Genomic DNA, 113,397 nt, shown 5'->3' on the forward strand with positions numbered 1-113,397 from the left:
CATCTCCTGTTCGAGCACGCGCGCCAGCGCCAGCAATGTGGCCTCGTCGCCATAGCGGCCGGCCGCCTGCACGCCGATCGGGATGCCGCTGGCCGAGAGACCGGCGGGAATCGAGATCGCCGGCTGCCCCGACATGTTGAACGGGAAAGTGAACACCGCATCCGTCCATTTTGCATTGTACCGATCGAGGTCGGGTTCCGACATGTCGTAATAGCCGACCGGGCGCGGCAGCTGCGTCAGCGTCGGCGCAAGGAAGACGTCGAAGGCGTCGAGGTCCATGGCAATCTCACGGCCGATCGTGCGCACAGCTTCGACATCGGAGATGTGCCGGATGCCGCTCGTCGCGCGGCCGCGCTCGATGATCGCCCAGGTCACCGGTTCGACGTCGTCCCTGGTCACCGGGCGGCCTACGATCGCCGAGAGCCACTCGAAGATCGCCGCAGTCTGCACACAGCTCATATGCGTGTAGGTCGCCCATGCCTTGCCGGCGTCGAACGACATATCGCGCTCTTCGACCGAGTGCCCAAGGCTTTCGAGCACCCGTGCCGTATGGAGCACGACCTCTCTGACCTCGGGATCGATCGGATATCCGCCCGGCGGCGTCACCGAGAAGGCGATGCGCAGCCGCTGCGGCGCACGCTCCGACAGCGCAAGCCAGCTCTCGGCCGGTCTCGGTGGCGTGTACGGATCTCCCGGCAGCGTGCCGGCTACCGAGTCAAGATAGGCGGCCATGTCACGCACCGTGCGGGTGTTTGCCAGGAAACTGGCGCAGCCGTGCCAGACGTCGGCGAGAGGCGCCAGGGTCACACGCCCGCGCGTCGGCTTCAGTCCGAGCACGCCGCAGCACGAGGCCGGCACCCGGATCGATCCGGCCGCGTCACTCGATTCGGCGACAGGGACCATGCCGGCCGATACTGCCGCGCAGGAGCCACCGCTCGAGCCGCCGGCCGTTACCGCTTCATTCCAGGGATTGACGGTGGCCCCATAGAGCTTTGGCTCGGTCGAGATGGACCAGCCGTTCTCCGGCGCGTTCGATTTGCCGACCAGCAGGAAGCCGGCCTTCTTGATACGCTTCACCACCTCGGCGTCGAAATCGGCGACAACGTCCTTCAGGTAGAAGGACGCGTTGGTGTTCGGCGCCCCCTTCCACGACGTCCCGAGCTCCTTGAGCAGGTAGGGGACGCCTGCGAACGGCGCGTCGAGATCGACCTCGGCGGCGGCCGCACGTCCCATGTCGTAGAGCTTGTGATTGACGGCGTTGAGCCTAGGGTTCAGTCGTTCGATCAGCGTGACCGCGGCCTCGACCAACTCGGCCGGCGACACGTCCTTCCGGCGCACCAGTTCGGCGAGCCCCAGCCCGTCTGACTCCGCGTAGATCCTGAGCAGGTTTTCGTCCATCCGGTGACCTCCCTCGACGGCGCATAAATGAGAGCCGCGTTGCGCGATCATTACTACATGATGTTTCTCTCCACTACGCCTGGAAACACCGAGTCGCAGACGGGCGGCTCCTGCAGCCGTGCAGCTTCGGTGGCCCCCGGCGAGGACCACCCTATGTTCAGATCCGCGTTGTGAAATAGCCCGTATCTGATTGCGATGCGCCCATCGCATGCTGAGTTCGGGCCTAGGAGCGGCGAGCAGCCGCGGAATGAGCAGGCTTCTAATGCGATACGAAAATGGGCACCGAGAATTGGTGCAGCAGCTCTCTCGTTACTCCGCCGAACAAGGTCTCGCGAAAACGAGAATGGCTATAGGCGCCTGCTACCAGTATGTCGGCATCCTCCATGGCGCGCGATGCAAACAACGCCTCCATTGCAGTGAGTTCGCCCGTATCGAACCATCGGTCGGATTCGGCGACAACGCCGTGGATGCGGAGGTGATCGCAAAGAAGATCGATATCCTCGATTCGTCCATCCGGACGGCCAAACGCAAACACGGTAATCTTTTTCATCTGGCGCAGAAGCGGAATGGCGTCATGAACCGCACGGGTGGCCTGGCTGCTCGGCGACCATGCGATGACGGCATTCTCGATCGGCCTCGGTTCCCATTGATGCGGCAGGACGATCATCGGCACCCCGGCTGAAACCAGAATGTCCTCCGGGACCGCGGGCAGCACCTTGCCATAGGAATCTGGATTGGGTTGCGTCGCTATGAGCAAATCCGAATAGTAGGCGTACAGGTTTCTCCAGCCTGTCGCTTCTCGATCGGCTATTCTGAACTGGGTCGCGACGCTGGCTCGGCGCGCCTTGTCGCGCAAGGACTCCTCCAGGGATTGTGCCCGAAACGCCCACTCCCCGTCGAAAGCTGACGGCGCGTTGACGTCAACGCCGGTTAGCCTAGCGCCATGTGCCTTTGCGATTGAGAGCGCGAAATCGAGGCGAGCTTCGTTATCACGAGAGCCGTCGAGGAAGACGATAATATCCTTGTAGCTCATAGCCAAGCCTCCACATTCGGATGGATTGAGTACGCCCGGCCGTTGGGAGACTGTTACCGTTCAGCTCGCGGCCACCAACGCTCGCTTATGATATTCCCCGCACTATACGTCCTTGATTTGCGTCAATCAGATTCGATGCGAGCGCAGTGCAACGGGTCGCCCCCCTGGAGCTGCTGCACTGGTGAATGCCTCAGCGCCGCTCACGAGGTCCGGACCGTCTCACCGTCGTCAGCGCGCTTTCAGAGACCAATCGCGGTGCCACGGGTCACCCCAGAAAATGGCGAGCCTCAGTGAGAGCAGTGCGAAGCGACCGTCGTTGTGCACGCAACAGCCGGCTGGCGTTCGGCGATGGAGCATCGCCGCGAACCCGTGACCCTTTCGATCGCCATTCAGGCGAAGATTTTTTTCGCGATTTGATCGTAGTCAATCAAGCAAGCTGCCAAGCGCGCTTTTATTGGATACTTGCTGCGCCGAGCTCAACCGAAATATGGCGATGGTCGCGTGGTGGGCGCCGCCCGCCGACAACAGGGACCACGGAGAGGCGAAGACACGCGGCAAGCGGGCGCGCTGTCCTCCGCTCCTGGCCTCCGGAGTTTTCCGAGGTGTCCGAGGTGAAGGAGGGAGGACAGCCGCGCCTGCCTGCGACATAGCCCTGAAGCGAACGCACCCACCTGGAAGTGCCTCAATTGTCAGACGACCCCGACCATGTTTTCTTCGAAACCGCTCCAGCTATGAGGCGAAGAAAGACGCCTAGACGGATTCGTTGAGCCACCGGCAGCATGAGCTTGGTCAGTCGACGACGAATTGTCCGCCTCGCCCTCGCCGAGCCCGGCAGCTTCGGAAGCTGCAGCGGATGCGCCGGTCGGAAGAGCAACGTGCTTGCCAGCGGCAGCGACCAGAGTCGACGATCTCATGCGAACGATATTAGCCAGCTCTTCATAGCGGATAATTCCCTCCATATAGGCACTCAGCACGTCGCGGGCGATCGACTCCAACTGTGTTCCCGCAAGGTCTGCATTGCAATTGCGCAGAACCGCGCCTCGCAGGAAGCTTACTTCCTCCGGCTGGTAGACGCCGTATCGGAACGCCGGATTGTGTCGCTTGAATTGCATTGTGCGTACCCACGCATTCTGGCGGAAATCATCATAGGACAAACAGGGCGTATTTGGATTTGACTTTGGTCAAAGGTGCTCTTGCGAGCACTGCGATAGGGGAAGGCGATCTGATCGAATTCCTCATCGCCAAGTTCAGCTCCCGGGCGGCTGCTTGCGTTCTCGGTTTCACGCCCACGCACGAAGTCCTGCATCGAAGCAATTGACCTGACGCGAACTGCCTCCCCCTCAGTTGGAGAAGAAGCGGTGCAGCTCGATCTCGCCCAGGAGTGAGCGTGTCACCCCGCCGAGCGCCCATTCGCGCAACCGGCTGTGGCCGTAGCCACCTGCCACCACAAGGTTGGCGCCGGTTTCGAGCGCCAGCTCGGCGACAACATCAGCAGCCTGCCAGCCACCGACATGCACCAGTTCGGAACGTGCGCTGACCCCATGCCTCATGAGAAAGCGCAGGACGTCCGCGACGCCGGCACGCGCTCCCGCCGGATCGCCATCACCGACCGCGACCACAAGCACATCTTTCGCCTGGGTCAGGAACGGGATCGCGTCCACCACTGCCCTGTGTGCTTCACGCGTGTCCTTCCAGGCTATGACGACGGTTTCGAGCCTGACTGGCGCGAGACCTTCGGCGTGCAGGAGAACTGGGCGACCCGCGGAAAGGATCAGGGCCCCGGGATCGATGGTGCCGCGCGAGCGGCTGGGCCGGTGCTCCGGCCTGCCCGCGACGATCAGATCGGCCGCCCGGGCGTGCAGCGCCAGCAATGTCGTGGGATTCCCGACGCGTCCGCGCCAGGATGCACGCTGATCGTCGTTGGTGACGGCTTGAAACTCCAATTCAAGGGCCTTCAAGCGCCCGTCGATGTGCTGGCTTTGTTGATGCAGTACCACACCGGCACCCACTGTATGTTCGCCGATGGGACCGACAGGGACCGCCTCAGCGGCCGCGAAAGCGATCATGTCGGCTTCGAACCGGCGGGCGAGATCCCACGCAAATTTGAGGCGCGGCGTAGCCTGCCTGTCAAGGTCGAGTTGAACCATTATCGTGTTGAAGGTCATTGTCTTGCTCCAGCCGGTTGCTGCCAGCGGTCGAGCGTCTTGAACGACCCTACAACGCCATCTCGGGCTCTGCCGACCGCTCTCTGGCGGGCTCGGGGATGGCGGTCATGGTCGCTTCGGTGAGAAGCAGCACACTTGCCACCGAAACGGCATTCTCGAGCGCGATCCGCACGACCTTGGTCGGATCGATGATTCCAGCCTCCACAAGATCGACATACTCCTTGCGGCCGGCATCGAAACCGAAATCGCCGCTGCCCTCGATCATCTTGGCGACGACAACTCCGCCATCGACCGCGGAGTTCTCTGCGATCTGGCGCACCGGGATCTCGAGCGCGCGTTTCAGTATCTGGACACCGGTTCTTTCATCGCCGTCACACTGCTTCTCCTCCTCGGAGACCGCTGGAATGCAGCGAAGCAAAGCCAACCCGCCGCCCGGCACGACGCCTTCCGCCACGGCGGCCTTGGTTGCGCTGATCGCGTCGTCAAGGGCTTCCTTCTTCGATTTCATTTCCGCTTCCGTCGGAGCACCGACCTTGATGACCGCGACGCCGCCGGCAAGCTTCGCCAGTCGCTCCTGAAGCTTCTCGCGATCGTAGTCGCTGGTCGTGCTGTCGATCTCACGGCGAATCTGATCAACACGCCCCTTGATTGCCTTGCTGTCGCCCGCACCTCCGACGATCGTCGTGGTGTCCTTGTCCACCACGACACGCTTGGCGCGGCCGAGCTGCTCGATCGTGACGTTCTCCAGCTTGATGCCGAGCTCCTCCGAAATCACCTGCGCGCCGGTGAGGACCGCGATGTCCTGCAGCATCGCCTTGCGCCGGTCGCCGAAGCCGGGCGCCTTGACGGCGCAGTTGCGGAACGTCCCGCGTATGTGGTTGACGATCAGAGTGGCCAACGCCTCTCCCTCGACCTCTTCGGCAATGACGAGCAACGGCGCGCCCGATTTGGCGACGCCCTCGAGAAGCTTGATGAGGTCGTTGAGCGTCGAGATCTTGCGGTCGACGATCAGCACGACGGCGTCCTCGAGGACGGCCTCCATCTTCTCGGAGTCGCTCACAAAGTATGGAGAAAGGAAGCCGCGGTCGAACTGCATGCCCTCGACGATCTCGAGCACCGTCTCGGTCGTTTTCGATTCCTCGACAGTGATGACGCCGTCGCCGCCGACCTTTTCCATGGCCGCGCCGACCAACTCTCCGATATGCGGGTCGTTATGGGCCGATATCGTTGCGACCTGCTCCTTTTCGCGCCGGGTCTTCACGGGACGGGAGATGCCCTTGAGGGTGTCGATGGCACGCCTTGTGGCACGATCGAGACCGCGCTTTATGTCGATCGCGCTCGCCCCTGCAACCACATTGCGCACGCCGTCCGCGAACATGGCATGCGCGAGGATCGTGGCGGTGCTGGTCCCGTCGCCCACCATGTCGCCTGTTTTCTCGGCTGCCTGGCGAAGCATCCGGGCGCCAAGGTTTTCCTCGGCATCCTCGAGGTCGAATTCCTTGGCGATGGTCACGCCATCGTTGCACACGATTGGCGCGCCCCATTTCCTTTCAATCAACACGGATTTCGAGCGGGGACCAAGGGTGACGCGTACGGCGTCAGCGAGTTGGGTTGCGCCGCGCAATATCTTCTCGCGCGCCTCTGCGCGGAAGAGGACCTGCTTGTGAGCCATGGCCGACCCCCTGAAAAGCACTTCGGGTCTCGATTGGCAGAATCGCAGGCCAGTTGCTTTGACACGGATCAAAGCCGGTAACGTTATGAGGCTTATATTTGAGATTGTTCTTCCTTTTTGAAGCGAGGATCAGTCATGCAGGCCGCAACGGGACCATCACAGACCACCTTTTCGCTTCTATCCTTCCCGCAGCTGGGAAACCTCCAGACGCTGGGCTTCGCCACTGCCCGCCTCCAGCTGCACGCGTTCAAAGCGGCAATGCGCTATAACATCGAGGGTTTGGCCTTCTTGCAGCATCGCTACGAGCAGGATGTGAAATTCGTCGACGATCTGGCTGCTTCCGACGAGTTCAAAGACGCGTTCGACGTCGTCACGGCATTCTTGCAGAACGCCGCTACGGAGTACGCGAACGAAGCCAGCAAACTGACATCGATCGGCTACAGGTTGGCGTCCGAGTCCGCCAGAAAGGTCCGTGAAGAAGCGGAGAGGGCGACCGCCGATATCGCAGTCGCATCTGTCGCCTGACAATTGCCGGAAGCATCGAGCTTTCCGGACGAGAGTACGAGCGTCCACACGATGGCTCACAAACCGTTGGAAAGGCGGCGGACAAATCGCCGGTCCTGCCTATGTTATTCAACCGTAGCACCGCGAACAGAAGAAGGATCGGGGCGGCTTGCTTATCGGCTATGTTCGTCACATCCGGTGCGCCGGCACTCGCCAAGACGATCGTTCCCGTTGACATCACCTATGTCGATCATGTCGATGAGGACGAGAATGCAAAAGCCTGTGAGATCGGGCTCGCTGCGCGCGATCCAAAGACGACGGAAGGAATTGGATTCACCGCCTTTGCCGCATATGACAGGCCCGGCAGGACATTTTTGTTCGGCTTCCTTCTGGGAGTCGGAAACCTCAGGCCCGGGCGAAAATATGAGCGCGCCGTAATCACGAGCGCAGCTTTTGCGTCACGGTCACAGCAATTCGATTCGCGCAAAACCCTGGATCAGCAGCCGAACGCGGACGGTACAATCTTGGTGGCGACCGTCGAGCCTACCGCGGCCCTCCAGTTTCTCAATGCCTTCCTTGCAGGGGGATTCGAAATTTCCTTTGCTCGCTCCAATCGCAAGAACGCGCGCCGGACCTATAGCATTCAGCCAGCGCCTTCAGCCCAGGTTCGCGAAAATTTCTTTGGATGCCTTGAAAAGCTGATGCCGGCGGAGACCACAGCGTCAGTCCAAACGTCAACGGGAAAAATAGAGGTGACAGATATTGAAAGACCCGGACTCAAACCCGGTGGCGATATCCCCCCTCTTCATTAGCAGCCGCCGCCATGCTGCTCACAACCACGCGAGCGCCGGCAGCTCTCCACTGAAACTTGCGATCCGCTAGAGCATTTTGCAGCCAAGTGGAATCACTTGGCGTTGCACAAATGCGGCAAAAATAAACAGATAGAGCGGCAGCCCGGATTTATCCGGGCGTCAGCCGCCCTAAAAGCGCCGCAGCTAATAATTTAATCTCAAGCGCCAAGCTGGCGCCGGTCGGCAGCTTGCGAGCGCTGGTGCGAAGCCGCTGCGAGCTCGCGTATCCGCCTCACCAGTTCCGAAGGTGGGGTGGCAGCGTCCAACCTTTCCCATGCGATGTCAGTGGCGACGCGCTGAAGCTGCCGCGACAGGATGTCCACGGTGGCGTCGGAAGCGCTGTGACGGCGCTCGCTGACGCGCTGCCATAGGACAGTCGGCTCCGCATGCAGCCAGACGCCGGTGAACGGCACGCCCGCTTCGGATGCGACGCTCTCGATCCGCGCACGGTTCAAAGGAATGTCGAACACGGCGTCGGCAACCACGGAGCCGCCTTCGGCCAGGATCAGTGAAGCCCGCCAAGCCATCTCCCGGTAAACTCTGGTCGAGACCTCGGGACGGTAAGCCTTCTCCGGCAGCCTGGTTTCCGGAGGAACGCCGTGCATGGCTTTGCGTATGCGATCCGACTCCACGATGCGCGCGCCGGGCGGCTGGCCGACATAAGCGGCAAGCGCCTCTGCAACGGTTGTCTTGCCCGACCCGCTCAACCCGCCGATCGCAATGAGGCAGGCGGGCCTCTCATCGAGCAGCATGCGCGCAAGATCGAAATAAGACTGTGCCTCGGCAGCGAGCCGAGAGGCTTCGGTGCCGCCGTCCTTGACCTGAACCGCGGTGACATGGGCACGCACTGCGGCGCGCACAGCCATGAAGAACGGCAACAGCATGAAACCGTCCTCATCGTCGGCTTCGTCGAGATAGCGGTTGGCGACAAGGTTGGCGAGTTCGGGAAAGCCGCGATGCCACAGATCCATCAGCAGGAAAGCGAGGTCGTAGAGCACATCCACCGTGGCAATCTGGTCGTTGAACTCGATGCAGTCGAACAGAACGGGATCACCATCGAACATGCAGATGTTGCGCAGATGCAGGTCGCCATGGCAGCGGCGAACCCTGCCGGCGGCCTCGCGCCGGTCAAGGAGGTCCGCATGCCGTGAGAGCGCATGGCGGAAGGCGCAATTGAACGGAATCACCTCCTCCTCTGCGAACAGTCCGCCCGCGGCGAAGCCGGCCTCGTTCACATCGAGCACTGACGCCATGTTGGCGGACCCGCTTGAAATATGCAGCATCGGCGCACCGCTGTGGAAGCGCACGACCATGCGCGTCACCTCGGTCATGAGCGCCGGTGTGAGCCTGCTGGAAAGAGCCATGCGATCGAGCAGGTCCGATTGGTCGAACCGCACCATCTCGACGGCCGCATCGACCATCTCGCCCTTGCCATCGAAGCAGAGCTGCCCATCGGCTTCCCGGGTAATAAGACGCGTGCCGAGATAGAGTGCCGGAGCGGTCCGCGAATTGAGCTCGACCTCCTTCAGACAGGCAGCAAGGCGAATCTCAGGCGTCGAGAAATCGGCATAGGCATAGTGGACGGCGCGCTTCATCTTGAAAGCACGATTTCCGACCAGGAAGACATGCGAGATATGGGTCTCGATATGCTCGACCGGCACGTTCGACCCGTACGAAGCGGCATCGGCCATGAAGGCGACGACTTCCTGCTGGGGTCCGGGCGTCATCTTTGCTGTCATCTCCCCTGCTCAATAGTGGAGCTCGCAGGGTCGTTCCCCTCGCCGCAACAAAGACCTTCACTCTCGGGACTCCCGAACCGAAGGTCAGCGAAGCAGGAACTCGCAGACTTTTCGGAGCTGGATGCCAAAGCGCTAGCGCTGCAGGGATTGCACATATCCGGCGAGCTCGTGAATGCGCTCGGTAGTGACGATCTCGCCACCGGCGGGCCCGTAGAGCTGTTTATCGTCCTCGAGGAACTGGCGGCCCCACACCGGCATCTCGCGCTCACCATGACTCGGCACCGCATAGCGCCCGTCGATCACCGCGAACATCCGCGCATATGGAAAAGTGCCCCCGTTGCGCTTGCTGATGCTGGTCAGATCGGCGGGGCGCTTGACGAGCAAGTCGCTCAAGGGTCCGTCACCCTTGCCCTCCACGCCGTGACAAACCGCACAGGAGTTCAGATATTCGGCTTCGCCATAGCTCATCCGCTCTCCGGCGGCCGCATGGGTGGCGAATTCGAGGAGCAATATGGCTGCCAACTGCTTCATAGCGACACCCGATCGAGCCCAACAGAAGCCAGCTTGTAGCCGATGCCGTGGCCGCGCCTTGATCGGGATCAATGGTCGAGCGCCAGGAGAGCTTTTTGATCCAACGCAATGAAAACCCCACCCCTGTGCCCATGCTGCGGCAAAGCTTCGTCGCGACAAGATCAAGGAGAAGACACAATGGTCATCAAGACACTCCTGGCGGTCACCGGGCCAGGGCTCGGCAAAGCCGATCTGAGGATCGCAGCACATCTTTGCGAGCAGATAGAAGCGCATCTCTCGGTCCTCGTCGTCGCGCTCGCCGCACCGCCTCCGATCGGCGAGTATGCGGCGACGGTATCCGACATCTGGCTCGAGCAGCGGCAGGAGAACATGAAGGAGCTGGAGAAAAGGACCGCTGCCGTCTCCGAGTTCCTCGCAGCGACCACTATTTCCACCGATCTCTCCAGCGAATATCAGGAGACCTCCTCGGCGGACGATGCCATTGGGCGGCGGGCCCGCTATGCCGACCTTACCGTGATAGGCCCGGAACTGCTTTCGAGGGACACGCTGAAGGAAAAGGCGATTGAAGGCGCGCTATTTTCGTCTGGCAAGCCGATCCTCCTCGTCCCCGACGGCACGAAGCCGACCTTGAGGCCGAAGCGTATCATGGTCGCCTGGGATTCCCGTCTGGAAGCCTCCCGTGCCGTTCGTGAATCGCTTGATCTGCTTGTGGGCGCCGAGGATGTCCGGATCGCTCTCGTCGATCCGGTGGAGAGCGAGACGGGGCATGGAGCCGAGCCCGGCGCCGACATCGCCGCCTATCTTGCCCGGCACGGCGTCAAAGTGACCGTCGATCGATTGCCGAGCCAAGGCCGTTCGGTCGCCTCGACGCTTCGAGAGCATGCGGCGGACACGGCGGCGGAGCTCATGGTGATGGGCGCATATGGCCATTCGAGACTGCGCGAGCGCATCTTCGGCGGGACGACGAGGTCGATGCTGGACAGCCCGACAATCCCGGTGCTGATGGCTCGCTAGCTTCGATCACACGCGGGCCGGTGCTCGGCCTTGGTCAGCTCGGCGCCGGATTTTTTCGATCACTTCGTCACCTCAGAGGACGTCGCGCTGGAAGCGCTTCAAACGGTTGCGCCTGGCTTTCCGCCTGCTTGCCGACAAAGCCGCGCAACTACACCAAGCGTCGGTGCTCACATCAACGCTTTCAGTGCACGTCTCAGCGGACAAGCACAGGAAAAAACCGTTTGCATATTTGCAAAATTGAGATAGCCTCCCTCAAGCTCGGCAGGCGACCGGGCGGGAGGAAGCATGGCGATCGAAATCCGCGGGCTCGCTTGGGATCATAGGCGCTGCTGGGGGCCGCTGGACGCCAGCGTCACTCCCTATCGGGCGGCCAATCCCGACATCCGGATCACCTGGGACCGCCGCAGCCTTTACGAGTTTGGCGAGGGCCGGATCGAAGATGTGGTTCGTCAATACGACCTCGTTATCTTCGATCATCCCTTCATCGGTGACATTGCTTCCGCTGGGCTGATGGTGCCCTTCGATCGATATCTTTCCGAAGCCGATCGCCGACGCTTTGAGGCCGACAGCGTCGGCGCCTCATGGCGCTCCTATCAGGCGCTCGGAAGGCAATGGGCATTGCCGATCGATGCGGCGGCGCAAGTCGCCGCCTATCGCCCCGACCTTCTTCTCCCCTATGCCGAGCAGCTCCCCACGACCGAGAAAGAGGTCAAGGAGCTAGGTCGGCGCCTGCGCCGCGACGGGAAATGGATCGGACTGCCGCTTGTGCCCACCGACGCAATGTGCCTCGTGGTCAGCCTTGCTGCCGGGGGCGGCGAGCCGATCGGCACAGGCGGCGGCTTCCTGCCGTGCCAGAGCATCGAACGGATCATCGCTACCTTGCGCGAATTTGCCGAGCTTGCGCATCCCAAGTCGCGCGAGTGGAACCCGATCCGCTGCTATGACCACATGATCGCCAATGACGACGTGGTCTATGTTCCCTACGCCTTCGGCTATGTGAATTATGCCTCGCGGCAAGAGGCGCCGCTGCTTGCTTTCGGCGATATACCGGCGACCCCTCCCAGCGGCGCGCTTCTCGGAGGCGCCGGCATCGGCGTCAGCGCCTTCTCGGCCAATCCGGACGCCGCCGCCGCCTACGCGCTGTTCCTCTGCTCGGAAGAATACCAGCGCACCGACTATCTCGCGCATGGCGGCCAGCCCGGATCGCGCGCCGCCTGGACCGATGCCGCGGCAAACGAGCTGACGCGCGGCTTTTTCCGCGACACGCTCGCCACCCTCAGCCAGTCCTATCTCAGGCCAACTCACCCCGGTTTCGTGGATTTCTTCCGAAGCGCAACTCACCAGGTTGTCGCCGCGATCGATGGCGAGATCGCGCCAGCCGCGCTCGCCGATTGGCTCGACCGGCGCTACCTGCAGTCGTTGGAGAAAGCGCGGCCGGAGCGGAGCGCTGTATGAGCAGCTTCGATCCCAGGCCCGCCAATGACGACGCCGCAGATACGGAGGTCGTGCGTCGCGACTATAAGGTACCAGCCGCAGAGAAAGCGCTCGACATACTCGAATACATGGCGGGCCTGCACGAGGACGTGACGCAGACGGAGATCTCGGCGGCGCTCGGCCGGTCGATCCATGAGGTCTACCGCATCATCCAGCTGCTCGAAGGGCGCGGCTATCTCGTCCGCACAAAGTCCGATCGATACCGGCTCTCGCTGAAGCTGTTCGAACTTGCGCATATGCACCCGCCGGTCAACCGGTTGGTCGACGTGGCGCTGCCGCTCATGCGCTCGCTCGCCGCTCGCATCGACCAGAGCTGCCATCTCGTGGTACTGCGCGGCTCGACCGTGCTCATCGTGCTGCAGGTCGATTCACCGCTTCCCATGCGCTACTCCGTGGCGCTCGGCTCGCATTTCCCGATCCTCGAGACGAGCTCGGGCGCGGTGCTGCTCGCTTTCCTGCCGCCGGACGAGCGGTCCGCATTGATCGATCAGCTGGTCGCCGCGGGCGAAGCCGAAATGGAGCGCTCCGAGGTCGAGGCCCGTATGGCCGATATCCTTGCGAACGGCTACGAGATGCGCGCTTCGCTCGCCGTCGAAGGCTGCACCAACATCGCCATGCCGATCCGCGACCATACGGGCGCGACGATCGCGGCGCTCACTGTTCCATACCTGCCGCAGAAGCAGGCCCGGCTCCATCGCCAGGCTGTGCTCCAGGAAGCACGCGCGGCAGCGGGCGAAATCTCGCGTGGGCTCGGCGCTGCCGAGCACCAAACGAGAAACGGTGCCGTCCCGCCGGAAACGGCGGAAGGGCTCCTGAGGGAGCCGCGGCACATAAATCCGGGCATCAACCAGGACCCTGGTCGCCAGGGTCGGAAAGGGAGGAAGACATGATGAAGCTTTTGAAGACGACCCTCGTCGCATCGGTGGCGCTCGGCGCGCTCGCCGGCGCCGCTTCGGCCGAGAACATGCCGAAGAAGATCGGCTATGTCGTCAACTACGCCACGCACGAATGGTACCAGAACGTCATCAAGGGCATGAAGGACCGCGCCAAGCAGCTCGGCATCGAGGTCGAGGTCAAGGACGCCAATCTCGACGTTGCCAAGCAGGTCTCCGCGGCCGAAGACTTCATGGCGCAAGGCGTGGACGTGCTCATCATCACGCCCGTCAACGAGGAAGGTGTCGTTCCGTTGGTGCGGCGCGCCAAGGCCGAGAAGATGCCGCTCGTTCTTGAAGGCAACCCGGTGAAGGGCATGACGACCATGGTCGCGATCTGCGACTACGACACCGGCTACGACGCCGGCGTCGCGGCTGGCAAATACGCCAAGGAGCATCTCGACGGCAAGGCCAAGGTGATGAATGTCGGCCTGCCGCTGCTGTCGGCCACGGTGCTGCGCTCGCAGGGCTTCATGGACGGCATCAAGACGGAGATCCCTGACGCCACCATGGTCCACGACCTCGATGGCGGCGGCAATCCGGATCGCGCCCTCGAAGTATCCTCGGCGGCGCTGGCGCAGAATGCCGACATCAACATCATCTATGGCATCAACGACAGCTCCTCGCTCGGCGGGCTGCAGGCCTGGAAGGCTGCCGGCAAGTCGCAGGACGGTCTGCTGGTGGTCGGCACCGGTGGCGAAGGGCTTGCCTTCATCAACGCCATGCAGCACGAGCCGTCTTACAAGATCGAGGCGGCGATGTTCCCCGAGAAGGAGGGGTTCACGGCGATCGACGCGGCCGTGAAGGTGTTCAACGGCGAGTCGGTGCCGGAGCATATTGTCAGCCCGACTGCTCCCATGCTCGGCGATGAGTGGCAGAAATACTATTCGGTCGAAGGCACGACGCGCACTATCAAGTGGGATGCGGTAAACGCTATTCAGCCGCCCGCGAAATGCATGAAGACGGCAGCCGACCTGAAGAAGTAAGGCCCACGACCGATAGCTTGCCGGGGCGTGATGTCGCCCCGGCGCATTTGTTCGGACCGAGCCATGACGAGCGAAACCATACCCACGACTCGCAAACCCGGAGCCGCATTCGGCCTGCTTGCGGACAGAAGCCAGATCGTGCTGATCGGCATTCTGGTCCTGCTCTGCATTGCCATCTCGATCGCCGCACCGCAGTTCTATTCCGGAGCCAATGTCATCGCGATCCTGCGCCAATGCGCGCTGGTGTTGATCGTCGCGGCAGGCATGACCATGCTTCTGATCGCCGGCGAGGTGGACCTGTCGGTTGGCGCTTCGCTCGCCTTCGTCGGCTGCGTCGGCATGGACGTGACGAACCGCACCGGCAGCCTCGCGCTCGGATCGCTCGCCGCAATCGCTTTTGCCGGCGTCGTCGGCCTTTTCAATGGTCTCGTCGTTACCCGGCTCAAGGTGAACTCGCTGATCGCCACCATCGCGACCATGATGATCCTGCAGGGTGGCGTGTTCCTCTACACGCGAGAGGCCGTGCAGAACCGTCATCACATCCCGGCCTTCACCGATCTCGGCGCCGGCTATGTCGGGCCGCTTCCGGTGCCGGTTATCATCGCCGCGATCGTCTTTCTCATTGCCTTCGTGACACTGCGCTATACGACATTCGGCCGCTATCTCTATGCGGTCGGCGCCAACGAGAAGGCAGCGCGGCTGTCCGGCCTTCGCGCCGAGCGGCTGAAGCTGATCGCCTTCGTCATCACCGGGCTGCTTGTCGGCGTCGCCGGGCTGATCCTCGCCTCGCTCATGAATGCCGGCCAGCCGACTGCGGGGCGCGGCTTCGAGCTCACGGTGATTGCTGCCGTCATTCTCGGCGGCACCAGTCTTTCGGGCGGCCGCGGCACGCTCGTCGGCACCCTTCTCGGCGTTCTCGTTCTGAAGATCGTCGACAACGGCATCATTATCCTGAGGTGGAACCAGGACCTGCAGATGGTCGTGCCCGGCATCGTCATCATTCTCGCGACCTGGCTCGATATTGTCAGGAGACGCAGCGATGCACGCTGAGCCCGCTCAGGACATGACCGCGATAGCCGGCCCCGCGCCGGCGCTGGAAATGCATGGCATCGGCAAGCGCTTCCCGGGCGTTGTCGCGCTCGAGGGAGTCGATCTGACGCTTGCCCGCGGCAAGGTTCATGCCCTGATGGGCGAGAACGGTGCCGGCAAGTCCACCCTGATCAAGATCATGGCGGGCGTCTATGGCAAGGATGCCGGGACCATTCGCATCGGCGGCCAGGAGGTCGAGCTGCGCACGCCGCGCGACGCGCTCGCGCAAGGCATCAAGGTTGTATTCCAGGAGATCGCGCTGATCTCCGAATTCACCGTCGCCGAGAACATCTTTCTCGAGCGCCATCCGGTCGGCCGCGCCGGCTCAATCGACTGGAAGCGGATCCGGGCCGAGTCCGCGTCGCTCTTCAAGCGCATCGGCTTCGATGTCGATCCCGCTGCCCGCACGGGCAACCTTCCCGTTAGCCAGCAGCAGATGGTTGAGATCGCGCGTGCTCTCGCGCATGAGGCCCGCATCGTCGTCATGGACGAGCCGACATCGTCGCTGACGCCCAACGAGGTCGCGCTGCTTTTCAAGGTCATACGCCGGCTGACCGAACTCGGCATTGCCGTCGTATACGTCACGCACAAGCTCGACGAAGTATTTGAGATCGCCGACGAGGTGACCGTGCTGCGCGACGGCCGCCATATCTCGACCAAGCCGATCGGCGAGCACACGCATGACAGCCTGATCCAGGATATGATCGGACGCCGGATCGAGAACCTCTTTCCGCGTTCGCGCGGCCACGCCCAAGGTGACGTCGCGCTCTCGGTGAGCAATCTCTCGACCGACGTCAAGCTTAGGGATGTCTCCTTCGAGGTGCGCGCCGGGGAAGTGCTCGGCTTCTTCGGGTTGATGGGCGCCGGCCGCACCGAACTTGCCAAGGCGATTGTCGGCTTCGACCCAATACGATCCGGCGCGATCGAGATCGGCGGCAAGCCGCTGAAGCCGCACGACACGCGCACCGGTGTCGCGCTGGGCATAGGCCTGCTCACCGAAGACAGGAAGGGCGAAGGACTGATGCTGGAGCTTCCGGTCCGGCAAAATATGAGCCTCGCCGCGCTCGCCGGCTTCAGCCGCGCCGGATTTGTGGACGAAGGTCGCGAGAAGGAAGCCGTGCAGGGCTATGTCGACCGCTTCCGCATTCGGACTCCGTCGCTTTCCCAGCTGATCAAAAACCTTTCGGGCGGCAACCAGCAGAAGGTGCTGCTTGCCCGCTGGCTGATGCGCGGGCTGAAGGTGATCGTCGTCGATGAGCCGACGCGCGGCATCGATGTCGGCGCGAAGTCGGAGATATTCGCGCTGCTCGACCGGCTCGCGTCCGAAGGCCTTGCCGTCGTCATGATGACCTCCGAGATGCCCGAGCTGCTCGGCTTGTCCGACCGAATTGTCGTCATGGCGGGGGGGCGCATCACCGCCACCTTCGACCGCGACGAGGCAACACAGGAGAAGATCCTCAATGCCGCAATCGCTTGATGCCGCCGGGGCAGTCCCGGCACCCTCACCAGCGGCCGCCATCCTGCGGACGCTGTTTCGCCGCAACGAGATCGCGCTGCTGATCTCGCTCATCGTCGTCATTGCCTTCTTCGCGGCGGCTTCCGACACGTTCTTCACCGTACGCAATCTCACCAACGTGCTCGGTCAGTCCGCGCTCGCGATGACGGCGGGGATCGGCGTCGCCATCGTCTTCATTTCGGGTGAGGTCGACGTCTCCATCGGTTCGCTTGTCGCGGCGGTCGCGATCCCGCTGATCGTGATCATGAACCATACGGAGTCGCTGGCGCTCGGCATCGCCGGGGCCCTCGCGCTTGGCCTCGTCGTCGGCATGGTGAACGGCTATCTCGCCGCCTATCTCGGCATCAACTCGCTGATCGTCACTCTCGGCACGCTCTTCATCCTGCGCGGCGGCGTCTACCTCTACACGGGCCAGACGGCGATCCCCGACGATGCGATGCTGGAAAGCTTCTTCCAGATCGGCAACGGACGACTCTTTGGCATCCCCTACCCTGCTCTGATCGCCGTGTTTCTGCTCTTCGTCTTCGCCTACCTGATGCGCCATCGGCCATTCGGGCGCCAGATCTATGCGGTTGGCGGCAACCCCGAAGTGGCGCGGCTCGCCGGCTACAATGTCAAGCGCGTCAAGTTCGTCTGCTTCATAATCAGCGCCCTGCTCGCCACCGTCGCCGGCATCATGCTTGCCTCGCGGCTGGGCTCCGCTGTGCATGTCGCCGGCCTCGGCTTCGAGTTCCAGGTCGTGGCGGCGGTGGTGCTCGGCGGCGTCAGCCTCTCCGGAGGCGTCGGCAGCCTGTTCGGCATGGCGCTCGGCGTGTTGACTCTGTCATTTCTTTCGAACGGTCTCGGCATGCTGAACCTCGCTACCGAGTGGCAGCTCGTGATCACCGGGGGCATCATCATCGCGGCGGTCGCGTTCGACGAGTTCAAGCGCAGCAGGCTTTAGAGCAGGCTCTAAGGAGGATTTCATGGGACGCCTTCAAGGCAAGATCGCAGTCGTAACCGGCGCGGCGGACGGCATCGGCCATGCCATCTCCGAAGCCATGGCCACCGAAGGCGCGCATGTCTTTGCCGGAGATATCGATGACCGCAAGGGCGAGGCCTTGGTCGCCGAACTGAAGGCCAAGGGCCTCGCTGCCGACTATGTGCACTGCGACGTCTCGGCAGAGGCCGATATCCGCAACCTCATCCAGACGGCAGTGGACAAAGGCGGCCGGCTCGACATTCTCGTCAACAATGCGGCGATCGCGATCGGCGGCATGCCCGTCTACGAGATGACCGACGATCAGTGGCATCGGCTGATCGCGGTGAACCTCACCAGCGTCTTTCGCGGCTGCAAGTTCGCCCTGCCGCACATGATCCGCCAGAAGGGCGGCGCGATCATCAACATGGCTTCGGCGCAGGGCCATGTCGGGCTCGACGGCTGGACGGCCTATGCCGGGGCCAAGGGAGCCGTCATGTCGATGACACGGCAGATGGCGGTAGAGTTCGGGCCGCACAATGTCCGCATCAACTCGATCTCGCCGGGCACGATTGCCACACCGATGAACGACAAGATCGTCGCCGAACAGGGCGACCACATCGCCCGCGCCTGGGTGAAGATGCACCCGATCGGCCGCATCGGAAAAACGTCGGAGATCGCCGAGGCAGCCGTCTATCTGGCGAGCGACGCGGCCGGATTCACGACGGGTATAGACCTGCGCGTCGATGGCGGCCTTACCGCCGCGCCGCGCTTCGTGCCGGACCTCGTCTGACCGGCAAACTGCGAAATGGAAGAGCTACCGAGAACAAACATGGACAAGGCCCTATCCGGCGTCACCATCCTCGACTTCAGCCACCTGCTGCAGGGGCCGTTTGCCACTCAGCTTCTCGCCGACATGGGCGCCAATGTGATCAAGGTCGAACGCGCTGGCGCGGGCGACCTGTTCCGTTCCATGACCTTCTTCGCCAAATGGGTCGGCGGCTCTGAAAGCCCGAATTTCCTCGCCTGGAACCGCAACAAGCGGTCGATCGCGCTGAACCTGAAAAGCAGGAAGGTTCATGAGCTGATCATGAAGATGGCAGCCAAGGCCGACGTGGTCGTGCAGAATTTCCGGCCGGGCGTGCTGGCAAAGCTCGGCTACGGCTATGAGGACTTCAAGGCCGTCAACCCGCGCATCATCTATTGCTCCGGCTCCGGCTACGGCGAGGAAGGCCCCTATGTCGACCGGCCCGGCCAGGACATGCTGATCCAGGGCCTCGCGGGGCTTATCTCCAACACCGGACGCGGCGACGCCGCGCCCGTTCCTGCCGGTGCAGGACTTGCCGACCAGATTGGCGCCATGAACATGGTCTACGGCATCCTCTCGGCGCTCTATTATCGCGAGAAGACCGGCAAAGGTCAGAAGATTGAAGTGAACCTCCTTGCCGGCATGCTTGCCCATCTCGGCCAGGAATATGTCGGCGTGCTCAATCTCGGCGAGGATTTCGTGCGCCCGAATTCGGGCATTGGCCATCCCGGCATGCAGGCGCCGTTCGGCGTCTACGAGACGAAGGACGGCTACGTCACCATCGCCATGAGCCCGTTCAAGACACTTTACGAAACGCTGCAGGCGCCGCATCTCGCCGTCTATGACGACCTCGCCACGCTGTTCGCCAAGCGCGACGAGGTCTGGGAGAAGGTGAATGCCGAGACACGCAAATACGGCCGGCGCGAACTTCTCGACAGGATGCTCGATGCCGACATCTGGTGCGCGCCGGTCTACGATATTCGCAACGCCGCCAACGACCCTCAGGTCACGCATATGGGCATGATCACGAGCTACGAGCATCCCAGGGCCGGAACGGTGAAAGTCGTCGCGCCAGCGGTGAGGATGAGCGAGACGCCGGCCACGATCGACCGGCCCGCGCCACTGGTCGGCCAGCACGGCCGCGAGATCCTCGCCGAGTTCGGCGTCCCCGCCGAGGAGATCGCAGCCCTCGAGGAGGCCGGCGACATGACCGTCGCGGAGACCTGACGATGTCGCATTACGAGACGCTGACGATCGAGGTCGATGGACGCGTCGCGCTGGTGACGTTCAGGCGGGGCGACCAGCTCAACGCGATGAACAAGAGGATGCAGGGCGAGATCACCGTCGCCTTCAGGGCGCTGTCCGACGATCCGGCAGTCGGCGCGGTCGTCGTCACCGGCGAGGGCCGCGGCTTCATGGCAGGTGCCGACATCAAGGAATATGCAGTGCAGACCGGCCCCGAATTCGACGCGTTCCAGCTCGCCGGCACGGCCATGTATTCCGCGATCGAGGATTGCCGAAAGCCGGTGATCGCGGCGGTCAATGGCTTCGCGCTCGGCGGAGGGTTCGAGCTGGTGCTTTGCTCCGACATCGTGGTCGCTTCGTCGACGGCCAAAATGGGCCTGCCCGAAATCAAGCTCGGCCTGGTGCCCGGCGGCGGCGGCACGCAGCGCAGCGTCGCCAGGCTCGGCCGCAACCGCGCCAACCTGCTGCTCATGACCGGCGCGATTGTGCCCGCCACCGATTTGGTGGCAGCGGGATTGGTCAATGAAGTTGTGGCCCCGGAAGAGCTGATGCCGCGCGCCTTGGCGATCGCGGCAGCCATAGCCGCTGAACCGGCTGAGGCGATCGAAGGGCTGAAGCGGCTCACCGCAATCGCCGCGCGCGGCGACCTCGCGGCCGGGCTGGAAAGCGAGCGCGCGCTTGTCTCGGCGCTCTACCGGAGCGAGATCGGCCAGCAGCGCGTGCAGGAGTTCGCTGCAAAGAGCGCTGCCCGGGCGGCCGAGAAGGCGGCAGGAGGCCGGTCATGAACGGAGCCGACGACTATCGCGGGCTTGGCTGGGAGCACGGCTCCCTCGTCGTGCAGCGGCTCGGCGCGATGCTCGCGCCGGTCACCTTCCTTTTTGGCGACGGCCGGCAAGTGAGCCCGATGCAAATTGCACCCTGGGCCTATGAATATGGCGCGCAAGATTTGCCCGGCATATTGCGGCGGCTGCGCGGCGAGTGGCCTTGCGTCCCGTTCGGCTATTCGGTCCCGGCAGACGGCTTTGCTGAGGAATGGGTGCCGCTCATGCATCCGGCTGCGCCCGACGAGGAGGCACACGGTCACAGCTCCAATAATTTCTGGACGTGGGACGACTGCTCCGCCGCAAGCCTCACACTGTCACTCGATTATCCTGCCACGACCCCGGTTCGGCGCGTCGAGCGAACCATCACGCCCGACCCGGCTCAGCCGGCCGTCGACATCGAGTTCCGCATTCATGTGCGGACGGCCTGCCGTCTGCCGATCGGGCTGCATCCCACCTTCCGCCTGCCGCAGACCCTGGGAATGGCGGCCATCGAGGGCGCGCGCTTCGACCATGGTCGCACTTATCCAGGCGACGTCGACGCCTCGTCGATCTTCGCTGTCGATCGCACCTTTGCCTCGCTCGAGGCCGTGCCGGCCCGCGACGAGGCTGTGATCGACGCAAGTCGACTGCCGCTGGGCTTCGATTCGGAAGACCTGCTTCAGCTCAACGGCATCGACGGCGAAGTCGCCCTTGCGAACTATGCGGAAGGCTATCGGGTGCGGCTCTCCTGGCAGAAGGAACATTTCCCGAGCCTGCTGCTCTGGATCAGCAATCGCGGCCGCAAGATGTCGCCGTGGAATGGCCGGCATCTCGCGCTAGGCATGGAGCCGATCTGCTCGCCCTTCGGGCTCGGGCCAGCAACTGCCGCCGCAGACAATCCGATCGCGCGCTCCGGCACACCGACAGCACGCGACTTCGCAGCCGGCGAGGTCTTCGCGACACGCTACCGGATTGCCGCAGAGCCGATTTGAGGAGCTCAAGATTGCCTGAAAGCTTGGTCAAGCCAAACCGGCCGGTCTTCACCGACCTGGCCGGGCTGGCCGCGATGGTGGCCGACGGTGACCGGCTCGGCGTCGGCGGGCACCACTTCGCGCGCCTGCCCGTTGCGCTGCTGCTTGCGCTCGCCAGGGGTGGCGCAAGGGATCTGCGCTACGCTGCCTGGGCCGGCGGCCTGTCGCTGGAAATCCTGCTTGAAGCGGATGCCGTTGCCGCGATCGACCTCTGCTTCTCGAGCCTTGATACTTTCGGCTTGCCTCCGCATTTCCGCGCGGCAGCCGAAGCGGAACGCCTGCCGGTTCGCGACTGGACCGCGTTAGCGATGATCGAGGCGCTGCGCGCCGCACAGCAGAACCTGCCGAGCAGAACCTTCCAGCTGCCCACCGGCTCGGCCATGATGAGCCGCATCCCGACCGCCCAGCAAGTAAGCGATCCTCTTTCCGGCAAGCCCGTCGGCGCCGTCCCTCCCCTCGTTCTCGACGCGGTGCTCCTCCACGCGCCACGCGCCGACGAGAACGGCAATGTCCAGATCGTCGGCGCCCGCGCGCTCGACCTTGCCATGGTCGGCGCGGCGCGCAAGGTGCTGGTCACGGTCGAGGAGGTCGTGCCCGTCGGCGCGCTTGCCGCGGCGGGCCGACAGACCGTCATCGGCCGCAATCAGGTAACGGCCATCGCCGCCGTTCCCGGAGGCGCCTGGCCGACCTCCTGCCTGCCGTCTTACGCGACCGACTATGCGGCCCTCGCCCACGCATTGGCCGACGGCGCATCCCTCACCGAGCGCCTTGCTTTGCCGACAGCCGGCGTGCCTGCGCACGTCAGGAAGGCAGCGCGGATCAGTGCTCGATCGGCGCGCGACCTGCCCCAGCCGGCGCTGCACCCGGCCGCCGAGCAGCCGAGCACCGACGAAATGATGGCCGTACGGCTCGCAGCCGAGCTCGACAACGAAAGCTTCGCCAGCGCCGGCGCGGTCTCCCCGCTCGCCAACGTCGCCTACCGGCTCGCCAAGGCGACGCACGCGCCCGACATGATCATCGCCACGATGAGCTGCGGCCACATCGACATCGCGCCCTCGCCGATGCTGCTCTCGCTGATCGAGAGCTTCGATGCCGAGACGGCAGCCGCGCATGCCGGCGGCGACGACACCTATTCGGCTCTCTACCAGGCCGGCGCCGTCACGCACGAGATCATCGGCGCCGCGCAGGTCGATCGCTTCGCGCGCGTCAACAACCTTGCCATCCGGCGCGCGAAGGGCGGCTTCATCCGGCTTCCCGGCCAGGGCGGCATGGCCGACGTCGGCAACATGCATCGCGACTACGTGCTCTACGTCACGCGGCACTCGCCGCTGTCGCTCGTCGCCGATGTCGATTTCGTAAGCTCTGCCCGCGGCCTGCTGGCGCCCGAGGAGCGCGCACGTCACGGCTACCGCACCGGCCGCGCCCTGCTCTTCACTGATCTCTGCGTCTTCCGCCTCGACCCTGCGACTGGCGAGCTCATCGTGACTGAGCTGATGCCTGGCGTAACGCGCGAACAGGTCCGCGCTGCAACAGGCTTTCCGGTGCGCTTCGACGAGGATTGCAGCGAGATCGCGCTGCCGGACCGCGATAAGCTTGAGATCCTGCGCCGCCGCATCGATCCGCTGGGCCTCAGGCGCCTCGAGTTCGTCGGCTCGCGCGATCGCGGCGCCATGATTGCCGAGATCCTCGCGGCGGACCGTGCGCTGATCGACAAGCTGTCAGAGCAAAGCTGACGTGATGGGGGTTCGAGCAGCGCCTGCAGCGGCGCGCTCCATCAACGCACGCCTTCACCGAGCTCTCGTTAGCGCTTCCACTCTATACCATGGAGCGGAGCACCGCCTGCATATGCTCGGGCAGGTCGAGCTCGCCGCGTTCCTCGACCTCCAGCAGATATTGCGCCTTGGTCTGGCGGTCCGCTTCCGATTGTGCCCGAAAGGCGCAGACGGCCAAGAGCGCCTCGTTTTCAATTCGATCGGCAGCACTTGCAGGGCGGGACTTGCCGCCCGAGCGGTGTAGAAGCTCCATGAATGATCGGTAAGCTTCCCGATGTGCTTCGATCAGGGCCTGTAATTCGGGTGATTCAGTCGGCTTGTCGCTCTGCAGCACCTCGCCGGATGCTGGCATGGCCAGGGCCACGGCCATGGTGATGGCCGGCATCGCCGTCAGCACCCTGCGGCGCGTGGTACGTGTGGAGTCGGTCAACGCGCGATCCTCCTTCACTTGTGATCTGCGGCGGCTCGACGACCTGCCGCGCGTTGTTCTCTAACGTGCACTGAGCGGGAAGCCGGCGAAAGGGCCTTTTGTCAGCAGAGATTGCCGGAACACATCCCTCCCCTCTCCGTTGGGCTTCCATCTCCAACAACGTCGAACAACGGGAGAAAGCCATGCAAGACATTTCCGGAAAACGTGTCGCCATTCTCGCCACCAACGGCTTCGAACAGTCGGAGCTGGAGGTCCCCCGCGACAAGCTGCGCGAGGCCGGCGCCGAGGTCCACGTGGTCTCGCTCGAAGGCGGCGAAATCAAAGGCTGGGATCACAAGGACTGGGGCCGGCCGGTGAAGGTCGACAAGACGCTCGATGAGGCGAGCCCGCAGGATTATGACGCGTTGGTGCTGCCCGGCGGCCAGATCAATCCCGACCTGCTGCGCGTCGAGCCGAAGGCGCTCGATTTCATCAGGAGCTTCTGGAGGGACCGCAAGGTGATGGGCGTGATCTGCCACGCACCCTGGCTGCTGGTCGAGACCGGCATCGTCAAGGACCGCCGGGTGACCTCCTATAAGTCGATCAAGACCGACGTGATCAATGCCGGCGGCAAGTGGGAGGACAGCGAGGTCGTAACCGATGAGGGGCTGGTCACCAGTCGCAATCCCGGTGACCTCGATGCCTTCTGCAACAAGCTAACGGAGGAAATCCGCGAGGGCCGGCACGAGCGTCGTGCCGCCTGACGGCTACTGTTCACACCACCATCCCTTCGCCGTCTGGAAATGGCCCGCCCGGCTTGAATGCCGGGCGGGCTTTCCAGCCAAGCTGCAGGCTCATCGGATGAGTTCATGTTGCAGGAAGGGCTCAGCTCTGGCCGGGCACATAGCCGAGGCAGGCCACATGCTTGACCTGATCGCGCGGGATGCCGACATCGGCGAGCATCTTGTCGTCAAGTGACGACAGAAGCGCGATGTTCCTCCGCACCTGCCGCCAATGCCCGAACCGGGCGAGAGCGCGGCGGGCGGCATGACCGGCCCTTGCCCAGCCGGTGGTCGCCGGCCCCGCTTGCACGTCTCGGGCCAGAGAGGCCGTTTCATTGTTCATCGTCATATCTCCCTTCATGACACTGGCCCTGCCCTCCGGGCAAAGGTCCCCGGCCGCCCCAGAGCAGGTCGCTCAGGGGTCCGCTGATAAGTAGTCGCCGCAGAGAGCTCGATTTCGACAGGATATGACGGAGAACCGACTGTCTCGTGTAATCGCGTATCGTCGGCTCATGGCTGTAAGCCGCCAAATGAGGGTCATCGAATGATTATCGGGGGAGCGTCGGTCGGCGACATTTCCGACCGGCTCGGCTATGAAGGATCGACTACGTTCGTGGCGGGATTCCGGAAGGCCTTCGGCGTCACGCCGGGCGCGCCCCTCCGAGGACCGCTGAACTTGCGGCGCCCAAGGAGCAAGGTTGCTGATGCCCCCCGTCAAGATCGATCCTTCCAAGGTCAGAGAATTCGAGAATGCCGACGCCTTCTATGACTGGCTCGCCACACACCACGACAAGCAAGACGAGGTGTGGATCAGGATCCACAAAGTGGGCTCGGGCCTGAAGTCGATCACGCCAAAGGAGGCGATCGACGTCTGCCTCTGCTGGGGCTGGATCGATGCGGTTCGCAAAGGCCTCGATGATAAGAGCTATCTGCAGCGCTACACGCCGCGCGGCAGAAGAGCATTTGGAGCAAGCTGAATGTCGACAATGTCGCCCGGCTGATCGAGGAGGACCGGATGACCGAGCGCGGCCTGAGGGAGGTCGAGGCAGCCAAGGCCGACGGCCGCTGGGATCGCGCCTACGGCAGCGGCAAGAACATGACCATCCCCAACGACCTCCAGGCCGCGATCGATGCGGAGCCCGAAGCGAGGGAAATGCTGGCGAAGCTCAGCGCGCAGAACCGCTTCGCCCTGGCCTTTCGCGTGCACAACATGAAGACCGAAGCCGGGCGGAAGAAGAAGATCGCAACCTTCGTCGATATGCTCAAACGCGGCGAGACGATCTACCCGCAGGCAAAGAAGTAGCCCTCGTCCGGCTTCGTTTCGAAGCTGCAGACTGAGACATTCCCTAAGAGCTCAAACCTGAATGTGGAGACGCGCCGCGAGGACGGATTCCATCTGCGCAACCAGTTCCGAGACCAGCCCCGCCTTTTCCCAGGCATAGATTGAGACCACCATGGACCGCTCCACCCCGAAGGGCGCATATACGCGGACCTGTCGTCCCTTGGTCGTTCCAACCGGCAGAAGTGAGAGGCCGAGTCCCGCCTCCACGCCAACGAGGACGTTATGGAGGCTGCTGCCCGAGAAGGCGATATACCAGCGCCGGCGCTCGCGTTCTACGCGCTCGAACATGGTGTCGCGATAGAGACCGCCCGGTGGAAACGTGACCAGCGGAAGGGGGTCCGGCCACTCGCTCGCGCTGTTGGCGCTTTCAAACCATGCCATGGCTTCAGGGAAAGTCGCGCGACAGTCGGAACTCGCGCTCGACTCCTTCACGACGATGATGTCGAATTCGCCGGCGCGATAGCGCTGGGTCAAATCCCGGCTGAGGCCTGCGGTGACATCGAGTCGGATGAAGCGGTGCGCTTTTGCGAAAGCCCCGAAGACAGCGGCCATTTCGCCGCTGACGATGTCTTCTGGCAGGCCTATGCGAACGGAGATGGTGCCCGCAGGGTCTGCCAGCATAGTCTCTGCCTCCTGCTCAAGCGCCAGGATTCGACGGGCGTAACCCAGGAGACGCTCACCTGAAGGGGTGGGTTGGACCGGACGGGCCATGCGATCGATCAGCCGGTGACCGATGGCATCCTCGAGCCGCGCCAGTTGCTGGCTGATCGTGGACTGGGTCATATTCAGCCGGTCAGCCGCTGCTGTGAAGCTGCCTAGATCGGCGATTGCGACAAAGGCGCGAAGAAGGCGCGGATCAAGCACACTGCCACTCAGAATGATTTGCCGCGAACGGTCAGGTCGCAAAATGCTCAGTCATTTCTTACATTCAGAATCATAATAGGATCAATCTGATTATTTAATTTTTCGATGCAGCTTTGTGACCTTATCTCAGAACGATCAGATTCCGTGGGGACGTCCTGCGAGCTCAGTCTGGCGGCAAGCCGGACAGCTCGATGCGGGGGATGTTGGCGAGCCAGGTCGAGAACTCGCATGCCGAACCAGATCAACCTTTTCAGGAGCCCAATATGCAAACCGCTGGTGATCCTGGCTTACGCCTTTGCGGCACTGGCTCCTGTTTTTGGAACCCCAGGAGCAGCCATGAGTGAAACTCCATTGCACGCTGCGGCGGCAAAGGACGACGTCGCAGCCATCCAGGAACTTCTATCCCACGGCGCTCAGATCGACGCGCGCGACAACTCCGGCGCGACCGCGCTGCTCGTCGCTGCGCATGCAAACCAGATCCATGCCGCCGAGGCGCTCATCAACGCCGGCGCGGATGTGAACATCAAAGACAACATCAATGACAGCCCCTATCTTTACGCCGGCGCGCGGGGACATCTGGAAATCCTCAAGATGACCCTCGCGCATGGCGCCGATCTCAAGAGCACCAATCGCTATGGCGGCACGGCCCTGATCCCGGCATCCGAGCGCGGCCATGTCGATACGGTGCGGACGTTGATTGAGGCCGGCGTCGACGTCGATCACGTCAATGATCTCGGCTGGACCGCGCTGCTCGAGGCCATCATTCTCGGCGATGGCGGGCAGCGCCATCAGCAGATTGTGGAGCTTCTGGTGAAGGGCAAGGCAAACGTCAATCTCGCCGATCGCGAAGGCGTCACGCCGCTCCGGCATGCACGCGCTCTTGGCTACCAGGAGATCGAGAGGATGCTGCTCGCGGCCGGCGCGCGCTAAGGCGATTGGAGATGAAAATGGATGAGAACAAGCGCTTCCTTCGCGAAGCGATCGAACTGGCATATGCAAATGCCGAACGCGGCGGGCGTCCGTTCGGCGCGGTGGTTGTCAAGAATGGCAAGGTGATAGCCACCGGCGTGAACGGAGTTCTCAGCACGAACGATCCTACCGCACACGCTGAACTGACGGCGATCCGGTCAGCCAGCCAAGAGCTCGGTTCGGCAAATCTCGAAGGCTGTTCCGTTTTCGCCAGCGGGCATCCGTGTCCGATGTGCATGGCGGCGATGCGGCTGGCGGGAATTGGCGAGGTGACCTACGCCTACTCCAACGATGACGGTGCTCTGTTCGGCCTCTCGACCGCCGCGGTCTATGCGGATCTTGCCAAGCCGTTTTCCGAACAGTCCATGAAGATCCGTTACGTGCCTGTCCGGCTGGACTCGCGGCCGGATCTCTACGCGGACTGGAGCCGCAAGCAAGCAGCGCAGGCATAGGCAAATGGCGCGAGACGACGCGCCTTTCGCGCGTATTCTGCTCATCGCCACCGTGGCGACCGTCGCGCTCAATCTGAGGCCGTTCATCACGAGCGTGGGACCGCTGGCGCAGGCAATGCGCGCGGAAACCGGCCTCGGCTTGCAAGGTATGGCTCTCCTGACGCTCGTGCCGATGATCCTGATGGGACTGGTTGCTTTCATTGGACCGTCCTTGCAAGGAACATTCGGCGCGCGCCGATCGGTGATCGGTGCGCTGACTATTCTTTGCGTCGGTTCTTTCCTGCGCCTGTTCGCCTCGGCGGGCTGGGCGATGATCGCGACGGCGGCGATGATCGGCTTTGGCGTTGCGATCGTGCAGGCCGTTTTTCCGGGCACCATCAAGCGGGAATTTCCCAAGCGCGTCGGCGTTTTGATGGGGCTCTACTCCGCCATGCTGATGGGCGGTGGTGCCCTCGGCGCGCAAGTATCTCCGGTGATTGCCGACGTGTCGGGAAGCTGGCACGTCGGGCTTGCCTGGTTGGCTCTGCCGGCTTTGGTCGCCGTGGTGCTGGCGATTGCCTTCTTGCCTGGCGACATTCGCTCGCAGGCAGACGGGCCTTCAGCAAGGAATTTCCTTACAAGGCCGCGGACATGGTTGTTGATGGCGAGCTTCGGCCTCGTCAATGGTGGCTATTCCTCGATCGTTGCTTGGCTCGCGCCGTCCTTTCAGGGGCGGGGCTGGAGCAGCGCGGCGAGCGGAGGGCTGCTGGCCGTGATGGCCGCATGCCAGGCACTGGCCGCCCTCACCTTGCCGGCGCTGGCCAGCAAGGGCGAGGACAGAAGGCCCTGGCTTTGGTCGACGCTGGCGATGCAGGCAGCCGGATTTGCGGGCCTGGCGTTTGCGCCTGACGCTGCGCCGACGGCGTGGGCCGCTCTCGTCGGTGTGGGTTTGGGCGGCTGTTTTGCCCTGTCGCTGGTGGTGGCGCTTGATCATTTGCCCCATCCCGAGCAGGCGGGCACCTTGTCAGCGCTCATGCAAGGCGGTGGCTTTCTGATCGCAGCGATACCGCCGTGGCTCGTTGCGGTGCTGCACGACGTGACAGGTAGCTACGCGGCCGGGTGGCTATGGCATCTGGGGAGTGTCGCAATTGTCATCGGTCTGACGGCGCGTTTGGCGCCGAACGGCTATGCGCGCGCCATGTCTTCTCCGGACAGCGAAGACAGTGCTGTGATAGGTCGTGCTGTTCACCCACCAGGGTCTGATCTGACCGATGCGGCGAGGGTGTGCGGCCGGGCTTCGGCAACACAGATACCCCAGTTCTCTTCAGCATTTGTCTGCCATCGGAGCGAGTAGTGCGCCCAAGCGGTCGCGGCTGATATTGACGATCTGCCGCAGCGGTTCCGAGCCGATCGATGAACTCGACTAATCCGCCTCGGCAACCAGCGGCTGCCCGCGGCGGTTGGCCCAAGCGTGCCACTGCGCCTCGGTCCCGTGAAAGACATTGAGGTCGATCTTGCCCTGCACGCCGTGCGAGAGACCGGAACCGGAGTACTGCCAGAACAGCCATTTGCGCCCCGGATAGAGTTTCGAGGGGTGCGCCGCCACCGAGCGAACCCAGAACGGATAATCCAGGAACGCGCCATCGAGATTTTCGCGATAGAAATCCGGACTGGTGTAGATGATCGGGCGCTGGCCGTAATGCCGCTCCAGCTTGTCCATGAAGACCTGCATCTTCTCCAGCACCTTGGCGCGTGAAGGACGCCGCTTGCAGCTCGAGTCGCCGTTCCACTCGACGTCGATGACGGGCGGCAACGCATCGTCGACCTTCGGCACGTTGCGAATGAACCAATCGGCCTGCTCGCCGGCGGTCCGGCACCAGTAGAAGAAGTGATAGGCGCCGCGCTTGAGCCCGGCTCCGGCCGCCGCCCTCCAGTTCTTCTTGAACATCGGGTCAAGATGGTCGCCGCCATCCGTTGCCTTGATGTAGGCGAAATTCGCGCCCTGGCTGCGCAGCCTCGGCCAGTCGATCTCCCCCTGCCAGCGTGAAACGTCCACCCCATGCACGGCAAGATGCCTCGGCGAACGCTTGCCGAAATTGATCGGTTTGGCGTCACGGAAGCGGCGCGGGTTGATCGTCCCGGCCTCGATCGCGGCCGAAGCTGCTGTGGGCTTGTCTGGTGCCGCCAGCGCTACCATCTGGGCCGGGAGCTCGGGCGTGTCCTGCCCAGGCATCTCCTGCCCAAGTGTCTCTTGCTCTTTCACCGCGGACATCGGCCGGTCGGATGGCGCAGCGGCCATGGCGTACTTTGTCCTCGACCCTTGTGCTTCGGCCTCGGAAGGTAGGGGCGCAACCGGCCTGCTGATTGAGCTGGTGACCTCGTTCGACGGACGAGGCACCAGGTCTTCCAGACCTGATTTCGATGTGCAGCCTGCAGAACCTAGACAGGCAATGAGGAGAACGACAGCGCCCCGAAAACGCATATCAACCCGTACGCAAAAACTAGACAGACCGAAGGCAGGCGCCGCCGGGCCAGAAGGCAATTCGCTTTATGTACGGGGAATTACCAATAAAGATTGAATCAAAAATTTAACTATACGGAGCACGACGCGCCGAAGGAATCTCTGGTCAGTTCGTACAGAGAGCCGGCGCATCGCCCCATCCAGGGTTCTGCTATCCAAGAATTTGGCTGGCGAGCTAGAGGCATATCCCTCGCATTCGAGCGCCCTCCCTGATCGCGTGAGGCGGCAGCGACGGCTGCCGCTGACGGGCTCGTTCCATGAGCTGGCGCACCTCTTCCGGTCGCACATTGTCGCGCGCCATGACCAACTGGATCATGGGATCGTCCAATAGTTCATCAAGGGTATTGATGACACCGGCCATCTGTCCTCCTCAACCCCGCCGGCCTCTCACATGGGGTGGCCACAACGATCTTCCAATGATGTTTCGACGGCTACTTTGTCGCTGCTGACAAGCCCACGGCTCATGAGGCCGTCGCTGTTGCGGTGGTTGAAATCCAGAGCGGGACGATAGCGTCTGACTTGCGCTTGCCGCCTCGGCTGGGACAGCCCCCTCTCCGTAGGGGCACTGCAGCGAAGCAATTGCTGGACCTGGCTGCGGCTGCGCCAGCGTAAGGTGAGCGATAGAGCGTGGCTGACTTGCGTACGCTCAAAAACCCTTCGGTGGCACGAACAGGCAAATCGTGTGGCCGGCATCTATGCCGCTCGGATGCGCGCACCAGTGATATTCGCCGTCCGGAGAATCCTTCACGCGCTTGTCCTGGTAGGGAATTACTTCACCGGTCGCTGCAACGACATAGCCGTTCGGCCTTTCGCTGATCGCCTTGGCGCTGACCTGCTGGCAATCCTGGTTTGCACAGCATGCCCAAGGATAGTTCCAGCCTTTCGGCGCTTCATGTGCACTGGCAGGAAATACAAAGACGGATACGGAAAGCATCGTCGCCAATGCGGCCAGCGCAAATTGGGAGGGCGTCTTCTCGGAAATGAACATGACCCTTTTCTTCCTTTGCAATTTCTTCCCTCGTGTCGAGTACCTCCCTGCCTGAGAAATTTTTATTCAATCCGATCCCTGCCTAGAGCTTAGGCGAAAGCCGGGATCTCGCGTTTGGGATTGTGACCCCACTTCTGCGACTGGAAAATTCCCGTTCGGAAAACCCGCAATGGAGCTCCGCAACGTGAGGTTTTCGTCGGAAGGGATTTTTCACTAAATGCTCGTCCCGGTCCGAATTCAGAACGGCAAGGACCGGCTATCGTTCCGTTCAACTATTCGTTAGTGGAACGTGACGGCGCCGTTCATTGCTTCGAACCGAGGGCAGAGAAACTCTAAGCTGGCGGCGCTTCGGGGTGTTGGGGCAGGCCGTCGTCGAACCTTACCCAAGGCTGCTTCGAGGCGGTCCACATATGCAGCTGCGGCTTGAACAGCGACGGATCGTCCAGCGACCCTGAGGTGATGCCCATGATGCCTGCCGACTCGCGCTTCGAGAAGATTGTCGTGCCGCAGCGTGAGCAGAAGCCGCGCTTCAATGAGGGTGACGAGTGCACGGTCTCGACGCGCCCAACAAGCGTTACATCGTCAATGCGGAACAGCAAGCGGGCGTTGAAGGCCGCGCCGATGGCCCTCTGGCAGAGCCGGCAGTGGCAGATGCGTTCGTTGATCGGCTCAGCTTCGACGACATAGCGGACGGCTCCGCAAAGACACCCGCCTTCGTATTTTCCGACCATGACCGCGCCCTCGAATTTTCGACGTGCCGAGCTATGGTGACAGCTCTAGCAATGACGACGCCCGCGTCCAATTCAAATGCTTGAAGAAAAGCGCGGCCGAATTGATAAGCGGAGATTCGCCGGTCAGGATCGTTTTTGCCTGAGCATGGCCACCAGGCGGTGCACGGCTTCCAGGGTTTCGTCGATCTCTGCCGCACTGTTGTAGTGCGCGGCCCCTATCCGGACCACGCCCTCGTCAGGTGAAATGCCGAGTTGGTGGACGACCTCCCAAGCGTAGTTGTGCCCGGACCAGACGAAGATGTTCTCGGCCGCGAGCTGACGAACCAGCGTTTCCGGCGATATACCGTCGACGCTGAAGGAGACCGTCGGCACGCGTTCCGCGACGCGGACCGGATCGGAAATGCCATGCATCTTCAAACCCTCGACCTGCGACAATCCCTCGATCAGCCGTAACGCCAGCGGCGCCTCATAGGCGATCGACGCGGCGAAAGCGGCCGCGATCTTGTCCCGGCGCGAGCCTCTCGCCCCCACCTGCTCTCCCACTGTTTCGAAATGGCCGACTGTAGCCGAGAGGCCCGCCATCAGTTCGATCTGCGGCGTGCCGAGCTCATACCGCTCCGGAAGCGCGTTGGAGGAGCAGCGCAGCTTGTAGGGCTGCAACTCATCCAGCAGCTCACCGCGGCCCCAGACGATGCCGAGATGCGGGCCGAAGAACTTGTAGGAGGAGCATGCGAGGAAATCGCAGCCGATTTCCCTGACATCGACCAGCCCGTGCGGTGCGAACTGCACGGCATCGACATAGGTGAGCGCGCCGGCATCTTTGGCTAGTTTCACGAGACGCTTCACAGGATTGATCGAGCCCGTGAGATTGCTCGCATAATTCAAGGCAACCAGCCGCGTGCGGTCCGACAGCAGTTTTGCCAATTCGTCAGGCTCGATCTGCCAGCTGTCGTTGTCGAAGGGCAGGAAGCGAATTGTCAGCCCGCGATCCTCGGCTAGTTGCAGCCAGGGTGAGACGTTGCCCTCGTGATCCATGCGCGTCACGATGATCTCGTCGCCGGGCTGCATGGTTCGGCCGAGCGTGCGCGAGAACTGATAGGTGAGCGTCGTCATGTTCTGGCCGATGACGATCTCCTCGGGTCCTTCGGCGCCGAGGAAATCGGCCATCGCACGATGCGCGCCTTCGACCACTTCGCCCGCCGCGATCGTCGTCCCGAAGAAGCCGCCGAGATTGGCGTTGGTTTCGATCAGGCACTTCGCCACTGCATCGGCGACGACCTTCGGCACCTGGGTGCCGGCGGGATTATCGAGATAGATGCGGCGACGCCCCTCATCGCTCATCGCCAGCGCCGGAAACTGGCGGCGCACTGCCTCGATCGGAAATGTCATGTTCGGGCCACTCCTTGCGGGCAGCACCATCGACGTTAGCCGCTGACTTTTCAAGTTCGCCGTCGGGCTTTGAACGGATCTCCAACTGGCCAGACGGGCAGGTGCGGCAGCGAGGCCGTGCTCCTACTTGCATGTCGACATTCCTCCCGGACAAATCGACATGGCCCCTTCCCCCTTAGCCGCCTCCGATACCGAGCTCTCACCGCGTGATGGCGAATTGCTCGACACCTACTCCCAAACGATCGCCACGGTCGCCGAAAGCGTCGGGCCGGCCGTCTGCGCGGTCGTCTCGAAAGGCCGCGGTATGGGGTCCGGTGTCGCCATATCGCCGGATGGGTTGATCGTCACGAACGATCATGTCGTCGACGGCGCGAGCGCACTCGAGGTCGTCTTCCATGACGGCCGGCAGATGACTGCGCACGTCATCGGCACCGATGCCGACACTGACCTCGCGCTCCTCAAGGCGCATGGCGCCGGCCTGCCCGCGGCAATGCTCGGCGACAGCGCCGTGTTGAAGCGCGGCCAGATCGCCGTGGCGATCGGTAATCCGCTCGGCTTCGATTCCACCGTCACGGCGGGCGTCGTGTCGGCGCTCGGCCGCTCGCTTCTGTCGCGCAGCGGCCGGCCGATCGAGGACGTGATCCAGACCGATGCTGCGCTCAATCCCGGCAATTCCGGCGGCGCGCTAGTCTCCTCGGCCGGCCACGTCATCGGCATCAACACCGCGATGATACGCGGCGCGCAGGGCATCTGCTTCGCCGTTGCCAGCAATACTGTGCGCTTCGTGATCGGCGAGATCCTGCAACACGGGGCGGTACGCCGCGCCTGGCTAGGCGTCGGCGTCGACAAGGTCGCGCTGCCGCGCCGCGTGGCGGATGCGGCCGGGCTCGATATGCGCTCGGCCGTGGTGCTGCATTCGATCGTGCCGGACGGTCCCGCGGCAAGAGCGGGTCTGCAGGCGGGCGACATCCTGCTGTCGTTGGCTGGAGTTCCGACCAGTGGGCCTGACGTAGTGCTCAGGACGCTCGGGGCAGACAGGATCGGCGCGACGATTGTCGCGCGGATCCTGCGCGGCGGGCATATCGTCAGCCTCGACGTGACCCCGACGCGGCGGGTGTCCGAACGGCCGAAGCTCGAGCCTATGCGACGCGCAGGCTAGCGCATCGGCCGAAAAGTGCGAAGCGGTTTTCGGACGAATCCGATGCGCCAACAAAGAGATAGAGCGGCGTGTTGGTTCAATTTGAACGCACGCCGCTCTAGCATCGGACCGAGCCGGAGGACCCCGCCGGCGAATGCGAAGCGGTTTCTGGGTAGTCCCATGGCAGGCGGTCGCCGGCGATCACCACAAATTCTTGCCGTCGATCACCACGACCTCGACCTTGTCGAGGTCGAAGTCCTCGAACAGCCTGGAATTGATGCTGATCCTGGGATTGTCGAAATTCGGCTCGCCCTTCGACCAGTCTGGCGTTTCGCTGTAGGTCGTGCAGCCGCAGACCGAGCAGAAATTGTGCTTGATGGTCTTCGTGCCCCATCGATAGGTGGCCCGCGCCTCGTCCTTTATGATGTTCACATCTGCCGGGCTGTAGTAGGCCCAGAGTGCACCGCGCCTTGAGCAGAAAGAGCATGTGCACCTCGTCACCGTCTCCGGCGCGTGGCTCACTTCGAAAACGGTTGACTTGCAGTGGCAGCTTCCCCTGATCGCCATCGCTCCTCTCCTCTTCTTCGCTGACACTATCAAACACCTGCCCACCGGATTTGTCAGCAGCCACATCAAGAGCTTCCATGAGTGGGTGCGAGCGGAGTATGAGCAACAGGCGTGGAGCGAAGTGACACCGGACGCCACCGGCGCCGACTTGCCGGCGATAACGCAGTCAATCGACTGCTGACCCGCTTGCACTTCTAGCAGAAGCGCTGCAACAACTTCTCCATGTCCGCTGTCGCGCCCTCCACCGAAACGCCCTCGAAACACAAGCGCATCGAGGCCATCGACTTTGCCCGCGGCCTCGCCCTCGTCGCGATGGCGATCTATCATTTCAGCTGGGACCTTGAGTTCTTCGGCTATCTCGACCCCGGCACGACCGCTTTTGGCGGCTGGAAGCTCTTCGCGCGCTCGATCGCCTCGAGCTTCCTGGTGCTTGTCGGAATCAGCCTCTACCTCGCGCACGGCAAGGGCGTACGCTGGCGACCCTTCCTGATGCGCCTCGCGATGATCGCCGGCGCGGCGCTCGCAATTACGGTCGTGACCTATCTGGCCGTGCCGTCAGGTTTCATCTTCTTCGGCATATTGCATGAGATCGCGCTTGCCAGCCTGCTCGGCCTTGCCTTTCTGCGCCTGCCTGCAATCGTGACGGCAGGGGTGGCGGTACTGGTGATCGCCATTCCCTGGTTTGCAGGCTCGACCTTTTTCGACCATCCAGCATTCTGGTGGGTCGGCCTGTCGACCATCCCTCCGCATTCCAACGACTACGTTCCTGTTTTCCCGTGGTTCGGCGCCGTGCTTGCGGGCATCGCGCTCGCCCAATTGCCGACCGGCTTCGGCCTCATGGAACGGCTTGCCGCTGTCCCGCTGCCGGGCACGACCCCTCTGCAATTCATCGGCCGCCATAGTCTCGGCTTCTACCTGATCCACCAGCCTGTTCTTATCGCCGCCGTGTGGATCTATGCGCAGTTCGCCCCAGCCGAGCAGCAGCCTCCCGAGGTGCAATTCCGCAATGCCTGCGAGGCCCAGTGCCGGCCGGTGCGAGACGAGGAATTCTGCGCGCGCTATTGTGTGTGCATGCTCGATGAGCTGGAGCGCAACGGGATCAAGGAACAGGTGCTCACGAACGACCTGTCGGCTCCGCTTACGGCGCAACTGCAAAACCTCGCCGGGTCCTGCACGGCCCAGACGGACGAGGAGATGGGAGGAGCACAATGATCAACGTTGCGACGCGGCCGAGCCTGTTCCCCTGGCCGCCGCTCATCTATGTCGCGGCAATCGCCATCAGCATCGAGCTCTGGGTGCTTCATCCCCTGCCCTGGTTCGGCTCGCCTATGTCGGATATCCTTTTCGCAGTAGGGTGCATAGCTCTGGTAGCGGTCGTAGCGCTCTATGTGTCGGCCGTGCGCGAGCTGGCCAAGGCGAAAACCACCATTCAACCACACAGGGCAAGCACGCAGCTTGTCACGAGCGGCGCGTTTTCAGTGACCCGCAATCCGATCTATCTCGGCAACACGCTCCTGATGCTGGCGGTGGCAGTGATCTGGGGGAATTTGTGGTTCGTGCCGCTCGCGGTGATTGCCGCATTTCTTACGCAGAAACTGGCGATCGAAGGCGAGGAGAAGCACCTCGCCGCTAGCTTCGGTAAAAGATACGCCGATTATAAGAGGCGGGTGCGCCGCTGGATCTGATCAGGGTATCGCGTAGATCTGCACCGCGCGTTCGATGCCTCGTAGCGCCAGATCCTGCGAGATCGGCTCTATGTTCTTCGCCGCGAGCAGGTCGGCCGATTTGGCGTCGCCGACGACTGTTCCGGTGACGAAGATCGACTGGGATGTCGCAAGCCCCTGAACGCGTGAGGCGATGTTGACCGTCTGGCCGAAATAGTCCTGCCGGTCGTTCATTGCGACGGCAATGCAAGGTCCCTCATGCACGCCGATCTTGAGCAGCAGATCCTCGCGGCCCGACTTCCTGTTGAGCTCGCGCATCGCTTCCCGCATGCGGATGGCAGCCGCCACCGCCCGGTCCGGCGTCGGGAATGTAGCCATCACGGCATCGCCGATCGTTTTCACCACCGCTCCCGCCTCCGACGCAACGATCTCGTTCAGCACCTTGAAATGCGCCTGCACGAGGTCGAAGGCGACGAGGTCGCCGACGCGCTCATAGAGCTCGGTGGAACCGCGCAGATCGGTGAACAGGAAAGTCAGGCTGGTGATCTTCAGGCGCTGGTCGACATCGACCGTGTCGGTCCGGTAGAGATCGCGGAACGTCTGATTGGTCAAGAGCCGCTTGGCGGTCACGAACGGACGCCGCCTGGCAAGCAGGCCGTGCAGCTCGTCATCGGCGACGAACACCGCCGGCAAAACGCGCAGATCGGTGTGGTTCTCGATTGCGATCCGCACCTGGCCAGGCCGCATTTCCAGCGTTTGGCTGTGCGCGTGCTCGCGATCATAGATCAGCGACAGGCTCTGCCGTTCCTTGGTCGCTTCGCCCTTGACGTCGATGAACTGGACCGCATGCGTGATCGGCTCGAACACGATGATGAACTTCTCCGGGAGCTGCAGCGATAGCACCACCTTTTCCCGAGCCGGCACCTCGACATACTCGATCACCATGCTTTCCATGACCTGCTCGTAATTCTCTTCCGGCAGGTCGACGCCGGAGCCCCAGTACATCTGCCTTAAATACTCCATCATCGGCAGTTCATGCGGGCTGTGCCCGGCAACGCGGCGCACCCGTGGGCTTACGGTGAAGGTTACCTCGACCAGCTCATCGAGCGTCGGCGAATAGGCGGCTGCGCAGAGCGCGCAGACATACTCTTCCCTGATCACCGTCTTCAGCGACGCATTGGTGTCCAGCACGCCGCCGCAACCGGGGCAGAGCACGTTCCAGGAGATGTCGAACGCCCCGATCGACGCAGCATGCAGGAAGCCGGCAAGCGTGTCCTCCTCATCGAGGCCATGCTTCTTGGCGAAGGCGAGCGCATTGATCCGGCAAAGGTCGCGATCCGAGCCTTCGCTCACGGTTCTTTCGATGGCGTCAGCGACCGAAGGATCGGCAGAATTGCGTAGGATGGTGAAGAGGTTTGCGGCTTCGTTCACGACCGCCTCCGAAAAATCAGCGCCGGCAAGACAAGCCGGCTGGACGACAATGTCGCCCCTCGATTTGGGCACCGGACGACGCCGGGGCAAGCTAAAGCACTATACCAGCCGTCACGCTCCTGCCAAACCGCCGTCAGGTTGCTGTCTGCTGATATTCGCTGGACGGACCGCCTTTGTTACCCGAAGCTACGGTCAGGTGTTCACACCGAGCTCGGCCAGGCGCTCCACGCATGATTCCTCGGCCAGATCGAGTTCAGCCAGCGTCTCTTCGAGGTCGCGCCGTTTCTGGCGAAGGCTCTCGCGCTTCTCCTCGATCCGGCGGATCATGAGCTTCAGCTGGCCGACCTCGCCCGGCGGCTCCTTGTACATCTGGATGATCTCGCGGATTTCGGCGATCGAGAAGCCGAGTCTTTTTCCGCGCAGGATCTGCTTCACGAGGTGACGGTCGGACGGGCGAAACAGCCGCGTGCGGCCGCGACGGATCGGGTGGATGAGGCCCTCATCCTCGTAGAAGCGTAACGTCCGTGTCGAAATGTCGAATTCGCGGGTCAATTCCGTGATCGAATAATATTCCCGCATTGCATGTCGGTTCCTGAATATGCTCAGGAATTTCTCATGCACTTACGTAAAAGTCAATCGAAGTTCTTGTTTTGCGCCAGCCCTCCGACTGGAAAATCAACCGAGTTTCAGCCACCAGGTCGCGAGCCCTAGAAACGACAGGAACCCGATGCTGTCGGTCGCCATCGTCGTGAAGATCGATGACGAGATCGCCGGGTCGGCGCCGAATCGATCGAGCAGCAAAGGGATCAGGATCCCGACCAGCGAGGCTGTCAGCATGTTGATGACCATGGCGCTGGCAATCACGAGTCCAAGGTTCGGGTTTGCGAACCAGGTGCCGGCGATCAGCCCCAGGATCAATGCGATGAAAGCACCGTTCAACAAGCCGACCGCAACCTCGCGGCGAATGACGCGCGCCGCGTTGTAGATGTCGAGATCGCGAGTCGCGAGTGCCCGCACCGTCACGGTCATCGTCTGAGTGCCCGCATTCCCGCCAAGCGAGGCGACGATCGGCATCAGGATCGCCAGCGCCACCATCTGCTGGATGGTGCCATCGAAGATGGCGATGACGGACGCCGAGATGAAGGCGGTGCAGAGATTGACGAGCAGCCATGGAACACGGGAGCGCGAGGTGGCGACCACGGTATCGGACAGCTCTTCGTCGCCGACGCCGCCCATGCGCAGCAGGTCCTCCTCGGCCTCTTCCTGGATGACGTCCACCACGTCGTCGATGGTGAGCACGCCGACCAGCCGCTCGTTCTCGTCGACGACGGCGGCGGACAGGAGGTCGTATTGCTCGAACTCCTGCGCAGCCTCCTCCTGGTCCATCGTCGCCGGGATCGCATGACGGGTTTCGTGCATCACCTCGTCGATCTTCACCGTGCGTTTGGAGCGGAGTATCTGGTCGAGGTCGACGGCCCCGAGCAGCCTGAATGTCGGGTCGATGACAAAGATCTGGCTGAACCGATCGGGCAGGTTCTGGTCCTCGCGCATGTAGTCGATCGTCTGGCCGACGGTCCAGAAAGGCGGCACCGCGACAAACTCGGTCTGCATGCGCCGGCCTGCCGTCTCTTCCGGGTAATCCAGCGCGCGGCGCAGCCTGATTCGCTCGGTGAATGGCAACTGCGCCAGGATTTCATCCTGGTCCTGCTGGTCGAGATCTTCGAGAATGTAGACCGCGTCGTCCGAATCGAGCTCCTGGACGGCTTCGGCGATCTGGTCGTTCGGCAGGTTGTCGACGATGTCGAGCCGGATCGCCTCGTCGACCTCGGTAAGCGCCGAGAAATCGAAATCCCTGCCGAGCAGATCGACGAGCGCAAGGCGCTGCTCGGGCATGAGCGCTTCCAGCAAGTCGCCGAGTTCCGACTGGTGAAGGTCGGAGACCTCCCGCTTCAGCGTGAGCGTGTCGCGATCGGCGATCGCCGCGCCGATATGCGAAAGGAAGGAAGCGCGAATGGCGCCGTCCTCGCCATAGATGTCGGCGGTTGGGCGATCGGCAACGCGGATTTCAGCGTCTAGTTCTTGACCTTCCACTGCCTCCGCCCCTTGGTCCCCGAGATTCGGCATTACCCGAAAAGTTGCAGCTTTTTCGGATAAGATCATGCTGCAGTACAGATAGGTGGAACGGGCTGGATGACCCCACTTCGAACCATCCCGTGCTCGCTTCGGGCTGGTCTACAGCATCATCCCCAAAAATTGCAGCCTGTTTGATCGGCCCGGCGGCGAGCCCGACTACGACACGCCCGGCTCCTTGATAGGGTCTGGTGCTGGCGCATTGAGCTTGTCACAGAGGCCGCCATCCATGGCTCGATAGGTGCAGCGATATCCGTATTCCGTCTTCGCCGACTGGCAACCGGCGATGCCGAGAGTGAGCGTCAGGCCGATCCAGACAAGATTTCTTTGCATGATTGTCTTTCTCAGTGCGTTTTCGCCGCGTCCAAGTGCTCAAGGCGCACAGGATACCTGGACTGCCAGCCGATATCAGTGCCTCTCGAGTATACGGCGCTGGAGCTGGAAGTCCGCATACGGAAGCCCGTTGAGGTTGTCGCAGAAGCCTGCGTCGAAGGCCCGATAACCGCAGGGAAAGTGCCAATTGGGAGATGGCTGCGCCCGAGGAGCATTTTGGCAGCCGGCCGTCATCGCGGCAGAGGCCAGAACCGTCCAGACCAGGAACCGCCGCATCGATCGTCCTCCGCAACTTCGAGTGGACTCGCTTCGCCCCGCGTTCTTGGCACGAAATCAAGCAAAGCGGCAACCGCCACTTGGCAAAGTGCCAGCCGATTCTGCGCCTTAAGAATGTGATTTGCGGGATACAGCGTCAGGACGGGAAAGCTTCCCCAGGCCTCCTTCGCGTAGGCTTTGGAGGACACGCCTTTGTCAAACGAGTTTCGAATGGCTCTCCACCCATAGCTCGAAGAGCGAAGGGTTAGCTTCCCCGACCGGAACGTGATGGGGACGCCTCTTCTCTCCTACGCATCTGCCGTCCCACTTGTCCATTCAGCCTCCAAACTGCAGCACGATGCCGCCGCGGCGGTTATCATGATGCCGATAGCCCCAGCCGTTGTCATCACCGTAACGCCGGTCCCGCATCCGGTAGAATCGGTCGCAGTCGCCGTACCTGTAGCAGTCGCGGCGGGCCTGGCGCATCTGCCAGTACTGGTGACGCGCTTGCCAGTCCTCATCGTAACTATCGCCCGAGTCTCTCTGCCAGCTACCGTTGTCGCCATGCAGCATCCTCGACAGATCTGAGGCCTGAACCGCCTTCAGCGGCAGGATGGTCGCCAGTATCAGGCTCGCGGTCATCAACAGTTTATTCGCTATCATCTCAGTGCTCCTCTTTCAGCACTCCTCCTTGTATTAACACCCGTACTCCTTTTCTTGTTCCAAGCATCATTTTAAGCGGCAACCGTGTGGCGATGTCGGTCCTTTTATGGACGCGCTGCCGCATCGAGGATCTCACAATGCTGGTGCGCGCCCACGAATGCCTCCTCGACTGCATCGAGGCTCTGTGCTGGACCCCGGCTGAAGAAGGAGTCAACCGAAGTGTCCATCCCCTGTTGGTGCCGCTCAAGACCGCGACGCGCGCGCCAAAGGCACAGGGCGCCCCCTTATGTTCTCGCCCTTCTCGAGCGGCGACAGCATGTTGGCGATGTTCAAGGGCTGGTGCCAGGCCGCCGGCTTGAGCCATCTCTTAGCCCATGGCGCACGTAAGGGCTGCAGCCAGTACGAGATCATGTCGATTCTCGGCCATTCGGAGGCCAAGACGAGCGAGGTCTACACCCGTCGCGTGGAGCGATGGAAGCTGGCGAAGGCCGCGATTGAGAGGGTGAATGTGTCTCACGCGCGGGGTTATCGTGGGACACGATTGGTCCGCGCGCCGTAGAAAATAACGGTTCTCAGAGAGAGCTTGGTGCGGTCGAGAAGACTCGAACTTCCACGGGTTGCCCCACAGCGACCTCAACGCTGCGCGTCTACCAATTCCGCCACGACCGCACGTCACGAAAAGACCGGTCGGAACCGGCCCGCGGCATGTAGCAAATCAGTATCGGCGAAACAAGGCCCCGATCGGGCACAAAAGGCCCAAATTCACAGTGTCGCAGAACCGGCGAAATTCGTGTCTTCTCGACCGCCCCAAACCGTGCTGGACTAGAGGCTTCCGGCGGGCCATATGATACCGGACACGCCATGCTTGAGCGCAATCATATCGCGACATCGTTCCTTCCGGCCCCGGGTTCGCCGGCGGTCGAATGGCGAGTCGCGCCGGGCTTTACCCCGTACGACGACGCCATCGCCTTCATGGAGCGCCATGCCGCCGCCATACGCGAGGGCAGCGCGCCCGAGTTGGTCTGGCTCGTCGAACATCCACCGCTTTATACAGCCGGCACGAGCTCGCAACCCGAGGACCTGCTCGAGCCGGGCCGCTTCCCTGTCTTCAAGACCGGTCGCGGCGGCGAATATACCTATCACGGCCCGGGCCAGCGAGTAGCCTATGTGATGCTTGACCTGAAGCGGCGTCGCGAGGATGTGCGTGCCTTCGTCGCTGCCCTCGAAGCCTGGATCATCGGCGCGCTTGCGGCCTTCAACGTCAAAGGCGAGCGACGCGAAGACCGTGTCGGCGTCTGGGTGGCACGGCCCGACAAGCCGCCGCTGCCGGACGGCGCGCCGGCGGAAGACAAGATCGCGGCGATCGGCATTAGACTGAGACGCTGGGTGAGCTTCCACGGGATCGCGCTCAATGTCGAACCGAATCTTTCGCATTTCAGCGGCATCGTTCCCTGCGGCGTGACCGGCCACGGCGTCACCAGCCTCGTCGATCTCGGCCTGCCGGTGACGATGGCAGACGCCGACGCAGCGTTGCGCGCGGCATTCGTCACGGTGTTCGGGCCCGTCCTCGATTCTGCGCCCGATGAACTGAAGGCAGTCGGCTGAAATGCGGCGCGGGTCCCTCGCCTCGACCCTCGCCGTGCTCCTTTCGCTCGCCCTTCTTCCTGCGCTCGAACTCCCTGCTTTCAGTCAACAATCTTCTGACATGCTTGCGCCGGAGGCCGGCAGCGGCGTTCAGCCCAAGCAAGCAGTTCATGCCAAGCAGCAGATGGTGGTCGCCGCCAATCCTGTTGCCGCTCAGGCCGGGCTGGACGTATTGCGCCAGGGCGGCAGTGCCGCCGACGCGCTCGTAGCGGTGCAGGCCGTGTTAGGATTGGTCGAGCCGCAGTCGTCCGGCCTGGGCGGTGGTGCTTTCCTCACATGGTACGATGCCAGTGCCAGATCGTTGACCACCTTCGACGCGCGCGAGACCGCACCGGCGGCCGCGACGCCACTGCTTTTCCTCGGGCCCGACGGCAAGCCGCTCGGCTTTTTCGATGCCGTGGTCGGCGGCCGCTCGGTCGGCGTTCCCGGCGTGCCGCGACTTCTGGAAAAGGTGCATCGCCGCTACGGCAAAAGGCCCTGGCAGGACCTCTTCGGCAGGGCGATCGAGCTCGCCGATTCCGGCTTCACTGTTTCGCCGCGACTCGCCAAGGTGATCGCCGAGGACGTCGGCCGACTCGATCGCCAGCCGGCGACGCGCGCCTATTTCTTCGATGCGGACGGGGCGCCGCTGAAGGCCGGCACCCTGCTCGTCAACAAGCCCTATGCCGAAACCCTGCGTATCGTTGCTTCCATAGGTGCCAGCGCATTTTACAAAGGCCGCATTGCGCACGACATCGTTGCGGTGGTGAACGGCCACCCGACCAATCCTGGCAGGCTCAGTCTGGCAGACCTCGCCGGCTATGAAGTAAAGCAGCGGCCAGCCATCTGCGCGCCCTATCGCGGCTATCAGGTCTGCGGCATGGGGCCGCCTTCTTCGGGTGCCCTTACGATCGGGCAGATCCTTGGGATGGTCGAGCCATTCGATATTGCCACGCTTGGCCCCGATGATCCCCAGGCCTGGCGCATCATCGGCGATGCTAGCCGCCTCGCCTTCGCCGACCGAGAGCGCTACATCGCCGACAGCGATTTCGTGCGGGTGCCGAGTGGTCTGCTCGACCCCGCCTATCTAAAGGCGCGCAGCGCGCTGATCCGTCGTGACACCGCACTGAACAAGGACGAGGTGATCGCCGGCGAGCCTCCATGGGAGAAGGCGGAGTTGCGTCGCGACGTGCCCGCGCTCGAGCTGCCGTCGACCTCGCATATCGTCATTATCGACGCGGACGGCAATATTGCCTCCATGACCACCTCGGTCGAGAATTCGTTCGGCTCCCGGCTGATGGTCGATGGCTTCCTGCTCAACAACCAGCTCACCGATTTTGCCTTCGATCCGGGTCCGCCGGACGCGGCTGTGGCCAATCGCGTCTGGCCGGGTAAGCGGCCGCGCTCGTCAATGGCGCCGACGATCGTGCTCAAGGATGATAAGCCGGTATTCGCGCTGGGCTCGCCGGGCGGCAGCATGATCATCCCCTTCGTCGCGACGACGCTGATCGCGCTGATCGACTGGAAAATGGACATGCAGGCTGCAGTCTCGCTGCCGCACCTCGTCAACCGCTTCGGCCCCTATGATATCGAAGCCGGCACGCCGGCTGAGGCGATGGTCGATGACCTCACCGCCCTCGGCTACAAGACGAATGTTGAGGAGATCAACTCGGGCCTCAACGGCGTTGCCCTTACCGCCGATGGACTCGTCGGTGGCAGCGACCCGCGCCGCGAGGGCGTGGCGGTCGGCGACTGATCGCGGAGCATCGCAATACCTGCTCTCGGAAGAAGCCGTCCAACGCCTTCTTGACGTCGAGGTCACGCGGGCAAAGCCGGCTGCTTACTGCCGCGTCACATCGCGCCGATCCACATCGCCATCGTCACCAGGAATGCGCTCATACACACCAGCGAAACGACGTCTTGAACAAGATCGTGCATCTTTCCCTCCTGTCATCGATTGTTCGATATTTGTTCTCATTTTGTTCAAAGTCAAGCGGCATCGCCCCACGCGTGCAGGGCAAACCGCCCTGCGGCAGGAAACAGGGTTAAGAAAAGCTTAACAAGGCTCTGATGCAGCCCGCCGTTGCTGCTGCTTTCCCAGGAAGTCGAACCAGCGCTGCGCGGCATGTAGCCCGTCGGTCAAACTACGAGCGGTGTCGCCGCTGATACTATCGCCCGCGTTCTCGGTACCCGGTGCACCAGTACCAGGGGGAACCTGCGGGGCAATTGGTCCCCGTGTCCACAAAGCGCGTCCCACTACTGTGAATCGAACCGGTAGAGGTGCCTGTGGACGTGCATGCCACCAGCGATGCGGCGAGCGCGGCAAGGTAGATCAGATTGCGCATGGCTATCCCTTTCCTCTCGAGCTTGCAGTCAGCCAACGCTGTCGGCCGGTTTGTTGTGGCGGGTCAACCCCCCGGTTGCGTAAAGTGAAGTCGCCGCCTGCTCAAGCAAACTCATGTCTGTGGTTACGGACATCGGCTCGCGGCGACGTTCTCCTGTTACGGTGGGGAGCGAACTTGCCGAAAGGAGGATTGTTCCACGGAACCCATGGCTCTTCTCAGGCATCTGGTTTCGGCCCTTCGCTCGTTGGTCGCCCCGCGCTATCGGCCTGAGCTTTATTACATGCGAGGGCCCGGGCCCGCCTGCGCGAAACGCCAGCGCCCCCCTCGCTAAATCCGCTCTCATAGCAGGCACAGCTGAAACAATGAGCTTTCCGGCATCGATTGGCTGCCATGCAGGTCTGCTTCTCGCCTCTGCTTAAGTGACGCAGCCGCTCGGCATGCGAATCGCAGGGCCACGCTGTTACAAACCCGGCTCACGGCGGCATGATGCCGTTGCCGCCATCATCAAACTGGCAGAAGGCTCTAGCGATCCTTCTTAAACGTGCGCCGCTTTAGAAGAATTCGCCGAGGAACGCTGCCGTTCGATCGGAGATGCCGACGATCTTGTTCGTTGCCTGACGATAGAATTTGAAATTGAGCTCGCTCTCGGGACGGCCATCGTTCCAATCGATGAACGGTTTGAGTTCGCTCCGCCCCAGGCGCCGCAGCGCCAACCCGATGCCTCTGACGGTGATGCTCACACGCGGCGTCTGCCGCGTGATGCCGGGTTTCTTGGCGATTGCTTCGGCGGAGGTGACGATGCCGCGCGCGACAAGTCCCTGCCCGCCCTCGTTCTCGCTCGCGAACAGGAAAATCACGTCGCCTTCGGCAATATGCTTGCCGCCATACATCGTCTTTTGCGCGGCGAACGTGAACGCCGGTGCCCGCGGATCGCAAATCTCGGCTTTGATCGCGAACGCCATGCTTCTCCCCTCACGCCAGAAATGAGCGTCAGCACTAGGCCGGAAGAGCCTTTCGATTAAGGGTGGAGCAAGCCTGCCTTTACGGAGAAAACCCCGTCGCCGGGGCTTTCTCCTTTGGGTCGGCGGCAGCTCCGCCCTACCCGTTCGCTTGCGCTACCGCGCGCTTGGCCATCACCGAGATGAGGTTGGCGCGATACTCGGGCGAGGCATGGATATCGCCCATCAGACCGTCGGACGGCACCTTGATGCCGTCGAGCGCCGAAGGATCGAAGTTCTTGGCGAGCGCAGCCTCGATCTCGCTGGCGCGGAACACACCGTTCTCGCCTGCCCCCGTCACCGCCACACGCACGCCGCCAGCGCCCTGCGCCACGAACACGCCGGTGATCGCATAGCGCGAGGCCGGATTCGGAAACTTGGCGTAGCCCGACTTGTCGGGGACCCCGAAACGCACCGCCGTCACCATTTCAGCCTCCTCGAGGGCTGTCTCGAACAGGCCGGTGAAGAAATCATCGGCAGCGATTTCCCGCCGATCCGTGACGATGGTCGCGGCAAGCGCCAGCAGTGCCGCCGGATAGTCCGCTGCCGGATCGTTGTTGGCGATAGAGCCCCCGATCGTGCCCTTGTTACGCACATGGGGGTCGCCGATATGGCCGGCGAGGTAGGAGACGGCAGGGACAGCGCCTTTGAGCGCCGGATCGGTCGCCACCTCGGCGTGGGTCGTGATGGCCCCGATCGTTACTGTGCCGTTCGCAACCTTGACACCTCTGAGCTCCGAGATATGGGCGAGATCGACCACTTCCGACGGTGAGGAAAGTCGAGTCTTCATGGCTGGCAGCAGCGTCATGCCGCCCGACAGGAACCGGCCCTCCGTGCCTTTCACTCTGTTGACGGCCTCGGTGACGGATATGGCCCGGTGGTAGTTGACGGAATACATCTGGTTTTCTCCCTGTAAGGGAGTAGGGGAATAGGGGAGTAGGGCAGTATGTGATCCGCTCGATGCTGGGCGGCTCGGCTGCCCTACTCCCCTACTCCCTCACTCCCCTATTCCCTTTTTCAATGCCTCGTTGCCGCCTTCAACGCCTTCCAAACCGTCTGCGGCGTGGCCGGCATTGCAAGCTCATTGTTGCCGATCGCATCGGTGATGGCGTTGATGACAGCCGGCGGCGACCCGATCGCTCCGGCCTCCCCACAGCCCTTGATGCCAAGCGGGTTGTTCGGGCACGGCGTGTTCGAGGTCGATACCTGGAAGGACGGCAGGTCGCTGGCGCGCGGCATAGTGTAGTCCATATAGCTCGCCGTCAGCAGCTGACCGCTTGTCGGATCGTAATGGGCGCCCTCGAGCAGCGCCTGGCCAATGCCTTGCGCTATGCCTCCATGGACCTGGCCCTCGACAATCATCGGATTGATGATGTTGCCGAAATCGTCGGCCGCCACGAACTGGATGATCTCCGTCAGACCGGTTTCCGGATCGACCTCGACCTCGCAGATGTAGCAGCCCGCCGGGAACGTGAAATTCGCCGGGTCGTAGAAAGAGGTCTCCTTCAGCCCCGGCTCCATGCCGGCCGGCAAATTGTGCGCGGTATATGCCGACAGCGCCACCTGGGACCACGGCACCTTCCTGTCGGTGCCGGCGACCTTCAATTCGCCGTTCTCGATGACGATGTCGCCCTCGTCGGCCTCCAGCAGATGCGCGGCGATCTTCTTTGCCTTGGCCTCGACCTTGTCGAGCGCCTTGACGATGGCCGACATGCCGACCGCACCCGAGCGCGAGCCGTATGTTCCCATGCCCATCTGCACCTTGTCGGTGTCGCCATGCACGACCGATACCTGCTCGATCGGTATGCCAAAGCGCCCCGAAGCAACCTGCGCGAAAGTGGTTTCGTGGCCCTGGCCGTGACTATGTGAGCCGGTGAGGATCTCGATCGTGCCCACCATGTTGACGCGCACTTCGGCCGATTCCCACAAGCCGACGCCGGCGCCCAGCGAGCCGACGGCCGACGAGGGCGCGAGGCCGCAGGCTTCGATATAGCAGCTCATGCCGATGCCGCGCAGCTTGCCGCGCTTCTTCGCCTCATCCCGCCTGGCCGGGAAGCCGGCATAGTCTGCCGCCTTCGTCGCTGCGCCGAGCGATGCATCGTAATCGCCGGCGTCATAATTCATGATCACCGGCGTCTGGTGGGGGAAGCTCCTGATGAAGTTCTTACGGCGCAGCTCGGCCGGCGAAAGCCCGAGCTCGCGCGCGGCCGTCTCCATCATGCGCTCGAGCAGATAGGTGGCCTCCGGCCGCCCTGCCCCGCGATAGGCATCCACCGGCGCCGTATTGGTGTAGACCGTGCGCACATTGGCATAAATGGCCGGTATGTCGTACTGGCCCGACAGCAGTGTCGCGTAGAGATAGGTCGGCACGCAGGACGAAAAGAGCGACATATAGGCGCCGAGATTGGCGATCGTGTCGACCTTCAACCCGATGATCCTGTTGTCCGCGTCGAAGGCCATCTCGACCTCGGTCACGTGGTCGCGGCCATGCGCGTCCGACAGGAAGCTCTCGGTACGGTCGGCGACCCATTTCACCGGCACACCTGTTTTCTTGGAGGCCCAGCAGCAGACGATCTCTTCCGGGTAGATGAAGATCTTCGAGCCAAATCCGCCTCCGACATCCGGCGCGATCACGCGCAGCTTGTTCTCCGGCGCGACGTTGTAGAAGGCGCTCATCACGAGCCGCGCCACATGCGGGTTCTGCGAGGTAGTCCAAAGCGTGAAGTGATCTTCCGCCTTGTCGTAGTGGCCGAGCGCCGCCCGTGGCTCCATGGCGTTTGGAATGAGCCGGTTGTTGACGATATGCATCTTCGTCACATGCGCCGCCCGCGCGATCGCCGCGTCCGTGGCGGCCTTGTCGCCCAGCCCCCAGTCGAAGACCAGGTTGTTCTCGGCTTCCGGATGGATCTGCGGCGCGCCGGACTGCAATGCCTTGATAGAATCGGTGACCGCTTCCTTCTCGTCATAGCTGACGGCCACGGCCTCGGCCGCGTCACGCGCCTGTCCCTTCGTCTCGGCGATCACGATCGCAACGGCATCGCCGACATAGCGGACGCGATCGACCGCGAGCGGCGACCACGCCCCCATCTTCATCGGGGAGCCATCATGGGATTTGATCATCCAGCCGCAGATCAGGTTGCCGATGCCGTCCGCTTTCAGCTCCTTGCCCGTCAGCACGTCGATGACGCCCGGCATCGCCTTGGCTTCGGCAACATCGATGCCGGCGATCTCGGCATGTGCATGCGGGCTCCTCACGAACACCGCGTGCTTCATGCCCGGCACGACCATGTCGTCGACATAGCGGCCGAGGCCGGTGATGAACCGCTTGTCTTCCTTGCGCGCAACGCGTGCGCCGATGCCTTCGATGCCCATTTGAAGATTCCTCCCAGAATTCTTTCGGGAGGGCAGTAGGGCAGTAAGGCAATAAGGCAGTAGGGGAATAGCGGATTTGCCCTCGCGCGCTCCTACTGTCCTACTCCCCTATTGCCGTATTGCCCTATTGCCCTGTTGCCCTATGCAGCCGCCTTAGCCGCCGATTTCCCCATCGCCTCTGCCGCGGCGAGGATCGCCTTGACGATATTGTGGTAGCCGGTGCAGCGGCAGATATTGCCTTCGAGCTCGGCCCTGACTGTCTTCTCGTCGAGACCTGCCGGGTGGCGGTTGATCATGTCCACCGCGGCCATGATCATGCCCGGCGTGCAGAAACCGCATTGCAGTCCGTGATGCTCGCGAAACGCAGCCTGGACCGGATGCAGCTCGGCGCCGTTGGCGAGCCCTTCGATGGTGACCACGGTCGAGCCTGAGGCCTGGGCCGCAAGCATGGTGCAGGACTTCACCGCCTTGCCGTCGACGTGGACGACGCAAGCGCCGCATTGCGAGGTGTCGCAGCCGACATGCGTGCCGGTAAGGCCAAGATTTTCGCGCAGGAAATGGACCAGCAGCGTGCGGTCCTCGACGACGCCTCCGACCGTACGGCCGTTGACGACAAGAGATACTTCAGACATCGAAACTTTCCTCCTCAAAAGCGCTTATTCCACCGGCGTGTCCGGCTGGCCCGCAAGGTTCTGGGTTGCGACTGCGCTCTGCCCCACTCGGCCTGCTCAGGGTGCCGAGTATAGCCAGAATGCTGCCCACTGTTGCAAGGGTATATTGTACTTTCGGCCGACAGCAAGGAAGGGCCGGGGCCATTGGATTCCGGTCCCGTGCTTCGAACTGAGGTCAGGCGGCACGCTGCACCGACTTGGCGGTCGCCTTCGCCTTTCGTGTGGCGCGCCATTCCTCGAAACGCTGCACGATCACGAAGAACGAGGGCACGAAGAGCACGGCAAGGCAGGTCGATGCGATCATGCCTGAAAAGACGGTAATGCCGATGGATTTGCGTGCGCTCGCCCCCGCACCGGTCGCCACGACCAGCGGAGCCACGCCGAGGATGAAGGCGAATGAGGTCATCAGGATCGGACGGAAACGTGCTCGCGCCGCCTCGACCGCCGATTCGATGATTGGTGTCCCCTTTGCACGCAGCTCGCGCGCGACCTCGACGATCAGGATGGCATTTTTGGCCGACAGCGCGATCAACAGGATCAGCCCGATCTGGACATAGAGATTGTTGTCGATGTGCAGGCCCGTGAGCACCAGAGCGGGTCCAACCAGCGACATGGGCGCGGCGAGCAGGACGGATATCGGCGCAAGCCAGCTCTCATATTGGCCGGCGAGCACCAGATAGACCAGCAGCAATGCCATGCCGAACACCAGATAGATTTGGCCGCCGACGATTTTCTCCTGGTACGAAAGCGCGGTCCAGTCGTAGCCGGTGCCGGGCGGCAGCGTTTTTGCGGCGATCTCCTCCATCAGCTTCATCGCGTCGCCCGACGAGAAGCCTGCGGCCGGCACGCCGGTGATCGAGGCGGTTGGATAGAGGTTGTAGAGGCTGATCAGCGAGGGACCGACGATCTGCGTGACGGAGAGCACCGTGCTCAGAGGTATCATGTCGCCATTCTGATTGCGTACGGTAAGGCGGCCGATGTCGTCGGTGTTCAGCCGGAATTCGGAATCGCCCTGGACATAGATCTGAAAGACACGCCCGAACTTGTTGAACTGGCTGACATAGCTCGAGCCGAGATATCCGGCGAGCGTCTGAAAGACGGCGTCGGTGGTGAGCCCGAGCTTCTGTATTTTCTCGCGGTCGATGTCGAGCCGATATTGCGGCACATTGGCTCTGAACGGCGCCATCAGACGCTGGATGCCCGACTGGGTCTGAGCGGCCTTCACTATGGCGTTTGTCGAACCCTGAAGCTTGTTGAGGTCGAAGCTGCCATCGCGCAACTCGACCTGCATGCTGAAACCTGCGGCATTGCCGATGCCTTGGATCGCAGGCGGCGGCAGAACGAGGACAGTGCCGTCCGGCAGATTGGCAAGGCTGCGGTTCAAGCCCGTATAGAGCGAAAGCAGGTCCTCGCCCTTGCCGCGCTCGCTCCAATCCTTGAGGATGATATAGGCAACGCCGGCATTGGCGAGCGTGGCATTGTTGTCGAGCGGCGACACGCCCGCGATCGTGACGACCTGGTCCACCCCGGGCGTCTGCTTCGCTATTTTCGAAACCTGATCCAGCGTCGATTGCGTGCGGCCGAGCGAGGCGCCGTCCGGCAATTGCACGGCAGCGAGCAAATAGCCTTGGTCTTCGACCGGGATGAAGCCGGTTGCCACGCGCGATATGCCATAGCCGGCAAGCCCGATGACGATCAGGCCGATGATGCCGACGATCATGCTGTGCCGCACCATCAAGCCTATCAGCCGGGCATAGCCGTTCTCGGCACGCTGGTAGACCGCGTTGAAACCCCGATAGAAGAAGTTGCGCTGGTCGAGCGGAACGGGGCGTCTCAGCCAGGTCGCGGCCTGGGTAGGCTTCAGCGTCGCCGCATTGACGGCGCTCAGCAGCGCCGTGGCGGCGATCACCAGCGCAAACTGCGCATACATCTGTCCCGTGAGACCAGGCAGGAACGCTGCCGGCAGGAACACGGCCATCAGCACCAGCGTGATGCCGACGATCGGCCCAAACAGCGCGTTCATGGCGGCGATCGCCGCATCATGGCCCGACATGCCCTGCTCGATATTGTGAGCGGCGCCTTCGACCACGACGATGGCGTCGTCGACGACGATACCGATGGCGAGCACGATGGCGAACAAGGTCGAAAGATTGACGGAGAAACCCAGCGCAGCCATGGCGGCGAAGGCGCCGATGATCGTCACCGGCACCGTTGTGGCGGGCACCAGCATCGCCCGCCAGTCCTGCAGGAAGACGAGAATCACGATCAGCACCAGCACAGCAGCTTCGATCAGCGTCTTGTAGACCTCGTTGATGGCCTGGCTGACGAAGATCGTGGTGTTGAACGGAATGGAGTAGGTGACGCCCTGCGGGAACGCCTTCGACAGTTCCTGCATCCGCGCGTCGACTTGCTTCGCCACGTTGAGCGCGTTGGCGCCGGGCGCCAGGAAGATGGCCATCCCGGCCGCCTGTTTGCCGTCGAGATTGAAGAACTGGCTGTAGGTCTGAGCACCGAGCTCGACACGGCCGACATCGCGCACGCGCGTCAAGTCACCGTTCGAACCGGTCTTGACGATGACGGCACCGAACTGGTCGGGCTTGTCGAGCCGGCTCTGCACCTCGATCGTATATTGGAAGGATTGGTTGCCCGGCGCCGGCGGCGCACCGACCTGGCCGGACGTGACCTGTTCGCTCTGCTGCTGCAGCGCCTGGATGACGTCCTGGGCGGTGAGGCCGCGTGCCTGCATCTTCTCCGGATCGAGCCAGATGCGCATCGAATACTGGCCGGCGCCGAACACGGTGACGCTGCCGACGCCGGGCAGCCGGGCGATCTCGTCCTTCAGGTTGATGGTGGCGTAATTGCTGAGATAGAGGCTGTCGCGGCTGTTGTCCGGGGAGGTCAACGTCACGATCTCGAGGATCGAGGTGGATTTTTTCTGGACGTTGACGCCCTGCACCTGAACCGGCTGCGGCAGCGCCGCGAGCGCGGCGGATACCCGGTTCTGCACCAGCACCTGCGCCTTGTCGAGGTCGGCGCCGATCGCGAAGGTGACGGTCAGGTTGTAGCTGCCGTCCGATCCGGCGAAGGACTGCATGTAGATCATGTCCTCGACGCCGTTCACCTGCTGCTCGATCGGCAGCGCCACCGTGTCGATCACGGTGCGCGCGCTGGCCCCCGGGTAGCGGGTCGTCACTGAAACCGTTGGCGGCACCACGTTCGGATACTGCGCCACCGGCAGCACAAGAAGCGAGACGACGCCTATAACGACCATGAGGATGGCGATGACATTCGCCAGAACCGGTCGCTCTATGAAGAATTTGGAGATCATTGCACGACGCCATCCGTCGCGGCGGCAGTCAGGGTCTTCATCTGCGGCTCGATCTTCTGACCGGGCACGGCGGTCAGCAAGCCGGAAACGACGACGCGATCATCGGGATTGATGCCCGCAGTGATCACACGCAGCTCGCCGACGAGTTGACCGATCTGAACGGTGCGCTGCTCGACCACGTCGTCCTTGCCGGCAATGAGCAGATAACGGCCGCTCTGGTCGCTGCCGATCGCCCGATCCGGAACGAGCAGCATGTCGGGTTCAGCGCCGAGCGGCACCCGCACGCGCGCGAAGAAGCCCGGCAGGAGCGGACGGCCCTTGTTGTCGAATACGCCGCGCGCCGCCAAAGTGCCCGTGGAGGCTGTGACCGTCGGCGAAGCGTAGTCGAGCAACCCCTTATGGGGATATCCCTCTTCGGTTTGCAGCCCGATTTCCACCGGCACTTTCTTGAGATCCTGAGGCTTCAGACCGCGTTTGGCCATGGCGGCCCGAATGCGCAGCACATCCTGTTCACTTACGTTGAAATTCACGTAGATGGGGTCGAGCTGGACGATGTTTGCGAGCGTGGTGGCGCCGCCGGTGCCGACAAGCTCGCCGACCGATACCTGCCGCGCCGTGACCAGGCCGTCGAAAGGCGCCTTGACTTCGGTATAGCTCAGATTGAGCTCGGCCTGCTTGACGTCGGCTTCGGACTGCTTCTGCTTGGCCAGGTCCGCATCACGCGCCGCAGCCGATTGATCCACGGTCGACTGCGCGACGACCCTCTGCTTGAGAAGGTCGACCTGGCGCTGATAGTCGGCCTGGGATTGCTTCACGGAAGCATCCGCAGCGGCCTTCCCGGCCTGCGCCTGCTCGAGGGCAAGCTGATAGGGTTCCTGCTCGATGACGAATAGCCTGGTCCCCGCCTTGACCTCGTCGCCGTCCTTATAGTCAATTTCCTGTAGGAAGCCCTGCACGCGCGCCACCAGCGCAATGTCGTTCACCGCAACCGTGTTGCCTGTGGCGTAGAGATACCGCGTCACGGTCTGCTTGACCGGCAGGGCGACATCGATCCTCGGTGGCGGAGGCGCAACATAGGCGTTCTTCTCGCTGCAGGCCGAGATCGTCGCTGCTGCCGCGAACGCAACGCCGATAGCCAGCGCGGCCCTTCGCATACGGTGGAGCTTTCTCGCCATCGGCGTGCCCTCCAAACGCTTTCCCAAGTTTACTTGACGGCAGGCCGTAGCGGAAGTGAGCTAGCTTGTTCATCCCATATTAAGGGGGGCTGCGCATCCGCCGCCATAGGGCTTCCAGCAACAAGCCCCCGCCGTCGGCCAAATCGGCTGCGGATGGACATTGCCAAATCTCCCTTCCGAGACGATGATCCATGCACACCGGCGCCCCAGACTGCCGGAGGAAGATGCTGGAGGAACGTTCGAGCCGTGCACTCGTGCGCCCAATATGCATGCGGCATTGCAGCTGTCTCGTTCGCCGGAGGGACAGCCGACGAGTTTGCGGCGGCTGTAGCAGAAGCAGCCGAAAAGCACCGTTCCAGCTTTGCCTTCCTGTTCCATTCGCTCCTTGCCTTCGAGACCGAGGCCCTTGCCGCGGCGATGGAGAGACATGCGCCTGCCCTGGCGCATGCCGGCTGCACGACCGCCGGAGAGATGACGCCGACGGGCATAAGCGACGGCGAAGCGCTTGCAATTCTGCTTCCTGCCGAGCGCTTCACGGTCGTCTCGGCTATGATCGAAAACATACGTGCGACCAGCATGGATGGCCTGACGGAAATCGTCGAACGGCTGAAGTGCGAACTCGCCGAACGAGCCAATGGCAGGCGGGGCCTTCGCCGCTTCGCGCTTTCTCTGATTGACGGCCTGTCCTTCGCCGAGGAGGCGGTGACGGCCGCCTTCCATTGGGCGCTCGATGACATCCCGCTGATCGGCGGCTCCGCGGGCGACGACCTGCGCTTCGAGAAAACGACGCTCGTCAGCAACGGCCGCGTCGCATCGAACTGCGCGATCATTCTGCTCGTCGCGACCGACGTCCCTTTCCATGTCTTCAAATCGGAAAATTTCGTGCCGACCGCCAAGAAGCTGGTCGTGACCGAGTCGGACCCGGACCGGCGCATCGTCCGCGAGTTCAATGCAGCGAGCGCGGCCGTGGAATACGCGGCAGCCGTCGGCGTGATGCCAGATCAGCTCACGCCGATGAGCTTCGCCTCCCACCCAGTGGTCGTGCGCGTGGGCGGCGAATACTATTGCCGCTCCATCCAGAAGGTGAATGCCGACGGCTCCTTGTCCTTCTTCTGCGCCATCGACGACGGCATCGTGCTCTCCATCGCACAGCCAAAGGGCATGGTGGAATCTACCCGAAACGCGCTGAAGGAGCTTGGCGAGCGGCTCGGCGGTCTCGACATGGTGCTCGCCTTCGATTGCGTGCTCCGCCGGTTAGACGCCCGCAACAGGCAGGTCTTCCGTGACATGTCGGAACTCTACCGCGCCAACAATGTGATCGGTTTCGGTACTTACGGTGAGCAGTACCGTTCGATGCACCTCAACCAGACGCTCACCGGCATCGCATTCGGCCTCAAACAAGCCGTCGAGTGAGATCCCTGCGAATAGCGAGTAGGGAATAGCGAGTAGTGAACAGTGACTAGTCAGGCCTACGCAAGAAAAAGAAACGCGAAACGCTGGCCCGCAGATTTAGCGTCACTCACTATTCGCTACTCACTATTCGCTATTCGCTGAGTTTCCTGCAATGGCCATTCACGATATCAATGACATCGACCGGCTGAAGAAGATCAATCAGGCGTTGATCTCGCGCGTTGAGCGCTCAATGGAGCAGCACGGGAACGCTTTCACCCTGTTCCAGGCGACGATCAGCCTGGAAGGCCAGGTCAAGGCGCGTACCGAGGAGCTGCGCGCCACCTTGCGGCGGCTCGAGCAATCGAATCTGGATCTGGTCGCAGCGAAGGAGAATGCCGAGCGCGCCAACCTGTCGAAAACGCGGTTCCTGGCAGCCGCGAGCCATGACGTGCTGCAGCCGCTCAACGCCGCGCATCTGTCGATGTCGGCGCTTGCCGATCTACAGACGAGCGAGGAAGGCAAGAAGCTCGTCCGCCAGGTCGAGCGCTCGCTGGAAACCATGGACGATCTGCTGCGGACCCTGCTCGACATTTCCAAGCTCGATGCCGGCGTTGTGCGCCCGGAAGTGACAAACGTGCCGCTCGAGCCGCTATTTGCGGCCCTGAGGTCGGATTTTCAGCCGCTCGCAGCCAAGAAGGGGTTGCGGCTCAGATTCCGGCCTACCGCGCTGACCGTGCGCTCGGATCGCACTCTGCTCAGCCGCATCCTGCAGAACATCGTCTCCAACGCGCTGCGCTATACCAGTGCGGGCGGCGTGCTGGTCGGAGTGAGGCAGCGCGGCGGGATGGTGCTGGTCGAGATCGCCGATACGGGCAGCGGCATTCCGGCGGACCAGCATCAGGCGATCTTCGAGGAGTTCCATCGCGGGCCGATAACCGCGCATGGCGAGTTGTCCGGCGGCGGACTGGGACTGGGTCTTTCGATCGTGCGGCGCATGGTCGATGCACTCGGTCACAAGATAACGTTTCGTTCGGTGGTCGGTCACGGCACGGTGTTCCGGCTCGAGCTTCCGATCGGTGCTCCCGTGAGGACCGACGGCAACGCGCCGGCAACGGACGTCGAGCGGCCACGCGGCTATGGCCTCTTCGGCACCAAGGTGCTTCTGGTCGACAATGACAGCCAGGTGCTCGAGGCGATGCGCGTGCTGCTCGAGCGCTGGCAATGCGACGTGCGTGCCGCGGTCTCGAACGACGCCGCGCTCCACCACCTTGGCGACACCGCCTGGCTCCCCGACATCATCATTGCCGACCAGCATCTCGATCAGGGTGAACTCGGCACGGAGACCGTCAATCAAACCCGCGCTTACCTTCAGCGCAACGTGCCGGCGCTCATCATCACTGCCGACGCCTCCGACGAGATGGAGCGCGTGGCGCGCGCGACCGGCGCGGAACTGATGCTGAAACCTGTGAAGCCCGCTCAGCTCCGGGCGTTGCTGGCGCATTTGCTGGCTTAGGGCGCCGTCAGCGGAACAGGTCGGCGTTGTCCAGCTTGGAGACCTCGATCACCGCCTGGGTGCGGCTGTAGACGTTGAGCTTGCGCAGGATTTCCGAGACATGCGCCTTCACGGTCGTTTCGCCGACCTGCAGCTCGTAGGCGATCTGCTTGTTCAGCATGCCTTGGCGCAGCATCTGCAGCACGCGCAGCTGCTGCGGTGTGAGAGTTGCGAGCCGCCGCACCATTTCGGCCCGGTCGGCCGAATCGCAATCATCGGCGGGCGCGCCATAGCCTTCAGGCGTATAGATCGCCCCCTCCATGACATGGCGGATCGCGGCGGCCAGTACGCTCTTTCGCGCCGATTTCGGGATGAATCCGGCTGCCCCGTAGGAGAGCGCCTCGGAAATGATCTTCGGCTCCTCATGCCCGGAGACGATGACGACCGGCAGCTGCGGATGCCGCGTGCGCAGCTGGAGCAGACCTTCGAAGCCGTGGACGCCTGGAATGCTGAGGTCGAGCAGAGCAAGATCGAAGAGCTTCGGCCCCGAGAGCAGGCCGAGCGCTTCGGAAACCGTGCGCGCCTCGACCGTCTCCACCTCTGGATACTCGAGCTGCACCGCGCTTTGCAGCGCCTCGCGGAACAGCGGATGATCATCGATGATCAGGAAGCGTGCGCTCTCCTGCCCGGTCATCGCACCGGTCCTTTCGGCAAACGCGGGACCCGCCGATGCTTCGCGCCCCGCCGCAGAGGGTATTGGTCGCCCGGCATCGCTGGCTCCCATGATCATACGAACAGGATAGTTCTATCTGACTCGGATGATCACTGCCAAATAGTACAGTGGGCTGCAGAATTCCCTAGAGCTTCGTCCAGGCGCCGTTCTTTTTGGACGATTTCACGCAGGCTTCAACGAAGGCGACGCCCTCGACGCCGTCATAGACCGTCGGGAAGACCACATCTTTCGGCAGCTTGCCGCCCTTCCGGCGCGCTGCACGGATCGCCCGCGCCGCCTCGGCATAGATGTTGGCGAAGCCTTCGAGATAGCCCTCCGGATGGCCGGACGGCACGCGGGTGACGCGCGCTGCCGCGGGCCCCGCCCCCGCGCCGGCACGCGTCAGCAGCCGCTTCGGCTCGCCGAACGGCGTATACCATAGATAGTTCGGGTCAGCCTGTGTCCATTCCAGCCCGCCCTTGGTGCCGTAGACGCGCAGCTTCAAGCCGTTCTCGTTGCCCGGCGCGACCTGGCTCGCCCAGATCATGCCCTTGGCGCCGCTCTTGAAGCGCAGGAGCACGTGGGCGTTGTCGTCGAGCTGGCGCCCTTCGACGAAGGAATCGAGGTCGGCCGCAAGCGAATCGAGCTCCAGACCAGTGACGAAGCGCGCCAAATTATAGGCATGTGTGCCGATGTCGCCGGTCGAGCCGCCAACGCCGGACCGCTTGGGATCGGTGCGCCAGGAGGCCTGCTTCTGGCCTGTCGTCTCGATGTTGGTTGTCAGCCAGTCCTGTGGATATTCCGCCTGCACCACGCGGATATCGCCGAGCTGTCCCTTGGCGACCATCTCGCGCGCCTGACGGATCATCGGGTAGCCGGTGTAGTTGTGGGTGAGCACGAACACCTTGCCGGTGTTCTCGACGATCGCCTGGAGCTTCTTGGCGTCGGCGAGGGAGGAGGTGAGCGGCTTGTCGCAGATCACATGGATGCCGGCCTCTAGGAACGCCTTGGCCGGCGCGAAATGCATGTGGTTCGGCGTGACGATCGCGACCGCCTCGATGCCGTCGCCCCGCTTGGCTTCGGCCTTGGCCATCTCCTGGAAGGAGCCGTAGCTCCGCTCAGGATCGAGGCCGAGCTCTGCAGCCGACGCCCTGGCCCGTTGCGGATCTGACGACAGCGCGCCGGCGACGAGCTGGAACTCGCCGTCCATGCGGGCTGCAATGCGGTGCACGCCGCCGATGAAGGCCCCCTGCCCTCCGCCCACCATCCCGAGCCGGATCGGCCCTTCCGCCTTCTCGCTCCTGCCTTCGATTGCCATCGAGAAATCCTCCCTCGCAATGATTTGGCTCTCCTTTCGGAGAGTCTGAAAGAGCTCAGTCCTAAACAGATGCCGTTTCAGATCCCCAGCATCGCCTTGATCTGCTTCTTGTCGGTCTTGCCGCCGGCAAAATCGTCGAACGCCTTCTCGGTGACGCGAATGATGTGGTTGGCGATGAATGGCGCGCCTTCGGCAGCGCCGTCTTCGGGATGCTTCAGGCAGCATTCCCATTCGAGCACGGCCCAGCTGTCGTAGTCATACTGCGCGAGCTTGGAGAAGATGCCGCCGAAATCCACCTGGCCGTCCCCCAGGGAACGGAAGCGCCCGGCCCGGTTCACCCAGCTCTGATAACCGGAATAGACGCCCTGGCGACCGTCCGGATTGAACTCGGCGTCCTTCACATGGAAGGCCTTGATGCGCTCATGATAGATGTCGATGAAGGCGAGATAGTCGAGCTGCTGCAGAAGAAAGTGCGACGGGTCGTAGTTGATGTTCGCACGCTTATGGCCGCCGACTGCATCGACGAACATCTCGAAGGTCGCGCCATCGAAGACGTCCTCGCCGGGATGGATCTCATAGCCGATGTCGACGCCGTTCTCGTCATATACATCGAGGATCGGCTTCCAGCGGCGGCCGAGTTCGGCAAAGGCTTCCTCGATCAGACCAGCCGGACGCTGCGGCCATGGATAGAGATAGGGAAAGGCGAGCGCGCCGGAGAACGAGACCGAGACGTCGAGACCGAGATTGCGCGATGCCTTGGCCGCGCTCTTCACCTGCTCGACCGCCCATTTCTGCCGCGCCTTCGGGTTGTTGTGGACGGCGGCCGGCGCAAAAGCGTCGAACGCGCTGTCATAGGCTGGATGCACGGCGACGAGCTGACCCTGCAGGTGCGTCGACAGCTCCGTGATCTCGACACCGGCATCCTTGCAGATGCCCTTCACCTCGTCGCAATAGGCCTTCGACTTCGCAGCCTTCTCGAGGTCGAACAGGCGACCGTCCCAGGTCGGTATCTGAATGCCTTTGTAGCCGAGCCCCGCGGCCCATTTAGCGATCGCCGGCAGACTGTTGAACGGCGCTGTGTCACCGGCGAACTGCGCCAGAAATATCGCGGGACCCTTCATGGTTGACGGCATGTTCCTCTCCTCGCCTGTCGTTCGGCGCTTGGCGCCTTGAATCTTCCTCGATTACTCCCACGGCCCGGAGGGGCCGGCAAGATCGGGAGACAGCAGGCAGCGTGGCAATGTGGCGATGGGCTTAACAAGCAGCCGAAATCTTCCCTGCCCTGCCCTTTTACCTCGCCGCCTGGCCCTCTTCCCAAACGTGCGAAGCCGATGGCGCCCCACCCGACGCCATCGGCTTCCACGCCACATGCCCCTACCCGTCTCTGGTAATACCAAATCCGGCGATCAGGTCAAGAAAATACAATTTTAGATGGAGGCGAAAACCAAACTTGAGTGATTACCGCAATACCATGATATTCCACGCATTTTCCTACAATCTGACCAGGATGCCGCGCCTTCTTGCGGCACATTCCGAAATGCTATAGTAATTTGGCCACACCTAATTGGTAGAACCAGTTTGGCAAAAAACTGGAGTGCCTTGCAGGGAGGAGCGGTATTCCCGCGACGTGCGGGCGCCATGGTCAGGCGAACTCTGGAAAAGGGAAGAGAATGCATCTTTCGACGCACAATTGGATGCGGGCCGAACCGCTGGAAACCACACTCAAGCGCATCAAGAAATTCGGCTACGAATCAATCGAAATCTCCGGCGAGCCTGAGCAGTACAAGACGGCCGAAACACGTAAACTTCTCAAGGAATACGGCATCCGATGCTGGGGCGCCGTGACCCTGATGCTGGGCGAGCGCAACCTTGCCGCGAAGGACCAGGGGCAGCGCGAGCGCTCGGTGCAATATGTGAAGGACGTGCTCACCATGGTGAGCGAGCTCGACGGCGAGATCATCACGCTCGTCCCGGCCACGGTCGGCAAGGTCGTTCCCGACGGGACGCCCGAGGAAGAGTGGAAATGGGTGGTCGACGCCACTCGCGAGTGCTTCGCGCATGCGAAGAAGGTCGGCGTCAAGGTGGCGATCGAGCCGCTGAATCGCTTCGAGACCTATCTGTTCAACCGCGGCGCGCAGGCGCTCGCGCTGGCCGACGCCGTATCGCCCGAATGCGGGGTATGCCTGGACGCTTACCACCTGCACATGGAGGAGTTCAACGTCCACGACGCCATCAGGCAAGCCGGGAAAAGGCTGTTCGATTTCCACGTGGCCGACAACAACCGCTTCGCGGCAGGGCTCGGCATGATCGACTGGCCAAAGATCGTCGGCACGCTGAAGGAAGTCGGCTATAACGGCGCCCTCACCAACGAGTTCGTCGCACCGGTTGACCGCACGCCGGCGGCTCCTTATCCGGACATGGTCGAGCGCAACCCGGTCGACATCTCACCCGAGCAGCTGAAATTCATCCAGGATCATGGCTCCAGCCTGCTCACCGAGAGCTTCTACACCGACCAGATGCGCATCACTGCCGAGACGCTGTTGCCGCTGATCGGCAAGAAGATGCCGAACTGAAGCGCCGGACGCCGATCTCCGAGGAAACGAGCCTTTCCGCCAGGCTGCGGAAAGGTTGAGGGAAAAGATGCGCATTAAAGAGGTCAAAGCCTGGTGGGTTCGCATACCCATCGAAACCGCGCGCCAGCACCGGAGCGATTTCGGCCAGGTGCGCACCTTCGATGCTGCGATTCTACGCATTACGACCGATGACGGCATCGTCGGCTGGGGCGAGGGCAAGAACGCTGCCGGCAGCGCTGGCAATTACGGTGCACTCGTCCACATGATCAACCACGAGATCGGGCCGATGCTGGTCGGCCGCGATCCGCGCGATATCATGCCGATCTGGGAGATGCAGTATAACGGCACCCGCGCCGAAAGCGCGGCCGACCAGGGCCATGCAATGCCGCAGATCGCCCGTCGCGGCATGAGCGTCGCCGCTATCAGCGCCGTCGACATTGCGCTGTGGGATATTTTCGGCAAATCGGCGGGCCAGCCCGTGTGGCGCCTGCTCGGCGGACGCAAGAAGGAGGCGATGCCGGCCTACGCTTCCGGCGGCTGGGCAAGCGTCGACGAAATCGGCGAGCAGCTCACCTCCTATCTCAAGGCAGGCGGCTTCACGGGCGTAAAGATGCGCGTCGGCGCGATGGACGGTCCGCCGCATATCTCCGCGGCCCGCGTCCGCGCCGCCCGCGAAGCAATCGGCCCCGATGTCGATCTGATGGTCGATGCGCACGGAACCTATACGGTGGCTGACGCCAAGCGCTTTATACAGCTCGTCTCTGACCAGAACCTCGCCTGGTTCGAAGAGCCGGTCATTGCCGACGACAAAACCGGAATGGCCGAAGTGCGCGCTGCCGGCAACGTCCCGATTGCGGCTGGCGAGAGCGAGGCGACCCGCTTTGCCTTCCGCGACCTTGCAGTGCTGAGGTCGGCCGATATCTTCCAGCCCGACCCGGCCTTCTGCGGCGGGATAAGCGAGGCAATGCGGATCGGCACGATCGCTAGCGCCTTCAACCTGCGCTTCGCGCCACATCTTTGGGCGGGCGCGCCCTGCTTTTTTGCCGGGCTCCATGTTTGTGCCGCATCGCCGGCGAGCTTCGTGATCGAATATTCGCTGGGCGCCAATCCGATGATCCATGACCTCGTCGAAGAGAAGGTCGAGGTAAAGGACGGTATGATAGCGATTCCCGATAGACCTGGGCTCGGATTCACGATTTCCGAGCGCTTCCTGGAGGCCCACGCGCAGGGTTGAAGATGAAAGAGAATAACCTGCTGGCCGAGCTCGCAGCCTTTCTTTTCGCGCGTAGCGACGCCGAGACGGCGAGGACCCCCTCGGAGCGCGAGCTCGCCGAGCATTTCGCAGTAAGCCGCGGCCAGATTCGCGAGGCGCTGGCGATCCTCGAGGCGATGCAGATCGTCGAGCGACGAGCAAAGTCCGGAATCTACTTGACCACGCGAAATGCGAGCGTCGAGGCAATGGCATTGTTCGCCAGGGCCGGTGTGCCGCTCGATCCGGTGCAGATCTACGAGACGGTCGAGATCAGGAAGATTCATGAGATCAAGGCCGCCGAGCTCGCGTCTTCCCGCGCGACGGAGGAGAATTATCAGCGGCTGCGCGAAATCCTGAAATCGTCGGAGGACAGGATCGCAAGAGGCGAAGGCCTCGCCCGCGAAGATCGCGATTTCCATCTGGAGATCGTGCGCGCCACCAAGAACGTGCTCTTCCATCGCATATGCAGCGTCTACTACGTGCTGGGCGAGCAGCGGCTGCCGATCTATTTCAGCGACATCGAGCGCAGCCGGAAATCGCATGCCGAGCATCTGCAGATATTCGACGCGCTGCTAAGGCGCGACGGCAATCTCGCGCAGGCCCTGATGAGCGCGCATCTGCAGGGAGCCGAAAGCTACTGGAAGGACTTGATTGCAGGATCCGGCCAGTCCCAGCCGGCGCCGGCCCTCGAAAAAGTCTGAGTTGGCTCCAAAAGTGTCCCACGTTTTTGAAATAGGAGCCTGCGACAATCGTCAAAGGAACGCATGCAGACATTTGTGGGATAGCCCACCAATGTCTGCTTAGAGGCTTTGGCAATGCCGGTCATCTATTCAACCCACGGGCTACATCCGCGTGCCATGGAAATGCTCGGCAAATCCGGCGAGCTCAGGATCGCATCCGCGCTCGATGCGGCTACGCTTGCCGTGGAAGGCCGCGAGGCTGACATAGTCATCGTGCGGGCGCCGCTGCCCCCTGCCCTATTCGAGAATGCCCCGAGACTGCGCGCGGCCATCAGGCATGGTGCCGGGCTCGACATGATCCCGGTGGATGCGGCAACCAAGGCCGGCGTGCTGGTCGCCAACGTGCCCGGCGTCAATGCGCGCTCCGTCGCCGAGCATGTGTTCCTGGTGACCCTCGCGCTTCTGAGGCGGTTCCGCTCGATGGACCAGGATCTCCGCCGGCGCGGCTGGCTGGCGGGACGCGAGCATGCCGAAGGATCGCTGGAGCTTGCCGGCCGCACACTCGGCGTGGTCGGCGCCGGCGCCGTCGGCAAGGCTGTGACCGCGATTGCCCGCGGCGGTTTTGGCCTCACTGTCATCGCCAACAGCCGCAATGCCAAGAGTTTGCCCGAGGACGTGCGCTTCGTCTCCATCGATGAGATGGTCGCAGAGGCCGATATCGTCGTGCTCGCCTGTCCGCTGACGTCCGAGACGACGGGACTCTTGAGCCGCGAGCGCATCCGCCGCATGAAGCCCGGAGCGATACTGGTAAATGTCGCACGGGGCGCGGTGGTGGACGACGCCGGGCTGATCGAGGCGCTGCGCGAGCGCAGGCTCGGCGGTGCTGCTCTCGACGTTTTCGCGACCCAGCCGCTGCCATCGGATCATCCGTATTACTCGTTCGACAACGTGATCGTCACACCGCACATGGCAGGCATCACTGAGCAGAGCATGATGCGCATGGGTGTCGGCGCGGCCGAAGAAGCGATCCGCGTGCTTTCCAATCGCGTGCCGGTCAATCTGCGCAATCCGGAAGTGCTGGCAGAGTATCGGCGGCGCTTTCCAGGGAATGGTGAATAGTGAAATGGTGAATGGTGCGGCCATGCATCCAGAAACTACCATTCACTATTCACCACTTCACTATTCACCATTCACGCGTGCTCTAGAATGTTGACCAGCTTTCCGAACGGGTCGCGCACAAAGAAACGGCGCACACCCCAGGGCTCCTTCGCCGGACCGTATTCGATAGGAAATCCTGCGGCCTTCATGCCCGCAAGCACAGCATCGAGATCGTCGACTTCGATCGACAGGTCTGGCACCGCCGTGCCTGAGCCGCCCTCGGTCATGAAGCTGATTTGAACGCTCATCTCCTCGCCCGAGCCAAAGGTCGCGATCCAGCCCATATCCATCAACAGGTCGAGGCCGAGCACATCCTGATAGAAGCGGCGGGCCGCCGCGACGTTCTTCGTGGCGATATTGGCGACGATACGTCTGACGGTCATTCTGCTCTTGCCTCTATCATGATTCAGTCTGCCGCTTGGGCGGCATCGTCCTGTAACAACCAAATGCCATGGTTCGCTTCGAGCTACGAGGGGAAGTTTCATGGCCGATCCGCAACCAGACCTGATGGATGCCACGTACCGGCTGTTCGCGCTCTCATTCGAGCTTGTCGACGCCGAGTTCGAAAGGCTGCCGGGCCAGCTCGCCACCACATTGACGAGCCCCGCAGTTCAGGACGCGATCAAGAAAACTCTGCTCGACTTCGCCAAGTCTCAGCAGAAGAAGGGCGAATCGACCGTCCTGTCTCCGGAAGAGGCGAAGAAGTTCACCGACGCGCTGACTCGAAGCGCGCAGGACGCGGCCACCACCGAGCTGATCTCGCAAATTAAGAAAACACCGCAATATACGCGGCTCGTTGCCAGCTTGGAAACCTTCAAGAAGGCGGCTGAATCTTCAACTCTCGGCGTTTGGGTCGACCGCAACAAGAACATTCTATATGTCGTCGGGGCCGCGCTTTTGGTCGGCGGCGGTACGGTTCTTTACGTGACCAAAACCGGCGGGCCGGTGCTGAACGCTGCGCTCTCGCCTGTGCTGGATCGCTCCTTCGATGTCATTCACATCGGAGCTCTGAAGCTCAGCGTCGACAAGCTGGAATTCAAGCCTGACGCAAGAGTGCTCGGCGCAAGAGTGGCCAGCACCGTGCATTGGGACAGACTCGATGTGACCCTCAAGCTGGGAGTGATCGCTCAGGGCGCACAGTTTCAGCAAGCCACCGGCGAAGCGGTGGTGAAATCCGGTCCTGTCAGCATTTCCGCGAACGCCGGCGCCAATGCCGGCAAACCAGTCAATCTCGGGCTGAGGGTCGAATATCAAACCGGCAAGTTCAAGCTCGGGGTTGGCGCAATTTATCAGGATAGCCTGCCGAGCGGCTCGGCGTCCGCGAGCTACAGAGCCGGCAAGTACGGCGACTTCGGGCTCAACGCCGGCATCGGCGAACGCAAGGAAGGCGGCACCAAATCCGAAGTCATGGCGACCTGGTCGATCCCGTTCTGATCGGCACCAAGAGCTGTGGAGCACCTTCACAGATCCTTTGCAGCGCTCTAGCCGGAGCCGATCTCGAGATCAGTCTAGGGTTTTGAGCGACGCAAGCAGTTCGTTGAGGCGGTCGTAGCACTCGGCGGCGCCATGCTCCATGCCGGTTGCGATGATGGCATCGCGAATGTCCCTGGATGCCACCAGCATCGTCACCGTCATGGCGGTCTTGCCGTCATTCTCGGTCAACTCTGTCGTTATCAGTGCCTCGCCAGGATAATCATCGAACGCCTCGGTGTGCACGATGCGCTCGTCCGGAATGATTTCGCGGAACGTGCCGCCCCAGCCGAGCCGTGAGCCATCCGGTGCCTGGCTGACATAGCGGTATTTTCCGCCCACCTTGAGATCGACCTCGCAGAGAGGCAGTCTGAAGCCGTGCGGTCCGAGCCAGCGCTGTATCAGCTCCGGCCGGGTCAAAGCTGCGTAGACCAGCCGGCGCGGCGCGTCGAAGACGCGCGTCATGACGATCTCGCGGTCGGACGGCGTGGTCACTTTCAGCGTTCCGATGTTCTTCATGGTCTGCTCTCCAGCTTGCAGTGATTTGTCGTGCGGGCATCAAAGTGAATTGGCGCGTTATCTACGCACCGGCTGCCCAGCTTCAAGGAACTCGTCCAGCCTGCGGCAGTTCTCGCAATTACCCTTCCTCGTGGACGATCTCAGCACGGCATCGCAGGTTTGGTCCAGGCGTCAAAGACGAGCCTGCGCGGCGCGCCGAAGAGGCGCGATGAGGATTTCGCGGTCAGCGCACGGCGACGATCTTCAGCATCCCGTCCACGCCCCCTTAGCGATTCACCGATGCCTCGGCGAGCTCGAGGCACGCAAGGATTGCCCGCCGAGTGGTTCGGCAAGCGCTGCGAAAGTAGCATCAACACCGCTGTGCATCGTCACGTCAATGACCGAGTAGTTCTAAAACTACCCGGTCATTGATGATGATCATCACAGCATCAAGACCCTAACGGAATAGGAGAATGAACTCGGATAACCAGCTTCCCCTCCGCTCATGCCCCTACTCACCTAACCCCCTATTCCCTCACTCCCCTACCCCTGCATCGGCACCCATATCTCCACACCGCCCTCGCCGGTCTTCGGATCGAAGCGCTCGTCATAGTGCTCGATCATCATAAGCGGCCCTTCGGCAGCCTTCTTGCCGGACTTCGGCAGCCACTCGGAGAAGATGGCAGCACAAGTCGAGCCTATCTTCGAGACGTGGCCCTCATGTGCGAACACAGCGTACCGCCTGCCAGGAAAACGCTGCCCGACAAAGCCTTCCGGCAGATCGTCCAGCGATCTCACGGCAACCCCGCAAGTGTAATCGAAACCGTTCTGGTCATCGGGCGAAGCCGCCGTGCAGATGCCGTAAGCCGAACGTCCGACTGCGCCCGGTATATGGCCGAAGAATTGATTGAACCGCTGCCATTGGGCCGGGATGCCGGCGCGGGCGTCGTAAGTGTAATATTGCCTCAGCCCCGCGACGAGCATCGCTCCGATGTCGCGGTAAACCGGAGGTGGGAGTTTGATTGCGGGAAGGTCTGACATTCGGATCGCCTCCATGAGCGGAAGGTTGTCGAGACAGCGCCTGGTGCGGACCTCCTCCGGCGTCAGCCCGAAAAAGTCGCGGAAGGCGCGAGTGAATGCCTCGTGGGAGCCGTACCCTGCATCGAGTGCGACAGAGAGGATATCGGGCGCACCGTCCGCAAGCGCGCGTGCCGCTTCCGTGAGGCGGCGGCCGCGCAGGTAGGCGAATACCGAATGGCCGATCACCTCCGGAAACACTCGTGACAGGTGAAAGCGCGATAGGCCGCTGGCCTCGGCGACATCGCCCAGTGTGAGTGGGCCGCTCGAGTGGCTTTCGATAAACCAGAGCGCCTTTTTTACCGCGTCCATGTCGATTTCCCAGGATGCGAAACGACTATGCATCAGCGCGCCCGGTTGCATTTGATCGTGATTGCGGCAGGGCGCAATCACCGTTGACGCTATTGCGGATACGCGCAACGATCGGCGGATCCGGCGGCATCGAGCGCTCAAACAGGGAGGACAACATGGCAAAGCGCGTGCTCGTTTTGATAGGCACCAGGAAGGGCGCCTTCATTCTCCACGGTGACGAAGGGCGGAAATCCTGGGAGCTCAAGGGCCCCTTCTGCGAGACTTGGCCGATGAACCATGTGGTCGGCCATGCAGAGAGCGGCGCGATTTTTGGCGGCGGCGGCAATGAGTGGTTCGGCCCGGCCGTCTGGAAGACGACCGACCTCGGCGAGACATGGACGCATTCCAGCGCCGGGCTTGCCTACGAAGCCGGCGAGGAACCTATCAAGGCGGTGTGGAGCATCGCACCCAGGAACGGCAGTCTTTATGCCGGCGTGCAGCCCGCCGGGCTGTTCCGCAGCGATGATCGCGGCGAGACCTGGCAACATGTCGAAGGGCTGCAGAAGCACCCCTCGCGGCCGAGCTGGAACCCCGGTGGCGCCGGGCTGATCCTCCATTCGCTCGTTCTGCATCCGCAAGATGAGGGCCAGATCTGGGTCGGCATCTCGGCGGCGGGCGTGTTTCATACCGCTGACGGCGGCAAAACCTGGGAGCCGCGCAACAAGGGCACGCGCGCCGACTTCCTGCCCGAAGGCGAGAACTATCCCGAATTCGGTCAATGCGTGCACAATCTGGTCATGGCGTCAGGAAAGCCGGAGCGGCTTTACCAGCAGAACCATTGCGGCATGTATCGCTCGGACAACGGCGGCAAGAGCTGGCAGAGTGTCGAGGAGGGCCTGCCCTCGAGCTTCGGCTTCCCGGCCGCAGCACACCCTCGCGACCCGGACACCGCTTATCTGATCCCGCTCAACGGCGACACGAAAGGTCGCTATGTGCCGGACGCCAGCGCAGCAGTGTGGCGCACGCGCGACGCCGGCAGCACCTGGGAAGCGATGCGGAAGGGCCTTCCACAGAAGAACGCATATTTCGGCGTGCTGAGGCAGGCAATGGCGGTGGACCGATTGGAGCCCGCCGGCATCTATTTCGGAACGAGCACGGGCAGCCTGTTCGCCAGCGCCGACGAGGGAGACAGCTGGACGCCGGTTGCCGAGCATCTGCCGATCATCACATCGGTGGAGACGATGGTCGTTGACAAATAACGGTGGAGGCTACCCGTGCTGGAAAGGGCTCAGATGATCGCAGCGACGGAGGCACCAGCAAGGATCACCGTCCGGCTCCCAGGCGTGCTGGTGGACCTTTTCCCCGGTTCGACGCGTTCGGTCGAAATGGCAGCCACCACCGTCGACGAGATGATGGATGAGCTCGACCGGCGCTGGCCGGGCATGCGTGACCGGCTCTGCGACTCCAGGCCGTCAATCAGAAAGCACATCAATGTCTTCATCGACGGGGAACGCGCAACGCTTGAGACGCGGATCGATCCGGAAGCCGAGGTGTTCGTGCTCACCGCAATCAGCGGAGGATGACCTAGCTTCGGAGACCGTTTCCTTTTCGGCTCAAGGCCAGCACAGGCCCTGGCAAATGGCGGAGCCGAAAAGGTAAACCGTCCCCTGCTCCTGAACCCGTACAGCGCCCTCGCTCAGCTCCGCGGGGCGGGCCTTCCAGCAATAGGCTTCTTCTTGGGCGCTGGGAGCAGGCCTTCACGCTGCGCCTGCTTGCGCGCCAGTTTGCGCGCTCGGCGCACCGCCTCTGCCTTCTCGCGGGCCCTTCTCTCGGAAGGTTTTTCATAAGCGCGGCGGGCTTTCATTTCGCGGAAGAGGCCCTCCCGCTGCATCTTCTTTTTCAAGACACGAATGGCTTGTTCGACGTTGTTGTCGCGTACGAGTACCTGCAATGTTTTTCCTGACTTGTGTACGTCCGCTCATTCGGACCTGTGTCCGCGGCGGAACCTGACAGAAGCGCGCCCGCTTGGCGCACCGATGAATGATATATGTTAGCAGCATTCGGTGGGAAATGTATCCCGCAGGCTGAAATATTTCTCCTGCTCGTCCCACGGTCTGTTATCGTCGCTTCCAGAAATTTGCGACGGGAGCTTCCTGTGGCGACAAAGTCGGACGATGCCCGAGCAAGGGCAGACCAGAAATTCAAGAAGTCGGAGCAGGCGGCGACCGCGCGCGATAAGGCCATGGCCGAGTATATGGCCGAAGCGGAGAAGCAGCGCGCCAAGACAGCCAGGCTCAAGGCGCTGAGGCTCGCCAAGGAAGCCGAGGACGCTGCAGCCGCCACCGTAAAGCCGAAGAGAAAGGCGGCAGGCAAGGCGCCGAAGAAATAGCTCCCTCTACGAGCTCGGTCCTGGGAAGCTCATGCTAGAAAAGATTCGCTGGAGCACCGGACCGCATGGCGCAGCGGCCATCGGCCAATCCGATGCGCAACAAAGAGATAGCGCGACCTAGCTATCCCGGTTTAAGGCGCACCACTCTACGCCGAATGCCGGAGACTCAAGCCCGTCCCCTTGTCGAACAGCACGACCTTCTCCGGATTCCAGGCAAAGCGCACAGGCTGCTCGATGGCAACATCGGTCCGGGCCGCCACTGTGGCGCGAAGCATGACGTCGCCGACACGGAGCGTCAGGATCTTCTCCACCCCGTGGTTCTCGACATCATGGACCCTGGCTTCGATCGGTGCGCCGGATTCGAGATAGAGGTCCTCCGGCCGAATGCCGAAGACGAGCGGCCTGCCGTCGGCATTTGCGGCAGGACCATGGTAAGGTAACTCGAAGCTCATCGGCGCCACCACTGCTTTGCCGGAGACGAGCCTGCCATCGACCAGGTTCATCGGCGGCGAACCGACGAAGCTCGCCACGAAGGTGTCGCGTGGGTTGTTGTAGATTTCGTTCGGCGTCCCGGTCTGCACCAGCCGGCCATGGTTCAAGACGCCAACCTTGTCACCCATCGACATTGCCTCGATCTGGTCGTGCGTGACGAACAGGAAGGTCTGACCGAGATTCATCTGGATGTTCTTGAGCTCGGTCCTGAGCGCCTCGCGCAGCTTGGCGTCGAGTGCCGATAGCGGCTCATCCATGAGGAAGACGCGCGGCTTGCGCACGATCGCACGCCCGATCGACACCCGCTGCATCTCGCCACCGGAAAGCTTGTCGGTCTTACGGTCGAGCAGATGGTCAATGCGCAAGGTCCTTGCCACTCGCGCCACCCGCTCGGCGATTTCAGCGTCCGGCACGCGCCTGATTTTCGACTTCAGCGGAAATTCGAGATTCTCGCGGACGGTATAGCGCGGATAGAGAGAATATTGCTGGAGCACCAAAGCTACGTCACGCTCGGCCGCCCCCCAGTCGGCCACATCGACGCCGTCGATGAACACCTGGCCGGAGGTCGGCTTCTCCAGGCCGGCGACAATCCGCAGCGTCGTCGTTTTGCCGGCACCCGTCTCGCCGAGCAGCACGAAGAACTCGCCGTCGGCAATATCGAGGTCGAGATTGTTCAGCGCGGTGTGGCGGCCGAAAAGCTTGGTAACGTTCTTCAGCTGGATATGCGCCATGGGAGTCCTTCTTTGCCGCAGCTTTCCCGGGAAAACCGCGCGACACCTTTCCGAAACCTGCTCACAGCGTCACACCAAGCGAGTCGCCGCTTTCATTATTGAAGAAATGCGCATGGCTGGGATCGATCCTCGCGAAGACACGATCGCCGACGGATTTCACATAGCCGCTCCTGGTGCGCGCGCGCAGCATCTGCGGACCGACCTTGAGGTCGACAATGTCATAGGCGCCGAGCGGCTCGATGATATGTGCTTCGACGGGCACATATCCGTCGGCGCTATCATAACGCACCAGCACGCCCTCGGGTCGGACGCCGAGCGCCAAATTGCCGTTGACATGCTTGTGCTGATCGAGCTTCGGCAGGAGCTCGGCAGGAAAGGCGAAGCCCTCCGGCGCGCCCTCGACAGTGACACGCGCCGCGCTGTTGTCGGCCGCTACCGACGCCTTGATGATGTTCATCACCGGGCTGCCGACGAAGCGCGCCACGAACATGTTGTTCGGATGCGCATAGACTTCCTCCGGCGAGCCGACCTGCTGCAGCACACCCTCATGCATAATCACGATACGGTCGGCGAGGCTCATCGCTTCGATCTGATCGTGCGTGACGTAGATGGTGGTGGAGCCCTGCTTCAGATGCAGCCGCTTGATCTCGGCGCGCATCTCCTCGCGCAGCTTGGCGTCGAGCGCGCCGATCGGCTCGTCCATCAGCATAGCCTTGGGTCGGCGCACCAGCGCTCGTCCGATCGCCACACGCTGCATGTCGCCGCCCGAAAGCGCTGAAGGCTTTTTGTCGAGCAGCTCGGTAATACGCAGCACCTTGGCGATCTCGCGCACCGCCTTGTCGACTTCGCTTTTGCTCATACGCGTCGCCTTCAACGGAAAGGCGATGTTCTCGTAGACGTTCATGTGCGGGTAGAGCGAGAATGACTGGAACACCATGGCGATGTCCCGGTCCGAACACTTCAGATGGTGCACCGGCTTGCCGTCGATCAGGATGTCGCCCTCATCGATCGTCTCCAGTCCCGCAATCGCGCGCAGCGTCGTCGTCTTGCCGCAGCCGGACTGGCCGAGCAGCACGATGAACTCGTTGTCGTCGATTTTGAGATTGAGGTCCTTGATGACCTGGAGGGCGCCAAAGAATTTCTGGATCCCGCGAAGCTCGATCTGGGTCATGAGCGACCTTCTTCTTCCGACGGAACGTCTGCAGGTTCGCCTTCTTTCGGGCCGAACCAGCCGGTGAACATGAACGTCAGCAATCCGATAATGATGACCGTCAGGCCATAACGATGAAGCAAAAGGCTCCACGGCTGGCAGAGCGCGATGATTCCGAGCACCATAACGATCTCGGCCGCGCGCTGTAGAGTGGCATGGCGGATCATTTGCGTATAGCTCCGAAGGTCACGCCGCGCAGAAGATGGTTACGAAGCACGAAGGTGAAGATCGCGACCGGCAGCAGGAAGAGCAGCGTGCCCGCGGCGATCACGGTCCAGTCCGGCAGGCCGGAGCCGACCTGGCTTGGGATGAAGGGCGGTGCAGTCTGAGCCCTGCGGTTGGTCATGATCAGCGCGAAGGCGTATTCATTCCAGGCAGTGATGAAGCAGAAGACGGCGGTGGCTGCGATGCCGGTTGCCGCTTCGGGCAGCACGATCTTGAAGAAGGCCTGCATGCGCGTATAGCCGTCAACGAGCGCCGCTTCCTCGTACTCCTTCGGGATCTCGTCCATGAAGCCCTTCATCAGCCATACCGCGAAGGAAAGGTTGAAGGCGGTGTAGAGGATGATCAGGCCCCAATGCGTGTCGTTGAGGCCGACCGCGCGATACATCAGGAACATGGGGATAGCGACCACGACGGGCGGCAGCATTCTGGTCGATAGGATGAAGAACAGCAGGTCCGCCTCGCCCTTTATCTTGAAGCGCGAAAAACCGTATGCCGTGAAGGTTCCCATCCCAACTGCGAGCACGGTCGAGGTGATGGCGACGATCAGCGAGTTCATGAAACGGTTCGGATAGCCCGACCACTGCACGTTGCCTTTGCCGTCGCGCACGACCTTCTCGCCGCCGTCGAAGACCATCCGCTCCCACCACGGCGCTGCCGCATATTCCTCCGGCGTCGGCTGTGTGCGCAGCTGCGAGCGTTTGACGAAAAGTTTCACGAACGGCGAGATCTCCGGCTGGAACACGATCGTCGGAGGGACGGTTGTGGCAAGGTTGCGCGGCTTGAACGCCGTCGATGCGATCCAGTAGATCGGCGCAAGAAAGATCAGCGTGATGATCAGCACGGCGACGATGGCGATGCGGTTGGCCGCGATCTCGCCGGATGTGCGGACGGCAGCCATGTCAGCGCTCCTTCACCTTGTTCAGATACTTCACGTAGATGTTGGTGATGGCGAGCACCATGATCAGCACGATGTAGGCGAGCGCGCAGGAGCGGCCGGTCTGCCACTCCTGGAAAGCCATCTTGTAGAGCCGGATCGAGATCAGCTCGGTGGTCGGCTGACTGCTCAGGATGTAGGCGAGATCGAAGGTCTTGAACGCTTCCATCGTGCGAAAGATGATCGCAATCATCAGGATCGGCGCAACCAGTGGCAGCGTGATACGGAAGAAGGTGTAGAAGGGCCCCGCCCGGTCGATTGCGGCCGCCTCATAGAGGTGCTTAGGCACGGCCGAAAGGCCCGCCAGCGACAGGAGCATCACAAAAGGAGACCACATCCAGATGTCGGTGAGCGCTACCGCATAAAGCGCCATGTCGGGATTGGAGAGCCATTCGAAGGATCCCAGGCCAAACGCATAGTTGATGATGCCGAAGGACGGCTCGTAGAGCAGTTTCCAGAACAGGCCGACCACTGCCATCGACAGCATCATCGGCAGCAGCAGAACGGTCGTGAGCAGGCCCTTGAAGGGAATGTCCCGGTTGAGCAGCATCGCCATGCCGAAGCCGACGAGGACCTGGCCGACAACGGAAACGATCACGTATTTCGCGGTGATGGCGAAGTTCGACCATACGAAAGGATCGTTGAGCAGGTCGCGATAGTTCTGCAGACCGACGAAGTTCGCGGCCGCGTTGGTGGACGCGCGGAAATCGGTGAAGGAGTAGCCGAGGGAATAGATCAGCGGAAAGATGTTGAAGACGATCAGGAACAGGATCGTCGGAACGATGAACGCATTGCGGATCGTGATGTCGCTCCAGCCGCGCGTCGCTGCGCGCGAAGCGGGATCGAGCGTCGTCAATACAGCAGTCGCCACGGCGTCCTCCTCCACGCGCTTGCATGCCGAAAAAGCAAAGGAGGGGGCGGTTTCGCCCCCTCCTCGATCGGACGGGGTTATTGGTTTCGTCCGTACTTCTTGAAGGTCGCGTTCCAGTCCGCCGCAAGCGCGTCGAGCGTTTCCTTCGCGCTGCCGCTATTGCCCGTCACATACGGATAGACGCGCTGGTTAAGCTGCTGCAGGAGTTCGGCATATTCCGGCACGGCCCAGAAATCCTTCACCTTGAACATGGTCTCGTAGAAGGCCTTGTTGTAGGGCGTCGCGTTCTGGAACTCGGCCGATTCAAGCACGGACTTGTTGCAGGTATAGCCGCCGAGCTCCGCCCACTTCTTCTGGGTCTCGTCCTTGATGAACCACTCCAGGAATTTGAAGGCCTCTTCCTGGTTCTTCGAGTAGGAGACGATCGAGATGCCCTGCCCGCCGAGCGCGGCGAACTGGTCGCCATCCGGGCCGGGCGGGTTGGCGAAGAAGCCCGTCCCCTTTGCATTCGGGTTGGAGGCCTCGTTGATGAGCGCCGGGAAGAAAGCGAAGTAGTTCATGCTCATCGCAGCCAGGTTCTCGGTGATGGCCTGGTTGTCTTCGACGAAGAATGACTTCGCCCAGCCGGGAGGCGCGAACTTGTAGAGCTCCTTGTAAGCCTCCAGCGCGGCAACGGCCTTGTCGGAATTGACGATGCCGTCGACCTTGTAATTCGCGTAATCGCCAAGCTCGCCACCGTAGGAGAAGAGCGCGTTTTCGAAGCCCATTGCCATCGCGTCATAGGAATTGTCCGTATAGATCGCGATGCCGTACCTCTTCTGGTCAGGCCGGTAAAAGAACTCCGCGATGTCGCGCAGCTGCTTCCAGTCCTTCGGCACATCCAGATCATAGCCGTATTTGGCCTTGAACGCTTCCTTCTCCTTGGGATCTTCGAACCAATCCTTGCGATAGGACCAGCCGACGGCATCGCCCTCGGCCGGGATCGACCAGTATTTGCCGCTGTTGCCCGGATATTCGGAATAGAACTTCACGGTAGCCGGAGCCATGGTCTCGAGGACCTTGTTCTTTTTGACAAAATCCGTGAGGTCCACATAGTGACCGCCTTCGGAGGCGGCGCCGAGCCATTGCGAGTCACCCACGATCAGGTCGTAGGCATCGCCCTTGGCATTGAATTCGGCGAAGGCCTTGGTCTGGAAATCCGACCACGGCGTGGTCTCCACCGTCACCTTGACGCCAGTTTCCTTCTCGTACTCGTTGGCGAGTTCCTGCAGGTAGTTCGACGGATCCCACTCCGCCCAGAAAATCGTGAGTTCCTGCGCATTGGCTGCATGAACGGAAATACCGCCAGCCAAGGCCAAGCTCGCCCCGGCCAGCAGGCCGGTTATTGTCTTGCGCATTGTGTTCCTCCCTTGTGCGCACCTACCGTATGAGACGGCCGGCGTCGGTCGCCGGTCCAGGTAGTCCTCCGTGCCGTAGTTTGCGGGGTTCAGCCGATCCGGTCGCCCGGCCCCCGCTGGCCCCGAACAGATCGTGGCTCCTCAACCCCGTTCCGCTCCTCCTGCCCAATCTGGTATTACCAATTTCCGACTTCCGTCAAGCGCTTTCTTGTGTGGCATCCGGCGCGAAAAGGCGGAATTCAACGCGGCTTTTCTTCGCTTTTCTTCCATTTGTTCCGGTTTTGACCAGAGAACGAAAGACGGGACTCGGATTTGATGGTATTTTTTTCGGAGCTCCCATAAAAACTGGTCCAACCAGTTGAAGCAAGCCGTCGCAGCTCACTGGCGCTATTTTTCTCCATCTTCCCCACTTTCTCCTTGCCTGACGGCCGCCTCCACCAGTGAACGGGCTACCCATTGCGCCACCGACAGCGTCTCAGCGCTGTCCAGGCCCCAAATGTCCTTCAACACGATCAGCACCTCGACCCCGAAGACGAGCGAAAGCGCCTGAACCAGCCGCTCGAACTCAGGCTCGCTGAGTTTGCATTTCAAGGGCGCCAAAGCATTTTTCAAAAGCTCGACCCGACGACCCCGATTGAACTGCGGCTCGGTGCCGAGCGTGCCGGCGTGACGCTGCGCCCACTGCTCGATCGACAGCTTGAGGGCTGCCTTGAAAGTCGCCTCGAAGGCTTCGATTCGGGGCATCGCAACATCCAGCAGATCGGCGATCCGCTCTACGGCATCCGTCGAGTCCGACCGCCATCCGAGAATGGGACCAAGGCCCTCGCCGACAACAGCCTGGACGAGCGCCGCCTGGCTTGGGAAGTAGCGATAGGCCGTGGCCCTCGAGACGCCTGCCGCTTCCGCCACCTCGCTCACGGAAGGCGTGACACCCGCCTGCATCAGCCGACTGGCAGTGGCGAGCATCAGCCGTCTTGTGCGGGCCCGCGGCCCACGTTCCGCGGCTGCATCTATTCTGGTTTCTTGACGTGAGACAGGCATATCAATATGGTATGCGCGTCTCATCAAAAAGCAACGATCATACGGAATATTTCGGGGCGGGCGGCCGGAGCCAACGGCAGGGGATGACTGTTGGCTCCGGTAGGAGGACGATGGCAAAGCGTGTCTATGTCGTCGGCACGGCCGACACGAAGGGGGACGAACTCGGCTTTCTCGCCGACAAGGTGGCCGCTCTGGGCTCCGAAGTCCTGCGCGTCGACATCGGCACAGGAGCGCCGCCGACTGTCGCCGTCGACATTACGGCAGACGAGGTCGCCGCTCACCACCCAGACGGGGTCTCGGTTGTGCTCGGCGGGGACGACCGCGGCATAGCAGTAGCGGCCATGGCCGAGGCATTTGCCCGCTTCACCGAGACGCGCACCGACATGGCCGGCATCGTTGGTATCGGCGGCGGGGGCGGCACGGCCATCATCACGGCAGGCATGCGGCGCCTGCCGCTGGGACTGCCGAAGATCATGGTGTCGACCCTCGCATCCGGTGACGTCGCCCCGTATGTCGACGTCTCGGACATTATCATGATGCCGTCGGTCACCGACATGGCTGGTCTCAACAGGCTGTCGCGCGTGATCCTGTCGAATGCCGCGCAGGCGATCGCCGGCATGGCAAGGGCTCCTGCCCCAGCAGCGGAAGGCAAGCCGGCGATCGGCCTTACGATGTTCGGCGTCACGACCCCTTGCGTAACCGCAATCGCCGAGAGATTGCGCGACGACTACGACTGCATGGTCTTCCATGCGACCGGCACGGGCGGCCGCGCAATGGAAAAGCTTGCCGACAGCAGGCTCCTCGCAGGTGTCATCGATATCACCACGACGGAGGTCTGCGACCTTCTTTTCGGCGGCGTGCTACCGGCGACCGAAGATCGCTTCGGCGCCATCGCGCGCACCGGACTGCCCTTTGTCGGCTCGGTCGGCGCGCTCGACATGGTGAACTTCTGGGCTCCGACGACTGTGCCGAGAAAGTACCGCAAAAGGCTTCTCTACAGGCACAATCCCAATGTGACGCTGATGCGCACTTCGGCCGAGGAGTGCATCGCGATCGGCCGCTGGATCGCCGCGAAGCTGAATGCCTGCGAGGGACCGGTGCGCTTCCTGATCCCGGAAAGGGGCGTATCGGCGCTTGACGTCGAAGGCGGCGCATTCTTCGACGCGGCTGCGGATCACGCACTCTTTTCCACCATCGAAGAGACATTTCGGCAGACGGACCGCCGTCGTCTCGTGCGACTGCCTTGGCACGTCAACGACCCGCGCTTCGCCCAAACGGCTGCCGCCCAATTCCGTGAGATCGCAAAAGGATAGTGGCCGACGATGCCTTCCATACTTCGCAAGAATATCCTCGAGAAATTCCGCAGGATGATAGAGGCGGGCCAGCCTATTGTCGGCGGCGGTGCCGGTACGGGCATATCGGCCAAGGCGGAGGAAGCCGGCGGCATCGACCTGATCATAATTTATAATTCGGGCCGCTATCGTATGGCCGGTCGCGGCTCGGCAGCCGGTCTGCTGGCCTATGGCAATGCCAACGAGATCGTCAAGGAGATGGCCCGCGAGGTGCTGCCGGTGGTGAAAGCGACACCGGTGCTCGCGGGTGTCAACGGAACCGATCCGTTTGTGCTGATGGAGCCGTTCCTCGGCGAGCTGAAAGCCATGGGCTTTTCTGGAGTCCAGAACTTCCCGACGATCGGCCTGTTCGACGGGACGATGCGGCAGAGCTTCGAGGAAACCGGCATGGGCTACGGGCTCGAGGTCGACATGATCGCGCTCGCCCACAAGCTCGATCTTCTGACCACGCCTTATGTTTTCAACACCGACGAAGCCAAGGCGATGACCAAGGCCGGCGCCGATATCATCGTCGCCCATATGGGCGTCACTACCGGGGGCACGATCGGCGCGACCTCGGCGAAGTCGCTGGACGACTGCGTGAAGGAGGTGGACGCCATTGCCAAAGCCGCGCGGTCGGTGCGCACGGACGTGATCGTGCTCTGCCACGGCGGGCCGATCTCGATGCCGGAGGATGCGCGCTACATGCTCGAACGCGTCGAAGGGCTGAACGGCTTCTATGGCGCGAGCTCGATGGAGCGGCTGCCGGCCGAACGAGCAATCGCCGAGCAAACCAGAAACTTCAAGTCTATCGAACGCGGATCAACGCCCGCCTGACCTGTTCCTTGATTTGGCGCAAGGCGGGGAGCGCGGCGCTGGCATAACAGGTGCCGGATGCCGCGTTCGGGCCTGCCATGCTGCAAATCAACACCAACTTGCGTCCAGCCGCAGTCCAGAAGGCGGGACTGGCTGGAACCGTCCGTTCCATCTGGGTCCATAGATGGTCGATTGTGGGGCTGTTGCTGGCTGTCGGTGTCGTGGCTTGGCTGCTTGCCCGTTGGCTGGTCGGCCCCGAAGTCGTCGTCTATCCGGTTGTGCGCGGCGATCTGGTCAAGACCGTGGTTGCCAGCGGCCATGTGGAGACCCCTTTCCGCGTCAATATCGCCAGCCAGATCACCGGCACGGTCCAGGATGTGCTGGTGGACGAGGGGCAGACAGTCAAGCAGGGGCAGCCTCTCATCGCGCTCGAGCCCAGCGAGCTGAAAGCAACGGTGGTCGCAGCCGAAGGAGCTGTGGCGCAGGCGGAGGCGCGGGTTCGCCAGATGCGCGAACTTACGCTTCCGGCGGCGCAGCAGGCGCTTGAGCAGGCCCAGGCCACTCTCACCGACGCGCAAGCCGCCTATCAGCGGGCGGAAGACCTTTTCAAAGGGGGATTCGGGACCAAGGAGACCCTCGACGGTGCCACCAAGAACCTCAATGTCGCACGTACCCAAGTCCGGACTGCCGAGCTGCAGGTCTATACCTCGCAACCTGGAGGAAGCGCCTACGTAGTGGCCGAGACCGAGCTTAATCAGGCCAACGCGAACCTTGGCACTGCCCGCGCGCGTCTGGGCTATGCAACTATCACGGCTCCACGGGACGGGGTTCTGATCACCCGCAACGTCGAGCGCGGTGCGGTCGTCCAGCCGGGAACGGCGCTCCTCGTCCTGGCGCCCACCGGAAACATCCAGCTCGTGCTGCAGATCGATGAGAAGAACCTGGGTCTGCTCCGCATTGGCCAGACTGCGCTGTCGTCGGCGGACGCCTATCCCGACCAGCGCTTCGCTGCCACGCTGACCTACATCAATCCTTCGGTGGACATCACGCGGGCCTCCGTGCAGGTGAAGCTCACGGTCACCAGCCCGCCTGCCTATCTGCGCCAGGACATGACAGTCTCCGTGGATATTGCAGTCGACCGCCGTCCGTCGACGCTGATCGTCCCGGCGCGTGCCGTCCACGATTCCACATCCTCCTCTCCCTGGCTGCTGGTCATTCGCAACGGCCGGGCGCGCGAGCAGGCAGTGCAGCTCGGGCTCCGCGCCAGCGACCAGATCGAGATCCTGAGCGGGCTCACGGCGGGCGAACTCGTCATTCCGGTGGCCGCCGGCGTCATGGCCGGTCAGCACATCCGGCCGGTCACGTCATGAAACGTTGGCTGACATTCGCCTGGATTGCAGCACTTCGCTTTCTCTCCGAAGGCCGCATGCAGACCGGCTTCATTCTCGGGGGCATCGCCATCGGTGTGGGGGTGATCGTCTTCATGTCGGCTATGCTTACCAGCGTGCAGACCAATTTCACCAACCGGGTCCTGACCTCGCAGCCGCAAATCTCGCTTCAGCCCCCCGACGAAGTTGCCCGTCCGCTGCGGCAGAAGGACGAAGTCATCGAGGCCGCTATCGTGCAGCGTCCGACCCAGCGCGTCCTGTCGCTCGATCAATGGCAGACGATCCTTGCCAGGATGCGGGCACGAACCGACGTCCTCATCGCAACACCTTCCGTATCGGGTTCGGCACTCGCCGTGCGTGGCGACGCGAGCCGTAGCGTCGGCATTCTTGGCATGGAACCCGACGACTATTTCCGGATCGTACGGCTCCCTGACTACATTGTCTCGGGCGAGGCCAGCCTCGGGACGGACGACATTCTCGTCGGTCTTGACCTGGCAAACGATCTCGGCGCGACGGTCGGCGACAAACTCAACCTCGCAACGGGGAATGGAGGAAACCGTATCCTGACGATCAGGGGAATCTTCGATCTCGGCAACAAAGGTGTCAATGAGCGCAACACCTATGTCCAGCTGCGAACTGCACAAAGCTTGCTGAACCTGATCGGCGGAGTGACCGATATCGCCCTGACCGTGACCGACGTCTATGCGGCAGAAACCGTTGCAAAGGACATCGGGGCCATCCTGCCGGTGAAGGCCGAGAGCTGGATTGTGACCAATGCCCAATTCTTCACCGCCATCAGAGCGCAGACCCTCTCAAGCCTGCTGATCCGCAGCTTCGTCGGGCTATCGGTGGCTTTCGGCATTGCTGCTGTCCTCATCGTCTCCGTGCTCCAGCGTTCCAAGGATATCGGTATCCTGCGCGCCATGGGCAGCTCGCGCGGCCAGATATTGCGGATATTTCTCATTCAAGGTGGCGTTCTCGGGTTCGTTGGCTCGCTGGTCGGATGCGCTCTGGGCGCCGCCGCGCTGTTGGCGTGGCATCGCTATGCCCGCCAGCCGAACGGAGCAGAACTTTTCCCGCTGATCGTGCAGCCGAGCCTCTTCGTTTGGTCGGCTGTCTTGGCCACCCTCACTGGCGTGATCGCCGGAATAGTCCCGGCCTTGCGCGCCGCCAGGCTCGACCCTGTGGAGGCGATCCGTGGCTGATCTTCTCGTCCTCGAGGGAATCCGAAAATCCTACAATGTCGGCACGCCCGTTGAGACGGAAGTGCTCCACGGCATCGACATGGTGATCAAGCTCGGCGAATTCGTAGCACTGATGGGGCCTTCGGGCTCCGGCAAAAGCACTCTGCTGAACATCATCGGCCTGCTCGACCGCCCTACGTCAGGTAGCCTGCTTATCGGCGGCGAAGAGACGACGCAGCTCTCGGATGCGGACCTGACCAAGCTCCGTGCCCACACGATCGGCTTTGTCTTCCAGTACCATCACCTCATTTCGGCCTTTACCGCACGGGAGAATGTGCTGATGCCGATGCTTGTCGACCGAGGCAGGCCTGATTCCGAAATGGAGATGCGTGCCGACGAGCTTTTAGACTGGGTCGGGCTCGCCAGGTGGCGTGATAATCGCGCAATGAACATGTCCGGCGGCCAGCAGCAGCGCGTTGCCGTCGCACGCGCTTTGGCGATGGATCCACTGCTCGTGCTGGCCGATGAACCGACGGGAAACCTCGACACCGCCTCGGCCCGCAGCGTGTTCGAGTTGATGCGTCGCTTCAATGTAGAGCGCAGCACCACATTTCTGTTCGTCACGCACAATCACGATCTTGCCGACCGCTGCGACCGGATTGTCGAGGTGGTCGATGGCCGAATTACCGAGGACCGCGTCAATCCTGAGGGAAAGAGCCGGCGTTGATGCAGCAAAGCCCATCTTCTGAACCGGTCCGGCGCCGTCGTTCGCCGTCATTCACGATCCAGCTTCACCTCGAAGGGCCACCTAGGCTCGTTCTGCGGAGGTCTGCTATGCGACCCAATTGGCGAGCAACAAGACGATATCGCTGCCTTATACCAGCAAGAGCCTTGCCGCTGGGGCAGATTCGGTAGATTGTGACAGTAATGAACGTCGTCGCAAACCATACCGCAGTGCCGGAGGACACGCTCCTGCCGCGCGACACGCGGCGAGCCTTGCCGATCGCGCTGTTGAGAGCCCGCGAGGCAGTGGTGGCGCGCTTCCGGCCGATCCTTTCGGCGCGCGATGTCACCGAGCAGCAATGGCGGGTGATCCGGGTGCTGGCCGAGGATAGCCCACTCGACGCAAGCGAGGTGGCGAATCGGGCCTGCGTGCTCGCGCCGAGCTTGACCCGCATGATCAAGGCTCTGGAGGACCGCAAGCTCATCACGCGCGAGCGCGACCCGGGCGACGGTCGAAGAATCAGCCTTTCAATTGCACCCGCTGGTCTCGCCATGATCCGCGAGGTTACGCCCGAGACCTGCGCGATCTATTCCCAAATTGAGGCGCGCTACGGGCGCGAGCACATGGAACGGCTGCTCGATCTGCTGTGCGAACTCGCGGACCTTAAAGAGTAGGCCGTTTCTAGCTCGCCGAGGCTTTATACAGCCCTCTTCTTGCGCCTCTCGTAGAGCATGGCGAGCGTTTCGGCGATGAGCGCGGGCTTCTCTGCGCCTTCGATTTCGATCGTGTTCGTCGCCTTCATCAGATACTGGCCTGGCCCAACATTCTCGACCGACAGCAGTGTCGTGCGCAGCCTGACTCTCGTGCCGGTTATGACCGGCGCGAGAAAGCGGACCTTGTCGAGCCCGTAATTGAAGGCCGCCTGGGTGTTCTCTGGGATCGCGCCGATGGTCTGGATGAGCGACCCCACCAGCGACAGCGTGAGATAGCCGTGCGCAATGGTCTTGCGGAACGGACTCTCGCGGCGCGCCCGCTCCGGATCGGTATGTATCCACTGACGGTCCCCGGTGCAGTCGGCGAATTGCTGGATCATCGCCTGATCGACGACCACCCATGGCGAGACGCCGAGCTCGCAGCCGATCTTCTGCTTCAGCTCCTCGAAGGTTGGCACTGCCATGCTTTTCGCCTCTGGTAAGCCTGCGGCCAGCCGGTTGATCGGCCGTCCGCATTTTGGTGTAGCGCATCGGACCGAAAGTGAGCAGCGGTTTTCAGACAAATCCGATGAGTAATCAAATAGCGAAAATCTGGTGTTTGGAAAACGACTTGGGAAGCACGGCTGCCATTGCAGGTCAGCTTGGCTACCGCCACCTGACTCAGCAAATATTCGCCGCAAATTTGCTTCCCGAAGCTGCATCATTTCCGGTGCGCGGCAAGCTTGCGATCCGGGGCGGCACCAGGGCAGCTACTTCTTGTCTTCGAAGCCGGCCCGAATTTCCTCCATCGATTCGCGCATCCGCTCCCGCAATATGTCGATGGATTCGCCCCCGGATTTCTTCACGATTTCGGCCATCTCGCCAGCGTTCTTGACAGCGGTCTCAAAGCTCTTTCGGGCGAAATCGGCCTGTTTGGACATGAGCTCCCGCGGATCGCTTCCGGCGCGATAGTTCTGCGCGAGATCGGCGACTTCGCTCAGCGTCTGCTGCAGCATCTCGCGCTGCTTTGCCATCAGTGACGACGTTCCTGCAGCACTTGCCTGGACTGATTTCTGCAGCGCTTCGAGATTCTTGCGGTGATGATCGAGCACTGCCTCTACATCGACTTTCGGCAGCTTCATTTGCGAGCCGAGCTTCGAAAACATGTCGAAGATCGATTCCGTCTCCGGTTTCCTGGCCATCGCGACCTCCAGTCAGCCCCGGCCTCACCCCAATTCATCCTGCTCGGCGCGTAGAATATGCCAAGCTCGGAATCGGTCAATTCGCAAAGAAGAGATGCTCGATTGAATAGAGCACGAGCCCGGCAAGCCCTCCGATCACCATGCCGTTGAAGCGGATATATTGCAGGTCGCGGCCGATATTTAGCTCGATAAGCCGGGTGAGCTGCGCAAGGTCCCAGCGCTTGACCTGGTCGGCAATGAAGGTCGACACGCCACTCTTCTGGCTCTCCACGAAGGCGGTGAGCGCGACGACGAAGCCTTCATTCATGTCGGCCCGAACCTTGGGATCGGCTGCAAGCTGGCGGCCGGCATCCACGAACAGGCTGGCGAGATGCTCACGCATGCGCGAATCCTCGGCCTTCAGATCCTCTTCCACGAACTCGCGGAGGCTCTTCCAAATGTCGTCGGCAATGGAGCCGAGCTCGCGCCGTGAAAGCAGTTCCTGCTTGAGCTGCTCGGCACGCAATGCATATTCCGGCGAATCCCGCAGCGTTTCGATGAAGCCGATCACGAACCGGTCGAACTCGTGCCTGAGGGCATGGTTCTGGTCGGAGAGGACCTCCGCGAACAGCGCGCCGGCAGACGCGACGATTTTCCTGACCAGGTAAGCGTCTGCCTGGAATACTCTGAACAGCGATGGCAGTTCGTTGCGGATCTTCTCGCGCATTGCCGCAAGCGCGGCCTCGTCATTGAGGAATTTCTCGAGCACGCCGACCAGCTCATCGAACAGCTTCTGATGGCGGCGATCCTCGGTGGCGGCCATCAAAAGCTCGGCCGCGAGCGGCGCGACCCGCACTTTCTTCAGCAAGTCGAGCACACGCTGGCCGATGAAGCCGCGCAGGTTCGAACCTTCCATCGCAGAAATCGCCTGTGGCATCAAATGCCCGACGAAACCGGAAAGATCGTGGGCGCGCGAGGGATGGGCGAGCCATTCCGCGACGAGCGCTGCGAAATCCACTTCCTTCAGCTTCTTGCGTACCGGCTCAGGCGCGAGGAAATTGGCCTCGATGAAGCGCCCGAGATTGTCGGCGATGCGGTTCTGGTTGGCCGGAACGATTGCCGTGTGCGGAATCGGCAGGCCGAGCGGCCGTCGGAACAGCGCAACAACGGCGTACCAATCGGCAATACCGCCGATGGTGGCCGCTTCGGCGAAAGCCGCGATAAAGCCGAGCCACGGCCAACGCGATTGAAACATGCGGGCCGTGGCGAAAACAGCCACACATAGGCAGAGCGCGGCGGTGGCAATGAATTTCGTGCGCCTCAGCGCCGCGACCTTGGCCTTGTCTCGCGCATCGCCGGCTGCACGGACGAACTCTGGCGATGCCGCGCGTTCTGCGGTCACCCTGCCTCGCTCTGGACTGCACTATTGCCGAAGCCTGCGCCAAGCGGCGGAATCGGCTCATCCATTGTCGCGCTCCTTGCTAATGTCCCGATTCTGAAATTCGCGCGAGTTTGATATGCGCTCCGAGCAAATTTCAGAATCATAGGGGACACTAGCAACTCATTGATTCCTAGTGTCGTTTGAGCCCGAACTCCGAAATCACGACTCTAGTTCCCCCGAGAAATCCGTTTCTCGCGGGCGTGAATATCGTTGGACGGCGGTCCGCTTTCAAGCGCGGCAATCGGTCTATGGCAGCTTGGTGCGATTTAAGTTGACAACAGAACTCATCTTCGACTGATTAGAGGTTTGAAATGTTGCGCGCTTAGCTCCATAGTCCGGCGCAACGAATCCGCCGAGGAAACGAACATGCGGCTAACGAGACAGACCAATTACGCCGTGCGCATCCTGATGTATTGCGCTGCCAATGAGGGGCGTCTCTCGCGCATCCCTGAAATCGCCGATGCGTATAACGTCTCGGAACTCTTCCTTTTCAAGATTCTGCAGCCGCTTGTCGAGAACGGTCTTGTCGGGACGGTGCGGGGCAGAAACGGCGGTGTGAAGCTCGCCAAGCCGGCAAGCGCGATTTCCCTTTTCGACGTCGTGCGCGTGACCGAAGAGAACTTCGCCATGGCCGAATGCTTCGAGAACGACGCCGCCGAATGCCCGCTGGTCGATAGCTGCGGGTTGAACGAGGCGCTGAGGAAGGCGCTCGGTGCTTTCTTCGAGGTGCTGGAAGGCTATTCGATCGAGGACCTCATAAAGACGCGGCCGAGCGTTCGTTCCCTGCTTGGGATCGACCTCAATACGCCGCGTGCGCTGGCAGGTTGAAACGAGCGAAGCTCTGGGGAGCGGGAAGAAGCATGTTCGTCGCAATGAACCGCTTCAAGGTTGTGAAGGGATCTGAAGAGGCGTTCGAGGCGGTCTGGAAGAACCGCAATTCGAGCCTGTCGGAGATGAAGGGGTTTCGCGACTTCCACCTGTTGCGCGGCCCGGTCAACGAGGCGGAAGGTTATACGCTGTTTGCTTCTCACACGGTCTGGGCGAGCGAGGCCGACTTCATTGCCTGGACGAGGTCGGAGAATTTCCGGGCGGCGCATCGCGGCGCGGGCGAGAACAAGCCGCTCTATCTCGGGCATCCTGTATTCGAAGGGTTCACCGCCGTCGAAGGAGCGTGAGTTCCTGACACGCGCTGGGGGACAGTTTACTTATTTCGGCCAGCACTCCACCCTCGCCATCTGCCGCAAAACCTGGCGAAATAAGTAAACTGTCCCCGGCACCTCCTAAGCCGACGCAAGCAGGCTGGCGTTGCCGCCGGCAGCGGTCGTGTCCACGCATACTGAGCGCTCATGCGCATAGGCGGCGGGATAGATGATCTCCGTGACAAGCGGCACGATCGGACCTTCACGCCCGGCAAGCTCCTGACGCAGGTGCTTGAGCGTATTTGCGTCCGCCGCCGACGCGACCAAGTCGATCCGAAGCTGCGCCAACATCGCCGGGTCGATGGTGCCGTCCAGCGCGGCAAGGGGCAGGCCCTTGCCGAGCAAAGGCTGCACAGCGGCTGGCGCGCCGGGTGACACGACGAGCGCCGCATTGCCGGCGGCGAGCGCCTGGATCGCTTGCGCAAGCATCGTGTCGCCGTCGGGACCTAGCGCGAGCACCCTGCCCCGCGGCGTCAATGTCAGCGTGTTCGCTTCGCCCGTCGGCCCCGGCAGGTCGACCGGCCCGAAGTCGATCGCCGCCGCTGCTGCAATCGCCTGAGAGCCTTTGCCACGCAGATGCTTCCTCAGAATCGCGATGCGATCAGCGCGCGTCGCCCAGCCGCCCAGCGCCGGGTCCGGCAAATGGTCTATGAGCATTTGCAGCGCGACCGAAGCGCCCTTCGGCGGCTCCCCGGCTCGCGTCGGGCCCCGGCGGAAGCGGCGCAGATAATGTGGTCCGCCCGCCTTTGGTCCGGTGCCGGACAGACCCTCCCCGCCGAAGGGCTGCGCCCCCACGACCGCGCCAATCTGGTTGCGGTTCACATAGATGTTGCCGGCATGAATGCCGTCGACGATCTCCTGCACGCGCGCGTCGATACGTGTATGCATCCCGAAGGTGAGGCCGTAGCCCTTGCGGTTGATGTCGGAAATGACGCTCTCCACCTTCTCGGCGTCATAGCTCGCGACATGCAGGATCGGCCCGAACACCTCGCGCTCCAACTCCCCAATGCCCGAGACACGGAACACCTGCGGCGCAACGAAACGGCCGCCATCCGGCGCATCGACCTTGGCGACGAGCCTGCCCTTCGCTTGCATATCGGCGGCATAATCGGAGATGTTCGTGCGCGCCTCGTCGTCGATCAGCGGACCGACATCGGTGGCAACTGACCACGGATCGCCGACTGAAAGCTCGGCCATCGCCCCTTTCAGCATGTCGACGACCTTCTTCTCCACGTCCTTCTGGACGTACAGCATGCGCAGCGCCGAGCAGCGCTGGCCAGCGCTCTGGAAAGCAGAGGCGAGGATGTCGCGCACCGCCTGCTCAGGTAGCGCAGTGGAGTCGACGATCATAGCATTCAGCCCGCCGGTCTCGGCGATCAGCATGGCGTCCGGTGCCGCGGTCTTTGCGAGCTGGCGTTCGATGAGCCGCGCCACCTCGGTCGAGCCGGTGAAGCAGACGCCGGCAATGCGAGCGTCGGCCGTGAGCGGCGCGCCGACGGAGGGGCCATCGCCCGGCAGAAGCTGCAGCACGTCGCCAGGGATGCCCGCCTCATGCAGCAGCGCGACGGCCCGGGCGGCGATCAGCGGCGTCTGCTCGGCCGGCTTGGCAAGCACCGTGTTGCCTGTAACGAGCGCGGCGGCGATCTGGCCGGTGAAGATCGCCAGCGGGAAGTTCCAGGGCGATATGCAGACGATCGCGCCGCGCGCTTCGGTACCAGCCTCGGCCGCATCCGCTTCCGCCGCATAGTAGCGGAGGAAATCGACCGCCTCGCGTACTTCCGACACGCCGTCGCTGAGCGTCTTGCCTGCCTCTCGCGCGGCGAGCGCGAAGAACTCGACGGCATTCGCTTCGTAGAGATCGGCGGCACGGCGCAGCCGGGCAGCACGCTCGGCCACGGGTGTCTTCGCCCAGGCCGGCGCAGCCTCGACCGCGATACCGATGGCCGCCTCGACAAGCTCGGCCGTCGCCTCGTGGACGGTTCCGACCCGGTCTTCGGGGTTGGCCGGGCTCACGACAGCCCGAGCAACCGTCGCGCCTGCGGCGCGCGTCAGTGGCCTCGCTGTCCAGCGATCGTCGCCCGTGAAAGCCGCCCTCGCCTGCTCGATGCGCTCGAGCGTTGCCGGGTCGGTGATGTCCCACCCCTTCGAATTGACGCGACCGGGGCCAAACATCGCGAGCGGCTTGGCAATCGCCGGATTGGCGGCCGGACCTTGCGTTTCTACCAACTCGAACGGGTCGCGCGCGATCGCCTCGGCCGGCACGCCCTCGTCGACGATCTGGTGCACGAAAGAGGAGTTGGCGCCGTTCTCGAGGAGCCGCCGGACCAGGTAGGCGAGCAGGTCTGAATGCGCACCGACGGGCGCATAGATGCGACAGCGCGTGCCCTCGGCTTTGCGCACCGTTTCGTGCAGCGCCTCACCCATGCCGTGCAGGCGCTGGAACTCGAAAGAATCGCGATCCTCCGCCATTGCCAGGATCGCGGCGACCGTATGCGCATTGTGGGTCGCAAATTGCGGATAGATCCGGTCCGTCATGCCGATCAGCTTGCGCGCATTGGCTATGTAGGAGACGTCGGTATTCGCCTTGCGCGTGAAGACAGGATAGCCGGACAAGCCAAGCACCTGCGCCCGCTTAATCTCGGTGTCCCAATAGGCGCCCTTGACGAGGCGCACCATGATCTTCCGGTCGAGCTTTTTGGCGAGCGCGTAGACCCAGTCGATGACGAAGGGCGCGCGCGGCCCATAAGCCTGCACCACGACGCCGAATCCGTCCCAGCCGCCAAGCTCGGGCTGGGCGAGAACACGCTCGATCACACCCAGCGAAAGGTCGAGCCGGTCGGCTTCCTCGGCGTCGATGTTGAGCCCCATGCCGGCACGACGAGCGGCGAGCGCCAGCGAATAGAGCCGCTCGCTCATCAGGGGCAGCATCTTCTCCTTCTGTGAGACCTCGTAGCGCGGGTGCAGCGCCGAGAGCTTCACCGAAATGCCCGGGTTGCGGCGAATGTCGGTGCTCGTCACACCGCTCTTCAGCGAGGCGATGGCATCCGCATAGGCACGATGATATCGGATCGCATCGGCGTCGGTACGGGCCGCTTCGCCAAGCATGTCGTAGGAATAGAGATAGCCCTTGGCCGTCATCGACCGACCGCGGCGTACTGCCTCCTCGATCGTGCGGCCGAGCACGAACTGCTCGCCCATCTCGCGCATCGCAGCCGAGACCGCGGTGCGGATTACCGGCTCACCGAGCCGGCGCACCAGCGCCCTGAGCGTGCCCTCGATGCCATCCTCCTCCTCGTCGTCGAGCACGCGGCCGGTGAGCATCAGCGCCCAGGTCGATGCATTGACGAAGATCGAGCTGGAACCCGCATGCGCCGACCAATCATGCGGCGCGATCTTGTCGCGGATCAGGTCATCCACGGTCTCGGCATCGGGCACACGCAGCAATGCCTCGGCAAGGCACATCAGTGCCACGCCTTCCTTGGTCGAGAGACCGTAGGTGGACAGGAACACCTCCATCAGTCCCGGGTCGGACGAGGCGCGCACGGCCCGAACGAGGTCAGCGGCGCGGCTGGAAATGCGCAAGCGTTCCTCGGCTGAAAGGCCTGCCTGCGCGACGAGGCGCCCCAAAGCTTCCTCTTCCGATGGGAGATAATTGGCGCGCATCGTCGCGCGGATCGCGTCCAGTTCGGTCATTGAAGCGGCCCCAAGGTTGCCCAGATGATTGTCCCGATCGCCGGGACAGGCAAGCGAGACTGCGCCGCATTAGCATGACCGCCATTCCGTCGCGGACCAAAACTCTGGCCTGAGCGCATCGTTCGATCTAAGAAATGCAGCCACAAACGGACAAATGGACTGCATTCTCCATGATCGAAGATCAATTGGACCGCATCGACCGCAATATACTCGCCGCGCTTTCAAGCGATGCACGGCTGTCGATGGCTGAACTGTCTCAGAAGGTCGGGCTGTCGAAGACGCCGGTTCAGGCCAGGGTCAGGCGGCTGGAGAAGGACGGCTACATCCGCGGCTATTCGGCGATCATCGACCGTGAGAAGATGGGCGAAGGCCACCTCGCCTTCGTGCAGGTGAAGCTCTCCGACACGCGCTCGCTGGCGCTCACGGAGTTCAACCGCGCCGTCCAATCGGTCGCCGAGATCGAGCAATGTCACATGATGGCGGCGAGCTTCGACTATCTGCTCAAGGTGCGCACGAAGGACATCGCCGCCTACCGCCGGGTGCTCGGCGAGCGCATCTCGGCGCTGCCGCATGTCGCACAGACGTCGACCTTCGTGGCGATGGAGACCGTGAAGGACCGTTAGAGCATCATCCCGAACCGAAGGTCAGCGCAGCAAAAAGTTGCAGACTTTTCGGATGAGATCATGCTGAAAAAATAAGAACTAGGGCAGGATGAACGAATCCAGTTCATCCTGTCCTAGGAGCTTACATCGGGGCGCACAAGGAAATCGATGACGGCGCGGACCGCCGGAAGCTGGCCCCGCCGATGCGGTGTCAGAAGTGTAGTCGTCACCGCTCCAGCGTGCCAACCCGGCAAAACGCGCACCAGTCGCCCGCTTTCAAGAGCGGAAGCAACGAACGCCTCCGGCAGAGGAGCGATGCCGAGCCCGGCTTCGGCCGATTTCAGGAGCGCCACCGACTCGTCGGCAAAAAGCCGGGGAGCCGGCGCCACCGTAGCCTTGCGGCCCTCCCCGCCACTCAGCTGCCAGAGTTTTGCCGAGGGAGCGGTGAGCAGGCCGTCGTGGTGAGCCAGGTCTTCCGGCGAAAGAGGCGTGCCGCGCAACGAGAGATAGTCCGCCGCCGCGACCAGGATGATCGGCTCCGTCCTCACCTGTCTCTGCACGAGGCCGGAATCGGGCAGCGGCGCGAAATGGCTGCGGACCGCAATATCGAAGCCCTCCTGCACCAGGTCCACAAAGCGGTCGGTGACATGGAGCCTGATCTGCAGCTTGGGATATTTGCGAGCGAGCCGCGGCATTTGGTCGGCGAGGTAGAACTGCACGGTCGGCACCGACGCGGTGATGCTGACGATCCCGCTGGGCTCGGCCACCCGGCTTCGCACCGAGTGCTCGGCTGCCTCCGCCTCAATGAGAGCGGCACGGGCGTGGTCGTAGAAATCTTGCCCGGCATCCGTGAGGACGAAGCTGCGTGAGGTGCGGTGAATCAGCCGGGCGCCGAGTGCTGCTTCGAGCTCGCCCACCCGCTTGCTGACGGTCGACTTGGGGTATCCAAGCCGCCTGCTCGCAGCAGCGAAACCGCCTGAATCTACAGCCTGAACGAAGAAATGAAGATCGTTGAGGTTGACCATTTCAAAGTCCACACATGTGTACGTTAAGGAGGGAAAATGCCATCTACAGCCGCAAAGTCCATAAATTTATATCTCCGAGTACACAACACAGGAGAGATTTCATGCAACCGATTCTTCTCGCTGGATTTCCGCTCGGAAGTTCGCTCGGCTTGGTCATGGCACTGGAATGGCTGGGCCAACCCTACAGGCTGTCGCGGGTGGAGATGCCGAACGACATGCTGACCAACGCCTATGGCCGCTTGAACGGGCGCCGCGAGACGCCGGTTCTCGTCACCGCGGACGGCGCACTGACGGAAACGATGGCAATCGCGCTTTGGCTGGAGACGCGCGACCGCGAGCGTCGCATCAGCTTCGAACCCGGCAGCCGGCGCGCCGACCGGCTCCACCAGTACATGGGCTTCCTCAACAGCAGCTTCACCTCGGCCTTCAGCCCGCTCTGGACCGCACTCGAAATCGAGGACGTCTCCGACGAGGTTCGAGAGACGCTCCGCACCTACGGCCGTGCAGCGGTTGCCAAGCGCCATCAGCAGCTCGAAGCTATGATCGACGACAACCGATATCTCCTCGGCGACAGGCCGACACTGGCCGACGCGATGTTCGTCGGTGTCGCGCGCTGGGCTGACTTCCACCAGGCGATCGATCCGGCCGATTTCCCCCGGCTTCGCGCGCTGAAGGAGCGGCTCGAGGGCGATCCTGCCTTCGGCTTCGCGAAATCGATCGAGGATGGAAGGCCGGCCTCGGGCAGCGGCGCCATGGCTGGACTGGTCACTCTGGACGAAGCGATCGGCGAGGCGCTTGCCCTGGCCGCCTGACGGGATTGTCGGAAGCGGGAGCCCGCCAAGGCGCCCGCTTCGTCACTCCGAAAGCGTCTTGAGGAACGCGACCAGTTCCTTCTTCTCACGATCCGACAGAATAAGAGGATTGAGCTCGGAATGCCCGTCGCCGCTATCCGGCGCGCGGGCATCATGATCGATCACCTCTTCCAGCGTGGCGAACTGTCCGGCATGCATGTAAGGCGGCCGGTCCGCGACGCCGCGCAGCGACGGCGTCTTGTAGGCGCGGCGCAGCTCCGGGCCCTGCTTGACCATGAAGCGCAGTTCGCCGCAGGCCGTGTCCGGCCCGTCGCGGAACTTTCCCAGACAGTTGAACGGGTCGGCCGCGACCTTCGCAACGCCCGTCTCCCGGCCGAGATCTGCCGGCAGGCCGGCTATGGGCGGCACTCCGGTGTTGTGGAAGTGCCCATCGGTAAAGCGCGGCCCGTTGTGGCAGCGTATGCATTGCCCCTTGCCGATGAAGAGCTTCAGCCCGGCGCGCTCGTCGCCGGACAGGTCGTCGGCGGCCGCCGGCTCCTTGCCTGCGGCGAGCACCTTGGCAAACCGGTCGAAACGCGTCTCTGGCGGCGTCAGCGACCGCTCGAAAGCGGCGATCATTTTGCCGATATTGGCGAAGACGGAATTCACCGCGTCCTGCTGCTCGGGGCTCATCGAAGCCCATGCCACTTTCTCGGCCTCCGTTCCGAGCGGGCTCGCATGCCTGGGCAAACCGTCGAGCGACGGGAACGGCCCGAAGATGTTTTCGTAGCGGTCACGGAAATTCTGGAACATGAAGCGTGCGTAGGCCGTCCGGTTGCCGGCATGCTCGACCGGATCCTCGAGCGGCGTGATTGCCTGCGCCCACAGGCTATCGCGGCGGCCGTCCCAGAAGAACCAGGGGTTCCAGGCGACGCCGGCAAGCGGCATGGTGCGTCGGTTGTTGTGCCCAGCAGCGACGGCACGCGGCAGGTCGTCCTGAAACTGCCGGTCGATCTTGTGGCAGGTCGCGCAAGCAACCTCGTCCTTGCCGCTCAAACGATGGTCGAAGAATAGCGTTGCGCCGAGCGCCGCGGCGGCAGGCGAATCCGCGACCCGGTTCGTGGGATCGGCCGGCAGCGGCGGCAGCTTGGCGAGCGACAGTGAGGCGATCACCGCCTTCTCATCCTCGGAAAACTGTGGCTCGCCGCAACCGGCAAGGATCGTGCCCAGCAAGGAAACGAAGACGGCCGAGTTTCTGAAAATCGCCAGCATCGCCTAGAGCTTGATGTTGAAGACGGCCTCGTCGTCACCCGCCGCCGCCGAAATCGCGAAACGAAGCTGCCACCAGCCGCCCATGTGGAACTTGACGCCCTCGACCCGGTATTTGCCCGGGCCCAGGGTCGCAGTCATCGCGGGACTGGTCGGCAGGCCGTGATGGTGCTCCGGCATGCCGCCATCGACGGTCATCCGCGCGTTCTCGACCGGCGTGCCTGCCTTGCTCGTCAGCGTGACCAGCCAGGACTGAAGCTCACCTTGACGGACCTGGCCGCCCTCCGGTTCGATCGAGACCGTGTAGAGCCCTTTCTCGCTCGGCTTCGACCGCGAGAGATCGAGAACCGGTGGCGGCGCCGACGGCGCGACGAACCAGACCGCTGCGAGCGTGAGCAGCGCGAAAGCGATGATGCCGAGCGAAATCGAGCGCTTGGAGAGGGATGCAGGCGATAGTTCGGCCAAGGTCAGGTCCATACGGTCGGAAACGATTTTCAAACGATGCTATTCCGGCGAGGCAGGGATCGCCAGCCAGTCTTGCCCAAAGCGGACGAAGCGGTTAGGTCGGCGCAGGGGACAGTTTACTTTTTTCCGCAAAAAGGCTGCAGCCGTCGAAAGCTCGCTCGAGCGGAAAAAAGTAAACTGTCCCCGGCACTCACCCGGGGAGGACTCATGGCGGCTAGTGGCATCGCTTCCATCGGCGAATGCATGATCGAGCTTTCCGGGGCAGACGGCGGCCTCTGGCGCATGGGCTTTGCCGGCGACACCTTCAACACGCTTTGGGCGCTGAAGGCGCTGGCAGGAGAAGACCGCGCGGTCGACTATGTCTCAGGCTTCGGCGACGACCCGTTCTCGCGCGATCAGATCGCATTCTTCGAGAAGCACGGTATAGGCACGGCGGCGAGCCCCGTCATTGCCGCGGCGCGGCCCGGGCTTTATGCGATCACGCTCACTGGCGCGGAGCGTTCCTTCACCTACTGGCGCTCGGATGCGGCGGCGCGACGGCTTGCCGACGACCCTGCTGCATTGGAAAAAAGCCTGGAAAACCGGGAACTTGTCTATTTCTCCGGAATCACTTTGGCAATTCTTGCGGAAGGCGCGCGCAAGGTGCTGCTCATGGCCCTGAAGAAAGCCAGGGCGAACGGCGCGCGGATCGCTTTCGATCCGAACTACCGGCCACGGCTGTGGCCTGACGCAGCAAGTGCCCGCGCCGCGATCGAAGAAGCGCTCGGCGTCACCGACATCGCGCTGCCGACTTTCCCCGACGAGCAGGCGCTGTTCGGCGACCCCGATCCGGGGACCGCTGCGCTGCGGATCGCCGGGTTCGGCGCCCGCGAGGTCATCGTGAAGAACGGCGAAGAACCTGCACTGGCCTCGCATGACGGAACCGCAATGACGGTTCCGGCTGTCCACGTCCCCTCGCCCGTCGACACGACCGGTGCCGGCGATTCTTTCAACGGCGCCTATCTTGCCGCGCGCCTTGCCGGTTCCGAGCCGATCGACGCCGCACGCAAGGCCCATAGTGTCGCCGCCGCTGTCGTGCAGGTACGCGGTGCGCTGGCTCCGTTTCAGATTTTACGGACGGCGTTCACGGCAGCCTGAAGCGGTACTCCGTCGTCTGCCGGTAGATTGCGCCGGGCCAGAGCACGGCCTGCGGGAAATACGCGTGGTTCGGCGAATCCGGCCAGACCTGCGCCTCCAGGCAAAAGCCGGCGTAGTTCTGGTAGTGGCGGCCGCCCAGCCCTTCCCGATCGCGCGCGACCTTGCCGCCGGCGTAGAACTGCACACCGGGTTCGGTGGTCCACATCTCCATCTCGACGCCCGACTCCGCGCCCTGCGCCCAGGCGGCGAGCCTCAGCGGCCCGTGTGCGGAAGCAAGGCAGAAATTGTGGTCGTAAAGGGTCTGCTCGCCATCCTGCTCATTGCGGATCGGCCGCGCCAGCCGGAAATCGAAAGGCGTGCCCTGAACTGGCTGCACGACGCCGGTCGGGATCAGTTCGTCATCGACCGGTAGATAGGCGGCAGCGTTCAGCATAAGCCGATGGTCGAGAATGTCGCCGCTGCCGCCATTGTCGAGATTGAAGTAGGAGTGGTTGGCTAGATTACAGAGGGTCGGCTCATCCGTCGTCGCTGTAAGCTCGATCGACAGCGTGCCCGGGATTTTCATGTGATATGTGCAGGTCACGTCGATCGCGCCCGGAAAGCCCATTTCGCCATCCGACGAATGCAGCGTCAGCGTCACGAAGTCATCGCCATGCAGGGACACGTCCCAGACGCGCTTTCCGAAGCTCTTGCTTCCGCCATGCAGCGTGTGCTTGCCGAGGAAATTGAGATCGGTTTGATACTGCGTGCCGGCGATTGCGAAGCGTCCACCACCGATGCGGTTCGCGTAGCGTCCGACGATTGCGCCGAAATAGGGCGAAAACTGCGGGTAGTAGTCGAAACGCTCGAAGCCGAGGACCAGCGGCGCGTCGTGCCCGGCAAGTCGCAAATCCTGCACCGCCGCGCCCCAATTGATGATCTTCGCCGTCAGACCACCGCCGGCAATCGTGAAGCGCTGAACGCGCTCACCGGCGGAGGTTTTCCCAAAACGCTCGCCTTCCATCGACACCTCTGATTTCGACGGCAAAGGATCCCGGCGTCAGACGCCGAGACCGCCGATGCAGACATATTTGGTGTCAAGGTAATCGTCTATGCCCTGATGGCCGCCTTCGCGGCCGAGGCCCGATTCCTTGACGCCGCCGAACGGTGCTTCGACAGTTGTGATCAGCCCTTCATTGACGCCGACCATTCCATATTTCAGGCCTTCCATCACGCGCATGGTGCGGCCGAGATCGCTTGTGTAGAAATAACTCGCGAGCCCGAATTCGGTGTCGTTGGCGAGCGCGATCGCCTCCTCCTCCGTCTTGAAGCGGAAAACCGGCGCTACTGGTCCGAAGATCTCTTCCTTCATGAAGCGCATCTCGGGCTTGGCCCCGGCGATCACCGTGGGTTCGAAGAACGAGCCGCCGAGCGCGTGCCGGCGCCCGCCGGTCACGACCTTGCCGCCTTTGGCGACAGCGTCCGAGATCAACTCCTCCACCTTCTCGACGGCCTTGTCGTCGATCAGCGGCCCCTGCTGGGTGCCCTCTTCCAGGCCGGGCCCGACCTTCAGCCCCTTCGAGGCAGCCGCCAGCTTTTCGACGAACTCGTCATAGATGCCCTCCTGTGCGAAGAAGCGGTTGGTGCATACGCATGTCTGGCCGGAATTGCGGTATTTGGCGATGATGGCGCCTTCGACGGCGCGGTCGATGTCAGCGTCGTCGAAGACGATGAAGGGCGCATTGCCGCCGAGTTCCATCGACACCTTCTTCACCGTCGAGGCGGCCTTGGCAATCAGCAGCTTGCCCACCTCCGTCGAGCCGGTGAAGGTGATCTTCTTGACCAGCGGGTTCGCGCAGATCTCGTCGCCGATCTCGCCGGCCGAGCCGGTAACAACGTTCACCACGCCCTTCGGAAAACCGACTTCTTCGCAAAGCACGCCCCACGCAATGCCGGAATAGGGTGTTTGCGAAGCGGGCTTGATGACGGCGGTGCACCCCGCGGCAAGCGCCGGCCCGATTTTGCGCGAGAGCATCGAGGACGGGAAATTCCATGGAGTGATCGCAGCGACCACGCCGGTCGGCTCCCTGGTGACGAGGATGCGGCGGTCCCTCCATGGCGACGGCACGACCTGGCCATAGGTGCGTCTCGCCTCCTCGGCAAACCACAGCACATAGGCCGCCGAGATCGCGATTTCGCCTTTCGATTCGGTGAGCGATTTGCCCTGCTCGGTAGTGAGCAGCTCCGCCAGCGGCTGCTGGTTGTCCATGATCGCATCATGCAGCGCGCGAAGCAGCTTGGAACGTTCCAGCGCGGATGTCTTGCGCCATGTCCGGAAAGCCGCGTCCGCCGCCTCGATAGCGCGCAGCGTCTCGGCCCTGCCTGACCTCGGCACTGTGCCGATCTTGAGGCTCGTCGCCGGGTTGATGACATCGATGGTCGCGCCGGAATCCGCCTGGATCCACTCGCCGTCGATCAGGTTCGCCTCACGCATGAAATGGCTGGTTTTCTGCAGCATTCTATCGGCCTCCTTCCAGCGCAACTGGCGCTGATGGTCTGAGTGTTCCGCGACGCTGAGTGCGCTTCACGCCGTCTCGAGCTTCCGCGGCGAAAGCTATCGCGCTCGTCTTAGCCTACCCAGCAAGCCTGGGGCAATCACGATGCATTGAGGCAGCAGGGCTGAACCGCAGGTGCAAGAAGCCATGATCGATCTGGCATGCGCGGAAGGTTCCATTTCGATTTAATCCATGTGCGTGCGACACGCGAAAAGGTCACCCTGACCTCACGGCGCCTCCCAGGGGAGCGCCGCGGAAAGTTCTGTCGTCGTTTTGAAACGTGGCGGTACCATTGCGACAATTTGAGGTTACACGGACTGGCTACCTTTGGCGGCACCGATCAGAGGCCTGCCAGCTATCCTATGGCAGCCTGACCGATACGCTGCCGTTTGGAATAGCAAGGAAGGCTTATGGCGAGACCGACAGAGAATGCGACTTTCAAATTCAACAAAGCGTACAACTTCGCCGATAAAGCGGGAGCCTATTACCAGGTGAGACGCGCCGGCAATGAGGAAATGGGCAACCAGTATTTATCATCTGCGATCAGGGAGCTGGCATCTGGCCTTGAGCATTTGAGCACCGCCTTGCGGGCGACTTATATATTGCTCGAGGAGATCAAGAACGGCGGACAGCACCGTTAGAGGAGCGGCCTCAGCCGCCACTCATCACGCATCGAGCCAAACCTCCGAGAAATCCATTTCATAGGTTGGATGAGCGAACCTGTTCCTCACCTGCGGGGCCGAGTGGCAGAAGAGCTTCATCCAGTATGGCTGGACGATCACGCCGGAGTCCTGCAGGATTTCTTCGATATCCTTCATGACAGCCTTGCGCTTTTCGATATCGGCAAGGGTCATCGCCTCCGCCAGCTTCTCGTCGAACTCCTTGGAGGCGAAGCCTGATTCATTCCATGCCTGGCCCGAACGATAGGCAAGCGCCAGCACCTGTACCCCGAGTGGTCGCATCGCCCAATTGGTCGTCGAATACGGGAATTTGGCCCATTCGCTCCAATAGGAGGAGGCCGGCAGCACCGTGCGCTTGACCTTGAATCCGGCTTCGCGCAGCTGCGAGGCGATCACATCGGCGGTGTTCTTCCGATAGTCGTCGTCTATCGAGATCAGCTCGTGCTCGTGGTCCATCTGACCGGCCTCGCCCATGAGCGACCTGGCTTTGTCGATATTGCGCCCGACTTTGGGAAGCGCGGCATATTCGGGATGGATGCGGCAGACATGGTGGTTTTCGGCCACCTCGCCCGCCCCGGCAATGCCGAGCTTCAGCACGACCTCATTGTCGACGGCAAGCTGCAGCGCCTTGCGGACCCTTTGGTCGTCGTAAGGCGCGACTGTGGCGTTCACGCGCGCGACAACGGTCGAGGCGGACAGAACCTCGCTCTTCGCAAGGCCCATCCTGTCGAAGATTCCGATATACTCGCCGTTGGTATCGAGATTGGTGTGAACCTCCCCGGCCTCGAAGGCGCTGACGAGTGCGTTGGGGTCGGCCCCGTAATCGATCAGTTCGATGCCGTCGAGGTAGACCTCGCCACCCCACCACTTGCCGTTCTCGCGCCGCTTGAAGACCGCCCTGTTGCCCGCATCGAGCGAGACGAGCTCGAACGCGCCGGTGCCGACCGGATGCGCCGCCAGATCGGCCCCCTCCTTCTCGAAGTCGCGATGAACGAGAAGCGCAGGATAATCCGCGAGGTTCGGGATGACCGTTATGTCCGGTTCGGAGAGCTTCAAGACGACGGTGGCGTCGTCGACTTTCACGACCGCGCCGTCGCGCAGCTTGCCGGTGGCAGGATCGATCAGACCCGGGAAGCGGCTCGCCATGGAGTTGCCTGCCATGGTCGTGTCGCACCATCGCGCGATGTTGAACACGACGTCGTCGGCGGTGAAGGGATCGCCATTGTTCCAGGTCGCGCCGCGCCGCAGATGCAGCGTGTATTCGGTCGCGTCGTCGTTGACGTCCCAACTCTGCGCGAGCATCGGCTTGAAGGTGAAGTCCTTGGTATAGGCGACCAGCGTCTCCAGGAACTGCCGCGCCATATTCCTAGGTCGGCGGAATCGAAGGTTCGCGGGTCCTTGAAGGCCGGCACGAGCATCGCGACTTTGAGCACGCCGCCTCTCTTCGGCTCCTGCGCCCTCGCCTGGTCAGGTGCGGCGAGCCCGAGCATGCCATAGGCAGCGGCCGTCGTCGCACCGAAGGCGCTCGCGACGGCGAGGAATTCTCGCCGGTCCATACGCCCCAGCTTTGCCGCCTCGGCCCACTCCTCTAGAATTCTGGGAAATCCCCTCTTGTCGTTTTGACCGCTCGTCATGTTCGGCTCCCCTCTTTTTCGTCCGTTGGGCTCGCTTCCGTCTTCGGCGCCTCAGGACGCCTTCGCCTGCCGCGGCGTCCTGAGATGCTTGACGCCAGCCATCTCGACAAAGTTTGTCGCGGATTCCCAGAGATAGTCGCCGTATAGGAACGGCGCGAAACCGCCCCCTCCTTTGATCGGCAGCGGGGCGATCTGCGCGTCAACACGCGGCTCATAGAAAAACGGGATCGAGAAGCGCGCCCGTTTAGGCGCAATGACGCGATGGCGGGTTGCCTGCACGACGCCCCCGGTCCAGCGTTCCAGGAGCTGGCCGAAATTGATGGCAAGCGTACCATCGGCAGGGGGAACATCGATCCACTCGCCATCGTGGTTCTTGGCTTGCAGCCCCTCGACGCCGTCCTGCGCAAGCAGCGTGACGAAGCCCGAGTCCGCGTGCTCCCGGCCGATGATCAGCCGCTTCTCGCCCTGGTGCATGACCGAATACTCGGGTCCGGAAAGGTCGACGCCGGCGTTCTCTTCACGCAGCGGATAGCGGATCAGCCGCAACGTCGAGATTCCACCCCGAAAATACTCGTCGAAGGTCGTCTCCTTGAGACCCAGACTGCGAGCGATCGAGGCCATCAGCGCAGCGCCGACCTTTTCCATCGCCTTATAATAATTCGCCGCGGCAGACCGCCATCCGGGCAGGTCGGATTCCGCCGGATATGGCGTGCGCTCGAGCAGCGGATCGTCCGGATCATGGGCGGCATCGGCGTATGCGACATCCGGCCCCATGTCGATGCCTTCCTTATAAGAGACTGCCGCAGGCTGAAGCGGAAACCAGCCTCGGTAGTAGTTCGACTTGGAGGAATCGAAGTTCCAGCGCAGCATCTTCGCCTTCTCGGCATCTGGAAGGCTGAAGATTTGCAGGAGGTCTGGACGCTTCTCGCTCGTCAGCAGCTCGGCTCCGGGAAATCCGCGCACCGTCATGAAGCCAATGCCGCAAGCAGCATTGAAAATCTGCCGATCGATCTCCTCGCGTGCCGGCGCCAGCGGGCCAAACAGCGCTGAAATATCGATCGCTGGAATCTGGTCCGTCGTCGCGTGCATCCCTGTCCTCCTCACAGTTGCCCGATGTCTTCGGGCGAAAGATGTTTGACCTCCTGCCAGCTCCGGGATTTCGCTGAATTCAGGAGGTCGTGCGGGTCGAGTCGTTTTTTCCAGGCGAGATGCCGGTAATCCGGCTTGATGCCGCCGCTCTCGATCGTCCAGCGGTGCGGATCGGAGATGAGACAGCCATGGGCGCGATAGATGTCCATGATCTCATATAGCCGCGCCTCGGAGGTGAAGCGTACCACCGGCAGGTCGAAGGCGACGAGCCGCCCTTCGAGCAGCGCGAACTCGTGGTGCATGAGCACCTCGTCACCGAAGGTAACCCGCAAGTCTGCGATAAGGGCAGCCGACTCCAGATCGGATAGCGTGATCTGCAGATAGGTGACGGAGCGATCGGCCTTCAGGACCTGCAATGTCGTGTGGTTGAAGGAGAATTCGCTGACCGGCGGCAGTGAGCCGTCCGTTCGCCCGTCGCGGGCGGAGTTCAGCTTGCCGCCCCGAGCCATGATGAAGACTTCGAAATCGGCCAGCTGCTCGCGGGCGACCATCGCCGACAGAAGATCCCGCCCGGCCGGCACATGCCCTTCGAGATGGCGGATCATTGCCACGATACGACTATCGATGGTGGTCAGGAGCTTGAGGTCGAACCGCGGCAGGGCGCCAAGCGCTGCGGCCGTGAAGAAAGCCTGCGGATAATCGGGAAAATTGGCCAGGACATCAACCCAATCACGCTTTGGCACGGTGCGCAGCGTGAGATCGGCGATGACGCCATTGATGCCCCAGGCGTGATGGATCGCATTCGCCTCCTCGCCTACGAAGATCAGGCGCCGCGGCGCCTTCTCGACCGAGTAGACCGAGAGGGCGAGGATGTTGCCCTGATCGCGCAGCATGCCCTCCCGGATCGAGCCGATGCCGCCTGACCCGCCGGCGATGAAGCCGCCTATCGTGGCAATCTCTTCGGTGGATGGATAGATGGGCAGCTCGCGGCCGTGCTCCGACAGGACCCTATTGACTGTGGCGATGCGCGCACCCGCCTGAACTCGAATGAAATCGGGCCCGACCTCCAGAATTGCATTCATTCGCGTCATGTCGACGATCAGGCCGCCATCGACCGGCACGGCCTGACCGTAATTGCCGGTGCCGCCGCCGCGGATCGTCACAGGCACCCGCCAATCCGCCGCGAGCGCCAGGCATCGGGCGAGTTCGTCTTCAGACTTCGGCAGAACGACGAGATCGCCGAAGCAGCCGGCGAGCTCGCGGTTCAGAATTGGACTGTACCAGAAGAAGTCGCGCGACCGCTTCTTCACCCGCGAGGGATCAGTGAGCGTCTCGACGCCGCCCAGCGCTTCGCGGAAGCCAGTCCAGTCGACCGTGCTTTTGCCTGAAATGGATGCCGGGCGCGGAGACCCGGCAAAAAGCGGCTCACCCGCTTCTAGTTTCCTGGAGGCTTTCGGCACCGTCGAGCTCCGTCTGGTATTTCGACCAATCGGTGGTCGAGATAAGGCGGCTCGAACCCGGTGCCATGGTATGCGCATAAAACCTTGGCCAGACGATCGCGCTTGTCAAGCGCGATTTGCCGTCGCCTGACGAGGGCGGCCCTTACCTGGTTGCGCCGGGGGAGTCCGGAAGCCGTGGAAGCTTGCCGCTCGCGACCTCAAAGGAAACCTTCCACATGCGCCGTCTCGGTTTCAGAACTTCACATTGAGGTTTGCATTGACCGACTGGTCCACCGCTCCCGAGGAAAACTGACCGCCATATGCGATGCCGAGAACGGCGGCCGGCGACAGGTTGAAGTCGAAGCCGGCCTCGACGACGGCTGCGTCGCGGGCGACCCGCACGCCGGCGACGGTGAAGGGATCGCCGCCGATGAAGGCCAGGGTGGCAGAGGGAGTCACATCCCCGAAGGCGTGACGCCAGCCGACCGTGCCCCGCGCCACGGCCGCGACCTCGCCGAGCGTGAAGGCGCTCGATGCCCTGAGGCCCAGCGTTGTGAAGGTGGTCTGGGTGGTCTCCTCGCGCCCCGCGAGCGCCGCCGCCCCCCCGGTCTCGGTGAAGCCGTCGGTCGCGACGTTCACGTAAGCGAGATTGGCGAACGGCTCGAAGGCCAGCACGCCGATCGGCGATTGCCCGGCCTCGAAGCGATAGCCGGTCTCGCCGAAGACCTGTGCGGTGCGGGCGCTGTAGTCGGCGCTGAGCGTGTCGGCAAAGCCGGGGAAGGCGATGCTGCGGCCGGTCGACAGGTCGTGCCACGTGTAGGCCGCGCCGGTGCGCAACGCGAGGCCGCCCCATTCCATGCCGCCATAAATGCCGAGGTGGTAGTTGTCGCTGGTGCCCGACGATCGGCGATCGTCGATATCGAAGCTCGACCGGCTGTAACCGCCGAGAATGCCGAGCCGGAACGCATCGGCAATCAGGGCATCGCCGCCGACAAAGAACCCGCCGAGGTCGCGATCGAGGTCGGCCGCGTTGCCGTCGCCGTCGAACGAGCCCCATGAGCCGAAGGCGCGGCCCCAGACGGCGAACCGATCGGTATCGGCCGGCGCCGCCTCCGGGCCGCCATCGCCATAGGCCATGACCGGCCCCGGGGCCGCGCCGACCCCGTCGAAGGCGGCGCGCAGCCGCTCCATGGCGGCGTCGCGCACGAAGCGGCTATCCTCGATCAACACGGTCTGCGCCGACGCGTGGATCTCGCCCGACAGCTGGTCGAAGGCGGCGCGCGCCTGGTCCTCGGAGAGGCCGAGCACGGCATCGTAGACGGCATTGCCCGAGCCAAGGCTCTCGACGCCGCCGGCCGCCGCGATCTGGTTGGGAGTGATGCCGACCTGGCCGAAGCCGGTCGCGTTGCGGGTCAGCGTCAGGTAGACGCTGGTAGGGTCGTAGGAAAGCGTCGGATCGAGGAAGGCGAGGTTCGAGGTGACGCCGCCGGTGAAGCTGCCGGTCACGCCGCCGCCGGCGGTCAGGATCGTGTAGGTCGTGGCCGCCGCATAGTCGCCGGTGTTCGCCAGCACCTTGACCGTGCCGCCCTTGAGGGCTGCGGTTCCGGTGGCGACGATCCTGTCGGCCTTGCCCGACGCGTCGGCCTCGACCTCATAGATGGAGTTCGGGCTGAACAGGATGTTGCCGGCGACATTGAGCGTGCCGATCGAGTTGCCCGGCGCGACGGTGCCGGCGGCGGTCAGGTCGCCGACCGTGCCCGAGCCCTGCAGGCGCCCAGCGCCGAGCACGGCGAGCGGGCCGCCGAGCGTGCCGTTGGCCACCAGCGTGCCGCCGGTGACGGTGGTGCCGCCGCTGTAGCTGTTCTTACCGGTCAGCACCAGCGTGCCGAGATCGGTCTTGTCGAGCGAACCGGCACCGATCAGGTTCGCGGCGATGGTGGCGGTGTAGCCCGCCCCCGCGCCGGTGCCGTCGCCGACGCGGACCGTCGCGGCGCCGTCGAGCGTCAGATCCTCGCCGTCGATGACATAGCCGTCGACGGCGAATTGCATGCTGCTGGTCGAGGGCCCCTTGTCGACCGTCACCGTGCCGGGCGCGCCCGCGAAGATCAGCAGCGCGGTGGGGTCGTAAGCGCCGCTGACGGTTCCTGTCGCATCCGTCCAGTTGGTGTTGTTCGGCGTCCAGTCGCCGGAGCCGCCATTGACCTTACCGTTCGGCGTCAGGTGGGAACCGTTCCAGAAGGACAAGGCGGTCGGCGCGCTGACGAGCAGGTTCACCTGTCCCGCCATCGCGGTCTGCACGGTCAGATCGATCGCCGAATATCCGGCGGGCTTGGCGCCGACCAGAAGCCCGTTGTCGGTCAGCGAACCGCCATAGTTGACGAGGCGATAGAGGCCGGGCCCGAAGCCGCCGGCATCCGCCACGTTCAGCGTACCGTCGAGGGTCAGGTTGCCGGCCACATTGATCAGGTCACTGTCCACGCCGGCCGTGCCGGAGGGGTCGCCGAGCTGGAAATCGAGAATGGCGTTGCTGCCCAATGTCAGATTGCCGCCAATCGTCAGCGTGCCGGGCGAGTTGCCCGGTGCGATCGTACCAATCCCCGTATTGCCGGCGAGAACGTTGCCGGTGAGCGTGCCTGAGCCGCCCAGCCTGCCGCCGCTCAGCACTTCGACCGCGCCACCCAGCGCGCCGTTGACGATGAGCGTGCCGCCCGAGACGGAAGTCGTTCCGGCGAAGCCGCTTGAATCGGCGGTGAGGATTGTAGTGCCCGCATCGTTTTCAACGATACCGGAGCCGGAGATCTTGGGCGCGAAGGTGTAGCTGTTGCTGGTATGATTGAAGACGAGCCCACCCGGCCTGGGCCCGAGATAGACTTCATCCGTATTCAGGGTGCCGGGCGCGACGGCCGCCGTGCCGGCATATCCGCCGATGTGCAATCGGCTGAGCGGACCACCGACGCCTGCTATCCCGATATTGACGCGGCCCTTGTCCACGGTCACCACGCCGCCATCAGCGATGACGAGATCGCCTTGTCCGAATTCTACGCTGTCGCCGCCAATGTACAGCGATTGTGCGATGTCCAGCGTCGAGTCGGCCCCGGTCACGCTGACAAAGCCGGTTTTGCTGGTGAGATAGCCGATGACGGCATTGTTGCTCACCGTCACCGTGCCACCATTGCTGACGGCAAGCGTGCCATCGTTCTGATAGCCGACGACAAATTCGCCGCCGATATCTGTAATGTCCCAGGTGGATCCCGCGCCGTCGACGCTCACGCTGTTGCCGACGGTGGTGGCCATGCCGAGATGACCGCTGGCGCTGGTGACCTTGCCGCCGCTCTGGATGAGCAGGTCGCCTTTGGACACGGTCAGATCTGACGTAGCGGCAAGCTGACCGCCGTTCTTCACGGTGACCGTCGGCAGGCTATCTGCCTGATTGCCGATAATTATGTAGCTTGAGGAATTGACCCGGCCATTGTCGTCGATGGTCAACACGGCCCGTCCACTGTCGCCGACGATAAGCAACCCATTGTTCCAGGTTGAGTTCGCGCCGGTTACCGTCACGGTGCCGCTGCCGCTCACCGCGCTGCCGATGATGCCGGCACCATTATTGGTGACAGTCCCGCCGTCGGAGACTATCAGCGTGCCGGTGCCGGAAACGCCAATTTTGAGACCGTTGCCTACCTGCAGCGTGGCAGGGTTGCTGCTCGCGTCGATGCCCGAGACGGTGACGGTGCCGTCACCGCCGCCAAGCTGTCCGATCGAGAGGTTGCCGCTCACCAGCACGCCGCCGCCGTCGCTGACGCCGATCGTTCCAGTTCCCTGGACGCCGACACTGAGGTCACTATCGACCAGAAACAGCGAGTTCGTCTGCGTCACGTCGACCGTGCCGCTCGAGCCTGAATCTTTGCCAAGGGTGGCTGCAGAGCTACTGGTCACCTTGCCGCCAGCGTCGATGGAGAGCACGCCCTGACCGGAATCGCCAACAATGAAAACGCTGTTGTTGGTCCAGGTCGAGCCGGTGCCGACGACCGTGACGACGCCGTGGCCAGCTGCAAAGCTGCCGATGCGGGCGGCGGTGCTCGTGACGTCGGCGCCGCCCGACACCGTCAGCGTGCCCGCACCGACGGTGCCGACGATGAGGAAGCCCTGTGCCTTCAGAGTTGAATCCGTACCGTCGACCGTCACTGTGCCGTTGGAGAGAGTGCTATTGTCGCCAAGCCTGATGTCCGAGCCTGCGGTCACGTCACCGCCGTTCCGGATGACCAGCGTGCCGTGGCCAGCATTGCCAACCGTGACGAACTGCACCGCGTCCAGCCAGCCTGCGTCGATAGTGAGCGTCGCGGAACTGCCTGAAGAGGCGCCGATCGTGACGCTGTTGACCTGATTGACCGGCGCGGTGACCAACGGCATGTTGCCGGGACTGGGATTGATCGCAGTGCCGATCTGAACGTCCGTGACGATGGTCGGGACGCCGTTGGTGTCCCAGTTGCTCGCCGTTCCCCAATCCGTGCCGGTCGCGCCAGTCCACTCGTCCGCTAATGCCTGCGGCACAACCAGCATGGTGCTGGCGAGCAACAGCCCTACGCGCCGCCTGGGGGAGGACCGCCTCGAAAACAATTGAAAATCATGCTGTTCGGTAAAAGTCATAGGTACCCCGGAAACGAATCTTGTGCGCAATGCACATTCGGAATGACGATAGCGGGCGACCCCGGCCAGCCGCTTGGGCTGGGAGACAGCGCGACTTGGGGTCAGCGGCAGAAAAGGTGACTATCGGGAACAATCGTTGCGTTCCTGGAACGCCTGCCGTTGATGACGGCTTGGGCCTGTACCAGGCCGACCGACGCCGCCACAGCAAGCACGGCCACTGCCGCCACGAGCCCGGTAGATGCCGGCAGCTGGCATCGAAACACCGAACGGTTCCCCCAACGGCGGGTAACGAAACGACTTTGCATTCAACGTCCTCGTCAAGACTTTCCGAATGGCGAGGGTGCAGCCGTTCATTGCCTGGCGACGCGTAGAAGCGCTCCCCACGTCAACAGGAGGAGGGCCGCCCCCGAACCTTCAAATCGACCATTGGGTCGGGGTCAGTCCTGTCTCAAGGAAAATGGCTGCTGGGACGGTCGAAGTGGTAGCCAGCGCAAGAATATGTGGCGCTGATTGCAGACACTACGGCGGATCGAAAGGTGCAAACTGGTTTTCGGAAGAATCCGCTTCTTCAAAGCCGGCATGAATCAATAAGTTGCCTGGGTCCCTTTGCTTTTGAAGTTCGCTTAACGCAAGTCGCGAATCCAGTCCCACATATTGCGGGTGTCCTGACCCGCAGGCACCCGGTGTGACTTGCCTTCAAGGGCGAAGGCACGTGCCTCTCGTGGCGTCATGCCATAGGCGGCGCGGAAAGCGGTGATGAAGTTCTTGCGATGGATGAATCCGTGCGCTTCCGCAATGGCATGGATATTCTCGTTCATCCGCGCGGGGTCGGTTATTGCGGCATGAGCAAGCCGCAGGCGCTTGGCCTGAATGTATGTGAGTACCCCGCCGCTCGGTTCGAAAAGTGCGTAAAGCTTCCTGACGCTGATCCCGAAGTCGGCAGCAATGCTTGCAGCCGAGAGGCCGTCATCCAGAATACGCTGGTCAATGAAGTGCCGGATCTGGTCGGCAAGCACCTCCCGGACCCCAATCGCCTGTTCCGCCATGACCGAGCCATTGATCGCGGAGGCTATCAATTGCAGGGTCGGTTGAACGATCGCCTTGGCTTCCGCCCGCGTCATGACGGAGGCCTGGTGATATAGCGTCTGGATATGATTCCGCAGCAGGACGACAAGCGGCGCGGATCCCGGAAGCACGTTCATGGAGTGCTCGTCAGGGGTCTTGAGGAGCGGTGCAAGCAGGCGGCGGGGAATGATGAGGTCGTATTCGCAAGCGTCGCCGATCGTGCCGGTATGAGGCTGGCTGTGATCCTGCAGCACAACGTCAGGCGCCTCCGCCCGCTTATAGTTTCCCTGGCCAGCGAGGATCCAGCTCCCCTTCTCGAAGACGTGCAGCGAATAATGGTCGATCCCGTCGCGGGCGATCCGTGCCCGGGAGCGGTGAAAGGTCTGCGGCACAGGCTTCATGCGCTCGATGACCAGAGAATCGATCTGGTACCCCTCCACGTGGATCGGCAGGCGATCGTCCGGTATGTCGCGCAACTTCGCCTCGAACAGCACGCCGAAATTCTGGTGCCAGGCGTCGATCGCCGATTTCACGGGCAGTCGTGAAAGGTCGAGGACGGAATGGGGCACGGCACTCTCTTGTGCCTGCTCGCCCTCCGAAGATTCATTCCCGCCCTGGTACATCGAATGCCTTGACTAATGCTTTCGAATTCATCGATGCGACGCAGCACTCCTCGCCATGGCCCCGGCGAGGGCCACGTTGCGGGAATTGGTTCTGAAATCGATAGGTCCCGTTACCAGCGCCATCGCGGCGCGAAGCCCCCAACTGCCTCAGGGCAAGAATGCTCGAACCTGTAACGGAAACAAGCCGCGCAAAGGCGAATGTGGTATTCAGCGCAGCAAAAAGTGGCCCTGAGCGCAAAGTGTAGGTCGGAGGTGATCCGATGAGGACCGTTCTTGTCACAGGAATTCGCGGCAAGACAGGGCGCCAGCTCGCGGCCGCGCTTACCCGCCAACCGGACATCGAGGTTCGGGGCGCGGGCCGGAGTCCTGTCGACCTGCCCGGCGTGCGAGCGATCCGTTTCGATTGGGATGAACCAGCAGGCTGGCCTGAAGTGCTAAAGGGAGTGTCAGCTATCTATCTGGTCAAACCCAATACCCGGGATCCTGCGTCAACGGTGGCGTCGTTTCTTCACTCGGCCAGAGAAGCCGAGCGGGTTGTCCTGCTTTCCGAAATCGCATGTGAGAGCCGAGACGAGTCGACCGATGAACGAAAGGTCGAGAAGATCATCGAGGCGACGCCCTTCGATTGGACGATTCTTCGCCCCAACTGGTTTATGCAGAACTTTGCCGAACCTGGTTTCTATCTCGAGGATGTTCGCGATCACGGCGTTCTGAATGTCCCGACGGGCGGGCAACCGGTCAGCTTCGTGGACACCCGTGACGTTGCCGAGGTTGCAGCCGCTGCCCTGATCGGCGAGAGCCATGCAGGGCGTGCCTACACCTTGACCGGGCCGCAAGCGCTGACCTTTGCAGAGGTCGGCAAGAAGATTGGAGAAGTTGCAGGACATCCAGTCCGCCACACGGATCAGCCACTTACCGCATATCTGTCCGAAGAGCTGGCAGGCGGAGCGCCAAGATTCCTGATTGAATATTATCGGCGCATTTATACCAGCATTCAGAATGGTCAAACCGCCGCACTCTCAGCGGCGGTCGAGCAGGTTACCGGCCATCCCCCACGGAATTTTTCGGCGTTCGTTGGCGAAAACAAAGACGTTTGGCGCAGGATCCTGGCGTCGTGAATATCGGTTGGCTCGCTTCGGTCTGCGTTGCCACAGATCGTGTCCTAGCTGATGGAGACTGAGCTGTAGCTCATCGCGATGGTCTCCTTCTGACCCAAGTCGGACGTCCGCCTACGAACGGATCAGGGTTCAGAAATCTTTGGCAGAATAGGGATTGGCATCGCGATCGCTTGGCAGCCGCGCGCGTGGGGTTCAGGCGACGAATTGAACCCGGATCTTCAAGCAAGCTATCGAGACGGCATTCCAGCTAGCGACCGCCGCCAACGCCCCGGAGTTTCTCCGACATGGCGGGAAAAAGCGCGGGTGAAATGGCTCTGGTCGGCGAAACCACATCGCTCCGCGATATCCTCGACCGGCAATGATGAGTGCCTGAGGTATTGTTGGGCGAGCGCTATGCGCTGTTGTGCGAGCCACTCGAGAGGCGATACACCCGTCGCTACCTTGAACGCTCGGGCGAAATGGCTTCTGGAAAGCCCGCAGGCCTTTGCCAGTTCCTCCAGGCTGATCTTGCCGTCCAGATGGGCCATCAGCGTGTCTTTGGCCCGACGCTCCTGCCAAACTGCAAGGCCCCCCGCAGGAGGTTGCAGCCGTCGTCCATGCAGTGCGTAGGTCGACGATAAATGTGACATCAGCGCCACGCCAACGTGATCAACAAAAAGCCGATTGGCTATATTTGGTTGATCAACGGCGGGCAGGAGGCATTCGATTATATTGTGAACGACCGTATCATTCAGCGCATCGCCGTCGGCGCTCCTCAGCGCGCTCGGACG

General features: G+C 62.5%; 103 protein-coding genes, 1 tRNA gene and 2 pseudogenes (2 of these 106 only partly in view). 49 read left to right on the forward strand and 57 right to left on the reverse strand.

Going from position 1 to position 113,397, the window contains the following annotated elements:
• From SAZ10_RS00785 to groL, 5 genes are all read right to left on the reverse strand, one after another.
• Positions 1 to 1,398, reverse strand: the 5' portion of a protein-coding gene (locus tag SAZ10_RS00785) for an amidase (RefSeq protein WP_318607254.1). Its footprint begins 42 nt before the window's first position; the window shows 1,398 of its 1,440 coding nt (coding positions 1–1,398); it begins with the start codon at positions 1,396 to 1,398; the stop codon falls past the left edge of the window.
• Between the two features lie 259 nt (positions 1,399 to 1,657).
• The gene (locus tag SAZ10_RS00790; RefSeq protein ID WP_318607255.1) at positions 1,658 to 2,431 is read right to left on the reverse strand and encodes a universal stress protein; all 774 of its coding nucleotides are present in this window, start codon (positions 2,429 to 2,431) and stop codon (positions 1,658 to 1,660) included.
• A 689-nt stretch (positions 2,432 to 3,120) separates the two neighbouring features.
• Positions 3,121 to 3,543: a hypothetical protein gene (locus SAZ10_RS00795; protein ID WP_318607256.1), complete on the reverse strand. Its 423-nt coding sequence runs from the start codon at positions 3,541 to 3,543 to the stop codon at positions 3,121 to 3,123.
• 228 nt (positions 3,544 to 3,771) lie between these two features.
• Positions 3,772 to 4,596 (reverse strand): universal stress protein, encoded by an 825-nt coding sequence (locus tag SAZ10_RS00800; protein WP_318607257.1) that lies wholly within the window; start codon positions 4,594 to 4,596, stop codon positions 3,772 to 3,774.
• Positions 4,597 to 4,645: 49 nt separating this feature from the next.
• Entirely contained in the window at positions 4,646 to 6,268 is a 1,623-nt protein-coding gene (gene groL / locus SAZ10_RS00805; RefSeq protein WP_318607258.1) for a chaperonin GroEL, read from the reverse strand.
• 135 nt (positions 6,269 to 6,403) lie between these two features.
• Between groL and SAZ10_RS00810 the strand changes: the two genes are divergently transcribed.
• Complete coding sequence (locus tag SAZ10_RS00810) at positions 6,404 to 6,793, forward strand: phasin family protein (RefSeq protein WP_318607259.1); 390 nt, start codon at positions 6,404 to 6,406, stop codon at positions 6,791 to 6,793.
• Positions 6,794 to 6,954: 161 nt separating this feature from the next.
• Positions 6,955 to 7,584 (forward strand): hypothetical protein, encoded by a 630-nt coding sequence (locus SAZ10_RS00815; protein ID WP_318607260.1) that lies wholly within the window; start codon positions 6,955 to 6,957, stop codon positions 7,582 to 7,584.
• Positions 7,585 to 7,781: 197 nt separating this feature from the next.
• Here the strand turns inward: SAZ10_RS00815 and SAZ10_RS00820 are convergent, their stop codons facing one another.
• Complete coding sequence (locus tag SAZ10_RS00820; RefSeq protein ID WP_412535132.1) at positions 7,782 to 9,350, reverse strand: AAA family ATPase; 1,569 nt, start codon at positions 9,348 to 9,350, stop codon at positions 7,782 to 7,784.
• A gap of 144 nt (positions 9,351 to 9,494) precedes the next feature.
• Entirely contained in the window at positions 9,495 to 9,893 is a 399-nt protein-coding gene (locus SAZ10_RS00825; protein ID WP_318607261.1) for a c-type cytochrome, read from the reverse strand.
• 177 nt (positions 9,894 to 10,070) lie between these two features.
• Here SAZ10_RS00825 and SAZ10_RS00830 point away from each other — a divergent pair, with 177 nt between their 5' ends.
• From SAZ10_RS00830 to SAZ10_RS00885, 12 genes are all read left to right on the forward strand, one after another.
• Positions 10,071 to 10,907 carry a universal stress protein gene (locus tag SAZ10_RS00830; protein WP_318607262.1) on the forward strand — a complete coding sequence of 279 codons (837 nt, stop codon included), beginning with the start codon at positions 10,071 to 10,073 and terminating at the stop codon, positions 10,905 to 10,907.
• 285 nt (positions 10,908 to 11,192) lie between these two features.
• Positions 11,193 to 12,362, forward strand: coding sequence for an extracellular solute-binding protein (locus tag SAZ10_RS00835; protein ID WP_318607263.1), 1,170 nt, complete (start codon positions 11,193 to 11,195; stop codon positions 12,360 to 12,362).
• Positions 12,359 to 13,291: an IclR family transcriptional regulator gene (locus SAZ10_RS00840; protein ID WP_318607264.1), complete on the forward strand. Its 933-nt coding sequence runs from the start codon at positions 12,359 to 12,361 to the stop codon at positions 13,289 to 13,291. Before SAZ10_RS00835 ends, SAZ10_RS00840 begins: the two co-directional genes overlap by 4 nt.
• On the forward strand, positions 13,288 to 14,319 hold the full coding sequence (locus SAZ10_RS00845; protein WP_318607265.1) for a sugar ABC transporter substrate-binding protein: 1,032 nt from the start codon (positions 13,288 to 13,290) through the stop codon (positions 14,317 to 14,319). Before SAZ10_RS00840 ends, SAZ10_RS00845 begins: the two co-directional genes overlap by 4 nt.
• A gap of 63 nt (positions 14,320 to 14,382) precedes the next feature.
• On the forward strand, positions 14,383 to 15,369 hold the full coding sequence (locus SAZ10_RS00850; protein WP_318607266.1) for an ABC transporter permease: 987 nt from the start codon (positions 14,383 to 14,385) through the stop codon (positions 15,367 to 15,369).
• Positions 15,359 to 16,885 (forward strand): sugar ABC transporter ATP-binding protein, encoded by a 1,527-nt coding sequence (locus SAZ10_RS00855; RefSeq protein ID WP_318607267.1) that lies wholly within the window; start codon positions 15,359 to 15,361, stop codon positions 16,883 to 16,885. The genes SAZ10_RS00850 and SAZ10_RS00855 overlap by 11 nt, the downstream gene beginning before the upstream one ends.
• Positions 16,869 to 17,867: an ABC transporter permease gene (locus tag SAZ10_RS00860; protein ID WP_318607268.1), complete on the forward strand. Its 999-nt coding sequence runs from the start codon at positions 16,869 to 16,871 to the stop codon at positions 17,865 to 17,867. Before SAZ10_RS00855 ends, SAZ10_RS00860 begins: the two co-directional genes overlap by 17 nt.
• Positions 17,868 to 17,889: 22 nt before the next feature.
• A complete protein-coding gene (locus SAZ10_RS00865; RefSeq protein ID WP_318607269.1) occupies positions 17,890 to 18,675 on the forward strand; it encodes an SDR family oxidoreductase in 786 nt (261 codons plus the stop codon).
• Between the two features lie 39 nt (positions 18,676 to 18,714).
• A complete protein-coding gene (locus SAZ10_RS00870; RefSeq protein WP_318607270.1) occupies positions 18,715 to 19,917 on the forward strand; it encodes a CaiB/BaiF CoA-transferase family protein in 1,203 nt (400 codons plus the stop codon).
• A 2-nt stretch (positions 19,918 to 19,919) separates the two neighbouring features.
• The gene (locus SAZ10_RS00875; protein WP_318607271.1) at positions 19,920 to 20,720 is read left to right on the forward strand and encodes an enoyl-CoA hydratase/isomerase family protein; all 801 of its coding nucleotides are present in this window, start codon (positions 19,920 to 19,922) and stop codon (positions 20,718 to 20,720) included.
• On the forward strand, positions 20,717 to 21,730 hold the full coding sequence (locus SAZ10_RS00880) for a hypothetical protein (RefSeq protein ID WP_318607272.1): 1,014 nt from the start codon (positions 20,717 to 20,719) through the stop codon (positions 21,728 to 21,730). The genes SAZ10_RS00875 and SAZ10_RS00880 overlap by 4 nt, the downstream gene beginning before the upstream one ends.
• A gap of 11 nt (positions 21,731 to 21,741) precedes the next feature.
• Positions 21,742 to 23,502 carry a CoA-transferase gene (locus SAZ10_RS00885; protein WP_318607273.1) on the forward strand — a complete coding sequence of 587 codons (1,761 nt, stop codon included), beginning with the start codon at positions 21,742 to 21,744 and terminating at the stop codon, positions 23,500 to 23,502.
• 82 nt (positions 23,503 to 23,584) lie between these two features.
• On the opposite strand, the gene SAZ10_RS00890 is transcribed toward SAZ10_RS00885, so the two are convergent.
• On the reverse strand, positions 23,585 to 23,971 hold the full coding sequence (locus SAZ10_RS00890; RefSeq protein WP_318607274.1) for a hypothetical protein: 387 nt from the start codon (positions 23,969 to 23,971) through the stop codon (positions 23,585 to 23,587).
• 182 nt (positions 23,972 to 24,153) lie between these two features.
• On the opposite strand from SAZ10_RS00890, the gene SAZ10_RS00895 reads away from it, so the two are divergent.
• Entirely contained in the window at positions 24,154 to 24,714 is a 561-nt protein-coding gene (locus tag SAZ10_RS00895; protein ID WP_318607275.1) for a type 1 glutamine amidotransferase domain-containing protein, read from the forward strand.
• 121 nt (positions 24,715 to 24,835) lie between these two features.
• Here SAZ10_RS00895 and SAZ10_RS00900 read toward each other — a convergent pair whose 3' ends face one another.
• Positions 24,836 to 25,075 carry a DUF1127 domain-containing protein gene (locus SAZ10_RS00900; RefSeq protein WP_318607276.1) on the reverse strand — a complete coding sequence of 80 codons (240 nt, stop codon included), beginning with the start codon at positions 25,073 to 25,075 and terminating at the stop codon, positions 24,836 to 24,838.
• Between the two features lie 361 nt (positions 25,076 to 25,436).
• Between SAZ10_RS00900 and SAZ10_RS00905 the strand changes: the two are divergent.
• Positions 25,437 to 26,035: pseudogene (locus tag SAZ10_RS00905) on the forward strand (YdeI/OmpD-associated family protein).
• A gap of 51 nt (positions 26,036 to 26,086) precedes the next feature.
• On the opposite strand, the gene SAZ10_RS00910 reads toward SAZ10_RS00905, so the two are convergent.
• Positions 26,087 to 26,938, reverse strand: coding sequence for a LysR family transcriptional regulator (locus SAZ10_RS00910; protein ID WP_318607277.1), 852 nt, complete (start codon positions 26,936 to 26,938; stop codon positions 26,087 to 26,089).
• Between the two features lie 336 nt (positions 26,939 to 27,274).
• Between SAZ10_RS00910 and SAZ10_RS00915 the strand changes: the two genes are divergently transcribed.
• The 3 genes from SAZ10_RS00915 to SAZ10_RS00925 are packed head-to-tail and all read left to right on the forward strand — an operon-like array spanning position 27,275 to position 29,692.
• Positions 27,275 to 27,868 (forward strand): ankyrin repeat domain-containing protein, encoded by a 594-nt coding sequence (locus SAZ10_RS00915; RefSeq protein WP_318607278.1) that lies wholly within the window; start codon positions 27,275 to 27,277, stop codon positions 27,866 to 27,868.
• Between the two features lie 17 nt (positions 27,869 to 27,885).
• Positions 27,886 to 28,359: a nucleoside deaminase gene (locus tag SAZ10_RS00920; RefSeq protein ID WP_318607279.1), complete on the forward strand. Its 474-nt coding sequence runs from the start codon at positions 27,886 to 27,888 to the stop codon at positions 28,357 to 28,359.
• A gap of 4 nt (positions 28,360 to 28,363) precedes the next feature.
• Positions 28,364 to 29,692: a cyanate transporter gene (locus SAZ10_RS00925; RefSeq protein WP_318607280.1), complete on the forward strand. Its 1,329-nt coding sequence runs from the start codon at positions 28,364 to 28,366 to the stop codon at positions 29,690 to 29,692.
• 69 nt (positions 29,693 to 29,761) lie between these two features.
• Here the strand turns inward: SAZ10_RS00925 and SAZ10_RS00930 are convergent, their stop codons facing one another.
• The 5 genes from SAZ10_RS00930 to SAZ10_RS00950 form a co-directional block, all read right to left on the reverse strand.
• Positions 29,762 to 30,820: a GH25 family lysozyme gene (locus tag SAZ10_RS00930; protein WP_318607281.1), complete on the reverse strand. Its 1,059-nt coding sequence runs from the start codon at positions 30,818 to 30,820 to the stop codon at positions 29,762 to 29,764.
• Positions 30,821 to 31,034: 214 nt separating this feature from the next.
• Entirely contained in the window at positions 31,035 to 31,220 is a 186-nt protein-coding gene (locus SAZ10_RS00935; RefSeq protein WP_318607282.1) for a hypothetical protein, read from the reverse strand.
• 285 nt (positions 31,221 to 31,505) lie between these two features.
• On the reverse strand, positions 31,506 to 31,847 hold the full coding sequence (locus SAZ10_RS00940) for a hypothetical protein (protein ID WP_318607283.1): 342 nt from the start codon (positions 31,845 to 31,847) through the stop codon (positions 31,506 to 31,508).
• 332 nt (positions 31,848 to 32,179) lie between these two features.
• Positions 32,180 to 32,578, reverse strand: coding sequence for a GFA family protein (locus SAZ10_RS00945; protein ID WP_318607284.1), 399 nt, complete (start codon positions 32,576 to 32,578; stop codon positions 32,180 to 32,182).
• Positions 32,579 to 32,701: 123 nt separating this feature from the next.
• The gene (locus SAZ10_RS00950; RefSeq protein WP_318607285.1) at positions 32,702 to 33,967 is read right to left on the reverse strand and encodes a cysteine desulfurase-like protein; all 1,266 of its coding nucleotides are present in this window, start codon (positions 33,965 to 33,967) and stop codon (positions 32,702 to 32,704) included.
• A gap of 160 nt (positions 33,968 to 34,127) precedes the next feature.
• On the opposite strand from SAZ10_RS00950, the gene SAZ10_RS00955 reads away from it, so the two are divergent.
• Positions 34,128 to 35,126 carry a S1C family serine protease gene (locus tag SAZ10_RS00955; protein WP_318607286.1) on the forward strand — a complete coding sequence of 333 codons (999 nt, stop codon included), beginning with the start codon at positions 34,128 to 34,130 and terminating at the stop codon, positions 35,124 to 35,126.
• 180 nt (positions 35,127 to 35,306) lie between these two features.
• On the opposite strand, the gene SAZ10_RS00960 is transcribed toward SAZ10_RS00955, so the two are convergent.
• Positions 35,307 to 35,672 carry a GFA family protein gene (locus tag SAZ10_RS00960; protein ID WP_318607287.1) on the reverse strand — a complete coding sequence of 122 codons (366 nt, stop codon included), beginning with the start codon at positions 35,670 to 35,672 and terminating at the stop codon, positions 35,307 to 35,309.
• On the opposite strand from SAZ10_RS00960, the gene SAZ10_RS00965 reads away from it, so the two are divergent.
• From SAZ10_RS00965 to SAZ10_RS00975, 3 genes are read left to right on the forward strand one after another with little or no spacing between them, the layout of a single operon-like run.
• Positions 35,593 to 35,853: a hypothetical protein gene (locus SAZ10_RS00965; protein WP_318607794.1), complete on the forward strand. Its 261-nt coding sequence runs from the start codon at positions 35,593 to 35,595 to the stop codon at positions 35,851 to 35,853. The two genes, SAZ10_RS00960 and SAZ10_RS00965, sit on opposite strands and share 80 nt — an antisense overlap.
• A gap of 41 nt (positions 35,854 to 35,894) precedes the next feature.
• Positions 35,895 to 36,884, forward strand: coding sequence for a heparan-alpha-glucosaminide N-acetyltransferase (locus tag SAZ10_RS00970; protein WP_318607288.1), 990 nt, complete (start codon positions 35,895 to 35,897; stop codon positions 36,882 to 36,884).
• Positions 36,881 to 37,357, forward strand: coding sequence for an isoprenylcysteine carboxylmethyltransferase family protein (locus SAZ10_RS00975; RefSeq protein WP_318607289.1), 477 nt, complete (start codon positions 36,881 to 36,883; stop codon positions 37,355 to 37,357). Before SAZ10_RS00970 ends, SAZ10_RS00975 begins: the two co-directional genes overlap by 4 nt.
• On the opposite strand, the gene SAZ10_RS00980 is transcribed toward SAZ10_RS00975, so the two are convergent.
• The 5 genes from SAZ10_RS00980 to SAZ10_RS01000 all read right to left on the reverse strand — a co-directional run bounded on the left by SAZ10_RS00980 (position 37,358) and on the right by SAZ10_RS01000 (position 42,148).
• Positions 37,358 to 38,767: an adenylate/guanylate cyclase domain-containing protein gene (locus tag SAZ10_RS00980; RefSeq protein ID WP_318607290.1), complete on the reverse strand. Its 1,410-nt coding sequence runs from the start codon at positions 38,765 to 38,767 to the stop codon at positions 37,358 to 37,360.
• Positions 38,768 to 38,959: 192 nt separating this feature from the next.
• A complete protein-coding gene (locus SAZ10_RS00985) occupies positions 38,960 to 39,346 on the reverse strand; it encodes a MerR family DNA-binding transcriptional regulator (protein WP_318607291.1) in 387 nt (128 codons plus the stop codon).
• 96 nt (positions 39,347 to 39,442) lie between these two features.
• Positions 39,443 to 40,858 carry a magnesium transporter gene (gene mgtE, locus SAZ10_RS00990; protein WP_318607292.1) on the reverse strand — a complete coding sequence of 472 codons (1,416 nt, stop codon included), beginning with the start codon at positions 40,856 to 40,858 and terminating at the stop codon, positions 39,443 to 39,445.
• Positions 40,859 to 41,056: 198 nt separating this feature from the next.
• Positions 41,057 to 41,230 (reverse strand): hypothetical protein, encoded by a 174-nt coding sequence (locus SAZ10_RS00995; protein ID WP_318607293.1) that lies wholly within the window; start codon positions 41,228 to 41,230, stop codon positions 41,057 to 41,059.
• 591 nt (positions 41,231 to 41,821) lie between these two features.
• Positions 41,822 to 42,148 (reverse strand): hypothetical protein, encoded by a 327-nt coding sequence (locus SAZ10_RS01000; RefSeq protein ID WP_318607294.1) that lies wholly within the window; start codon positions 42,146 to 42,148, stop codon positions 41,822 to 41,824.
• Between the two features lie 286 nt (positions 42,149 to 42,434).
• Between SAZ10_RS01000 and SAZ10_RS01005 the strand changes: the two genes are divergently transcribed.
• Complete coding sequence (locus SAZ10_RS01005; protein ID WP_318607295.1) at positions 42,435 to 42,707, forward strand: hypothetical protein; 273 nt, start codon at positions 42,435 to 42,437, stop codon at positions 42,705 to 42,707.
• A gap of 25 nt (positions 42,708 to 42,732) precedes the next feature.
• Here SAZ10_RS01005 and SAZ10_RS01010 read toward each other — a convergent pair.
• Positions 42,733 to 42,817 (reverse strand) — tRNA-Leu (locus tag SAZ10_RS01010).
• Positions 42,818 to 43,009: 192 nt separating this feature from the next.
• Between SAZ10_RS01010 and lipB the strand changes: the two genes are divergently transcribed.
• Positions 43,010 to 43,753, forward strand: coding sequence for a lipoyl(octanoyl) transferase LipB (lipB, locus tag SAZ10_RS01015; protein ID WP_318607296.1), 744 nt, complete (start codon positions 43,010 to 43,012; stop codon positions 43,751 to 43,753).
• A 1-nt stretch (position 43,754) separates the two neighbouring features.
• A complete protein-coding gene (ggt, locus tag SAZ10_RS01020; RefSeq protein ID WP_318607297.1) occupies positions 43,755 to 45,527 on the forward strand; it encodes a gamma-glutamyltransferase in 1,773 nt (590 codons plus the stop codon).
• Positions 45,528 to 46,667: 1,140 nt separating this feature from the next.
• Here ggt and SAZ10_RS01025 read toward each other — a convergent pair.
• The 6 genes from SAZ10_RS01025 to SAZ10_RS01050 form a co-directional block, all read right to left on the reverse strand.
• Positions 46,668 to 47,078 (reverse strand): hypothetical protein, encoded by a 411-nt coding sequence (locus SAZ10_RS01025; protein ID WP_318607298.1) that lies wholly within the window; start codon positions 47,076 to 47,078, stop codon positions 46,668 to 46,670.
• A 136-nt stretch (positions 47,079 to 47,214) separates the two neighbouring features.
• The gene (locus SAZ10_RS01030; RefSeq protein ID WP_318607299.1) at positions 47,215 to 48,012 is read right to left on the reverse strand and encodes a xanthine dehydrogenase family protein subunit M; all 798 of its coding nucleotides are present in this window, start codon (positions 48,010 to 48,012) and stop codon (positions 47,215 to 47,217) included.
• Between the two features lie 119 nt (positions 48,013 to 48,131).
• Complete coding sequence (locus tag SAZ10_RS01035; RefSeq protein ID WP_318607300.1) at positions 48,132 to 50,486, reverse strand: xanthine dehydrogenase family protein molybdopterin-binding subunit; 2,355 nt, start codon at positions 50,484 to 50,486, stop codon at positions 48,132 to 48,134.
• A gap of 140 nt (positions 50,487 to 50,626) precedes the next feature.
• A complete protein-coding gene (locus tag SAZ10_RS01040; RefSeq protein ID WP_318607301.1) occupies positions 50,627 to 51,118 on the reverse strand; it encodes a (2Fe-2S)-binding protein in 492 nt (163 codons plus the stop codon).
• A 214-nt stretch (positions 51,119 to 51,332) separates the two neighbouring features.
• Positions 51,333 to 54,485 carry a multidrug efflux RND transporter permease subunit gene (locus SAZ10_RS01045; protein WP_318607302.1) on the reverse strand — a complete coding sequence of 1,051 codons (3,153 nt, stop codon included), beginning with the start codon at positions 54,483 to 54,485 and terminating at the stop codon, positions 51,333 to 51,335.
• On the reverse strand, positions 54,482 to 55,660 hold the full coding sequence (locus SAZ10_RS01050) for an efflux RND transporter periplasmic adaptor subunit (RefSeq protein WP_412535133.1): 1,179 nt from the start codon (positions 55,658 to 55,660) through the stop codon (positions 54,482 to 54,484). The genes SAZ10_RS01045 and SAZ10_RS01050 overlap by 4 nt, the downstream gene beginning before the upstream one ends.
• A gap of 246 nt (positions 55,661 to 55,906) precedes the next feature.
• Between SAZ10_RS01050 and SAZ10_RS01055 the strand changes: the two genes are divergently transcribed.
• Both SAZ10_RS01055 and SAZ10_RS01060 read left to right on the forward strand, forming a co-directional pair.
• Positions 55,907 to 57,073 (forward strand): FIST N-terminal domain-containing protein, encoded by a 1,167-nt coding sequence (locus tag SAZ10_RS01055; protein WP_318607303.1) that lies wholly within the window; start codon positions 55,907 to 55,909, stop codon positions 57,071 to 57,073.
• A gap of 151 nt (positions 57,074 to 57,224) precedes the next feature.
• Positions 57,225 to 58,565: a hybrid sensor histidine kinase/response regulator gene (locus SAZ10_RS01060; RefSeq protein WP_318607304.1), complete on the forward strand. Its 1,341-nt coding sequence runs from the start codon at positions 57,225 to 57,227 to the stop codon at positions 58,563 to 58,565.
• 7 nt (positions 58,566 to 58,572) lie between these two features.
• On the opposite strand, the gene SAZ10_RS01065 is transcribed toward SAZ10_RS01060, so the two are convergent.
• The 3 genes from SAZ10_RS01065 to SAZ10_RS01075 all read right to left on the reverse strand — a co-directional run bounded on the left by SAZ10_RS01065 (position 58,573) and on the right by SAZ10_RS01075 (position 61,707).
• Entirely contained in the window at positions 58,573 to 59,238 is a 666-nt protein-coding gene (locus tag SAZ10_RS01065) for a response regulator transcription factor (RefSeq protein WP_318607305.1), read from the reverse strand.
• Positions 59,239 to 59,401: 163 nt separating this feature from the next.
• On the reverse strand, positions 59,402 to 60,574 hold the full coding sequence (locus SAZ10_RS01070) for a Gfo/Idh/MocA family oxidoreductase (protein WP_318607306.1): 1,173 nt from the start codon (positions 60,572 to 60,574) through the stop codon (positions 59,402 to 59,404).
• Positions 60,575 to 60,651: 77 nt separating this feature from the next.
• Positions 60,652 to 61,707: a sugar phosphate isomerase/epimerase gene (locus tag SAZ10_RS01075; protein WP_318607307.1), complete on the reverse strand. Its 1,056-nt coding sequence runs from the start codon at positions 61,705 to 61,707 to the stop codon at positions 60,652 to 60,654.
• Positions 61,708 to 62,244: 537 nt separating this feature from the next.
• On the opposite strand from SAZ10_RS01075, the gene SAZ10_RS01080 reads away from it, so the two are divergent.
• The 4 genes from SAZ10_RS01080 to SAZ10_RS01095 all read left to right on the forward strand — a co-directional run bounded on the left by SAZ10_RS01080 (position 62,245) and on the right by SAZ10_RS01095 (position 66,198).
• Positions 62,245 to 63,147 carry a sugar phosphate isomerase/epimerase gene (locus SAZ10_RS01080; protein ID WP_318607308.1) on the forward strand — a complete coding sequence of 301 codons (903 nt, stop codon included), beginning with the start codon at positions 62,245 to 62,247 and terminating at the stop codon, positions 63,145 to 63,147.
• A 67-nt stretch (positions 63,148 to 63,214) separates the two neighbouring features.
• A complete protein-coding gene (locus SAZ10_RS01085) occupies positions 63,215 to 64,381 on the forward strand; it encodes a mandelate racemase/muconate lactonizing enzyme family protein (RefSeq protein WP_318607309.1) in 1,167 nt (388 codons plus the stop codon).
• A 2-nt stretch (positions 64,382 to 64,383) separates the two neighbouring features.
• Positions 64,384 to 65,100 (forward strand): FadR/GntR family transcriptional regulator, encoded by a 717-nt coding sequence (locus tag SAZ10_RS01090; protein ID WP_318607310.1) that lies wholly within the window; start codon positions 64,384 to 64,386, stop codon positions 65,098 to 65,100.
• A gap of 114 nt (positions 65,101 to 65,214) precedes the next feature.
• The gene (locus SAZ10_RS01095) at positions 65,215 to 66,198 is read left to right on the forward strand and encodes an NAD(P)-dependent oxidoreductase (RefSeq protein ID WP_318607311.1); all 984 of its coding nucleotides are present in this window, start codon (positions 65,215 to 65,217) and stop codon (positions 66,196 to 66,198) included.
• 71 nt (positions 66,199 to 66,269) lie between these two features.
• Here the strand turns inward: SAZ10_RS01095 and SAZ10_RS01100 are convergent, their stop codons facing one another.
• The gene (locus SAZ10_RS01100; RefSeq protein WP_318607312.1) at positions 66,270 to 66,620 is read right to left on the reverse strand and encodes a VOC family protein; all 351 of its coding nucleotides are present in this window, start codon (positions 66,618 to 66,620) and stop codon (positions 66,270 to 66,272) included.
• A gap of 100 nt (positions 66,621 to 66,720) precedes the next feature.
• Here SAZ10_RS01100 and SAZ10_RS01105 point away from each other — a divergent pair, with 100 nt between their 5' ends.
• Complete coding sequence (locus SAZ10_RS01105) at positions 66,721 to 67,671, forward strand: hypothetical protein (RefSeq protein ID WP_318607313.1); 951 nt, start codon at positions 66,721 to 66,723, stop codon at positions 67,669 to 67,671.
• Positions 67,672 to 67,740: 69 nt separating this feature from the next.
• Here the strand turns inward: SAZ10_RS01105 and SAZ10_RS01110 are convergent, their stop codons facing one another.
• Both SAZ10_RS01110 and SAZ10_RS01115 read right to left on the reverse strand, forming a co-directional pair.
• The gene (locus tag SAZ10_RS01110) at positions 67,741 to 68,226 is read right to left on the reverse strand and encodes an SRPBCC family protein (protein WP_318607314.1); all 486 of its coding nucleotides are present in this window, start codon (positions 68,224 to 68,226) and stop codon (positions 67,741 to 67,743) included.
• Positions 68,227 to 68,748: 522 nt separating this feature from the next.
• Complete coding sequence (locus SAZ10_RS01115) at positions 68,749 to 69,594, reverse strand: AraC family transcriptional regulator (RefSeq protein WP_318607315.1); 846 nt, start codon at positions 69,592 to 69,594, stop codon at positions 68,749 to 68,751.
• 155 nt (positions 69,595 to 69,749) lie between these two features.
• Here SAZ10_RS01115 and SAZ10_RS01120 point away from each other — a divergent pair, with 155 nt between their 5' ends.
• Positions 69,750 to 70,832 carry an exo-alpha-sialidase gene (locus tag SAZ10_RS01120; protein ID WP_318607316.1) on the forward strand — a complete coding sequence of 361 codons (1,083 nt, stop codon included), beginning with the start codon at positions 69,750 to 69,752 and terminating at the stop codon, positions 70,830 to 70,832.
• Positions 70,833 to 70,865: 33 nt separating this feature from the next.
• On the forward strand, positions 70,866 to 71,156 hold the full coding sequence (locus tag SAZ10_RS01125) for a MoaD/ThiS family protein (protein ID WP_318607317.1): 291 nt from the start codon (positions 70,866 to 70,868) through the stop codon (positions 71,154 to 71,156).
• Between the two features lie 113 nt (positions 71,157 to 71,269).
• On the opposite strand, the gene rpsU is transcribed toward SAZ10_RS01125, so the two are convergent.
• Positions 71,270 to 71,524, reverse strand: coding sequence for a 30S ribosomal protein S21 (gene rpsU, locus SAZ10_RS01130; protein ID WP_318607318.1), 255 nt, complete (start codon positions 71,522 to 71,524; stop codon positions 71,270 to 71,272).
• Between the two features lie 204 nt (positions 71,525 to 71,728).
• Here rpsU and SAZ10_RS01135 point away from each other — a divergent pair, with 204 nt between their 5' ends.
• Positions 71,729 to 71,962, forward strand: a complete 234-nt coding sequence (locus SAZ10_RS01135; protein ID WP_318607319.1) for a hypothetical protein — start codon at positions 71,729 to 71,731, stop codon at positions 71,960 to 71,962.
• 146 nt (positions 71,963 to 72,108) lie between these two features.
• Here SAZ10_RS01135 and SAZ10_RS01140 read toward each other — a convergent pair whose 3' ends face one another.
• From SAZ10_RS01140 to SAZ10_RS01170, 7 genes are all read right to left on the reverse strand, one after another.
• The gene (locus SAZ10_RS01140; protein ID WP_318607320.1) at positions 72,109 to 73,185 is read right to left on the reverse strand and encodes an ABC transporter ATP-binding protein; all 1,077 of its coding nucleotides are present in this window, start codon (positions 73,183 to 73,185) and stop codon (positions 72,109 to 72,111) included.
• Positions 73,186 to 73,246: 61 nt separating this feature from the next.
• Entirely contained in the window at positions 73,247 to 74,356 is a 1,110-nt protein-coding gene (locus SAZ10_RS01145; protein ID WP_318607321.1) for an ABC transporter ATP-binding protein, read from the reverse strand.
• Entirely contained in the window at positions 74,353 to 74,562 is a 210-nt protein-coding gene (locus SAZ10_RS01150) for a hypothetical protein (RefSeq protein WP_318607322.1), read from the reverse strand. The genes SAZ10_RS01145 and SAZ10_RS01150 overlap by 4 nt, the downstream gene beginning before the upstream one ends.
• Complete coding sequence (locus SAZ10_RS01155) at positions 74,559 to 75,518, reverse strand: carbohydrate ABC transporter permease (protein ID WP_318607323.1); 960 nt, start codon at positions 75,516 to 75,518, stop codon at positions 74,559 to 74,561. Before SAZ10_RS01155 ends, SAZ10_RS01150 begins: the two co-directional genes overlap by 4 nt.
• Position 75,519: 1 nt before the next feature.
• The gene (locus SAZ10_RS01160; RefSeq protein ID WP_318607324.1) at positions 75,520 to 76,425 is read right to left on the reverse strand and encodes a sugar ABC transporter permease; all 906 of its coding nucleotides are present in this window, start codon (positions 76,423 to 76,425) and stop codon (positions 75,520 to 75,522) included.
• Between the two features lie 77 nt (positions 76,426 to 76,502).
• Positions 76,503 to 77,822, reverse strand: coding sequence for an extracellular solute-binding protein (locus SAZ10_RS01165; RefSeq protein ID WP_318607325.1), 1,320 nt, complete (start codon positions 77,820 to 77,822; stop codon positions 76,503 to 76,505).
• Positions 77,823 to 78,209: 387 nt separating this feature from the next.
• Positions 78,210 to 78,863: a TetR/AcrR family transcriptional regulator gene (locus SAZ10_RS01170; RefSeq protein WP_412535134.1), complete on the reverse strand. Its 654-nt coding sequence runs from the start codon at positions 78,861 to 78,863 to the stop codon at positions 78,210 to 78,212.
• Between the two features lie 110 nt (positions 78,864 to 78,973).
• Between SAZ10_RS01170 and SAZ10_RS01175 the strand changes: the two genes are divergently transcribed.
• The 6 genes from SAZ10_RS01175 to hpaR all read left to right on the forward strand — a co-directional run bounded on the left by SAZ10_RS01175 (position 78,974) and on the right by hpaR (position 84,980).
• Complete coding sequence (locus SAZ10_RS01175; RefSeq protein WP_318607327.1) at positions 78,974 to 80,176, forward strand: Tm-1-like ATP-binding domain-containing protein; 1,203 nt, start codon at positions 78,974 to 78,976, stop codon at positions 80,174 to 80,176.
• A 9-nt stretch (positions 80,177 to 80,185) separates the two neighbouring features.
• Positions 80,186 to 81,031 carry a phosphoenolpyruvate hydrolase family protein gene (locus SAZ10_RS01180; RefSeq protein ID WP_318607328.1) on the forward strand — a complete coding sequence of 282 codons (846 nt, stop codon included), beginning with the start codon at positions 80,186 to 80,188 and terminating at the stop codon, positions 81,029 to 81,031.
• A gap of 77 nt (positions 81,032 to 81,108) precedes the next feature.
• Positions 81,109 to 82,380 (forward strand): efflux RND transporter periplasmic adaptor subunit, encoded by a 1,272-nt coding sequence (locus SAZ10_RS01185; RefSeq protein WP_318607329.1) that lies wholly within the window; start codon positions 81,109 to 81,111, stop codon positions 82,378 to 82,380.
• Positions 82,377 to 83,603 (forward strand): ABC transporter permease, encoded by a 1,227-nt coding sequence (locus SAZ10_RS01190; protein ID WP_318607330.1) that lies wholly within the window; start codon positions 82,377 to 82,379, stop codon positions 83,601 to 83,603. The genes SAZ10_RS01185 and SAZ10_RS01190 overlap by 4 nt, the downstream gene beginning before the upstream one ends.
• Positions 83,596 to 84,309, forward strand: a complete 714-nt coding sequence (locus SAZ10_RS01195; RefSeq protein WP_318607331.1) for an ABC transporter ATP-binding protein — start codon at positions 83,596 to 83,598, stop codon at positions 84,307 to 84,309. The genes SAZ10_RS01190 and SAZ10_RS01195 overlap by 8 nt, the downstream gene beginning before the upstream one ends.
• Before the next feature lie 200 nt (positions 84,310 to 84,509).
• The gene (hpaR, locus tag SAZ10_RS01200) at positions 84,510 to 84,980 is read left to right on the forward strand and encodes a homoprotocatechuate degradation operon regulator HpaR (protein ID WP_318607332.1); all 471 of its coding nucleotides are present in this window, start codon (positions 84,510 to 84,512) and stop codon (positions 84,978 to 84,980) included.
• A gap of 23 nt (positions 84,981 to 85,003) precedes the next feature.
• Here the strand turns inward: hpaR and SAZ10_RS01205 are convergent, their stop codons facing one another.
• From SAZ10_RS01205 to SAZ10_RS01215, 3 genes are all read right to left on the reverse strand, one after another.
• Positions 85,004 to 85,483: a MaoC family dehydratase gene (locus SAZ10_RS01205; protein ID WP_318607333.1), complete on the reverse strand. Its 480-nt coding sequence runs from the start codon at positions 85,481 to 85,483 to the stop codon at positions 85,004 to 85,006.
• Positions 85,484 to 85,768: 285 nt separating this feature from the next.
• Positions 85,769 to 86,200, reverse strand: a complete 432-nt coding sequence (locus tag SAZ10_RS01210) for a TIGR01841 family phasin (protein ID WP_318607334.1) — start codon at positions 86,198 to 86,200, stop codon at positions 85,769 to 85,771.
• A gap of 76 nt (positions 86,201 to 86,276) precedes the next feature.
• Positions 86,277 to 87,581, reverse strand: coding sequence for a DUF445 domain-containing protein (locus SAZ10_RS01215; protein WP_412535135.1), 1,305 nt, complete (start codon positions 87,579 to 87,581; stop codon positions 86,277 to 86,279).
• 405 nt (positions 87,582 to 87,986) lie between these two features.
• Here SAZ10_RS01215 and rirA point away from each other — a divergent pair, with 405 nt between their 5' ends.
• Both rirA and SAZ10_RS01225 read left to right on the forward strand, forming a co-directional pair.
• On the forward strand, positions 87,987 to 88,448 hold the full coding sequence (gene rirA / locus SAZ10_RS01220; protein WP_318607335.1) for an iron-responsive transcriptional regulator RirA: 462 nt from the start codon (positions 87,987 to 87,989) through the stop codon (positions 88,446 to 88,448).
• Between the two features lie 32 nt (positions 88,449 to 88,480).
• Positions 88,481 to 88,795: an antibiotic biosynthesis monooxygenase gene (locus tag SAZ10_RS01225; RefSeq protein ID WP_318607336.1), complete on the forward strand. Its 315-nt coding sequence runs from the start codon at positions 88,481 to 88,483 to the stop codon at positions 88,793 to 88,795.
• Positions 88,796 to 88,900: 105 nt separating this feature from the next.
• On the opposite strand, the gene putA is transcribed toward SAZ10_RS01225, so the two are convergent.
• A complete protein-coding gene (putA, locus tag SAZ10_RS01230) occupies positions 88,901 to 92,512 on the reverse strand; it encodes a bifunctional proline dehydrogenase/L-glutamate gamma-semialdehyde dehydrogenase PutA (protein WP_318607337.1) in 3,612 nt (1,203 codons plus the stop codon).
• 170 nt (positions 92,513 to 92,682) lie between these two features.
• Here putA and SAZ10_RS01235 point away from each other — a divergent pair, with 170 nt between their 5' ends.
• Entirely contained in the window at positions 92,683 to 93,135 is a 453-nt protein-coding gene (locus SAZ10_RS01235; RefSeq protein WP_318607768.1) for an Lrp/AsnC ligand binding domain-containing protein, read from the forward strand.
• Positions 93,136 to 93,248: 113 nt separating this feature from the next.
• Here SAZ10_RS01235 and SAZ10_RS01240 read toward each other — a convergent pair whose 3' ends face one another.
• Positions 93,249 to 94,139, reverse strand: a complete 891-nt coding sequence (locus SAZ10_RS01240) for a LysR substrate-binding domain-containing protein (RefSeq protein ID WP_318607338.1) — start codon at positions 94,137 to 94,139, stop codon at positions 93,249 to 93,251.
• Between the two features lie 101 nt (positions 94,140 to 94,240).
• Between SAZ10_RS01240 and SAZ10_RS01245 the strand changes: the two genes are divergently transcribed.
• Positions 94,241 to 94,951, forward strand: coding sequence for a glutathione S-transferase family protein (locus tag SAZ10_RS01245; protein WP_318607339.1), 711 nt, complete (start codon positions 94,241 to 94,243; stop codon positions 94,949 to 94,951).
• Between the two features lie 42 nt (positions 94,952 to 94,993).
• Here the strand turns inward: SAZ10_RS01245 and SAZ10_RS01250 are convergent, their stop codons facing one another.
• Positions 94,994 to 96,202, reverse strand: a complete 1,209-nt coding sequence (locus SAZ10_RS01250) for a cytochrome-c peroxidase (protein ID WP_318607340.1) — start codon at positions 96,200 to 96,202, stop codon at positions 94,994 to 94,996.
• Between the two features lie 3 nt (positions 96,203 to 96,205).
• Positions 96,206 to 96,697 (reverse strand): FixH family protein, encoded by a 492-nt coding sequence (locus SAZ10_RS01255; RefSeq protein ID WP_318607341.1) that lies wholly within the window; start codon positions 96,695 to 96,697, stop codon positions 96,206 to 96,208.
• Between the two features lie 174 nt (positions 96,698 to 96,871).
• Between SAZ10_RS01255 and SAZ10_RS01260 the strand changes: the two genes are divergently transcribed.
• Positions 96,872 to 97,801, forward strand: coding sequence for a sugar kinase (locus SAZ10_RS01260; RefSeq protein ID WP_318607342.1), 930 nt, complete (start codon positions 96,872 to 96,874; stop codon positions 97,799 to 97,801).
• Here SAZ10_RS01260 and SAZ10_RS01265 read toward each other — a convergent pair.
• Together SAZ10_RS01265 and SAZ10_RS01270 are read right to left on the reverse strand one after the other, a co-directional pair.
• On the reverse strand, positions 97,788 to 98,804 hold the full coding sequence (locus SAZ10_RS01265) for an aldose epimerase family protein (RefSeq protein ID WP_318607343.1): 1,017 nt from the start codon (positions 98,802 to 98,804) through the stop codon (positions 97,788 to 97,790). The genes SAZ10_RS01260 and SAZ10_RS01265 overlap by 14 nt on opposite strands.
• 36 nt (positions 98,805 to 98,840) lie before the next feature.
• The gene (locus tag SAZ10_RS01270; protein ID WP_318607344.1) at positions 98,841 to 100,298 is read right to left on the reverse strand and encodes an NAD-dependent succinate-semialdehyde dehydrogenase; all 1,458 of its coding nucleotides are present in this window, start codon (positions 100,296 to 100,298) and stop codon (positions 98,841 to 98,843) included.
• A gap of 447 nt (positions 100,299 to 100,745) precedes the next feature.
• Here SAZ10_RS01270 and SAZ10_RS01275 point away from each other — a divergent pair, with 447 nt between their 5' ends.
• Positions 100,746 to 100,976 (forward strand): hypothetical protein, encoded by a 231-nt coding sequence (locus SAZ10_RS01275; RefSeq protein WP_318607345.1) that lies wholly within the window; start codon positions 100,746 to 100,748, stop codon positions 100,974 to 100,976.
• A 24-nt stretch (positions 100,977 to 101,000) separates the two neighbouring features.
• Here the strand turns inward: SAZ10_RS01275 and SAZ10_RS01280 are convergent.
• The 5 genes and pseudogenes from SAZ10_RS01280 to SAZ10_RS01300 all read right to left on the reverse strand — a co-directional run bounded on the left by SAZ10_RS01280 (position 101,001) and on the right by SAZ10_RS01300 (position 111,455).
• Positions 101,001 to 102,649: pseudogene (locus tag SAZ10_RS01280) on the reverse strand (ABC transporter substrate-binding protein).
• A 51-nt stretch (positions 102,650 to 102,700) separates the two neighbouring features.
• Positions 102,701 to 103,738 carry an isopenicillin N synthase family dioxygenase gene (locus SAZ10_RS01285; protein ID WP_318607346.1) on the reverse strand — a complete coding sequence of 346 codons (1,038 nt, stop codon included), beginning with the start codon at positions 103,736 to 103,738 and terminating at the stop codon, positions 102,701 to 102,703.
• A gap of 11 nt (positions 103,739 to 103,749) precedes the next feature.
• Positions 103,750 to 105,198, reverse strand: coding sequence for an FAD-binding oxidoreductase (locus SAZ10_RS01290; protein ID WP_318607347.1), 1,449 nt, complete (start codon positions 105,196 to 105,198; stop codon positions 103,750 to 103,752).
• A gap of 231 nt (positions 105,199 to 105,429) precedes the next feature.
• A complete protein-coding gene (locus tag SAZ10_RS01295; protein WP_318607348.1) occupies positions 105,430 to 109,749 on the reverse strand; it encodes an autotransporter domain-containing protein in 4,320 nt (1,439 codons plus the stop codon).
• Positions 109,750 to 110,444: 695 nt separating this feature from the next.
• Positions 110,445 to 111,455: a helix-turn-helix domain-containing protein gene (locus SAZ10_RS01300; RefSeq protein ID WP_318607349.1), complete on the reverse strand. Its 1,011-nt coding sequence runs from the start codon at positions 111,453 to 111,455 to the stop codon at positions 110,445 to 110,447.
• Between the two features lie 314 nt (positions 111,456 to 111,769).
• Between SAZ10_RS01300 and SAZ10_RS01305 the strand changes: the two genes are divergently transcribed.
• The gene (locus tag SAZ10_RS01305; protein WP_318607350.1) at positions 111,770 to 112,627 is read left to right on the forward strand and encodes an NAD(P)H-binding protein; all 858 of its coding nucleotides are present in this window, start codon (positions 111,770 to 111,772) and stop codon (positions 112,625 to 112,627) included.
• A 227-nt stretch (positions 112,628 to 112,854) separates the two neighbouring features.
• On the opposite strand, the gene SAZ10_RS01310 is transcribed toward SAZ10_RS01305, so the two are convergent.
• On the reverse strand, positions 112,855 to 113,397 hold the 3' portion of the coding sequence (locus tag SAZ10_RS01310) for an AraC family transcriptional regulator (protein ID WP_318607351.1). Its footprint extends 372 nt past the window's final position; 543 of the gene's 915 nt are visible here — the last part of the coding sequence; the start codon falls outside the window, past its right edge; its stop codon occupies positions 112,855 to 112,857.

This window comes from Mesorhizobium sp. BAC0120 (assembly GCF_033542235.1).
GTDB lineage: Bacteria > Pseudomonadota > Alphaproteobacteria > Rhizobiales > Rhizobiaceae > JAWRCU01.

Excerpts from the sequence above, each read along its gene's own strand:
- SAZ10_RS00900 (WP_318607276.1), bottom strand. The coding sequence starts at position 25,075 with ATGAACAATGAAACGGCCTCTCTGGCCCGAGACGTGCAAGCGGGGCCG.
- SAZ10_RS00875 (WP_318607271.1), top strand. The coding sequence starts at position 19,920 with ATGTCGCATTACGAGACGCTGACGATCGAGGTCGATGGACGCGTCGCG.
- SAZ10_RS01140 (WP_318607320.1), bottom strand. The coding sequence starts at position 73,185 with ATGGCGCATATCCAGCTGAAGAACGTTACCAAGCTTTTCGGCCGCCAC.
- SAZ10_RS01125 (WP_318607317.1), top strand. The coding sequence starts at position 70,866 with ATGATCGCAGCGACGGAGGCACCAGCAAGGATCACCGTCCGGCTCCCA.
- SAZ10_RS01110 (WP_318607314.1), bottom strand. The coding sequence starts at position 68,226 with ATGAAGAACATCGGAACGCTGAAAGTGACCACGCCGTCCGACCGCGAG.
- SAZ10_RS00845 (WP_318607265.1), top strand. The coding sequence starts at position 13,288 with ATGATGAAGCTTTTGAAGACGACCCTCGTCGCATCGGTGGCGCTCGGC.
- SAZ10_RS00940 (WP_318607283.1), bottom strand. The coding sequence starts at position 31,847 with ATGTTCATTTCCGAGAAGACGCCCTCCCAATTTGCGCTGGCCGCATTG.
- SAZ10_RS00985 (WP_318607291.1), bottom strand. The coding sequence starts at position 39,346 with ATGCGGGAATATTATTCGATCACGGAATTGACCCGCGAATTCGACATT.
- SAZ10_RS00840 (WP_318607264.1), top strand. The coding sequence starts at position 12,359 with ATGAGCAGCTTCGATCCCAGGCCCGCCAATGACGACGCCGCAGATACG.
- SAZ10_RS00795 (WP_318607256.1), bottom strand. The coding sequence starts at position 3,543 with ATGCAATTCAAGCGACACAATCCGGCGTTCCGATACGGCGTCTACCAG.
- SAZ10_RS01070 (WP_318607306.1), bottom strand. The coding sequence starts at position 60,574 with ATGGCAATCGAAGGCAGGAGCGAGAAGGCGGAAGGGCCGATCCGGCTC.
- SAZ10_RS01265 (WP_318607343.1), bottom strand. The coding sequence starts at position 98,804 with ATGGAAGGCGAGCGTTTTGGGAAAACCTCCGCCGGTGAGCGCGTTCAG.
- SAZ10_RS00955 (WP_318607286.1), top strand. The coding sequence starts at position 34,128 with ATGGCCCCTTCCCCCTTAGCCGCCTCCGATACCGAGCTCTCACCGCGT.
- SAZ10_RS01240 (WP_318607338.1), bottom strand. The coding sequence starts at position 94,139 with ATGGTCAACCTCAACGATCTTCATTTCTTCGTTCAGGCTGTAGATTCA.
- SAZ10_RS00855 (WP_318607267.1), top strand. The coding sequence starts at position 15,359 with ATGCACGCTGAGCCCGCTCAGGACATGACCGCGATAGCCGGCCCCGCG.
- SAZ10_RS01185 (WP_318607329.1), top strand. The coding sequence starts at position 81,109 with ATGCTGCAAATCAACACCAACTTGCGTCCAGCCGCAGTCCAGAAGGCG.
- SAZ10_RS01175 (WP_318607327.1), top strand. The coding sequence starts at position 78,974 with ATGGCAAAGCGTGTCTATGTCGTCGGCACGGCCGACACGAAGGGGGAC.
- SAZ10_RS01065 (WP_318607305.1), bottom strand. The coding sequence starts at position 59,238 with ATGACCGGGCAGGAGAGCGCACGCTTCCTGATCATCGATGATCATCCG.
- SAZ10_RS01165 (WP_318607325.1), bottom strand. The coding sequence starts at position 77,822 with ATGCGCAAGACAATAACCGGCCTGCTGGCCGGGGCGAGCTTGGCCTTG.
- SAZ10_RS01170 (WP_412535134.1), bottom strand. The coding sequence starts at position 78,863 with ATGCCTGTCTCACGTCAAGAAACCAGAATAGATGCAGCCGCGGAACGT.
- SAZ10_RS00825 (WP_318607261.1), bottom strand. The coding sequence starts at position 9,893 with ATGAAGCAGTTGGCAGCCATATTGCTCCTCGAATTCGCCACCCATGCG.
- SAZ10_RS00880 (WP_318607272.1), top strand. The coding sequence starts at position 20,717 with ATGAACGGAGCCGACGACTATCGCGGGCTTGGCTGGGAGCACGGCTCC.
- ggt (WP_318607297.1), top strand. The coding sequence starts at position 43,755 with ATGCGGCGCGGGTCCCTCGCCTCGACCCTCGCCGTGCTCCTTTCGCTC.
- SAZ10_RS01080 (WP_318607308.1), top strand. The coding sequence starts at position 62,245 with ATGCATCTTTCGACGCACAATTGGATGCGGGCCGAACCGCTGGAAACC.
- SAZ10_RS01275 (WP_318607345.1), top strand. The coding sequence starts at position 100,746 with ATGGCGAGACCGACAGAGAATGCGACTTTCAAATTCAACAAAGCGTAC.
- SAZ10_RS00935 (WP_318607282.1), bottom strand. The coding sequence starts at position 31,220 with ATGGCCGGTGTCATCAATACCCTTGATGAACTATTGGACGATCCCATG.
- SAZ10_RS01205 (WP_318607333.1), bottom strand. The coding sequence starts at position 85,483 with ATGGCAGTGCCAACCTTCGAGGAGCTGAAGCAGAAGATCGGCTGCGAG.
- SAZ10_RS01270 (WP_318607344.1), bottom strand. The coding sequence starts at position 100,298 with ATGCTGCAGAAAACCAGCCATTTCATGCGTGAGGCGAACCTGATCGAC.
- SAZ10_RS01090 (WP_318607310.1), top strand. The coding sequence starts at position 64,384 with ATGAAAGAGAATAACCTGCTGGCCGAGCTCGCAGCCTTTCTTTTCGCG.
- putA (WP_318607337.1), bottom strand. The coding sequence starts at position 92,512 with ATGACCGAACTGGACGCGATCCGCGCGACGATGCGCGCCAATTATCTC.
- SAZ10_RS01025 (WP_318607298.1), bottom strand. The coding sequence starts at position 47,078 with ATGGCGTTCGCGATCAAAGCCGAGATTTGCGATCCGCGGGCACCGGCG.
- SAZ10_RS00895 (WP_318607275.1), top strand. The coding sequence starts at position 24,154 with ATGCAAGACATTTCCGGAAAACGTGTCGCCATTCTCGCCACCAACGGC.
- SAZ10_RS01210 (WP_318607334.1), bottom strand. The coding sequence starts at position 86,200 with ATGGCCAGGAAACCGGAGACGGAATCGATCTTCGACATGTTTTCGAAG.
- SAZ10_RS01005 (WP_318607295.1), top strand. The coding sequence starts at position 42,435 with ATGTTCTCGCCCTTCTCGAGCGGCGACAGCATGTTGGCGATGTTCAAG.
- SAZ10_RS00850 (WP_318607266.1), top strand. The coding sequence starts at position 14,383 with ATGACGAGCGAAACCATACCCACGACTCGCAAACCCGGAGCCGCATTC.
- SAZ10_RS00925 (WP_318607280.1), top strand. The coding sequence starts at position 28,364 with ATGGCGCGAGACGACGCGCCTTTCGCGCGTATTCTGCTCATCGCCACC.
- SAZ10_RS01095 (WP_318607311.1), top strand. The coding sequence starts at position 65,215 with ATGCCGGTCATCTATTCAACCCACGGGCTACATCCGCGTGCCATGGAA.
- SAZ10_RS00865 (WP_318607269.1), top strand. The coding sequence starts at position 17,890 with ATGGGACGCCTTCAAGGCAAGATCGCAGTCGTAACCGGCGCGGCGGAC.
- SAZ10_RS00915 (WP_318607278.1), top strand. The coding sequence starts at position 27,275 with ATGAGTGAAACTCCATTGCACGCTGCGGCGGCAAAGGACGACGTCGCA.
- SAZ10_RS01085 (WP_318607309.1), top strand. The coding sequence starts at position 63,215 with ATGCGCATTAAAGAGGTCAAAGCCTGGTGGGTTCGCATACCCATCGAA.
- SAZ10_RS00920 (WP_318607279.1), top strand. The coding sequence starts at position 27,886 with ATGGATGAGAACAAGCGCTTCCTTCGCGAAGCGATCGAACTGGCATAT.
- rirA (WP_318607335.1), top strand. The coding sequence starts at position 87,987 with ATGCGGCTAACGAGACAGACCAATTACGCCGTGCGCATCCTGATGTAT.
- SAZ10_RS01120 (WP_318607316.1), top strand. The coding sequence starts at position 69,750 with ATGGCAAAGCGCGTGCTCGTTTTGATAGGCACCAGGAAGGGCGCCTTC.
- SAZ10_RS00995 (WP_318607293.1), bottom strand. The coding sequence starts at position 41,230 with ATGCAAAGAAATCTTGTCTGGATCGGCCTGACGCTCACTCTCGGCATC.
- hpaR (WP_318607332.1), top strand. The coding sequence starts at position 84,510 with ATGAACGTCGTCGCAAACCATACCGCAGTGCCGGAGGACACGCTCCTG.
- SAZ10_RS01100 (WP_318607312.1), bottom strand. The coding sequence starts at position 66,620 with ATGACCGTCAGACGTATCGTCGCCAATATCGCCACGAAGAACGTCGCG.
- SAZ10_RS01030 (WP_318607299.1), bottom strand. The coding sequence starts at position 48,012 with ATGTATTCCGTCAACTACCACCGGGCCATATCCGTCACCGAGGCCGTC.
- SAZ10_RS01155 (WP_318607323.1), bottom strand. The coding sequence starts at position 75,518 with ATGGCTGCCGTCCGCACATCCGGCGAGATCGCGGCCAACCGCATCGCC.
- SAZ10_RS01040 (WP_318607301.1), bottom strand. The coding sequence starts at position 51,118 with ATGTCTGAAGTATCTCTTGTCGTCAACGGCCGTACGGTCGGAGGCGTC.
- SAZ10_RS00960 (WP_318607287.1), bottom strand. The coding sequence starts at position 35,672 with ATGGCGATCAGGGGAAGCTGCCACTGCAAGTCAACCGTTTTCGAAGTG.
- SAZ10_RS01190 (WP_318607330.1), top strand. The coding sequence starts at position 82,377 with ATGAAACGTTGGCTGACATTCGCCTGGATTGCAGCACTTCGCTTTCTC.
- SAZ10_RS00930 (WP_318607281.1), bottom strand. The coding sequence starts at position 30,820 with ATGCGTTTTCGGGGCGCTGTCGTTCTCCTCATTGCCTGTCTAGGTTCT.
- SAZ10_RS01060 (WP_318607304.1), top strand. The coding sequence starts at position 57,225 with ATGGCCATTCACGATATCAATGACATCGACCGGCTGAAGAAGATCAAT.
- groL (WP_318607258.1), bottom strand. The coding sequence starts at position 6,268 with ATGGCTCACAAGCAGGTCCTCTTCCGCGCAGAGGCGCGCGAGAAGATA.
- SAZ10_RS00800 (WP_318607257.1), bottom strand. The coding sequence starts at position 4,596 with ATGACCTTCAACACGATAATGGTTCAACTCGACCTTGACAGGCAGGCT.
- lipB (WP_318607296.1), top strand. The coding sequence starts at position 43,010 with ATGCTTGAGCGCAATCATATCGCGACATCGTTCCTTCCGGCCCCGGGT.
- SAZ10_RS00970 (WP_318607288.1), top strand. The coding sequence starts at position 35,895 with ATGTCCGCTGTCGCGCCCTCCACCGAAACGCCCTCGAAACACAAGCGC.
- SAZ10_RS00945 (WP_318607284.1), bottom strand. The coding sequence starts at position 32,578 with ATGGTCGGAAAATACGAAGGCGGGTGTCTTTGCGGAGCCGTCCGCTAT.
- SAZ10_RS01305 (WP_318607350.1), top strand. The coding sequence starts at position 111,770 with ATGAGGACCGTTCTTGTCACAGGAATTCGCGGCAAGACAGGGCGCCAG.
- SAZ10_RS00815 (WP_318607260.1), top strand. The coding sequence starts at position 6,955 with ATGTTCGTCACATCCGGTGCGCCGGCACTCGCCAAGACGATCGTTCCC.
- SAZ10_RS00860 (WP_318607268.1), top strand. The coding sequence starts at position 16,869 with ATGCCGCAATCGCTTGATGCCGCCGGGGCAGTCCCGGCACCCTCACCA.
- SAZ10_RS01245 (WP_318607339.1), top strand. The coding sequence starts at position 94,241 with ATGCAACCGATTCTTCTCGCTGGATTTCCGCTCGGAAGTTCGCTCGGC.
- SAZ10_RS01050 (WP_412535133.1), bottom strand. The coding sequence starts at position 55,660 with ATGGCGAGAAAGCTCCACCGTATGCGAAGGGCCGCGCTGGCTATCGGC.
- SAZ10_RS01145 (WP_318607321.1), bottom strand. The coding sequence starts at position 74,356 with ATGACCCAGATCGAGCTTCGCGGGATCCAGAAATTCTTTGGCGCCCTC.
- SAZ10_RS00820 (WP_412535132.1), bottom strand. The coding sequence starts at position 9,350 with ATGACGCCCGGACCCCAGCAGGAAGTCGTCGCCTTCATGGCCGATGCC.
- SAZ10_RS01115 (WP_318607315.1), bottom strand. The coding sequence starts at position 69,594 with ATGGACGCGGTAAAAAAGGCGCTCTGGTTTATCGAAAGCCACTCGAGC.
- SAZ10_RS01180 (WP_318607328.1), top strand. The coding sequence starts at position 80,186 with ATGCCTTCCATACTTCGCAAGAATATCCTCGAGAAATTCCGCAGGATG.
- SAZ10_RS01150 (WP_318607322.1), bottom strand. The coding sequence starts at position 74,562 with ATGATCCGCCATGCCACTCTACAGCGCGCGGCCGAGATCGTTATGGTG.
- SAZ10_RS00870 (WP_318607270.1), top strand. The coding sequence starts at position 18,715 with ATGGACAAGGCCCTATCCGGCGTCACCATCCTCGACTTCAGCCACCTG.
- SAZ10_RS01225 (WP_318607336.1), top strand. The coding sequence starts at position 88,481 with ATGTTCGTCGCAATGAACCGCTTCAAGGTTGTGAAGGGATCTGAAGAG.
- SAZ10_RS01260 (WP_318607342.1), top strand. The coding sequence starts at position 96,872 with ATGGCGGCTAGTGGCATCGCTTCCATCGGCGAATGCATGATCGAGCTT.
- SAZ10_RS01000 (WP_318607294.1), bottom strand. The coding sequence starts at position 42,148 with ATGATAGCGAATAAACTGTTGATGACCGCGAGCCTGATACTGGCGACC.
- SAZ10_RS01105 (WP_318607313.1), top strand. The coding sequence starts at position 66,721 with ATGGCCGATCCGCAACCAGACCTGATGGATGCCACGTACCGGCTGTTC.
- SAZ10_RS01035 (WP_318607300.1), bottom strand. The coding sequence starts at position 50,486 with ATGGGCATCGAAGGCATCGGCGCACGCGTTGCGCGCAAGGAAGACAAG.
- SAZ10_RS00790 (WP_318607255.1), bottom strand. The coding sequence starts at position 2,431 with ATGAGCTACAAGGATATTATCGTCTTCCTCGACGGCTCTCGTGATAAC.
- SAZ10_RS01235 (WP_318607768.1), top strand. The coding sequence starts at position 92,683 with ATGATCGAAGATCAATTGGACCGCATCGACCGCAATATACTCGCCGCG.
- SAZ10_RS00975 (WP_318607289.1), top strand. The coding sequence starts at position 36,881 with ATGATCAACGTTGCGACGCGGCCGAGCCTGTTCCCCTGGCCGCCGCTC.
- SAZ10_RS00950 (WP_318607285.1), bottom strand. The coding sequence starts at position 33,967 with ATGACATTTCCGATCGAGGCAGTGCGCCGCCAGTTTCCGGCGCTGGCG.
- SAZ10_RS00835 (WP_318607263.1), top strand. The coding sequence starts at position 11,193 with ATGGCGATCGAAATCCGCGGGCTCGCTTGGGATCATAGGCGCTGCTGG.
- SAZ10_RS00830 (WP_318607262.1), top strand. The coding sequence starts at position 10,071 with ATGGTCATCAAGACACTCCTGGCGGTCACCGGGCCAGGGCTCGGCAAA.
- SAZ10_RS00810 (WP_318607259.1), top strand. The coding sequence starts at position 6,404 with ATGCAGGCCGCAACGGGACCATCACAGACCACCTTTTCGCTTCTATCC.
- SAZ10_RS01045 (WP_318607302.1), bottom strand. The coding sequence starts at position 54,485 with ATGATCTCCAAATTCTTCATAGAGCGACCGGTTCTGGCGAATGTCATC.
- SAZ10_RS01075 (WP_318607307.1), bottom strand. The coding sequence starts at position 61,707 with ATGCCGTCAACCATGAAGGGTCCCGCGATATTTCTGGCGCAGTTCGCC.
- SAZ10_RS01285 (WP_318607346.1), bottom strand. The coding sequence starts at position 103,738 with ATGCACGCGACGACGGACCAGATTCCAGCGATCGATATTTCAGCGCTG.
- SAZ10_RS01250 (WP_318607340.1), bottom strand. The coding sequence starts at position 96,202 with ATGCTGGCGATTTTCAGAAACTCGGCCGTCTTCGTTTCCTTGCTGGGC.